Here is a 115343-nt window from a genome sequence, read left to right as displayed (position 1 = left end):
ACTTATACACACCGTTCAGGTAGAACAGGTCGTGCAGGTAAATTAGGAACATCTATAGTAATTATTACTAAAAGTGAACTGCGTAAAATATCTACTATAGAGAGAATTATTCAACAAAAATTTGAAGAGAAAACTATTCCTTCTGGAATTGAAATCTGTGAAATTCAGTTGTTGCATTTAGCCAATAAAATTAAAGATACTGAAGTTGATCACGAAATTGATAGTTATTTACCAGCCATCAATGAAGTACTTAATGGTTTATCTAAAGAAGAATTGATTAAGAAAATGGTTTCTGTTGAGTTCAATAGATTTATCAATTACTACAAAAAGAAACGTGATTTATCAGGTGAAAAAGGTGGTGAAAGAAGTGAACGTAGTTCAGAGCCAAGAGAAATTAGAGCTGGTGATCCAGTTCGTTATTTCGTAAACATTGGTTCTAGAGATGATTTCGATTGGATGCAATTGAAAGATTTCTTAAAAGAAACTCTAGATTTAGGTCGTGATGACGTTTTCAAAGTAGATGTTAAAGAAGGTTTCTCTTTCTTTAATACAGATGGAGAGCATACCGAAAAAGTAATGTCAATTCTTAACGGATATGACATGAACGGAAGAAGAATAAACGTTGAAATTTCTAAAAACGACGGTGGAAGCAGAGAAAGACGTGATCACAACGGAAGAAGTGGTGGCGGAGAACGCAGAGGCGGATTTGGTGGTGGCAGAAGTGCTGCACCAAGAAGCGGTAGCGGAAGCTTTGGTCCAAGATCTGATAGAGGAGAAAGAAGCTCATCGCCAAGACGTGAAGGTGGTTTTTCGTCAGACAGACCAGCAAGAGAAGGTGGTTTTAGAAGTGATAGAGGTGCTGCTCCAAGAAGAGAGCCAGGTTCATCTCAAAGAGAAGGAATTGCACCAAGACGTTCTGAAGGAAATACTGATAGACCAGCTGGACGTTCATTTGATGATGCAAAAGCAAGAAGACCTAGAAAAAGTTAACAACATTTGTTAATTTTGTTCTAATTCTAAATACAAACTGTAAAATATCTTAAAAGAGTTTCATACTTTTAAACCATCAAAAATGGCCATGAGATATTTTACAGTTTTCTTTTTATTTTTACTTTCCCTTACTGCATTTGCACAGACCAATCCAATTGCTCAAAAAGTTACCGGAACTATTGTAAATGATAATAATTTGTTACCAATTGCTAATGTAAACGTAATTAATATCAACAAAGTAAAAGGTGTTGTTACCAATTCAAGAGGTTTTTTTGAACTTGAAGTTAGCGTGAGTGATACACTTCATATTTCACTTTTAGGATATCAATCTTTGAGAGTTAGAGTGACCAATGACTGGTTGAAAAATGGTACGGCAAAAATTCTCTTAACAGAAAAAGCCATAGCACTTGAAGAAATTATTGTTAAGAAATACGATTTAACGGGTTATCTAGAAATCGATTCTAAACTTATTCCCGAAAAAGAAAATTATCGCTACAGTATTTCAGGTTTACCACAAGCCTACGAAGCAGGAGAAAGTTCACCAAATGCTTTTACTCGTGTTTTAGGTTCTATCTTCAATCCCGCCGATATGTTGTATAATTTCTTTGGTAATAAGCCCACAGAGCTCAAGAGACTTAAGGCGATGAAAAAGGATGATACCGTTCGAAATCTTTTGGAGTCAAAGTTTGATAGAGAAACCATTGCGGCACTTTTGGGTGTAGACAAAAAAGAAATTGCCGAAATTCTACAGCGTTGTAATTATTCCGAATCCTTTATCCAAACGGCGAATGATTTACAAATCATGGATGCTATTAGCGAATGCTATGAGCAGTATAAGGTTTTGAAAAAGAATTAACTATTATTTTTTTCAAAATAATACCTTTCCTCAATCCGCTTTATATCTTTTATAGTATTCTTTGCCCAAAGTAATCGTTTTTCTAATACTTCTAAATCTGTCAGTTTCCAATTGACATTAGATTGGCGTAGGCGAGTGGTAATGTCTTGAATAATTATCGCTGCCGAAACGGATATATTTAAACTTTCGGTAAAACCTACCATGGGAATTTTTAAAAAACCATCGGCTTGTTCCATTACTTCCTGAGAAAGTCCTTCTTTTTCAGTTCCAAAAAACAAAGCACTTTTTTTAGTTACATCAAATTCGTGTAGCAGACAAGAGTCATTGTGAGGCGTTGTGGCAATGATTTGATAACCTTTATTTTTAAGTGTTTGAATACAGTTTGATATGTTTTCAAACTTGTTAATATCAACCCATTTTTGTGCACCCATGGCAATTTCTTTATCAATATTTTTGCCAAAGCGTTGTTCCACAATATTGATTTCTTGAATACCAAACACTTCACAACTTCGCATCACAGCACTTGTATTGTGAAACTGAAAAATATCTTCAACGGCAATCGTAAAGTGATTAGTGCGATTGTCCAATACTTTTTGAAAACGTTCTTTACGGTTCTCTGTCAAAAAATCTTCTAGATAATTGAGATATTCTAAGTCAATCATGATAATAGTTTTGCCAAAAATAACAAAAATGCGTAGCTTTAAATCCAAATTATAATTAGGATGAAGAAATTAGTGGTTCTGACTGGCCGGAATTTCTGCTGAAAGTGGTATTAAAACTTTTCGGGATGCGGATGGATTATGGGAAGGTCACAATGTTATGGATGTAGCTTCGCCTGAAGGTTGGCATAGAAATAGTACATTAGTTTTAGATTTTTACAATCAAAGACGAAGACAGTTACATGAGGTAAAACCTAACTTAGGACATATTACTTTAGCTCAATTAGAAAATGATTTTGATGTTCATATTATCACTCAAAATGTGGACAATCTTCACGAACAAGCTGGAAGCACAAAGGTTTTACATTTGCATGGTGAATTATTAAAAGTGCGAAGTGTTAATCCCGAAGCTTCGGGAGAAAACTATATTCTTGATTGGTATGATGATTTAAATCTTGGTGATGTTGATAATAACGGAAATCAATTGCGTCCGCATATTGTTTGGTTTGGCGAAGCAGTTCCTGCATTAGATGAAGCGATTGAGATTACACAATCCGCAGATTATTTAGCAATTATAGGAACTTCAATGCAGGTTTATCCTGCGGCAGGATTAGTACACTATGCCAAAAAAAATGTTCCCATATTTTACATAGATCCAAAACCAGCAACCATTTCTGATTTAATAAATCCTATAGAAATTATTCCTATGAATGCTACAGAAGGCGTTCCGATGTTAAGAGAAATGCTTAAGAAATTTTGATAAAAAACTGAATACTACTTACTGAACACTGAACACTATTCCTTACTTTTGCATCACAACAAAAACAACACAACAAATGTCACTGACTACACTAAATGCCATTTCACCAATTGACGGACGATATAGAAAGAACACTAAATCATTGGCTACTTTTTTCTCTGAAGAAGCGTTAATTAGATACAGAGTTTTAGTTGAGATAGAATATTTTATCGCTTTATGTGATAGTGATTTACCTCAATTAAAAAATGTAAACAGAAACAGTTATGAATCTCTTAGAAATGTCTATTTAAATTTCACTACCGAAGATGCTTTGGTAATTAAGGAAACCGAGAAAACAACCAATCATGATGTAAAAGCAGTTGAGTATTTTATCAAGGATAAATTTGAAGCACTTGGTTTAAGTGAGTTCAAAGAATTCATTCATTTCGGATTAACATCTCAAGATATTAACAACACGGCTATTCCACTTTCAACTAAAGAAGCTTTTGAACAAGTTTATTTACCAAGTTTAATTGGGTTAATTACTAAGTTAAAAGAATTAAGTGTTGAATGGAAGGACATTCCAATGTTAGCCAGAACACACGGTCAGCCAGCATCTCCAACGCGTTTAGGAAAAGAAATATTGGTTTTTGATGAGCGCTTGGAAGAGCAAATGCGATTGTTATTTAATATTCCTTTTGCAGCTAAATTTGGTGGTGCCACTGGAAATTTCAATGCACATCATGTGGCTTATCCAAATGTAGATTGGAAACAATTTGGAACCACCTTTGTAGAAAATACATTAGGACTACAGCATTCATTTCCAACAACACAAATAGAACATTACGATCATTTTGCGGCATTTTTTGATGCCTTAAAAAGAATTAATACCATTGTTATTGATTTGGATAGAGACATTTGGACTTATGTATCCATGGATTATTTCAAACAAAAAATTAAAGAAGGAGAAATTGGTTCTTCGGCAATGCCACACAAAGTAAATCCTATTGATTTTGAAAACTCGGAAGGGAATTTAGGAATTGCCAATGCTATTTTTGAACATCTTTCGGCCAAACTACCTGTTTCTAGATTACAACGTGACTTGACTGATAGTACGGTTTTGAGAAATATAGGAGTTCCTTTTGGTCATACACTCATAGCATTTGACTCTACGTTGAAAGGATTGAATAAATTGTTGTTAAACGAACCAAAGTTTGCAGAAGATTTAGAAAAAAATTGGGCAGTAGTTGCCGAAGCTATTCAAACTATTTTGCGACGCGAAGGGTATCCAAATCCTTATGAAGCGTTGAAAGGATTGACGCGAACCAACGCTGCTATCACTAAAGAATCGATTCATAAATTTATTGGAACTTTACAAGTTTCTGATGAAATTAAAGCAGAATTGATGCAAATTTCACCAAGTAATTATTTAGGTATATAACTTGATTAGTCAAAAAAAAGCTGCTAAATTAATTTTTTAGCAGCTTTTCATTTTATAAGTATTCGCCATGTTGCGTGATGTCTAAACCTAGTTCTTCTTTGTCTTCACTTACTCGCAATCTTGAGATTTTGTTGGTAATATAAAAAAGAGCATAAGATGCTGTGAAAGCAAAAATAGATACACAAACCAAAGCAGTCATTTGATTTAAAAATAATTTAGTTTCTCCAAATAGCAATCCTTGATCTACAACTGCTGGATTTATTACTTTTGAGGCAAAAACACCCGTCAAAATCATTCCTGTCATACCACCAACACCATGGCAGGCAAAAACATCAAGCGCATCATCTATCTTTCCTTTCGGAAATTTACTTACTGCAAAATTGCTAACAATACTAGACACTATTCCAATGGTTATAGCATGTGCAATACTAACATAACCTGCTGCTGGAGTAATAGCTACTAAACCCACAACAGCACCAATACATGCTCCCATTGCAGAAAGTTTGTGTCCTAATATTTTATCCAAGAAAACCCAAGCCATTGAAGCCGCAGCTGCAGCTACGGTTGTAGTTCCTAATGCTTGTGTAGCAAGACCATTTGCTCCCATAGCTGAACCTGCATTGAAACCAAACCAACCAAACCAAAGTAATCCTGTGCCCAATAAAACATAGGTAATTCGGGCAGGATTTGTTTTTTGATTTTTTCTTTTTCCTAAAAAAATAGCTCCAGCCAATGCAGCCCAACCAGCACTCATGTGTACCACAGTTCCGCCAGCAAAATCTAAAACTCCCATTTTAAAGAATATCCCATCAGGATGCCAAGTGCAATGAGCAAGTGGCGTATAAACAAATAGAATAAACAAAACCATAAACAATAAGTACGACCAAAAACGAATTCTTTCAGCAAAGGCACCGGTAATAAGCGCTGGTGTAATTATAGCAAACTTAACTTGAAAAAGAGCAAACAATAGCAAAGGAATTGTTGGAGCCAACGGCCAAGTTGAAGTAGTTCCAACATTATTAAAAAATAAATTTGGGATAGGATTTCCAATAAATCCGCCTATTGATGGACCAAAACACAACCCATATGCAACAACAATCCATAACAAACTAACGATTACCATTGCCATAAAACTTTGAAGCATAGTGCTAATTACGTTTTTCTTTCCAACCATTCCGCCATAAAAAAAGCCCAAACCTGGTGTCATTAATAAAACCAAAGCTGTTGCAACAATCATCCAGGCTGTATCGCCAGTATCAAACTTTATTGCTTCAGATGGAATTGGATTGTCGGGTAGGATAACATTAGAAAAAAAGGATAATGCCAAAATGGCTAGAAGAATTACACTTAAAATAATTTTTCGCATCGTGTTTAGTTTTTTACAAAAATATATATATTAACGAATAACCCATTAAAAAAAATCATATTGCTTAAATTTTTATAAACATTTTAATTTACACCCCTATAATTTATGGGTATTACAAAATAAATGCGTGAATTTAAAATTTAATTGCATTACTAATTTAATTTGACATCGTTATTTTAAATATCAAATAATGAAAATAATTACTTTTTTTACAAAATCAAGTTCTACACAAACTCTATTTAAAACATTTTTTATAACTTAGATTGATATAAATATACTGTGAACAGATTTCTTAATAATATTAGTAGAAATGTTTTTTTAAGTTTTGCTTTGTCGAGTAGTCATAGATTATTTCGTCCTTCATCACATAGAAAAAAATCATTCACTTTCATTATAGTGATTTTGTTTTCTTCTATTGCCTTTAGTCAAGATTTAGAGCCAAGAGTATATGCTAATGTTCCTAAAAATCTCAATATTGTAATTTTAGGCTACAACTATTTACAAGGTAATGTTGTCACTGATCCTTCTTTACCAATAGAAAATTTTGAAATTTCAAGTCATAATTTTGCAGCAGGTTATGTTAAGACTTTTGGTTTAGCTAATAAACTTGCTAGAATTCAAGTTGTATTACCTTATACTTATATGGATGGAAAGGTAACATCAACAGTTGGCGATGAAACTACTGGAAATAGATCTGGTTTAGCTGATATGCGAATACGGTTTGGTGTTAATCTGTTTGGTTCTCCAGCTTTAGAAAGGAAAGATTTCGCTAAGTTCAATCAAAAAACCATATTTGGTGCTAGTTTAGTAACTTCTGTACCAATTGGTCAGTATTTTAAAGAAAAAATAGTTAATTTGGGAACAAATCGTTGGGCATTTAAACCCGAAGTCGGTATTTCTAGACGATTTAAATCTTTTTATATCGAGTCTTATGTTGGTGTTTGGTTTTACACCAAAAATAATGAATTCCTAATTGATAAAGAAAAGACACAAAAACCAGCTTTAAGCATGCAATTCCATTCCAGTTATTATTTTAAAAATCAAATGTGGATAGGATTTAATGCCAATTGGTACAAAGGTGGAAGTAGCACCGTTGATGGTGTGGAAACGGGAGATAATTTAGATAATCTTAGAATAGGAGCAACGTGGTCATTTCCAATTGCAAAAACACAATCTTTGAAGTTACAATTTCATTTAGGTGCCAATAAAACTAGAGACATCGATTATGATGCAGCGTCTTTAAGTTACCAATATTCTTTCTTTTAATTTAAAAATAAAAAAAGGCATAAGAAATTAGACTTATGCCTTTTGACTTTGAAAAATAACAGTTCCAAAAAATTAATAATTGAAACTGATTATGAAGTTTTCTATCTCGAATAATTCGGAGCTTCTTTAGTAATTGTAACATTATGAGGATGACTTTCACCAATACCACTAGTTGTAATTCTAACAAAACGTCCAGTTTCTTGTAATGTTGGAATATCTTTTGCGCCACAATAGCCCATTCCAGCTCGAAGTCCACCAACAAATTGTTGCATACTTTCGTTTAGTTCCCCTTTATAAGGAACACGACCCACAATTCCTTCGGGTACTAATTTTTTAATATCGTCTTCCACATCTTGGAAATAGCGATCTTTTGAACCATCTTCCATCGCTTCAATAGAACCCATTCCTCGGTAGGATTTGAATTTTCTTCCTTCAAAAATAATAGTTTCGCCTGGTGACTCTTTTGTTCCTGCTAATAATGAACCCAGCATCACACAATCTGCTCCAGCAGCAATAGCTTTTGGAATATCACCTGTGTAACGAATTCCGCCATCAGCAATTACTGGAATTCCGCTTCCGCGTAACGCAGCAGCCACTTCTAAAACGGCTGAAAATTGTGGAAATCCAACTCCAGCTACAACTCGTGTAGTACAAATAGAACCCGGACCAATCCCGACTTTTACACCATCAGCACCATTATCTACTAAATACAAAGCAGCTTCGGCAGTGGCAATATTTCCAACAATAACATCCAAATTTGGAAATTTAGCTTTTACGATTTTTAAAACATCAACGACACCTTTGGTATGTCCGTGAGCAGTATCGATAATTACAGCATCAACACCTGCATTTACCAAAGCGGTTGCTCTTTCCAATGCATCGGCGGTTACTCCAAGTGCGGCTGCGACACGCAAACGTCCAAATTTATCTTTGTTGGCTACTGGTTTTTGCGCTAATTTGGTAATATCTCTAAAAGTAATTAATCCAACCAGTTTATAATTGGCATCAACTACAGGTAATTTTTCGATTTTATTTTCTTGCAGAATTCCTTCAGCTTCTTGCAAAGTGGTTCCCTCGGCAGCAGTAACCAAATGTTCCGATGTCATCACTTCTAAAATAGAACGTGAATTGATTTTTTCGAATCGCAAATCTCTATTGGTTACAATTCCTTTTAATGTTCCGTTTTCATCTACTACTGGAATTCCGCCAATTCCGTGTTCTTTCATCAACATTTTAGCATCGCCAACGGTTGAATTTAAAGGTAAAGTTACTGGATCGATAATCATTCCGGCTTCGGCACGTTTTACTTTTCTAACTTTGGCTGCTTGTTGTTCAATGGACATGTTTTTGTGTAAAACACCAATTCCACCTTCTTGAGCCATAGCAATTGCCATAGAACTTTCGGTAACAGTATCCATAGCTGCAGAAACAATTGGAACATTCAACGAAATATTTTTAGATATTTTCGATTGAATATTAACTTCACGCGGTAAAACTTCGGAATAATTTGGGATTAGCAGTACATCGTCATAGGTTAAACCTTCGCCAACGATTTTGGAAGTGTGTGCTTTCATTGCAATTTGAAGTTGTAGTTAAATTGCGTGCAAATATAATTAAAAGTTGGAAGTTAGAAGTTGGAAGTTGGAAGTTTTTTACAAATGTTAATTTGAACTCTTGAAAAACATTCAAATCCAATAAAAATGAGTAACTTAGTAAAACTTCTCAATTCCTTTACATGAATACTGCAAAAACAACTACTACAGGACTTACAAATGAAGAAGTAATTTCCTCGAGACAAAAAAACGGTACAAATTCTTTGGAACACCAACAGAAAAATCATTTTCTAATTTCAGTAATAGAAATGGTCAAAGAACCTATGTTTTTACTATTGGTTGTTGCAGCAAGTATCTATTACATAACAGGAGATTATGGAGATGGAATTTTTATGACGGTTGCCATTATTTTGGTTGCTGCCATTTCACTTTTCCAAGAAGCCAGAAGTAGAAATGCTATAGATTCTCTAAAAAAACTATCTCAACCTAAGAGTAAAGTTATACGGAATAATGAAATTATTGAAATTCCCAGTGAAGAAATTGTTTTAGGCGATTTCATTCAAGTAGAAGAAGGAACTTTTATTCCTGCTGATGCGGTCATTATTCAATCCAATGATTTTTCGGTTAACGAATCTATTTTGACAGGAGAATCTTTATCTGTTTTTAAAAATGAAACTTCAGATGAAAAACATGTGTTTCAAGGAACTATTGTAGCAACAGGATTGGCAATTTGTCAAGTAACTGCTATTGGAAATCAAACTAATCTTGGAAAAATAGGCAAAAGTTTAGAAGAAATTCAAGAAGAAAAAACGCCGCTTCAAATCCAAATAAACAGTTTTGTGAAGAAAATGTCCATCATCGGATTGGTAATTTTTGGAATAGTTTGGGCTGTGAATTTTTACCATTCAAAAATTATTTTGGATAGTTTGCTAAAAGCATTAACCATAGCTATGAGCGTTATTCCAGAAGAAATCCCTGTATCATTTACCACATTTATGGCGCTTGGTGCATGGCGTTTAATGAAAATGGGAATTATTACCAAGCAGACTAAAACTGTTGAAACGCTAGGTAGTGCCACTGTAATTTGTACCGACAAAACTGGAACTATAACTGAGAATAAAATGAGTTTGGCGCAATTGTATATTTTCAAATCCAATGAAATTATTGACGCTGATAAAAAATTTAATCAAGAAGCCGAAGATGTTTTGAGCTATTCTATGTGGTCTAGCGAACCTATTCCTTTTGACGCTATGGAAATAGCCATTCATGAAGCGTATTCTAAATTGGAAACTAGTGATGAAAGACCAAATTATAAATTAATTCATGAGTATCCATTAGGCGGAAAACCACCTATGATGACACATGTTTTTAAAAATTCAAAAAATGAAAAAATCATCGCTGCCAAAGGTGCACCCGAAGCAATAATTGAAGTGAGTAACTTATCGGAAAATGATAAAATACAAATTTTGACTGCAATGGAAACCATGGCTAAAGAAGGATACCGAGTTTTAGGAATTGGAGTTACTGATTTTAATGGAAATGATTTTCCTAAAACGCAACAAGAATTTAAATTCACTTTCAAAGGATTAGTTGCTTTTTATGATCCGCCAAAAGCCAATATTCAAGATGTTTTTGAAACCTTTTATAAAGCTGGAATTCAAGTGAAAATTGTTACAGGTGATAATGCTGCTACAACAACTACTATTGCTAAACAAATTGGTTTTAAAAATCCTGATAAAGTGTTGAATGGTGATGAATTGATGGACATGGATGAAGCTACTTTAAAAGCTAAAGTCATGGAAACCACCATTTTTACTAGAATGTTTCCCGAAGCCAAACTTAAAATTATTCAAGCACTAAAAGATAACAATCAAATTGTAGCGATGACAGGTGATGGAGTTAATGATGGTCCGGCATTGAAATCGGCTCACATTGGAATTGCTATGGGCAAAAAAGGCACCGAAATAGCTAAACAAGCTGCCAATCTGATTTTAATAGACGATGATTTCAGTAAAATGATTGATGCTATTGCTATGGGAAGGAAAATATATATTAATCTAAAGAAAGCCATTCAATATATAATTTCAATTCACATTCCCATTATTTTAATCGTTTTTATTCCTTTAGCATTGGGATGGATATATCCAAATATTTTTACGCCTGTTCACATCATCTTTTTAGAAATAGTTATGGGACCAACTTGTTCTATTATTTATGAAAACGAACCTATGGAACGCAACTTGATGCTTCAAAAACCTAGACCATTGACGTCTACATTTTTTAATTTAAAAGAAATAATCATTAGTATTATTCAAGGTTTGGTAATTACGTTGGGATTACTTTTTATCTATCAATATTGTGTTCATAATCAATGTTCAGAAGCAGTGACACGAACAACCATTTTTTTGACTTTAATTGCTTCCAATGTTTTTCTTACCTTGGCAAATCGTTCTTTTTATTATTCCATTTTCACCACCATTTTTTATAAAAATAATCTTGTTCCTTTGATTATTGGAATAACTATTTTTATAACAAGTTTGTTATTAATTGTTCCAATGTTTACAAGGTTTTTCCTCTTTGATACCATATCATTAACACAACTAGGAATGAGTATTTTAGTTGGATTTATCTCGGTAATGTGGGTAGAAATTTATAAAGCTATTAAAAGGAAAAAGTATCAGTGAAAAGCACTAAATAGTTTTGAAGCTTCATTGTAAGCACTTTCAAAACTCATTGGTCTTATGTTTGTATTTTCTTGTTGAATAGTAAAATAGGAGAGGAGTTTTTCGGTTGGCATATTACCCGTTAAATCATCTTTCGCCATTGGACAACCTCCAAAACCTTGTATTGCACCATCAAATCTTCGACAACCCGCTTTGTAGGCAGCATCTACTTTTTCGTGCCATTTGTCTGGAGTGGTGTGAAGATGTGCTCCAAACTCGATTTCGGGATATTTTGGAATTAAATTGGAAAATAAATAATCAATAACTTCTGGAGTAGAACTACCAACAGTGTCAGAAAGAGATAGAATTTTAACACCCATATTGGCCAATCGTTCTGTCCATTCACCTACAATTTCTACATTCCATAAATCACCATAAGGATTTCCAAAACCCATGGATAGATAGGCAACAACTTCTTTGTTCGTTGCATTAGCAATATCCAAAATTTCTTGAAGTGTTATTAGACTTTCAGCAATAGTTTTGTGCGTGTTTCGCATTTGAAAATTCTCGGAAATAGAAAAAGGAAAACCCAAATACTGAATTTCCTTGTGAACCGAAGCCAATTGTGCGCCTTGTGTATTGGCAATAATAGCCAGTAATTTACTTTGTGTTTGCGATAAGTCTAATTGTGCCAAAACTTCGGCTGTATCTTGCATTTGCGGAATGGCTTTTGGTGATACAAAACTTCCAAAATCAATCGTATCAAAACCTACTCGCAATAAAGATTGAATGTATTGTACTTTCAATTCTGTTGGAATAAAAGTTTTGATGCCTTGCATGGCATCACGTGGACATTCTATGATTTTGACAAGTTGTTTCAATGGTTTGAATTTGGTGTGGCTAAGTTATAAAGATTTTCTCAAAATAGCTTTATTGATTTCAGTCACCAAATTTGGTCCTTCATAAATAAATCCCGTATAAAGTTGCACTAAACTTGCCCCAGCATCCAATTTTTCCAACGCATCTTCGGCAGAATGAATGCCACCAACACCAATTATTGGAAATGCTTTATTACTTTTTTCAGAAAGAAACCGAATAACTTCCGTTGAGCGATGTGTTAATGGTTTTCCAGATAAACCACCTGTTTCTGTTTTATTTTCAGATATTAGATTTTCTCTCGAAATGGTTGTATTAGTAGCAATTACACCTGCAATTTTGGTTTCGTTTACAATAGCTATGATGTCTAGAAGCTGTTCGTCAGTTAAATCGGGTGCGATTTTTAGTAAAATAGGTTTATGGTTTGTAGTTTGTAGTTTATTGTTTTCCAGAGTGTTTAATAACTTTTTTAACGGCTCTTTTTCTTGTAATTCTCTTAAGTTTGGGGTATTGGGTGAACTTACGTTGACAACAAAATAATCAACAAAATCAAAAAGTTTTTCAAAACAAATTACATAATCATCAACAGCTTCTTCATTTGGTGTAAGTTTGTTTTTCCCAATATTTCCGCCAATCAATACGCCATTATTTTGCATTAATCGTATAACAGCTTCTTCAACACCGCCATTATTAAAACCCATTCTATTGATGATAGCACTGTCTTCTTTCAACCGAAATAAACGTTTCTTCGGATTTCCGTCTTGAGCTTTTGGGGTTAAAGTTCCAATTTCAATAAACCCAAAACCAAAGTTGGAAAGTTCTTTATAACATTTTGCATCTTTATCAAAACCAGCAGCCAAACCAACAGGATTTTTAAATTTTAGTCCAAAAACTTCACGTTCCAATCGAGAATCTTTTACTTCGTATATTGATTTTAATAGATTAGGAACAAAGGGAATTTTAGAAATAAATTTGATAAAACTAAAGGAGAAGTAATGCACTTCTTCGGGGTCAAACCAAAATAAAATAGGACGAATGAGTAATTTGTACATGAGTTGTTGTGTTGTTGTGCAAAAATAGAAATTCAAATTCAATTTTCATTTTTAAATCCGTAAATTAAATAGTAATTTAGCCAATCAATAGTTGCAAAATGATTTCAGAGAAACAGTTTCAAGCAGAACTCGATATAATTATTCAAAATGGCATTCGTGAGGATATTGGTCCAGGCGATTATAGCTCATTAGCTTGTATTCCTGATTCTGCCAAAGGAAAAGCAAAACTTTTAGTAAAAGATATTGGAATCATTGCCGGAGTCGAATTTGCTAAAATGATTTTTGAAAATGTTGATCCAACATTGGAAATTGAAACTTTTATTCAAGATGGTTCAGTAGTAAAACATGGCGATGTTGTTTTTCATGTTTTTGGAAGTTCACAATCTATTTTGAAAGCAGAACGATTGGTGTTGAATTCTATGCAACGAATGTCGGCCATTGCTACGAAGACAAATCAATATGTCCAACTTTTGGAAGGAACAAAAACCAAAATTTTAGATACTCGCAAAACAACGCCAGGATTTCGCGCTTGTGAAAAATGGGCAGTAAAAATTGGTGGCGGCGAAAACCATCGTTTTGCTTTGTATGATATGATAATGCTCAAAGACAATCACAATGATTTTGCTGGTGGCATTTCATTGGCTATTGATAAAACTAAAGCTTTTTTGAAAAAAAATAATCTCGATTTAAAAATAATTGTAGAAGCCAGAAATCTAGACGAAATCCAAGAAATACTTAGCAATGAAGGTGTTTATAGAATTCTTATTGATAATTTCAACTTTGAGGATACAAAAAAAGCAGTGGAATTAATTGGAAATAAATGTTTAACGGAATCGTCGGGAAATATCAATGAAAAGACAATTCGTCACTATGCTGAATGCGGTGTTGATTATATTTCTTCTGGCGCATTAACGCATTCGGTTTACAACATGGATTTAAGCTTAAAAGCATTTTAATAGCTAGCAAATGTCTGAAATCACACAACGAAAAATCAATAATCTACCTGTAATAAAGCAACTTGTTTTTTTACTAAAAAAAATAAAACTGCCTTGGCTTCATGGTTTGTCTTTATATGAATTACTGGATTTGTATATAGTTGGGATTATTGAAGGTGAAATATCCTATCGTGCTGCAGCCATTGCTTTTAGCTTTTTTATGGCATTGTTTCCTTTTGCACTTTTTATTTTAAATCTCATTCCTTACATACCAATAGAAGGCTTCCAAGATGACTTTCTAGGTTTTGTGCAGCAAAGTGTTCCACCTACAACGTATGACGCTATTTTTAAAATTATAAATGACATTTTGCACAACAGTCACAGTGGTTTACTTTCAACAGGTTTTATAATGGCAATTTTCTTGATGACCAATGGTATAAATGCTATTTTGGGCGGTTTTGAAAGTTCACATCATTTTCATATTTCTTTGAAAAGAAAATTTGTGAGACAATATTTAGTATCACTAGCACTGTCACTTTTATTGTCTTTTTTACTCATAATTACAGTTGCAGCAATTGTTATTTTTGAGGTTTTTATTCAAATAACAAAAATTCAAGATGTATTATCAGATAAAATTCATTTGATAGAAATTGGACGGTACAGTTTCGTGATTCTGATGATTTTGATAGCCACTTCATTATTATTTAAATTTGGAGTTAAGAGAGAAAAAAATAGAGCTTTTATTTCTATAGGTTCTGTTTTTACTACCATTTTGATTATAATATCTTCATATTTCTTCGGGATTTGGGTTGTTGAATTTTCAAAATACAATGAACTTTATGGATCAATCGGGACATTACTTATTGTCATGTTTTACCTTTGGATTAACTGTATGGTTTTGCTTTTAGGATTTGATTTAAATGCTTCCATTCACCACATAAAAAGAGAAAAACAAAAAGAACTTGATACGCTATGAAACTAAAAACACTTTACATTCTACTATTCTTTACAAGCCAAATTGGTTTTTCACAATCCATACTTGGAAAATGGAAAACGATTGATGACGAAACAGGAAAGGAAAAAAGTATCGTCGAGATTTTTGAAAAACAAGGAAAAGTATACGGTAAAATTATTGAGATTTTCGAATCGGAACACAGACATCGCAAATGCGAAAAATGTGAAGGAGAAGATAAAAATAAACCAATTTTAGGTTTAATCATAATCAAAGGGTTGAAAAAAAGTGGTGCCATTTATGAAGGAGGAAAAATTACAGACCCAAAGAATGGAAGTTCCTATAATTGTAAAATTTCTATGGAAGGTAAAGATAAATTGATAGTTCGTGGTTATATTGGTATTTCTCTTTTTGGTAGATCACAAAACTGGATTAGATATAAATAATCAGTAAAAAAATGAATTATTTCATTGAAGTTATACTTCCTTTATCACTGCCTAAAACATTTACTTACAGTATTTCAGAATCTGAATATAGTTATATTAAAAAAGGTTTTCGAGTAGCAGTTCCAGTTAAAAATAAAATCTACACAGCGCTTGTAATCGACTTGCATCAAACGGCACCAACATTATACGAAGCTAAAGAAATTAACCAAATCCTCGATGAAAAACCAATTGTAAACGAATTTCAAATCAATCATTGGTTTTGGATTGCGTCCTATTATATGTGTAACATTGGTGATGTATATCGTGGTGCTTTGCCTTCGGCATTGTTACTAGAAAGTGAAACGATTATTTCCCAACGAAAAGAAACTCTTATCAATGAAGGTGAACTTTCGGACGATGAGTTTTTGATATATGAAGCATTGCAAAGCCAGTCTTCGTTGAAGGTTCAAAACATTATTGATATTCTCAACAAGAAAACGGTTCTGCCAGTTATTCAAAAACTGATTCATAAAAACATCATTTCACTAGAAGAAGAAATTCAAGAGGAATACAAACCCAAACTCATTCGGTATATTCGATTGCATGAAAATTATCTTTCGGAAGAAAAATTAATAGCCTTATTGGATAATTTCAATAAAAATGCCAACAAACAAAAAGAGTTGGTGTTGCAGTATTTCCAGTTACAAGCACTTGATAAAAAGCCAATTTCGGTAAAACAATTAGCGGAAACAGCAAAAGCATCTAGTGCAATTGTAAAAGCTTTGGTCGATAAACAAATCTTTGAGGAATATTATATTCAAGAAGACAGAATTAATTTTGATAAAAACAAGCAAGAAAATGAATTATCGTTAAGTAAAGCACAGCAAAAGGCGTATGATGAAATTGAAAAGTCATTTTCCGAAAAGGAAGTTTGCTTATTACACGGTGTAACTTCAAGCGGAAAGACTGAAATCTACATTAAACTTATTGAAAATTATATTGGGGTAGGAAAACAAGTATTGTATTTACTGCCAGAAATTGCTTTGACTACTCAATTGGTGGCTCGTTTGACAAAACATTTTGGCAATAAAGTAGCCGTTTTTCATTCTAAATACAGCAACAACGAAAGAGTAGAAGTTTGGAACCAAGTTTTAAGTTCGTCCGAAAAAGCACAAGTGGTGATAGGAGCAAGGTCGGCGTTGTTTTTACCGTTTTCAAATTTAGGATTAATTATAGTTGATGAAGAGCATGAACCAACGTTCAAACAACAAGATCCAGCACCAAGATATCATGCAAGAGATTCTGCAATTGTTTTAGCCAATGCTCATCAAGCTAAAGTTTTATTAGGTTCAGCAACGCCAAGTATTGAAACCTATTACAATGCGCAATCAGGAAAATTTGGCTTAGTCACTTTGAAAGAACGATTTGGTCAAGTTCAAATGCCCGAAATTCAATTAGTGGATTTGAAAGACGGCTATTTCAGAAAAAAAATTAAAGGGCATTTTAGTACTACTTTGATTGAAAATATCACAGAAGCTTTCGCTAATAATGAACAAGTTATTTTATTTCAAAACCGTCGTGGCTTTTCGCCTGTGTTGGAATGCATGACTTGTGGTCATGTGCCTCAGTGTCCACAATGTGATGTGAGTTTGACCTATCATAAGTATAAAAATCAATTGCGTTGTCATTATTGTGGGCATTCAATAGCTAAACCAACAAATTGTCATGTGTGTGCAAGTGTTGATTTGGAAACCAAAGGTTTTGGAACAGAACAAATTGAATTGGAATTAGCCGAACTTTTCCCGACCAAGAATATCAAACGGATGGATCAAGATACCACACGAGGTAAATATAGTTTTGAAAAAATCATTGACGGATTTAAGAATAGAGAAATTGATGTTTTGGTTGGAACTCAGATGTTGGCCAAAGGATTGGATTTTGACAATGTAACCTTAGTGGGAATTATGAATGCCGACAATATGTTGTATCATCCTGATTTTAGGGCTTTTGAAAGAAGTTTTCAAATGATGACACAAGTTGCTGGTCGTTCTGGTAGAGCAGAAAAACGCGGTAAAGTAATCATTCAGACTTTTAATCCGTTGCACAATATTATTCAGCAAGTGACCAACAATGATTATGAAGGAATGTACAAAGAGCAATTGTATGAGAGAAGGATTTATTTTTATCCGCCATTTTATCGTTTGATTAAATTGACATTAAAACACCGAGATTTTGAAAAGCTGAAAGAAGGTTCGATGTGGTTGTATCAAGTGTTAAAGCAGCATTTGTCAATTCCTGTTCTTGGTCCTGAAGAACCTGCTATTGGACGAATTCGAAATGAATACATTCGAACTATAATGATTAAAATCCCGAATGAAACTTCAGTACAAGGCACAAAAAAAACTATCCAGAAAGTACTGAATAGTTTTGATGTGGTATCACAATACAGAACTATAAAAGTTACTGTAAATGTAGATTTCTATTAAGCAATTGCTAAAGCTTTAATCAAATCTTCTTTTTTGTTTCGGCTCAAAGGAATTTTGGTAACCCCAATTTCAGCAAACTTGCTGTTGAAACGTTCTACTTTATCAATATTAATGATGTAAGATTTGTGAACTCTGATAAATTTATCTTTAGACAAATCGTTTTCAAATGATTTCATAGTAGAAAGAACAAGATTGCTATCTTCCTCAGTAACCACTTTTACATAATCTCCGTAAGCTTCAATCCACTTAATTTTATTGGTGTAAATTTTAAGCTTCTTCAAATTACTTTTAATGAAGATGTGTTCTCCTTCTTCTTCTTGATTTTCTCTTTTAAGCATATGGAAATCCATTGCTCTACGAACAGAAGCGTTAAAACGATCAAGAGCTATCGGTTTTTGTAGGTAATCTGTAGCGTCATAATCGAATGCTTTCATGGCATATTCTGCCTTAGAGGTGATAAAAATAATTTGAGGTTTTACTTTTAATCCGTCTAGAAAATCAAAACCACTGATGACTGGCATCTCGATATCGAGAAAAATTAAGTCAACAGTATGAACCGACATGCAATTTTTTGCTTCAATTGCATTAGAAAAATCACCTACTAAATGTAGATTAGGGTGATTATTTACTAACTTTGCAATGATCATCCTTTGGATAGAACTATCATCAACAACAACACAATTTAGTTTCATAATATTATTTATTATAGATTTGGTGTTGTAAAAATATTAACTTTTTTTCAATCCACCTAACATTTCATCGATTTTTTTTGCTTTTAAACGATATTTTTTACTTTTAGACGATTTCGTTATTATTATAATTGATTATTAAAAAGAATTTTATATCTTCGCGCCCAATTTAAAATTTAACAATATTCATTATGAATCATTACGAAACTGTTTTCATCTTAAATCCCGTTTTATCTGAAGTTCAGGTAAAGGAAACAGTAAGCAAATTTGAAGATTTTCTTACTGCAAAAGGAGCACAGATGATATCGAAAGAGGATTGGGGCTTAAAAAAACTAGCTTACGAAATCCAAAACAAGAAAAGTGGTTTTTACCATTTATTCGAATTCAAATTAGCAGGAGAAGCTTTACTTGCTTTTGAAACTGAATTTAGACGTGACGAAAGAGTTATGCGTTTCTTAACTGTAAGTTTAGATAAACACGCTATCGCTTGGGCAGAAAGAAGAAGAACTAAATTAAAAGAATCTAAAGCGTAATCATTATGGCAACTTTACAACAATCGGCTTCAGGAAAAAAAGATGGAGATATCAGATATCTTACTCCTTTAAATATTGAAACAAATAAAATTAAAAAATATTGTCGTTTCAAAAAATCAGGTATTAAATACGTTGATTATAAAGATGCAGATTTTTTATTGAAATTTGTTAACGAACAAGGTAAAATTTTACCACGTCGTTTAACAGGAACTTCATTAAAATACCAAAGAAAAGTGTCAGTAGCTGTGAAAAGAGCTCGTCACTTAGCTTTAATGCCATACGTGGCCGATTTATTAAAATAATTTTATAACATAACAGTTGTTGTCTCGTTGCAATACAACGAGACTAACTTCTCTAATAAAGGACAACAACATGGAATTGATCTTAAAACAAGACGTTCAGAATTTAGGATTTAAAGACGATGTAGTAACTGTAAAAAATGGTTACGGTCGTAATTTTTTAATCCCGCAAGGTTTTGCTCAATTAGCAACACCTTCTGCAAAAAAAGTTTTAGCTGAAAACTTAAAACAAAGAGCTTACAAAGAAGCTAAAGTTGTAGATGATGCTAAAAAATTAGCTGAAGCTTTGAAAGCTTTAGAAATTAAAATTACAGCAAAAGCTGGTGGTGAAAAATTATTTGGTTCTATCACAAACATTGATATTGCTGCTGCATTAGAAGCTGCGGGTCAACCAATCGATAGAAAATTTATCACAAGTGGTGTTGTTAAACGTATAGGTAAATATGCTGCTTCTATTAGATTACACAGAGAAGTAGTGGTTGAATTACCATATGAAATTGTAGCTGAAAAGTAATATTTCAAAATACAAATTATAAAGTCCCGTCTCGTTCTAAAAAACGAGATCGGGATTTTTTTTTAATCTGAATTTATTTCAGATTCTTTTTTTATTAATAATCGTATCTTAAAAAATAGATACTGAAACGAGTTCAGTATAAATGAAATACAAAAGACTAACCAAAGAACAATTTGAAGCCTTACATCAGGAGTTTAGTAATTTCCTAGCAACACAAGCTATAGATAAGGCAGAATGGGATTCTATAAAAACTAATAAACCCGAAGTTGCCGAACAAGAATTGGACGTTTTCTCAGATTTGATTTGGGAAGGTGTTTTAAAAAACGCTAATTATTTGGAGCATTTTTCCAAAAACCATATTTTCCTTTTTCATTGTCAAGAAAAATTAATTCAGTCCATAGTTTTGAAAGCTTTAAATCCAGAAGTAAATTTTTTAGAAAAAGAAGGTTTACAATGGCTAAGTGATAATATGTTTACTGAAACCGTTGAAATCCATTTGGGTAAAAAAGAATACGAAGCTGAGCGAAATACTGCCATTTTCGATTTAATTTCTCAAGGTGCCATTTTAAGCGATGGACAATTATACCTTCAAATTAACGGAATTATTCAGTCGTAAAGTTTCTTCCTTTTCAAAAATATTGGCTATTTTAGTGCTCACAATTTGCAACTAAAATAGCCAATTTCTTTTATGGATATTCAGAAAAAAATTCAAGATTTACGAGATGAACTCAATCAGCATAATCATAATTATTATGTGTTAGATAATCCAACTATTTCCGATTTTGAATTTGACCAAAAACTAAAGCAACTTCAAGAATTAGAAAATCAGCATCCTGAATATTTTGATGAAAACTCTCCATCACAACGAGTTGGTGGAACAATAACAAAGAATTTCAATACGGTAGTTCACGATTATCGCATGTATTCTTTAGATAATTCCTATTCTAAAGAAGATTTAATCGATTGGGAAAATAGAATTCAAAAAGTTTTAGGAAATGTTGCTTTGCAATACACTTGCGAATTAAAATATGACGGCGCATCCATTTCAATAACCTATGAAAATGGAAAGCTAAAACGTGCTGTTACACGTGGTGATGGATTTCAAGGTGATGATGTTACCGCTAATATCAAAACTATAAAATCGATTCCATTGCAATTGAATGGCAGTTTTCCACAACGATTTGATATTCGGGGAGAAATCATATTGCCTTTTGAAGGGTTTGAAAAAATGAATCAAGAGCTGATAGAAATAGGAGAAACACCTTATTCTAATCCTAGAAATACGGCATCAGGAAGTTTGAAATTGCAAGACAGTTCAGAAGTTGCCAAGCGTCCTTTAGAATGTTTATTGTATTTTATTGTTGGCAATAATTTAAACATTACTACCCAATTTGAAGGACTAGAAGCTGCCAGAGCATGGGGTTTTAAAGTTCCAAAGGAAGCAAAATTGGCTAGTTCAATTACTGAAGTTTTTGATTATATCAATTATTGGGATATTCATCGTCATCAATTGCCCTATGAAACCGATGGTGTTGTAATTAAGGTTAATAGCTTCCAACATCAAGATGAATTGGGTTATACAGCAAAATCGCCGCGATGGGCAATAGCCTATAAATTCAAATCGGAACAGGTTTCAACCAAACTAAATTCTATATCCTATCAAGTGGGAAGAACAGGTTCGATTACGCCAGTGGCAAATTTAGAACCCGTTCAACTGGCCGGAACTATTGTAAAAAGAGCATCATTGCACAATGCTGACCAAATAGAAAAGTTGGATATTCGAATTGGAGATACTGTTTTTGTTGAAAAAGGAGGAGAAATAATTCCAAAAATTATTGGGGTTGACTTTGTAAAAAGAAATCCTATTTCTGAACCTACAAAATACATAACGCATTGTCCAGAATGTCACACAGAATTAGTTAGAACAGAAGGTGAAGCTAATCATTATTGTCCTAATTTTTATGGTTGTCCACCGCAAATAATTGGCAGAATTCAGCATTATATTTCCAGAAAGGCAATGGATATAGAGGGTCTTGGTGGAGAAACGGTTGCCTTGCTTTATAATAATGGTTTAGTTAAAGATTATGCTGATTTGTATGATTTAAAGGTTGAACAAATTTTGCCTTTGGAAAGAATGGCACAAAAATCGGCGGAGAATTTGGTTAATGGTGTTCAAAAATCTAAGGAAGTTCCTTTTGAAAGGGTTTTGTATGCTATTGGTATTCGATTTGTTGGTGAAACTGTTGCAAAAAAATTAGCGAAACATTATAAATCTATCGATGCTCTGCAAAATGCCACTTTGATGGATTTGATTTTGGTCGACGAAATAGGAGAGAAGATAGCTCAAAGTGTTATAGAGTTTTTTGATAATCCTGAAAATGTAGCTATTATCAAACGATTAAAAGAATATGGAATACAATTTGAAATAGTTGAAAAATTCAATCCCAATGCTACCGATAAATTAGCTGGAAAAACATTTGTAGTATCGGGTGTTTTTGAGAAATTCTCACGCGATGATTTAAAGAAATCCATTGAAGACAATGGGGGAAAAGTTGGAAGTTCCATTTCTGCCAAGACAGATTATGTTGTAGCAGGAGAAAATATGGGACCAGCTAAATTGGAAAAAGCCAATCAATTAAAGATACCAATCATCTCAGAAAATGATTTTTTAGCCATGCTGTCTAATTAGTGTAGGTTTATTTTTATTAGTATTACACCTGTAGATTGTTTTTTTTGTTTAATTTTAAATTTCAAAAAACGATTTTCAATGTTAAGCAAAGCCAATATATTAAAATCAATTACTCTTTTATATTTCGTGATAGCAATTATTGAAGCTGTTTCTGAATATTACTTATATAAACCTGCTATATTTGTTTTGAAACCTTTAATTCCATTAATTCTATTGGTATTATATTGGCTGGAATCAACACAAAGAAATTTGATTTTTATTCTGGCAATTTTACTTTCATTAATTACCAATGTACTGTTTATTCCAAATACGCCAATTTGTTTATTTTATGCTATAATAGTATTCACATTTCATAGAATACTTACTTTATATCTTATTTTTAAATTTCAAAAAATTAAAGATTTTATTCCCTTACTTATAGCTACAGCTCCTTTTTTACTTATTTTCATGTATTTATTCACCGAAACTGTTGATATTCCTCAAGAAAGTTTTTATTTGATAATTATTCAAAACGTATTAATTTCAATTTTTGCTGGAGTTGCTTTATCAAGTTATGTTATGAATGATACTAAGCAAAATTCTATTTTATTGATTAGTGCTTTGCTTTTTGTGATGCTTCAGTTTGTTGTGTTTATAGAAAAATATTTTCTTACTAATGAATACCAACAATTATTCAGATTGTTAGCCATGTCATTTAATGCAGTAGCATTTTATACTTTGTATAAATATGTGATTACTTCAGAAAAGCTAAACAATAATTGATTTTCCTTGTGCCGTTTTGTTCGTAGTACTATCAAAATAAAAATCTATTCTTCCAAGATTTACGCCATAACATCCCACTTGGTTTACTAATACATCATTGCCTTCACTGTTTTTAAGTACAGTAGGTTTATCAAGGAAAGTGTGAGTGTGACCACCAATAATTAAGTCTATATCCTTTGTTAATGAAGCTAGTTTAACATCACAAATTTTATTGGGTTCGTCTTTGTATTTATAACCAATGTGTGAGAGGCAAATCACCAAGTCACATTTCTTTTCCTGTTTTAAAATTCTTGACATATCTTGCGCAATTGATAATGGATCATTATAAACGGTTTCTTTATAGTTTTTTTTATCAACCAATCCTTCCAAAGCGATACCAAGTCCAAATACACCTACTTTAATTCCGTTTTTATTGAAAATTTTATAGGGTTTTACATGACCGTCCATTATGGTATTTTTGAAATCATAGTTCGCCGAAACAAATTCAAAATTGGCATTAGGTAATTGCGCATATAAACCATCAATACTGTTATCAAAATCATGATTGCCAATTGTTGCCAAATCATATTTCATCATACTCATCAACTTGAATTCTAATTCGCCACCATAATAATTAAAATAAGGAGTTCCTTGAAAAATATCACCTGCGTCTAATAAAAGTACATTTGAGTTTTCTTTTCGAATACTTTCAATCAGCGCAGCTCTTCGGGCAACACCACCCATATTTGGATTTTTAGGATGATTAGCTGGAAACGGATCTATATAGCTATGCACATCATTAGTATGAAGTACTGTTAAATGTTTTGTTTCTAAAGTGTTAAAACTACTTAATGACAATCCGCCAAGTCCTAAAAATGTTGAACTTGCCGCTGTTTTTTGAATAAAATCTCTTCTTTTCATAGTGCTATTCTTTAGTGATTCTATTGTCTTTATTTGCCACAATTATTTTATTTTCTTTAAAATAGTCAATAATAATATTGCGTAGTTTGTAGTCTAAATCAAATTTCTGAATTCCTTTTTTAAAGAAAACCATATTATCATTTCCTACGGCTAAATAATCAGAAGTCACCACATAATAGATTTTGTTATTGTCCAATAGATTACAACCAATTAGAATGTTTTTTGGCAAATTATTTTTATCAATAACAAAAGTCATTCCTTTCAAAGGATGTGGTTTTTTTTCCGAAATAATAAAATTTACCATTTCCATTATTTGTTCTCCTTTCAATGCAATGACAATGGCGCTATTTTCAAAAGGCATTATTTCGTAGGCATTTCGGGCAGTTACATTTCCTTTTGGAATTATGGTTCGGATGCCACCATGATTTAATAAGCAAATATCAATTGCTTTTTTTTCTCTCAATTGAAAAACTTTATTTGATTTTTCAAAAGTAATATCAGATAAAAAGTTTCCCATAGGAGTTTGCCATTCTCCCGATTTATCGATGGTTTCTGGAGCATTGGATAAAACAGTATTTAAATCGGCATCAATTTTATCTCGATAAGGTTTTATAATGTTTTCTATTTGAGCAACTTCACCATTTTTATTGGTGATGCCAATTTCCTTTCCTTCAATTTTGGTTACATAATATTTTTTTTCCGCACAGGAAAATGCAGTCATAAATGTTAATAATAAAACAAAAAGCTTTATTACAACGTTATAGTTTTTTAGTTTTACCATTGGTTTTGATACTAATTTCAGTAAATTTGCAAATCAAGTAAAAGTAGTATGTTTTTAAATTATTTAAAGGATTTTTCAACAAAAAAAATAGTTAAAAATAGTTTATCAAATGTTAAACATTTATCCTCAGATACAATAATCAAAACGGTTGGGATTATTTTTGATGAATCATACTTTTATGAACGGGAATCGTTAGTCAATGAGTTAATCCAAAACGGAATTGATGAAACTAAAATCAAGATTTTAGTGTTTAAGGATAAAATAAAAAAGAATGAAACCTTTGATTATCCTGTTTTTAGCCACAAAGATTTGAGTTGGCATGCAACAGTTGACAAAAAAGAAGTAAACGATTTTATCAATGAACCCTTTGATTTGTTGATTAATTATTATGATACAGAAAAAGTCGCACTATTATTAGTTTCACATCTTTCAAAAGCGAGTTTTAAAGTTGGTTTTGCCACAGTTGATAAGAGATTAAATCACTTTATGATTAATACCAATGCAGAAAATTATAAAGTTTTTGTAGAAGAACTATTCAAATATTTAAAAATTTTAAATAAAATATAAAATGCAATCATTAATAGGAACAGGAGTTGCTCTTGTTACACCATTCAAAAACGATTTTTCTGTAGATGTTCCAGCACTGAAAGCTATTGTGAATTTTCAGATAGATAATGGAATTGATTATTTGGTAGTTCTTGGTACTACAGCAGAAACGGCAACATTATCGAAAGCTGAAAAAGAATTGGTAATAAAAACTATTGTAGAAGCAAATGACAACCGATTGCCGTTGGTTTTGGGAGTTGGAAGCAATAATACACAAGAAGTTGTTGAAGAGTTAAAATCTAGAGATTTTTCAGATTTTGTGGCTATTTTATCTGTTTCTCCTTATTATAATAAGCCAACCCAAGAAGGTATTTACCAACATTTCAAAGCTATTGCAGAAGCTTCTCCAATTCCAGTTATTTTATATAATGTTCCAGGAAGAACTTCTAGTAATGTTTTGCCTTCAACTATTATAAGATTGGCAAATGACTTTAAAAATATTGTTGCTGTGAAAGAAGCCGCAGGCGATATTGTTCAAGCAATGAAATTAATTCAGAATGCGCCGAAGGATTTCTTGGTAATTTCAGGTGATGATATGATTACTTTGCCTATGGTTTTGGCTGGTGGTGCAGGTGTTATTTCAGTAATTGCAGAAGGTTTTCCAAAGCAATTTTCAGAAATGGTACATTTAGGTTTAAACAAAAGGGTAGATGAAGCCTATAAGTTGCACTATCTTTTAGCAGATTCTATCGATATGATTTTTGAACAAGGAAATCCTGCCGGAATTAAAGAAGTCTTTAAATCATTGGGTTTGGCTGAAAATACTGTTCGTTTGCCATTGGTAAATGTTGATGAAGATTTAGCAAAACGTTTGCATAATTTTACGAATAAAATCTCTACTATGTAATATTTTTGAACTTCAAAAATAATATTTTGTATTCCACAATTAATAACTAAATTTGCTCCCTAAACTTCGGGAGGATTTTAATTTCTGAAATGTCTTTAAAATCAACTGAATCAATAAGAAAAATGAAGAACGTTTTATATTTATTTGTATTAGTTTTATTCGTTTCGTCCTGTAGCGATTTTCAAAAAGCGTTGAAATCAGAAGATATTTCTGTTAAGTTTATTGAGGCTACTAAAATGTATGAAGCAAAAAAGTATACTAATGCCATAAGATTATTTGATCAAATTGCACCAGCTTACAAAGGAAAACCTCAGGCGGAAAGAATGTTTTATATGTATGCACAATCGCTGTACAAAACAAAACAATATTATTTAGCAGGTTATCAATTTGAAAGTTTTGTTTCTAGTTATCCAAAAAGTGAAAAAGTTGAGGAATCAGCATTTTTAGGTGCCAAATGTTTTTCAGAGTTATCTCCAGTTTATAGTTTAGATCAAACTGATACTTACAAAGCAATTGATAAGCTTCAAGATTTTATTGATATTTACCCTGAATCGGCTAATGTTGCAGAAGCAAATGTTTTGGTTAAAGCATTAAGAGAAAAGCTGGAATTAAAAGCATATGAAAATGCTAAAACCTATAATAATATTTCAGATTACAAAGCTGCTATGGTTGCTTTTGACAATTTTATTATTAATTTTCCTGGAACACCTTATAAAGAAGAAGCATTATTTTACAAATTAGACTCTGCTTATAATTTAGCCATTAATAGTATTCCGATGCGAATGGAAGAAAGATTGATTACGGCAAAAGCTGCCTATATGGGATTCGTAAAATATTACAGTGATTCAGAATACAAACCAAAGGCTGACGAGATGTTAGCTAGAATTGAAAACGATTTAAAACAATTTTCTAAATAAATAAAAGTCATGGATTTAAAGAAGACAAATGCACCAGTAAACACAATTACTTACAACAAAACTCAAATTGAAGAGCGTACAGGAAATGTTTACGAAGCAATAACAATAATGGCTAAAAGAGCAAATCAAATCAATTCAGAAATTAAAAAAGAATTGACTGAAAAATTAGAAGAATTTGCTACTTACAACGACAGTCTTGAAGAAATCTTTGAAAACAAAGAACAAATTGAAGTTTCTAAATACTACGAAAAGTTGCCAAAACCACATGCTTTAGCTGTGCAAGAATGGCTAGATGATAAAATTTACTACAGAGATACTACAAAAGAGTAATTAAGATGTCTGTTTTAAGCGGTAAAAAAATACTACTCGGAATTTCAGGAGGAATTGCTGCTTATAAAACTGCCTCATTAGTTAGATTATTTATAAAAGCAGGTGCACATGTCCAAGTGATAATGACACCTGCTTCTAAGGATTTTGTAACACCGTTAACGTTATCTACACTTTCCAAAAATCCCGTTTATTCTACTTTTTATAATGAAGACGATGATAATGAACAATGGAATAATCATGTTGAACTCGGTCTTTGGGCTGATTTGATGCTCATTGCTCCAGCAACTGCCAATACCTTGTCAAAAATGGTGAATGGCAATTGTGATAATCTTTTAATTGCAACTTATTTATCGGCAAAATGCCCAGTATATTTCGCTCCAGCTATGGATTTGGATATGTACAAACATCCGTCAACTATAGCAAGTTTTCAAACATTAAAGCAGTTTGGAAACACCATTATTCCAGCTGAATCAGGTGAATTAGCTAGCGGATTATCGGGTGAAGGAAGAATGGCTGAACCAGAAAATATCATTTCTTTTTTAGAAAATGATTTGGAGCGTCAATTGCCTTTAAAAGGAAAAAGAATTCTTATTACTGCCGGACCAACATATGAATCTATTGATCCTGTTCGTTTTATAGGAAATTATTCTTCAGGTAAAATGGGTTTTGATATTGCAGAAAGTGCTTCAAAACTTGGTGCGACTGTTATTTTGATTTCTGGACCAACGCATTTAAATTCTCAAAATTCAAGTATTAATTTGATAAGAGTTACTTCGGCTCAAGAAATGTATGATGCCTGCCAAACTCATTTTAAAGAAGTAGATGTAGCCATTTGTGCTGCTGCTGTGGCAGATTATAAACCAAAGACTATTGCGTCCCAAAAAATAAAAAAATCGGACTCTGAATTTAGTATTGAATTAGAAAAGACAAAAGATATTTTGGTTTCTTTAGGTCAAATGAAAAAAAATCAATTCTTAATCGGCTTTGCATTGGAAACCGAAAATGAAATTGAAAACGCTAAGTTGAAAATTCAGAAAAAAAACTTAGATTTGATAGTTTTAAATTCGCTACAAGATAAAGGTGCTGGTTTTGCCACTCCAACTAATAAAATTACTTTTATTACTAAAGATTTTGTTGTTGAGCCAATGCCACTAAAATTGAAAACAGAAGTAGCAGATGATATTATGAATAAAGTAATTTCTCATTATGAAAAAAATAGTTAATTTTCTTTTTTTGTTTTTTGTTGGGTTGATACAAGCACAACAATTAAATTGTACTGTTCAAGTTAATACAGAAAAATTAGCTATGACAAACGATCAAATTTTTAAAACACTAGAAAAAGCGATTGGTGAGTTTGTTAATAAAACGGACTGGACTGGAGAAGTATATAAACAAAATGAAAAAATTAATTGTTCAATGGTCATAATTGTAAACAGTTATGCTTCAAATCAATTTACGGCTTCTATTCAAGTGCAATCCACTAGACCAATTTTCAACTCAACCTATGCTTCCCCAGTTTTCAATTATAATGATACTGATTTTAGTTTTAATTATGTTGAATTTCAAAATCTGATTTTTAATCCATCGACCTATGACAATAACTTATTATCGGTATTGGCGTTTTATAGCTATATGATAATTGGTTTTGATGCTGATACATATGCCCTTAACGGTGGTACAAATTATTTTCAAACAGCTAATGAAATACTAACTGTTGCACAACAAGGCGGTTATAAAGGGTGGAGTCAAGCGGATGGTAATCAAAACAGGTATTTTTTAATTACAGATTTACTTTCGGGTACTTTTGATGCTTTCAGACAAGCAATGTACACCTATCACAGAGAAGGATTAGATAATATGAATTCCGATTTGGAAGCCTCAAAAAATAAAGTAATTGAGTCAATCAATATTCTTTCTAGTTTATATTCAGTTAGGCCAAATGCTTTTTTAACCAGAGTATTTTTTGATGCCAAGTCTGATGAAATAATCTCAATATTATCTGGCGGACCAAAAATATCATTGTCAAAAACTGTTGATACTTTGAATAAAATTTCGCCACTCAATTCGAGCAAATGGGCAACAATTAAGTTATAATAATTACCTTTACCTTGCTTAACCATTACTTCATTTCCTGGATATGATTACTTCGCTTTCCATTGAAAATTTTGCCTTGATAGAAAAATTAGACATTAATTTTGCTACAGGTTTTTCAATAATCACTGGAGAAACTGGCGCAGGAAAGTCAATACTACTTGGTGCTTTAGGATTAGTTCTAGGAAAAAGAGCTGATTTGTCTTCACTCAAAAACAAAGAAGAAAAATGTATTGTTGAAGCCAATTTTTCCATTGGAAAATATGATTTGCAGTCATTTTTTGAAGAAAATGATTTGGATTATGAGCAGGAAACCATTATTAGAAGAGAGATTCTACCTTCGGGAAAATCGAGAGCATTTGTAAACGATAGCCCAGTTAACCTTCAACAGCTTCAAGATTTAAGTTTATATTTAATAGATGTTCATTCACAACATCAAACGTTAGAATTGTCAGAAGAAGATTTTCAATTCAAGATTATAGACTCAATTGCAAGTAATCAACAATTAGTGTCAGAATTTCAGTTTATTTTAAGACAGTATAAGTCTGCTAAAGCAAATTTAGACACAAAAAAATCTAGTTTTTCGGCCATTTTAAAAGAGAAAGATTACAACGATTTTTTGTATCAAGAATTACTTGCTGCTAATTTAAAATCAGGGGAATTAGAAGAATTAGAAAAAACATACGAAGCACTCAACAATGTAGAATTTATAAAGGAAAACCTCGAAAAATTGTTGGTTTTAGCCAATGAAGATGAATTTGGATTATTGAAAAATCTAAAAGAATTTAAAGCTGTACTTCAAAAAAACAGTTCCTTTTCTACTGAATATAATTCACTATTAGAAAGAGCTAACAGTATCTTGATAGAATTTGATGATATTGTAAAAGAGTTAAATCGGGAGTCGGAATTGGTTTTCAATGATCCAGAAAAATTGGAAGCTATTAATCAAAAACTGCAACTTATTTATACTTTACAAAAGAAGCATCAAGTATTGACAGTTGACGAATTATTAGAAATTCAAAATCAATTAGAAGGTAAAGTTGTTTCGGTTACTACTCTAGAAGATGAAATTATTTCTCTCGAAAATGAAATTAAGGATTTTGAAATTAAATTGAATGAAATAGCAACGAAAATAAGTTTTAGTAGGAGTGAAGCTATACCCAATTTAAGTGAAAAATTAATTTTTATTTTAAATCAATTAGGCATGCCTAATGTAAGATTTAAGATTGAAATTACTCCTTCAAACCATTACAATACTAATGGGAAAGACTCTTTACAATTTTTATTCTCCGCCAATAAAGGAACTGATTTTGGATTGTTAAAAAAAGTAGCTTCTGGTGGTGAAATGTCTAGAATATTGCTTGCTGTAAAATCTATTTTATCACAATATTCAAAATTGCCGACCATTATTTTTGATGAAATTGATACAGGAGTTTCTGGCGAAATTGCTAATAAAATGGGAGAAATTATGAAAGAAATGAGCAAGACAATGCAAGTATTTGCTATCACACATCTTCCACAAATTGCCGCCAAAGGAAGTAATCATTACAAAGTTTTCAAAACTGTTTTGGGCGATAATACTGTTTCGGAACTAAAATTATTAACAACTGAAGAGCGAATTAATGAAATAGCAGAAATGTTATCAGGTAAAGATATTTCCGATTCGGCACTCAATCATGCCAAAGCATTGCTTAATTAAACAATTTAATTTATATTTTTGTTCCAACTTAACTAAAACTTATACAACTTAATTTTAATAGAATATGATTATAGAACCAAGAATGCGAGGATTTATTTGTTTAACAGCTCATCCCGATGGTTGTGCTCAAAATGTTAAAAATCAAATAGCGTATGTAAAATCAAAAGGCAAAATTGATGGCGCCAAAAAAGTTTTAGTTATTGGTGCTTCAACGGGCTTTGGATTAGCTTCAAGGATTACGAGTGCTTTTGGTTCCGATGCAGGAACAATTGGGGTTTTCTTTGAAAAACCACCTTCAGAAGGAAAAACAGCTTCTCCTGGTTGGTATAATTCAGCAGCTTTTGAAAAAGAAGCACAGAAAGCTGGGTTGTATGCTAAAAGTATCAATGGAGATGCTTTTTCAAATGAAATAAAACAACAAACCATCGATTTAATTAAGGCTGATTTGGGTCAAATAGATTTAGTGATTTATAGCTTGGCTTCGCCAGTTCGTTTGCATCCAGTTACAGGCGTTTTACATCGTTCTGTATTAAAACCAATAGGTAGCACTTTTACCAATAAAACGGTCGATTTTCATACTGGAAACGTAACTCAAGTAACCATTGAGCCTGCAAATCAAGACGATATTGATAATACTGTTGTGGTAATGGGTGGCGAAGATTGGGCAATGTGGATGGAAGCACTTAAAAATGCTGATGTATTAGCAAAAGGAGCTACTACTTTTGCCTATTCTTATATTGGTCCGGAAGTTACAGAAGCCGTTTATAGAAAAGGAACCATCGGAAGAGCAAAAGATGATTTAGAAGCTACTGCTTTTAAAATTACAGATAGTTTAAAATCTTTAGAAGGAAAAGCGTATGTTTCTGTTAATAAAGCACTGGTAACACAAGCTAGTTCTGCAATCCCAGTAATTCCATTGTATATTTCTTTATTGTATAAAATAATGAAAGCAGAAGGAATTCATGAAGGTTGTATCGAACAAATCCAACGTTTATTTGAACAAAGATTATATACAGGAAAACCAATCCCAACTGATGATAAAGGCAGAATTAGAATTGATGATTGGGAAATGAGAGCCGATGTTCAAGACAGAATTAAAACATTATGGGAAAAAGCAACTACTGAAAATTTAACTGAAATTGGAGATTTAGCGGGTTATAAACAAGACTTTTTAAATCTATTTGGTTTTGGTTTTGATGGTGTAGATTATACTGCTGACACTAATGAAATGGTTTTAGTTCCAAGTATTTAAAATATAATCTTTGAATTTGCATATAAAAAGTCACCTAAAAATTAGGTGGCTTTTTATTTTTTAATTAATTTTAGAGCTAATTAACTTTTTAACTTTTATTAATTATGAAAAAAATTACATTATTTTGTTTTTGTTTTCTAAGTAGTATGATGGATTCATATGCTCAGTTCACAGAAAATTTTGATGCAGGAACAACAACTCCTGCTGGTTGGGCCGTCATAAACGGTGGAGATACAAATACGTGGATATTTGGAGCTCCTGGTGCTGGAACTGCAAATAGTGGGACAAATGTTGCTAGTATAATTTATAGTGCAACTGCTCATGATGATTATTTGATTACTCCCCAGTTTACAGTTACATTAGGTGTTACTGAGCAACTAAGTTTATGGGCAAGACACAGATCAAATACTTTTCCTGAACCGTTTGATATTTTGTTATCCACTACAGGAACAGCTGCTGCGAATTTCACCACAACAATAGCTGCCGCAGTAACTCCAAATACTACATGGCAGAAATTTACTTACTCATTAGCAGCTTTTGCAGGTCAAACGGTTTATATTGCTTTTAGAAGTACAACTACCGATGAATTTGAATTATATCTTGATGATATAGTTGTTGGTGCAGTTCCTAATCCACCAGATTATGTTAATTTACAGTTCCCTGCTACAGCTTCATTTGCTCAAGGTGGTAATGTAACTGTTTATGGACAAATTTACGAAGCTGGTTTAACAGACGTTGCTCCAAACATAGTTGGACAAACACCTGGTGTTCAAGCATGGGTGGGGACAAGTGCCACAAACACAAATCCTAATACTTGGACAAATTGGACTTTAGCAACTTGGAATTCAGGAAATGTATCTAATAATGATGAATATCAAGCTACTATTGGTGCTAATTTAACACCTGGAACTTATTATTATGCTACAAGATTCGTACTGAACGGAGGCAACTTTTTTTATGGAGGGATAAATGCAAGTGGACCAAATAATGGTAGTTTCTGGGATGGTGCCACATTTGGAAGTGGAGTTTTAACAGTAACAGCTGCTCCAGCTCCAGCAAATGATGAATGTTCGGGTGCTATATCACTAACTGTAAATCCAGATCTTTTATGTGGATCTGTTACTTCTGGTACAATTTTAGGTGCAACAGCTTCTACTATTGATGCAGCAGCTTGTGGTGGAACAGAAGATGACGATGTATGGTTTTCTTTTGTGGCAACTTCAACTGGTCACAGAATTAGTATATTAAATGCTGCTGGTTCAACTACCGATATGTATCATTCATTATGGAGTGGAGCAGATTGTAATAGTTTGACATTAGTTGCTGGTTCTTGTTCTGATGCTGATGTTAGTACTAGAACAGGATTGACAATTGGACAAACTTATTATGTTAGAGTTTACACTTGGACTGCAACAACAGGACAAACAACAACATTTAATGTGTGTATCGGAACACCACCAGGACCACCAGCCAATGATGAATGTTCAGGTGCAATTGCATTGACTATTAATTCTGATCTATTATGTGGAACTGTTACTCCAGGTACAATTTTAAGTGCTACAGCTTCTACTGTAGATGCAATTGCATGTGGTGGAACCGAAGATGATGATGTATGGTTTTCTTTTGTAGCTACAGCAGCTACTCATAGAATTGCCTTAAATAATGTTCTTGGTTCCACAACAGATTTGTACCACTCTCTTTGGACTGGTGCAGATTGTAACAGTTTAACATTAGTTCCTGGTACATGTTCTGATCCAAATACTAGCAATCCAACAGGTCTAGTAATTGGACAAACCTATTATTTAAGAGTTTATAGTTGGACAGCAACAACAGGTCAAAGTTCAACATTTGATGTATGTATTGGTACGTTACCACCACCACCAACAAATGATAATTTTGCAACTCCTATCGCAGTTACTTGTGGTAATATCTATACCGGAGATACATCATCTCCAGTAACTTTAGACGAAGATAATGCTCCTGATGGTTTCGGTACTGCCTTGACTGCACCAAATCTTTGGTATTCATTCACTGGTTCTGGTTCTGCGCAGACAGTTACAATAAACTTATGTGGTTCTTCTTATGATACGTCTGTTTTAGTTTATACAGGAACATCAGGAAATTTAACTTTAGTTGCAGCAAATGATGACGACTCATCATGTACTTCAAATGGAGCAAATTCTAAAGTTATATTTACTTCTGATGGAACAACTACTTATTATATCACTGTTGCAGGATATAATACGGCTGTAGGTGCATTTACTATGAATGTAACATGCGCTGCTGTAACACCACCAGCAGTTGCTAATCAAGATTGTGGAACATCTTTACCAGTTTTAGTTGATGGTTTAGATAATAATTCAGATAATTCATTTGGTACAGTGAGTTCAACTCAACCTTCGTGTGATCTTTTTGGTTCAGTTCAAGACGTTTGGTTCTCATTTGTTGCTCCAGCGTCAGGTTTAGTAACTGCATTAGTAACGCGAGGTACAATGACTTCTCTCAATTTTAATATCTATTCTGGAGCTTGCGGAGCATTAACTCCATTAGCTGGTACATGTAATTCAAATATAACTGTGGCAACTGGAACTCCTGAGACTCTAACTGCTCTAACTCCGGGAACAACATATTATATTCAAGTATGGAGTAATGCTGCAGAGCAAGGAACATTTACTTTGAGACTTACTGACGATGGATTAAGTAATTCAGACTTTGATACTACTAATTTCTCATACTATCCAAACCCTGTAAAAAACACTTTGAATTTATCTTACAATCAAGAAATTTCAAATGTTGAAATATTCAATTTATTGGGACAAAAAGTAAATTCTAATACTGTTAATGCCAATCAAGCTCAAGTTGATATGTCAAACTTATCAAATGGAGTTTACTTGGTTAAAGTAATCTCTAATAACCAATCTAAAACGATAAGAGTTATCAAAGAATAGTTTTTTTAATTTTTTTATATGTAAAACCACCTAAAATTTAGGTGGTTTTTCTTTTTTATAAAACTTATATTTGTTAAAAATTTACTCATGTTTTTTTCAATAATAATTCCAGTTTATAATAGGCCAGACGAAATTGAAGAGCTACTTGAAAGTTTAGCTAATTCTGATTATGGTAATAACTATGAAATTGTAATTGTGGAAGATGGGTCAACCATTCCGTGTCAAGATGTAGTTGAAAGATTTAATAATGTCTTAACTATTTCTTATTACTACAAAGAAAATTCTGGACCTGGTGATTCGAGAAACTACGGAATGAAAAAAGCAACAGGCGATTATTTTATTATTTTCGACTCTGATTGTATTATTCCAAAACACTATTTATCTGAAGTTGAAAATGAACTAACTGCCAACTATGTTGATTGTTTTGGTGGTTCTGATGCCGCTTTAGACACGTTTTCTGATATTCAAAAGGCAATCAATTTTGCAATGACTTCTTTTTTGACAACTGGTGGAATTCGAGGTGGTTCTGAGAAGATATCTAAATTTCAACCTCGAAGTTTTAATATGGGTATTTCAAAAAAAGCATTTGAATTATCAAATGGTTTTGGTAATATTCATCCAGGAGAAGATCCTGATTTGACCATCAGATTGTGGAAATTAGGATTTGAAACTAGACTTTTTTCCAAAGCATTTGTTTATCATAAACGAAGAATTGATTGGCATAAATTTACACTACAGGTTTATAAATTTGGAAAAGCTCGGCCTATATTAAATTCGTGGTATCCCGAATATAGTAAACTTACATTTTTTTTCCCCACACTATTTATTTTAGGATTTTCTATTTCTGTTTTTCTTGGGTTGTTTGGAATATGGCTGCCAATATTTTGTTATGCTTTTTATTTTCTGTGTCTATTTTTAGTATCAAGTATTCAAAATAAAAGTATTAAAATTGGATATTTATCGCTAATTGCTGTTTCAAAACAATTTTTTGGTTACGGAAGAGGTTTTTTGGAGTCTTATTATAAGATAATTATCTTAATGCAAAAACCAGAGTTAGCGTTTCCTGAATTATTTTTTAAGAAAACATCATGACCAAAATTATAGGATTGACAGGTGGTATTGGAAGTGGAAAAACAATGGTTGCAAACTACATGAAATCATTGGGCTTACCAGTTTATATAGCTGATGACGAGGCAAAAAAGATTATGAAGTCCAAAGAAGTAGTAAGCTCAATTAAAAACGAGTTTGGAAATTCTGTTTTTGACGGCGATAAACTTAATAACGAAAAATTAGCCCAACTCGTTTTTAATAATCCTGATAAACTTCAAAAACTAAATGCTATTGTTCATCCGTTAGTTAAAAGTCATTTTGATAAATGGTTAGAACAACATAAAGACTTTCATTTTGTAGTAAAAGAAGCTGCCATTTTGTTTGAAAGCAGCAGTTATAAATATTGTGATTTCATTATTAACGTTACAGCTCCAATCGAAACTCGAATTCAAAGAGTTTTAGAACGTGATAAAACCGATAGGGAAAGTATTTTGAAACGAATTCAAAACCAATGGACAGACGAAGAGAGGGCTTTAAAAAGTGACTTCGTCATTCAAAATTCTACCATTAAGGATACTGAAAATCAAGTTGATGAAATTCTTAAAATATTAAACAATCAATAATTTTTTGATGAGATGTTAATCTTTGGTTAATGTATTCATAGTATAAATGTTAAAATCCTAAATTTGTGTGATGAATAAATTGTTTTTCCGATTGCTTGTAATATTAATGAGTTTATCCTTGATTGGTATAATTCTTGTTCAGGTATATTGGTTTGATAAATCATTTGAAAATAATGAAGAGCAATTTAAATACCATGTAAAACAAGTTCTTGGTAATGTTGCTGATAAAATCCAAAAGTATGAAGCTTATACATTTTATGAAAAATACAATAAGCTAAAAGACAGTATAGGTAAAGTTCCTGAAAAAAGTGATTTTTTGGAATTTGGTTATTATCAAAGAGACTCAAGAACCAACGAAACCATAATTTATTCTAACAGTATTATTTCCGAAGATTACGGAATATCACCATCGTTCTTTGATAAAAAATTAGACAGTGTAAAACAATTAAAAAATTTTTCTTCGAAAAGAAAAACAGAGATTTACAACGATAATATTGACAATTCAAGTATCAAGCAAAACGTTACTCCTGATGTAAAAATTGAAAAAGCGGGTAGGTTAGATTTACTTGACAATGCACAATTTGAAATATTTTATAAAGACATAGCTGCATTAAAGCCAATTCAGGAAAGAGTTTCAAATGAATTCTTGCAAAAATTATTGACTGATGAGCTTAACGAATATGGTGTAAAAACTCCTTTTGAGTACAGTATTTACAGCAATGGTTTGGCAACAAAAATAAAATCGGATAGATTCAAATATGATAAGTCGTCAACCTATTCAATTCCAGTTTTTATTGATAATGAAGACAATAATAAATATCAATTACTAATTACATTTCCTCAAAAAAAGAAGTTCCTATTTTCTGAACTTATTGGAATTTGTATTTTGTCAATAATCTTTACATTAATAATAATAATTGCCTATTCGAGTGCTTTGAGCCAATTGATTAAACAACGTCAGATTTCGGAGATCAAAACAGATTTCATCAATAATATGACACATGAATTCAAAACGCCTATAGCCACAATCAATTTAGCTTTGGATGCTATCAAAAATCCAAAAGTTATTGATGATAAAGAAAAGGTGCAACGTTACTTGCAAATGATAAGAGATGAAAATAAAAGGATGCATGCTCAGGTTGAAAATGTTTTAAGAATATCAAAGCTCGAAAAGAAAGAACTAGATATCAAAAAAGAGTCAAATAACATTCATGATATTATTGAAGATGCTATCGAACACGTTCATCTGATTATTGAAGATAGAGGAGGTTCAATTACAAAGCATTTGGATGCGAAAAGAACCACAGCATTACTAAACGATGTACATTTTACTAATGTCATTGTTAACGTTTTGGATAACGCTATAAAATATTCACCTGATGCGCCAAAGATTGATATTTCTACTGAAAACGTAACAGAGTTTATTTATATAAAAATTAAAGATCAAGGTGCAGGAATTTCAAAAGCGGCACAAAAAAGAATATTTGAAAAGTTTTATCGTGAGCACACTGGTGATTTGCATAACGTTAAAGGACACGGATTAGGATTGGCCTACGTTAAAAGAATTTTAGAAGATCACAATAGTGAAATTTTTGTCGAAAGCGAAAAAGGAAAAGGAAGTACATTTATCATAAAAGTCCCACTCATAAATTAAAATATATGGAAAATAATAAAAAAATATTGCTGGTAGAAGATGATCAGAATTTTGGAATTGTATTGCGAGAATACTTAACATTAAATGATTTTGATGTTACTCTAGCTAAAAACGGAATGGAAGGTTTCGAAAAATTCAAAAAAGATAATTTTGATTTGTGTATTTTGGATGTCATGATGCCCTACAAAGATGGTTATACTTTAGCCAAAGAGATTAGAGAAAAAAACAAAGATGTTCCTTTGATTTTTCTTACTGCAAAATCGATGAAAGAAGATGTAATGAAAGGGTACAAAGTAGGAGCAGATGATTATTTAAATAAACCATTTGATTCTGATGTCTTGTTGATGAAAATCAAAGCTATTATCCAAAGAAAAGCAGTTGAGAATAAAAATGAACCTGCTAAATTTGAATTCCAAATTGGTAAATTCCTTTTGAATTCTAAATTACGCTTCCTAAAACTTGGTGATAATGAACCAATAAAATTGTCTCCAAAAGAGTCTGAATTATTAAAAATGATGGCGATTTATGAAAATGATTTGATGCCAAGAGAATTAGCTTTAACAAAAATATGGAGAGAAGATAATTATTTCACTTCCAGAAGTATGGATGTTTACATTTCTAAGCTTCGTAAATATCTAAAAGAAGAACCAGAAGTAGAAATTCTAAATATTCACGGTGAAGGTTTTAGATTAGTAGTAAAAAAATAAGTCAATGGCTCTAAGAAATTAGAGCCATTATTTTTTTAAAGATATTTGCATAGCAAAGTTAGCTTTTTCATTTTTCTGAATGCTGAAAGTAACAACAGCGTCATTCTTTTTCTGACTGATTTCAACTTCATCATGAAGTGAAAGTTCTTTTAGATAATTCATTTCAAAACTTTCAATCTTTTGATTTTTAATTACATCATAATCAAGTAAATCAAGACACCATTCTAAATACTTCACACTATTGACATGATTGACAATATCCAAATCTGAAAGTTGCACTTTATGATTTTCAATTTTCATCATATCATGCTGAAAATCAATTTTACTGAAAGGTGCCAAAGTTGCTCTATCCAAATATTTTTGAAAATGTTCATGTGGTAATGCTAAATTTTCTGGTCTTCGGGTTTGCGTATTGAAAACAGCCCAAAAAGTTTCACATCCAATAATCTTTTCCTCACCAATATACATTTCTAAGCAACGAATGGAACGTGAATTTTCCAATGAATTAACCCAAGTTTTTACTGTAACTGTTTCTTTCCATTTTGGCAAACGTTTTATTTCAACACGCATTCTACTCAAAACCCAAGCTTGATGATGCATTTGCATATCACTAAAGCTAATACCGCCGAGTTCTGCATGATAACCAGCTGTTAATTGAAGAATATTACACAAATCGGTGTATTTCAAAAAACCATTTGGGTAACATTGTAGAAAAGTTATTTCCCAATCTTGTTGAAGTATAGAGGAGAAGTTAGGTGATATTGGCATTTTAAATTATTTTTTTTAAAACACAGATTTTAAAAATCAAGAAAAATTATAATAATTAATTCTATTTTAAAAATCTGTGTTCCTTGTTTTCTGTTCTATCAAATTAATTATTTCTTTTCTCTCGACTAAATAATCAACCCAAACTACATTTTCAGTTCTTTTAAACCAAGTCAATTGTCGTTTAGCAAATCTTCGAGTATTTTTTTTGATTTCTTCTATTGCAAAAGCTAAAGAAATTTTTCCATCAAAATAATCGAATAACTCACGATAACCAACTGTTTGTAATGCATTCAAATTTTTATTGGGATATAACTTTTCAGCTTCTGCTAAAAGTCCGTTGTTAATCATCATATCCACTCGCTGGTTAATTCGATTGTACATGATTTCTCGTTCGGCTTCTAATCCAATTATAATAGGACTGAAGTTACGTTGATTTTTCTTTTGTCCAATAAAACTAGAATATGGTTTTCCTGTGCCGATGCAAACTTCTACAAAGCGTTTCATTCGTTGCGGATTTTGTAACGTCTGCGAATTTTCGATTGAAAGTTTTTGGAAATAATTGGCATCCAATTCTTTTAACTTTTGCTGAAGATAATCTATTCCAAACTCTTCAAAATCAATATTTATCTTTTCTCTAACAGAATTATCAATTTCAGGAAAATCGTCAAATCCTTTCAACACAGCATCAATATATAGACCTGAACCGCCAACCATGATTTGGACATTGTCTTTCAAAAATAATTCATCCAATTTAGCAACGGCTTCTTTCTCAAAATCGCCTACAGAATAGTTTTCAAAAATGGATTTGTTTTGTATGAAATGATGCGTTACTGAATTTAATTCTTCTCCACTTGGAACAGCAGTACCAATCTTCATTTCTTTAAAAAATTGTCGGCTGTCACAAGAAATAATATCGCAATTGAAATGTTTCGCCAATTCAATACTCAGCGATGTTTTTCCTATAGCAGTTGGACCGATGATTGTAATTAAGTAATTCATTAAAATTTGACTATTTTCATTACTTTATTTCGCCTCAAATAACCTTGAATTATACTTCGTGTATCACGATTATTCTGCATTGGAATAATAATATTTTTAAGGATTTCGATATTATTTACTTGGTAATTTAAATCAAAAAAACAATACCCTTTATAAATTCCGTTTTCAATCAAAACAGCGCTTCTTTCCTCAACACTTCTTCCTCTGTCAATAACCACCATATTTTCGTTTTGAAATTTCATATTATGAATGAATTCCTCCACACGTTCATTGTATATTTCTGGAAGTTCTTTACCTAAACATGCACCATGACATTCTTTTATTTTATGTTGAAAACAACCGTTTTTAGTTTCGTATAAACCATTTATTTTTTGGCACAAATGGTATTCTGCTGTTATTTTAAACAACAAATTTTTACCTTCCTGTATACTTGTAAACGATGTAATCTCTTTTTTTCGACCATCTGCTTTTTGGATTTTTAAAGCTAAATAACCATGAATATCTTTTTCAACATACAAAGCATATTGAAAAATACTCTTTCGTTGTGCTCTGTTATAAATAGGTTTGTTAATTTTTATTTCTTCGCTTTCCTTTAGTAACGCAATCAATTCGCTTCCAGTTTCTTCATAAGTTACTGCAAAAACTTCCACTTGAATTTTTTTAGATTTTCTCGAAGTTCCAGTAAAATGTTGGTTTACACGTTTTTTGATGTTCTTGCTTTTGCCAATGTAAATCAAATCACCTTTTTCGTTATGAATATAATATATTCCAGTTCTGCTTGGCAAACTTTCAACTAAATCTAGTAATTTGGGTGATAAACCTTTTTTTATTTCGGCCTTTATTAAACCAATTAGAATTTCTTTTTCTACATCTTTTGCTAATAGCATTTTGAATAATTTGACTGTTGCCAAGGCATCACCGCTAGCACGATGTCTGTCAGTAACGGGAATTCCTAAAGCACGAACTAGTTTCCCTAAACTATACGAAGCTTGTCCAGGAATTAATTTTTGAGATAATTCAACGGTGCAAAGCGTTGGTTTTATAAAATCATACCCCAATCTGTTAAATTCTGTTCGAAGAATTCTGTAATCAAATGAAGTATTATGAGCCACAAGTATACAATCTTGAGTGATTTCAATAATTCGTTTGGCAATCTCATAAAATTTTGGAGCAGAACGCAACATGGCATTATTAATCCCAGTCAATTTTACCACAAAAGGTTGAATGGGTTTTTCGGGATTAACCAAGCTGATGAATTGATCGATGATTTCATGACCGTCAAATTTATAAATTGCGATTTCGGTAATTCCTTCTTCGTTGAATTGTCCTCCAGTGGTTTCTATGTCGAGTATTGCGTAGATATTATTTTGTTTAAAAGTTTAAAGTTTCAGGTTTAAAAGTTCAGAAATCAAAAATCGTTTATCAACAATCTTAAATCATTTTCTTCCTCCAAATATACTACTTCCAATGCGAACCATAGTACTACCACATTCGATTGCTAATTGGTAATCGCCACTCATTCCCATGGATAGAGTTTCTAGTTTCAAGTTTGAGGTTTCAAGCTGTTTATATTTATCGAAAATTGATTTTAAAAAGTCAAATTCTCTTTTTATTTGTTGTTGATTATCAGTAAATGTAGCCATTCCCATTAATCCAATTACTTTAATATTATTCATTTCCTTAAACTCTTCAGAATTGAGTAAATCAGCAAGTTCATTTTCATCTAAACCGAATTTAGTTTCTTCTTCGGCAATGTGAATTTGAAGTAAACAATTGATATTTTTTCTCCAGCGAATGGCATGACGATTGATTTCTTTCAGAAGTTTTAAACTGTCAACACCATGAATTAGTTTAACATATTCAACCATGTATTTCACTTTGTTCGATTGAACGTGACCAATCATGTGCCATTCAATGTCTTTTGGCATTTGTTGCCACTTTTCGGTCATTTCTTGGATTTTGTTTTCACCAAAAATGCGCTGTCCAGCTTCGTAAGCTTCCATTAAATCAGATACCGGTTTGGTTTTGGAAACCGCAACTAATGTAACATGATTGGGAAGTTGGGATTTTATTTGGAGTAGATTTTCTTGTATCGACATTTAATTTATTTATATTATAGTATCGGAACACTGATTTAATAAATCTATAAAATTTTTAAAATTTCTCTAATTCCTCTAATTTCTTAAATCTGTGTTTCTATAAATTCATCTCTTTTATTTTCTCAAAATTATAACTCATAAATCATCAATCCACTTCTGAACTTTGGTTCTATATAAGTACTTTTTGGTGGCATAATCAAATTATTGTCAGCCAAAGCTTTGATTTCTGAAATATCACTTGGATACAACATAAAGCCAACTTCAAATTCGCCTTCGTCAACCAATTCTTTTATGGTTAAAATTGATTGTTTTCCTGGAATGTATTCAATTCTTTCGTCGTTTCGTAAATCTTCAATTCCCAATAGTGGTTGCAAAACTTTATCGTATAAAATTTGTGCATCGAGGTTTTCTAAAATTTTATTTTTACTATTGAAATTGTCATTGAGTTTGTAAAACAGTGCATAAAAACTTCCGTCAAGATACATCCCAAATTCGAATTTGCTTTGAGGTTTCCACAATTCTTGTTCTTTGTCTTTAATAATGAAATGCTCTGAAAGTTTTTCGAGGAAAACGTCTTTGGAATAGCCATTCAAATCACGAATAATTCTGTTGAATTCATAGATTTTTATCTGACTTTCGGCAATTAAAAAACTCATGAAATAGTTCAAATTCTCGTTTCCTAAATGTCTATCCTCATCGTATAACAATTCAGCCGAAGCAGAACGGTGATGTCCATCAGCAATATATAACTCTGGAATGTTTTCAAATTGCTTTGTTAACCAATTAATTTCTTCCTCGGTTTCAATTTTCCAAAGTTGATGTTTTTCTTTGTTGGTTGTGGAATAGTTGTAAATAGGTTGACTTTTTTTCTTTTCAGAAATCCAGCTATTTAATGTATCATTATCAGGATAAGTGATCAAAACCGGTTCGGTATTGAAACCAGTTTGATGTAAATAATCTTTGAAATATTCCACACGATATTGTAAGGTATCTTCGTGTTTCTTGATAACATTATTTTTATAATCTTCGATAGAAGTTCCAGCTACAATTCCAGTAAAGGATTGTGTTTTGCTTTGAATTTCATATAAAAAGAAAACTGGTTTTTCCTCTTCCATAAAAATACCATCTTCTTTGAAATCCTCATATTTATGTGCTACACCTTTAAAACGTTTATCCAAAGTAATTTTTTGCGAATGCATATACGCAGGATGAATAACGTGCAAAAACGAATAGGGATTGAAACTCAACCAAGCTGCCAACTCCGCCGAACTGTAATCGTCATAGTTTCTACAAGTTACCAATCCAATTTTATCTGGTGTTGGTCGAACTGCTTTGAAAGGAATTATTTTTGCCATTTGAGTGATTAGGCAATAGGCAATAGGCAATAGTTTTAAACTAATGGCTAATGGCTAATGGCTTTTTTTACTAATTAAATTGTTTTGAAACCTTTTCCGCTTTTTTGCTTTCGGAATAATCATAAAAACCTTCACCCGATTTTACCCCAAGTTTTCCAGCCATTACCATATTTACTAACAATGGGCAAGGTGCATATTTTGGATTTTTGAAACCGTCGTACATTACATTTAAAATGGATAGACAAACGTCAAGTCCAATAAAATCGGCTAATTGCAATGGTCCCATTGGATGCGCCATTCCTAGTTTCATTACCGTGTCAATTTCTTGAACGCCAGCAACGCCGTTATATAAAGTTTCAATACTTTCGTTTATCATGGGCATCAAAATTCTGTTGGCTACAAATCCTGGGTAGTCGTTTACTTCGGTTGGAGTTTTCCCAAGTTTAACCGACAAATCCATGATAATTTTCGTCACTTCATCTGAAGTGTTGTAACCACGAATGATTTCTACCAATTTCATAATCGGCACCGGATTCATAAAATGCATTCCTATTACTCGTTCTGGATGAACAACTTGTGCCGCAATCTGCGTGATAGAAATAGATGAAGTATTGGTTGCCAAAATCACATTGTGATCGCAAACTTCACTTAATTGTTTAAAAATATTAAGTTTCAGTGTTACATTTTCGGTTGCTGCTTCAACTACTAAATCACATCCAACAACACCATCTTTTAAATCAGTGTAAGTGATTATATTTCCAATTGTTTTGTATTTGTCTTCTTCGGTGATTGTTTCTTTTGAAACCATTCTATCAAGGTTGGAAGCAATGGTTGCCATTCCTTTTTCGATTGATTTTTCGGAAACATCAATAAGTTTTACGGTAAAACCGCTTTGTGCAAAAGTGTGAGCAATTCCGTTGCCCATTGTTCCTGCGCCTATTACAGCTATTGTTTTCATTATATTGGTTTAGTTTGTTTTAAAAAAATCTTTAAATTCTGAAATAATTCCAGTGTTAATATATCCTAAATCTTTGTATTGCTTATTGATTTCAATAGATAACTCATTAAAATTTTTATGATATTGATTAGATACTTTGGCAACTTTTTTGTTGTTTCTCATGAAATATATATAATCATAACTTCCATAGTTTGTTAAAACTTTAGAACTATGAAATCCATCAATATCGTGTTTTTTTTCAAAACTGTATTTCCAATACCAATGTAACGCTTTATCCTTAACTCGCTTTCAGTAATTTGAATACTTATTATTTTATCTCTCATTTCAATAAAAACTATTAAAATTGTCAAAAACAAAAGTAAAATAACGAAACTGCCAGCTTTCGAAGAAGTAAAAGTAGCTTCCATATTCATCAAAGTTGAAACGAATAAGCCAATCACAAATAAAAAAAATAGTGGAATGAAATAGGAAACTATTTTAAATTTTGACATCATAATTATCTACTTTCCATACTATCAATTATCATGTAGGCAACACGCAACGCTTCGGTTCCATCTTCAAGAGTTACAATTGGAGTTGTATTATTATTAATGGCATCGGCAAAAGTTTCTAATTCATCCAAGATGGCATTATTGGCTGAAACTTCTGGATTGTCAAAATAAATTTGTTTTCTTTCACCTTCGGCATTTTGCAAAATCATATCGAAATCACCTGGAACTTCAGGAGCTTCTTTCATTTTTACCACTTCACATATTTTGTCAAGATAATCTACCGAGATGTAAGCATCTTTTTGAAAGAAACGAGACTTTCTCATGTTTTTCATTGAAATTCGGCTTGATGTAATGTTCGCAACGCAACCATTTTCAAACTCAATTCGAGCATTGGCAATATCTGGTGACTGACTTAAAACGGAAACACCGCTAGCATGAACCGATCTTACTTTTGATTTTACAACACTCAAAATAGCGTCAATATCATGTATCATCAAGTCTAAAACCACAGGAACATCAGTACCGCGAGGATTAAATTCAGCCAATCGATGGGTTTCAATAAACATTGGGTTTTCGATTTGATCTTTCACCGCAATAAATGCTGGATTAAAACGTTCTACGTGACCAACTTGTCCTTTTACATTATATGCTGCGGCTAATGCTATAATTTCTTCAGCTTCGGCAACAGTTGTTGAAATTGGTTTTTCAATAAAAACATGTTTGCCACTTTTGATGGAAACTTTGGCACATTTATAATGAGATAGAGTAGGAGTTACAATATCAATAACATCCACAGCGTGAATTAATTTGGCAATAGTATCAAATTGTTTGTATCCAAATTCGGCTGCTATTTTAGCTCCATTTTCATGGTTTTCATCATAAAATCCAACGAGTTCATATTTAGAAGATTGTTGTAACAAGCGAAGATGTATTTTTCCGAGGTGACCAGCACCTAAAACGCCAACTTTAAGCATAAAAATAAATTTTATCAAAAATAGAAATTAATTAATAATTTGTAATTGATAATTGCTAATTTGTTTTCTATTTTTACGAAATAAATTACTACCCAAATTGAAAAATACAAACAAACATCAAGGACTTCGAAATCAATTAGCCAAGCTATTAGAGGAAAAAGGAATTAAAGATAATAAAGTGCTGGAAGCAATTAAAATTATTCCAAGACATTTGTTTTTAGACTCCAGTTTTGAAGATTTTGCTTATCAAGACAAAGCATTTCCGATTGGTGCGAACCAAACTATATCTCAACCTTATACTGTAGCATTTCAAACTCAATTACTACAAGTGAAAAAGGATGATAAAATTCTTGAAATAGGAACTGGTTCGGGTTATCAAACAGCAGTTTTAGTAGTTATGGGTGCAAAAGTCTATTCGGTTGAAAGACAAAATGAATTGTTCAAAACCACTAAACTTTTGTTGCCAAAATTAAATATACGTCCTAAATTATTATCTTTTGGCGATGGTTACAAAGGTTTACCAGATTATGCACCATTTGATAGTATCATTGTCACTGCTGGAGCTCCAATAATTCCAAAGGCTTTAATGGCTCAATTAAAAATAGGAGGAAGGCTGGTTATTCCACTTGGTAGGGATGAACAAATTATGACATTGTTAATTAGAAAAAATGAAACTCAATTTGAAAAACATGAGTTTGGGGAATTTAGATTTGTTCCTTTATTGGAAGATAAAAATTAGAAATAAAAAAATCCTGAAGTAAATTCAGGATATTTTTTTGGAGTTGATTAACTTTTATTTCTTAGGTTCAGGAGCTACAAAACCATCTTTTCTCATTTCTTTAGCTACTTCTATAATAATATTATCAACGGTTTGTGAAACGTCTATTACATTACTCGAACTTGTTGTTCCAGTCCAAATTAACTTATTGTTTTTTAAAGAGAACACATTAGTCTCGACGATGTAATAAGTACTTTCCTGATAATATCCTGCATCATAATAACTTGGTGAATACATGTCATACCAACCGCCATAATAACCACCATACATTCCGCCATACATTCCACCATAGTACATACTAGTGTTTGTTCCTGGAACATAGTTAGTTTCTTTTTGAGTATCAACCAATCGCATCGTGATGATGCCATCATATCCTTCACTATTTAAAATACTAAGTTTTTGTGTAGTCGTGTAATCTAAATTAGTTTTTGTAAACAAACTGTAAGATGGGTGGAAAAGTGGATTTTTTGAAGCAATTTGATCTTCAACAGTTCTTCTAGTTGTTTCGTTTTTAAGTAAGGCAACAACCATTATTTTTTTGAATTGTTCTTTTTCTGCATTTGTATTTGGATCTTTCCAACTGCTTACAATGGTTGTGTTTGTCCCACCACAGCTTACTAAAAGTATACCTGTTAACAATACTAAAATTTTTCTCATGATTTATGTTTTTTAAGTTTATAAATATAAGAATTTAATGGAATTTTGCTAAAAAACTAAAAAGCTTTTTTTATACGGTCGATATCTCGTTTAACATCTTGTTCTTTAAGACTTTCACGTTTGTCATAGGTTTTTTTACCTCTGCAAAGTCCAATATCCAATTTAGCAATTCCTTTTTCATTGGTAAAAAGTTTCAATGGAATGATAGTTAATCCTTTTGTGTCCATCGCTTTTTCAAGCTTTTTAAGTTCCCTTTTATTTAGTAAAAGTTTGCGCTCGCTTTTGGCTTTATGGTTAAACTGGTTACCATATAAATATTCCTCAATTTGGGTATTGATTGCAAATAGTTCTCCGTTATGAAATTCACAAAACCCTTCGGTAATGTTAGCTTTTCCAAGCCGAATAGATTTGATTTCTGTTCCTGTTAAAACAATTCCAGCCGTATAGGTTTCGATTATTTCATAATCAAATTTGGCACGTTTGTTAAGTATGTTTATAGTTTTCAACATTAGAAGGCAAATGTAGTAACAAAAGAGTATATTTTTATACTTAAATGGGTTGAAATTTTCAATTAATAAAAACAACTAAACAATGATTTTTATCAGTTTTTAAGTTAGGAGTTAATAATATTTTTGAACAATAATTTAAACCAAAAATCAAATGAAAAAAATTTTATTAATAGCAGGAATTGTATTATTTAGCTTTACTGTTAATGCACAAGATGAAAAACAAAATAATCAAGAAAAACAAGAAAAAGTCAATGATTTTTCGAGATGGAAAGTAAGGTTAAGAGGAGTTTCTGTTGTGCCAAATGAGAGCGCTGAAATTGGTGTTATCGGTGGAGATATTGATATTTCAAACGCCTTTATACCAGAATTAGATTTTACCTATTTCTTTACGAAAAACTTTGCTGCAGAGTTGATATTAGGAACAGCAAAACATGATGTTAAAGCCGTTAATACTGCAGCTGGAGATGTGGATTTAGGAAGTGTTTACTTGTTGCCTCCAACTTTGATGGCTCAATATCACTTTTATCCAACTGAAAATAAAATATTTCAACCTTATATAGGAGCAGGTGTAAACTATACTTTATTTTACAATGTAAAATCTGGAGCTGTTGCTGATGTTTCCTATGATAATGCTGTGGGTTATGGTTTTCAAATTGGATTTGATTTAATGTTAAGTGATAAATTCTTTATCAATATAGATGCAAAAAGATTATTTCTTAATACTGATGTAACAGTAGATGCATCAAATTTAGCACCTGGTTTGAGTATACCAGCAAAAGTCGATATTGATCCTTATTTAATTGGATTTGGTGTTGGTATGAATTTCTAATACTACACTTAATCTACTAATCTTTATTAAAATGCCACTATTCTCAGATGAATAATGGCATTTTTTTATATTTGTATTATGGAAAGTAACAATTCAAAAAATCCACTTCACGGGATAACACTCCAAAAAATGTTGGAGCAACTTGTAGCTTTTTATGGTTTTGATACTTTGGGCGAATTAATTAAAATAAAGTGTTTTAACGAAAACCCTAGTATTAAATCAAGTTTAACCTTTTTGAGAAAAACTGATTGGGCAAGAAAAAAAGTAGAAGAACTTTATATCAAGATGTTACCAAAAATGAAGTAATCATTTTTTAAAATTTCTTTTCAATAAAGAATAAATAACAGTATCCCAAAATTTTCCTTCCCACAATTCATTTTCTAAAATATGAGCTTCTTTGACAAATCCATTTTTTTGTAAAACTCGTTCCGAAGCAACATTATCAGGATCAATTACTGCTTCTATAGAATGCAAATGCATTTGTTCGAAACCATATTCTACAACCACTTTTATAGCTTCAGTAGTAATTCCTTTTCCATTATACTCTGGTAATATCATATAACCAATTTCTGCGCGATGATTTTCAGGTTGAATTCTATAATGACCAATTAAACCAATTATTTTGGGGTTTCCTTTGATGGTAATTCCCCAATTTATTCCTATATTGTTTACTATCTTTTCTTCAATCATAGCAATGTGTTCCATTGCATCCTGTTTGGTTTTTGCTAATGGTCTTGGAATGTATTTCATGATTTCTGGATTACCACGAAGTACTAATATTTCATTAACATCATTACTATCAATTCTTCTGAGTAATAATCTTTCTGTTTCTAAATTTGGAAAAGGATGAAAATTGATTTCTAACATATTTTTTTGTGAGATTATAAAATTTCAATACTAAAACTACATTCAAAGGTTTTATTTTTTTCTAATAATTGAATGCCTTCTTTTTCCATTATGTTTGCATTACTATTGCATGGATCAGAATAGCCAAACCAAGGTTCAAGGCAAATAAAGGGTGCGTTTATTTTAGTCCAAATACCAAAATTTGGAAAATCATTAAATTTAAAACTAAGAAATGGAATGTCATTTTCTAGAATTTGAATTTGTTTTGAATTTAGTGTTTTAAATATCAAAGCATCTTTTTCAAAAAGGGAATAGGAGAGAGGCAAAACTCGATTTTTAAGTGGAATTGTTTTTGTTTTTTCAGAAAGTAAGTCATTTTCCAACTCATAACTTGTTAAATTTTCATTTGCGTCAAATTGCAAACTATAGGTTTCAAATTCACCATTTAGTGCAAAAGCAGGATGACCACCAATAGAGAATGGAATTGTATGATTGTCTATATTTAGCACTTTGTATTCTACTAATAATTCTGAATTATTTAATAAATAAATTATCTGTAATTCAAATTTAAAGGGATAAAACGTGAACGTAGTTTCATTAAACTGTAATGAAAATGTTATTTTATCATTTTCTTTATTTAAAATGGTGAAATTTAAATCTCTGGCAAATCCGTGACGCGTTAGTTCATATGTTTTGCCATTATATGTATAAAAATTGTTTTTTAAAGTCCCAACAATTGGAAACAAAACAGGAGAGTGTTTACCCCAATATTCAGGGTTTCCTTCCCATATATACTCTCTGTTTGAAGTATGATTTTTAAGTGAAATTAATTCGGCACCTTTGAGATTAATAGTTGCTGATAAAATTGAATTTGAGATAGTTGCGTTCAATAGAAATTTATATTTTTTTGACAAAAGTTTGTTTTACAAATATATTTTATTAATTCTATTATGTCTATTAAATTTTAGTAGCAGCTTAATCTTAATTCCTATGAATTATTTTGATTTTTAAATTGAAATACTTTTTAATAGAAATTATATATAAGTAAGAATAAATTTAATTAAATTATAAAAACAATGCATTTCATCGATTTTATTTGTTGTTTAAACGATAAAACCACTATCATTGTACAACAAAAACAAACAATACGTTCTTTCGATATTAACTAAATAAAGTATTTGCCCCACATCTACCAAATTTAAATAATACGTTCTGTCAAAATTATTAACCTTAAAGTGTTTGCCCCACATCTACTTTAAAAAAACTTAACCTACTACTATGAAAGCAAAAATGTTTAGAGCATTGTTGCCGTTAGCAATCGTGTTCACTATGGTATCTTGTTCCTCTGATGAAACATCAGAAACTGCACAAGACAAAAGAGTTGTAACTACTTATAATTACAACGATACGGAATTAAAATTAGTTACGCTAATCAACAATCACCGTCAAAGCATTGGTTTAAATCCCTTGGAAGTTGTGAATCACATCTCCTATAAATCAGAAGAGCACAATATCTACATGATTGACAATAAAGTGGTAAACCACGATTATTTTCAACAACGTTCAGACAATCTTATTCAAGTTTTAGGCGCAGAAAGAGTAGGCGAGAATATTGCTTATAATTATCAAATGCCCGAGAGTGCTTTTAGTGCATGGATGAATAGTCCAGCTCACAAAGCCAACATCGAAGGTGATTACACACACTTTGGAATATCAGTGACCACCGACACTCAAACAGGAAGAAAATATTACACCAACATGTTTATGAAAAAATAATAAACATGTGTAACCATAAAATAGTTTGATTATTGTTTTGTTTGATTTTGACAGATCGAAAAACCCACTCATTTGAGTGGGTTTTTGCTATTTAAATCCTAATTTAGATTTCAATTTTAAAAAGAGTAACGCTATTGAATAAGCATCATCAGAAGCCGAATTTCTATCGTTTAAAGGAACTTTGTACTGTTTAATTAAGTCTTCTAAAGAAAAAGATTTATTGGTAATGTCAAGTAGTTTTTGATGCATAATCTCTATATCTAAAGCTTCATTTTTTAATTTTCCACACTCCATTTTTTCCAAAACATCATTTATCATTTCAATATCAAAATGTATGCGATGTCCAACCAAAACAGCATTATCTATATATTCAATAAGCGCTTGAATAGCAGGATATTCTGCAAATTTTGGTAATTTGCTCTCAATTAAAAATTCATTAGACAATCCATTATCGTGAAGGTATTTATATTGTAAAATAACCACTTCAAAATTATCTCCAATTCTTATTACATCATTTACAACCGCAATAGCACCAAAAGATAAAATAACATCTTTTTTTGGATTTAATCCGGTTGTTTCAGTTGAAAGAATTACATATCGACTAGATTTTGTTTCAAATTTAGCTAGATATGACTTCCAAAATTCAGGATATTCTTTGTTGATATTTTTTATCCAATCTAACATATTAAGAAAATTGTGTTAATTGAAATTTATCTTTGATTAAATCTTCTAATTCTTTCATTGGCATGAGTGCATTTTTCAACCTCTCTTTTTCAACTTTAGTGAGTTCGTCAATATTGATAAAGTCTCCAGAACTATCATTTTTCAAACCTTCTAAAGTTCTAAATTTTGAAAGGATTAAAAATGCATCGGCACAATTCAAATAAACTTCAGAAAATTTAGGATCTACCAATGCCAATTGTTTAAATCTAGAATAAGTATTGTTTATGCCACGTAAATTTAAACTAATTGAAAAAAGGCGAGCGCCATCAACTAAAGGCATAATAGCTTTGTTTTTTATATCAAATTTGCCTTTGTTTTCACCTTCCTCTTCAATATTGAATTTTTTGAAAAAGTTAAGTGCTGGATTTTTTCGCAGTGCATCGTTTCCTAAATAATCAAAAAATAAAGCATTGTTCTTTGAATTTTTTAAAACTAAGTCGGCAATTGTATCTTCTATTTTTCCTTCACCAAACGCAATTTCGTAATCAAAAAAGATGCTACTAATGTCATTTGAATTTTCACCAGGAGTTTTCATCCAACTGTTGTACTGTTTTATCCAATCGGATAAAGATTTACACCAAAGCATATTACTTGCCATATGGCCATTTGGACAATAATTATAGCCTACTTTTTCAAGAATTGCAGTAGCTCGTTTACCCAATTTCAAAAAGTAATCTTTGACATCTCTGTATTTTTCGGCAGCAACATCTTCAAAAACCAAAATACTATCTTGGTCTGTCAATAATAATTGTTCTTTTCGTCCTTGGCTGCCAATGCTTATCCAAGCAAATCGGGCTGGAGGAGAACCTAAATCAAGTATTGCCAATTCAACCGATCTTTTTATAATTGCCGTAATAATTTCGCCTGAGATATTGTAAATATGTGGTAACGGAATATTTTTAGCTATAGACGATTGAATTAATTCGGTTAATTTTTCACGAACTAATTTTAATTCCTTTGGAGATAAAGAGCGTTTGATTTCCTTAATTAATACTCCAGGATTGTTAGCTTGTGCTACAATTAAATCATGCTCAGAAATTACTCCTCTCAAATCTGATTTGTCTGAACCATCGGTTGTTACGCATAAATGACTAACATTATACTTTAATAATAACAATTGAGATTCTGCAACAGAAACATTTTCGGGAACGGTTATTACTGGAGAAGACATAATTTTGTCTAAAGTGGCAGTAATCGGAAATCTACCGTTGGCAATTTTAGTTCTAAAATCAGTATCAGTTACAATTCCTATAGGATAGTTTTGATCAATCACAATAGCACTATCAACCAAATTTTCAGTCATTAATTGAGCAACATCTTTAACTATTGCTGATTTACTAACTTTTAAAGGAGTTTTATTATAGGTCAACGACTGAAAATACTGAAACTCATTTGACTGTCCGTCAGTATATACATTATCAGTGATTAATTTACCACGATTTTCTTTGTCAAAAGGATTTCTGGTGTTTGTAGCAAAACTTTCTAGCAAGAAATCAAGTACTTGAGGATTCTGTGCGACAAAAGGTTTAAAAACTTTAATAGGTATGGCGTAAACTATACTGTCTTCACGTGCTTTTGCAGTCATCATATAGTTGTTCTTTGCAAAAAACGGACGCAGACCAAATACATCACCAGCATAACATTTATTAAGTAATGTTTCTTCTGAGTCAGCAATAACAGAGAGATTTACAACTCCAGAGGCAACAACATAAAACGATTCGTGAAGCGAATCATTTATTTGAAACAACACTTTATGTTTATCCAAATTAACAACACCAATGCTTGTAGCAACTTGAATTAATTCTTCATAATTCAAATAATTGAATGGCGCATATTCCTTTAAAAAATTTGCTATATTTTCAGCAATTGAATTACTCATGTTTAATTTTCTAAAAACTAATTTATAATTACCAACTACAAAAATAGTAAAGCTTTGCCCAATAAATAGGGAATTGTTAAAAACATTTGAAAACTATAAAATTAAGTTATTATATGTGTTATCATAAAAATTCTATTTTACATAATATAAATTATAGTTCAAATACTTTTTTAACTTTTTCAAAATCAATTGGTTATGAAATTTAATTCGATACCTTTAAATGTCGGGTTAATAGATTCGTTAACCATTTATTTGCCGTTAGACAAAATTCAAGTTTTGGATGAACGTTTAACATCGGAATATTGTGTTTACTATCCCGAAACTGGTTTACTCGTTGAAGATTTAAACCCACCTAAAGCAATGATGATTAATGACAATGGAATAAATTTCCGTCTTAATCGTGTGATATTTCCACCAATCAAAGGACAATCTGAACAACAAGAATTAATACGCTTAACACTAACCTCAAAAATGCTTTTTGAAAGATATTTTGAGGGTTTAAACATTGATAATTTACAAATGATTGTTGACTATATAAACACTCGTAATATTATCAAATTTGATTTAGAAACCGCTTTAAATTCAATCTGCAACGATATTGATATATGTATCAATTATGTACTTGATTTTGATCCCTACAAAGAAAGTCTTTTTTACTTAAAAAAAATGGTAAAACTGTCAAAACAACATCAAGTCGATATATTCCCAAGAAAACAAACGTTTAAGAACGACAAAAACTTTGGTATTCAATACGGCGATAGAGACAGCGGAAGCATTGGAAGCCCTTTTTGTAAGTTCTACAACAAAACCGAAGAGTTACTAACGCATTCAGCAGAATTTTACAATAAATACATATTTCCACAGCTTCGATACGGCTTGAACATAAATAACTTAATCCGTAAAGAAATTACCATTAAAAACAATGCTGTCAAGAAAAACTTAATCAAGAAAAAACTTGTTTCTCAAGATAATTCGATGAGTACTTTAAGAGATATTTTAAACTTATCTCAAGATGAAAAAACAACTATTTGCAATGTTCAGTTAAAGTACTATTATGAAAAAAAGCAATTCCACATTAGCGAAGATTTAAGTCCAACCGAAAAAATCATCAGTTATTATATGGCTAAAATTGTCGAATTAGGAGGCGACAAAATAACACTTCAAGAACCTTTACACCTATTTGACTGTAAAGTACAAAAAGCCCGAGCAAAAAAATCATTATTAAAACTTATGGATATAACATTTGACAGCGAATACTTATCCAAAAAATTAGAGCAAAATTCAATTAGTAATCAATTCATTAAAATGCAAGAATTATGGTAGAAAAAGAAAAAAGACACACTTGTATAATGTGCGGTCGAAAGCGGTTCCAACGTTACTTGAGGTTATTCACTTTTGTAAGTTGGCTTACACCAGTAGCAAAATCAAGGGTTAAGCATTACGCCTGCAATGTTAATATAGGCTATAAACGCTTTAATGAACCCACTTGTATGGATAAATTACTAAAAATGGACTTCAATCCAGTAATAATGCCTTAAAAAAATGTCCGTTCAGGTTGGACAATTTTACTTCAGTAAAATATAAAATCAAAATTTAGAGGTGGGGGACGATGATACCCCCACCCCAGTTAATAAAAATGTTAACCATAAATGTTAAAATTATGAAAAATCTTACAACAAAAAACAAACCAAAAAAAGCAGGTTTAAGGGTAACACATTCTGCAAAATCTGAAAAGGTAAACGAGTATGTATATGTACTCTCAAATGGTCAAGAATTGACTTTTAAAGACAAAGAATTTCCAATCACAAAACCACTCATACAAAATGATGGTCAACTATTAATGTTCTAATTATGAAACAAAAACTAAAGAAAGTAGGAAAACACACAGCACAGACAGCAGGAATAACAATAGCAATATTTCTATTGTTTGTCTTTTGGGAGGTCATCGGACTACTACACCAATTAGCAATATTTATAACTCATTACCCATTTAAATAACAGAGAGGGGTCGCACCCCCTCTCCTAACCTAAAAACTTTATCCATATGGCACAGATTTCAGAATTTAGAATGTTATCCTACAAAGATATACAAACCCTACTAGAATGCGAGGAAACTACAGCAAAGCGTATTCTATCCGATATTAAACGAGAATGTAAAGCACCTAAAGTGTTGTTTAAACATTTCAAAATATACTTTAAAGTATAAATTAGTATCAATTAGTATCAAAAAGCGCACTTCAAAAGATGCGCTTTTTTGTTTATTCAATATTTGTGCCATTATTAATATTAACAAAACGATTTTCTATGAGAATTTTAACCACTTTGGGGCAGTCACTAGCGGATGTCGTACGTGAGGTAAACAAGAGTATCGGAAGTGTAACTATTCAAACATCGTTAACGATGGACGAGTTAGACAAAGAAAAAATCAACATTCAAATTCAACGTGCGAATGGTGATAACATCGAGATTACCAACGGTAACATACCGTTAAAAGAGTACCTTTTGTTAGGTACTATGGGCGATGATGCCATCGGTTGTAACCGAAAAGAAAAATTAGCTGTAAAGGCTACCGTTGAGTTAGTTGAACACGAAATGTCGGCTGTTCACTTATTCGACAAAGATTTAATCCGTATTTCGCTTACTGGATTAAACACAAAAGCTACGTACATCATCGATGGACACGAAGCACCATTGACAACTACGGACGTTTATACGTACGAAAGAAAATCAATGAATAGCGAACACGAAAATATGGACTTCGATGTAGCAGGTTTCGACAGCTGTGTAATCACAGACAAAGAAACCATTACAGAGATTAACCTACGTTTCGACAACGGTAACGTGGTAAAAACCAATACCGAAGAATTGCGACAATTGGGTGAAAACTTTGACCCAATCGCACAAGTTAATCTTGATGGAAGCGTAACACCATCTTTCTTTGATTATTTACAGTTACCGCTTAAAGGCATTGTTTCTGTAAACATCAGAAAAGAGCAAGGCGATATCGTATCGTTGTTATTACGCCACGACCAAGATTTGAAAGTTTAACCCTTAATCCCTTAAAAAATGAGTTTCTTTAAAGGTATTGGAAAGATGATTAAGAAAAACGTCAATTTCCACACATTAGTAAAAGTAGCAGGACAAGGGCTTTCTATGGTGCCAGGTGTCGGCGGTGTTGCAGGCGGTGTAATTCAGAATTTGCAAGAGGCACACGATGCCAAAAAGCAAGCAAACGAGGAACAAGCACAGCAAGCAATCCAAGAAGCCGCTAACCAAGCAGGAACAGCAGGCGGAACTATTGCAGGTCAATTCATCACTAAAACGATGACAAAAGCCTATGATAGTGCAGGTGCAGAAATTAAAACAGGACTTGGTAAAGTTGGAGCGGAAGTAGCCAACTCGACTATCAAAGAATGGTTTAAAAAGCATTGGAAAGCTGTTGTCGGTGGCGTAGTTGGTTTAGTTGTTGTTATTGTTGGTGCTGTTAAAATCTTCGGACACAAATCACACCGTAAACCATCATACAGACGATAGTATGAAAGCTTTAATCGGTACAGTAGGAATAGCTTCGGTTCAAGGAGTCGGAGCAATTCCAACCGATGGCACTCCAGTGAGTGAAATCGTCAAAATAGTAGTTCAAGTGGTTATTGGAATTATTTCCATTTTCCACATAGTAAAAAAACCTAAAAACAATCAGTAAGATGTCAAAAGATAGATTCGGAAACGACCAAGTCGTTATTGGTATTAAACCAAAGAAAGGACAGCCAGACAGTTTCCCACGTGGATATTTTGAGTGGAAAGGTCAACTTTTTAAAGTTACAACTTCCCCATCGCACAAAGAGGGTACAGCAGAATGGGTAACTATTACAGCTGTTCAAAAATCAAACTCACAGTTTGGCAACTCAAGAGGCGGAAACAACTCAAACGGAGGTTTCGGAAACGGTAGAAGATAGTATTAACAAAAGCCTCTCAATGAGGCTTTTTAAACTTTAGTTTATGAACATCATAAAGATTTTAAAAACAGTCGTTAAAATTTGTAGTTACGTTATCGTAGTTAAAGAGGTTGTCGAATTTATTATTAAAAGATTAGAGCCTTTTTATGATAACACAGAACACACCGAATTTGAAGACTTACCCGCAGAAAAAGAATGAAAACGTATTTAAACAACCATCGTGTTAGAGGTTTGAGAAATAACAATCCGGGCAACTTGGTAAGAACCAAAATCGCTTGGCAAGGTAAACTCCCAGCTTCACAAAATACCGATACAAAATTCGAACAGTTTAAAAACCTCGAATACGGTATTATGGCACAGTTAAAAGACTTGATACATGATATCAACAAAGGCAAAAATACTGTTCGTGCGCTTATATCTGAATATGCCCCTGATAACGAGAATAATACAAAGGCTTATATAGATAGCGTTTGTAAGTCTATCGGCGTAACTCCAACACAAAAGTTAACGCAAATCAATGAGCAATTTTTGTTAAAACTTGCACGAGCAATATACAAAGTAGAACTTGGCACAAGCCACACCGATGTAACGGACAACGATATACTCGGAGCAATTAAGAAGTTGGGAAATGTCTCAACAACAGTATTAAAGGTAGTCATTAACCAAAACTTTTTTTTTTAGTATGAAGCAGTTTTTTATCAATAACAAAAAAGCTATTTTAATTGTCGGCGGTTTAATCGTTACGGCTGTAGTAGGTTTTTTCACTTGGAAACATTTCAAGAAAAATGCAAAGTAGTAATTACAGCAAAATGAGAACCGCACTTAAAGGCGGTGCAAAATGGTATCATAAGCCTATCAACTGGATACTAATTTTAATTTGTATCATCGTTCCTTTTCCGCTGTATCGTTTCATCAAGAAACAAATGGCAAAGAATAGCGAACAAGACGTACAACTGGAAAAAGATAAATCGTTTATCGAAAATCAAAATCCAATCGTACAGACACAGAAAGCCAAGAAGATAACCACACGAACGGATATCCAAGCAGCTGCAAAAGATTTGGCACACCATTTAGGTACAAAATACAGTGATACAAATCACTGGTATTCATTTTTAGATCCACGAGGATGGACGGAAAACGACAAGAAAGTAGCCGACATTCTCATAAAGCAACGACTTAATTTTAAGCTATTAGAACGCTTATATTATAGTTGCTATACAAACTCTCGCAGTTTAAGCGATGATGTCTTAAAATTGCTCGATGAAGACGAATTGAAACGAGTACAGAAGTACTTAAAAATCTAATTTTATGGATGTATTAATTTATGTAACGGAAGATAACAAGATTATCAAACAACCATTACAGCAGAGAGAAAGTACTTTTTTCTGTAATCTTGCTACTCGTGGCTTTGTCATTGGTGCAAATGTTCTTCAAAGAAACATTCAAATTCCGCAAGAGTTCTTAAGTCCATTAGAGGCGTACCATCAGGATAACCCCTACTATATGAACTTGCAAAATCTCGCAAAAGACGATTTCAGAGGTCAAAACGAAACTTTTATGTTTTCTTTGAAAATTGTAAAATAATTGTATATTTGTCGCTGTAATGGTGTTGGAAGCACCTCACAAATTCAGTAGATATGCAACTTTTAAGACTAAATTTATAGATATAGTAACCTATGGGCGTAATTGTTCATAGGTTATTTTTTTTTATCTTTTTAGTGAATAGGAAAGAATTTTTTTTTTATCTCTTTAGTAACATTTCTTCTGTTTTTGCTTTTTATCTCTTTAGTAATATGGAATTTCAAAACAAAAACGATTATTCAGTTATAGTATTTTTTGACGATGGTAAACCGCCGTTAAAGATGCCTTATGTACACAATTGCTATGCGTGTAGTCAATGGCTAACAAGGTCAACAAAATACGCTAATTGGCAATATATGAATGTTTACGCTCGTAGAACCCTGCGATACATTAAGCGATTTTACGCAAACAACAACTTTATAGAAGCAAAACCAAAAATATAAACATAAAAAAAAGCTATAGATTATCGGTGTTGGAAGCACCTCCCTATAGCTTGTAAATTCTTCAGTAGAATATGGGAGCAAATATACAAAAGTTTTTAAACAAAACTACTTTTCATACTATAAATTATAGTTCATTTTGTATAATTAAAATTAAATGAATATAAATTAACTTAAATCATTAAAAAACAAATCAATAAAACACCTTATGTAAATTTATAATTCTAAAAATTTAACTCTCTAAATTTTTTACCAATTGCTAAAGTCAATTTTGTTTTATAATCTTCAATTAACCATTCTCTATAATTCTTACTAGTTTTTCCTAGACAATTTACAAAACGCCTAACACGACTTTCAATATCATCGTTTAATAATTTTGAAAGCATTCTCGCAGCAGTTAATTCTGTTGTATTTTCGACACACATCAAAGCGTGTTGATCTATAGACTTTTCAATAACTTCTTTGGAACGTTTGTTTTGGGCTAAAACTTTTTTAAATTCTTCTTCTATGTTAAGTGTAATTTCAGTTGATTTTGAAAACATTTTTTTTATAGCATCAGGCATTTCATATTTGAAGTTGTTTTCAATTTCAGCATCATCTCTAAGATTTTCTAAATAATATTCAGGAGATTTAAAAATATGTTGCCAATCAACAGGATCATTCCATAAACCAAAGCGCAAGGCATTATTTCCTAAATCGATAACCGTAAAATTATCTTTGTGAGGTAATTTTCGAGAACCACGACCAATCATTTGGAAATATAATGTCAATGATTTAGTGGCGCGATTTAAAATGATGCTTTCAACTGTTGGTTCATCAAATCCGGTTGTTAATATTCCAACAGATGTTAAAATGGCATCGGGAGTTTTCTTAAACCAGTGTAATATGTCTTTTCTATCCTCTGTGGAAGTTGTATTGTCTAAATGCTTAATTGGCAATCCGGCTTCTTTAAAAGTTTCATGCACATACAATGAAGTATTGATTCCGTTATTGAAAATTAATGTTTTCTTTCCTAATGATTTTTCAGTGTAAGCATGAAGTAATTTTTCTTGCATTACCATATTCATATATAAATCATCAGATGATTTTACGGTATAATCACCATTTATCCCAACTTTTAACGATGTCAACCCGACATCATAGCTATATGTAGTTGCTTTAGCCAAAAAACCTTTGTCAATTAAGGATTGAATGGTATCACCAACAATTAATTCATCATAATTTTGATGCATTGGCAACTTAATGTTGGAACTTAAAGGAGTTGCTGTCACACCAAGTATAAAGGATTTTTTGAACTGACTGAATAACTTTCGGAATGAATTATAATGCGCTTCGTCAATGATAACTAACCCAACATTGTCAATCATTAATTTTTCGTCATTCAACCTGTTTTTTAACGTTTCAACCATAGCAACAAAACAAGAATATTCATCTTGATCTGGAAGTTCTTTGATTTTACTATTGATGATTTTGTTTTTAACATCAAACCCTTTTAGCATTTTGGAAGTTTGCTTGCAGAGTTCAATTCTATGCGTTAGTACGACTACTTTTTTATCGTGTTTTGATAAATAGCGTCTAACTATTTCAGAAAAAATCACTGTTTTTCCACCACCAGTTGGTAATTGGTAAAGTAAATGATGGTCATTGGGTGCATTGTCCAAACGTTCAAAAATCTTGTCAATATCTCCCTTTTGGTAGCCGTAAAGCTCCTTTTTCTCTTCTATTTCGACACTAAAATCTTTATGAGACATATTTAATTTGTACAATTTTGCAAAAGTACATCTAAAAAATACTTAACTCATCATTTAATTGCTTTAATAACAAAAAATTAATACTCAAATCGTTCTACAATAGCATTGAATTCATAGGAATTAATCCAATTTTGTTGAATAACTTCTTCTTTTATTACCTCTACTCTATTTTTAAACTCATTTAAAATACCTTTTTCAATTAAAAAACTTACAGCTTGTTGGAAAGAAGACAACATGCTCTTGAAAAACAATTCTTGTTTAATTGTTTTTTCTGATGAAAATGTTTGAGCAATTTCTATAGTATATAGCATCAAATCCGCAATAATAAATGCGTCAACACCTAGCGTTATAAAATGCTTAATGAATTTTTGGGCAACAGAACGTCGCATTTTTGGTCTTTTCCCTCTAATAGGAAAATATTCATTGGAGATTTTAAATTTTGCTTCTCTTACAAGTCTATCTTCATTGGGGTTGAAAACAAAATCATAGTATACTTTTACATCGCTAAATTTATGATACAACTCGACAATTTGCTCTTCAAGTTGTTCTTTATTTAGTTCGTTTAGGTATTTTTTTAAATCTCTTTTGCTCATATTAATTTTATACTAACAAAAGTAACTGCTTTTTAGTTTCTTTGTTGATGTTATTACTTAATTTTGAAACCAAATATAAAATCATGATCAAACTTTTTAAATTTATTGCCATTGCTGAAGGAATTTCATATTTGGTTTTATTCTTCAACATGTTAGTAGTTAAGCCAACTAACTTTGATTTGTATAAAAATTTATTGTTTCCTATTGGAATGGCTCATGGATTATTGTTTATCGGTTATGTTATGTTGGCATTTATAATTCGTAACAATCAAAATTGGAATTTCAAAGAATTATTTTTAGTTCAACTGGCTTCACTTTTGCCATTTGCTACTTTTTATGTGGAAAAAAAATATGTAAGAAATGCATAAATACATTGAAAAAATATTTGGATGGAGTTATCATTTGTTCAAGAAATGGGATTTTGGTGAAACATTTTCATCCTATTTAAGCTTATTCATCAATATTGTAATACTTTCATTTCTAGCTTATTCTATTTTTTTAGTTTTCCGATTAGTATTGGTTAGAACTATGATTATCATTGCCAGAAAAACAAGAACAAAATTTGATGATTTATTGGTTTCTAATAAAACAGCAAAATATATTGCTCATTTAATACCATTACTTTTTATATATAAATCGGTTCCTATAATTTTAGAGAACTTTGTCTACTGGGAGTCCATTTTTGGAAAATTAGTTGGTATTTATATTGTACTTTTAAGTTTGTGGATAATTAAAACCATATTTAATGCGCTCAGAGATTATTTAAAACAAAATCCTTCATACAGTGATAAACCAATAGATAGTTACATTCAGGTAATTATGATTGTGCTATGGGTATTTGGTTTTGTGATTATAGTTTCAAAAATATTTGACATTAGTACCGGAAAAATGTTAGGTACTTTCGGAGCCATATCTGCGATAATTATTTTAATTTTTAGAGATACCATTTTAGGATTTGTAGCTAGTGTACAAGTTTCGTTAAATGATATGGTTCGTATTGGTGATTGGATAACATTTGACAAATTCGGAGCTGATGGTGATGTAATTGAAATCAATTTAGCTACTGTTAAAGTTAGGAATTTCGACAATACTACTACAACAATTCCAACTTACAGTATGATTTCTGATTCATTTAGAAATTGGCGTGGAATGTTGAATTCAGATGGAAGACGAATTAAAAGACACATTTTAGTTAAAGCAAATAGCATTCGTTTTCTAGAAGATAAAGAACTTAACGAACTAAAAAAAATTCATTTAGTTAGTGCTTATATTGAAAAGCGCCAAATTGAAATCGAAAAATTCAATACGTCACACCAAGTAGATAAATCGTTGTTGATAAACGGAAGAAACATGACAAATTTTGGATTATTCCGAAAATACATCACCCAGTATTTAAGCCAATATCCAGGATTGAATAAGAACATGTTACTTCTTTGCAGACAGTTGCAGCCAACACCACATGGAATTCCTTTGGAAATATATACTTTTTCAAATGACAAGAGATTTGAAAATTATGAATTTATTATGGCCGATATATTTGATCATATTTTTGCATCAATATCCTATTTTTCATTAGAAATTTATGAAATGCCGTCAGGGAAAAGTGATTTTGTTGAATGAGATTAATTTGACAACTAAATTTTTTACAGATCCATTTACTTGGAAAAAAGTTGATTATTAATTCTAAACCTTTATATTTGTAACTATTTTAATTTTTATACATATACAAAAACGAATAATTATGAAAAAATGCCTACTAGTATTGTTTGCAATATTGTTTTCCTTTTCAACAAATGCTCAAGTAGCTGTTGATACCACTGGAGTCTTAGGAGATAGCTTTAATAGATGGTCAATAGAAGCGTCTGTTGGACAAGGTAAAGGCATCAAACCCTATGCTGATGGTTATTTTTCAAGTAATCCTGATAAGTTTTTTGGTGGTCTTCAACTTAATTCTTTTGGAATTGGGGTACGTTATATGATAAGTCCTAAATTTGGTTTGAAATTGGATTTTAATTATGAAGATTTTGAAAATCAAGATGGAACTGCTAGTTTGGATTACAGAATGTTACAGTATAGAACTAGCATACAAGGTGTTGTGAATTTAATTCGTTTGTTTGATATTCAAGAATCAGCTGGTCGATTTGGATTTTTGATGCATGGAGGAATTCAAGTAGCTCGAATGACATCAAAAACAGAAGCACCGGGACATAATTATGATTTGACTGAAACAAATGGTGGACTTATATTAGGTTTTATGCCTGAATTCAGAATAACTAAAGCTTTAGCAGCTTTTATTGATTTAAGCTTACTTGCTAGTTATAGACAACACCTAAACTGGGACGGTTCATATTCTGATCCAACAAACAATTTAGCTGGACAAATGGTTTCTACTTCTTTTGGTCTTTCTTATTCTTTTGGTAATGAAAAAATTCATGGTGACTGGGCTATTATTCAAGATAAAAATTCTAAAGAAATAGCTGAGCTTAACAATAGAATTGGTGAAATTGAAACCCAAATGGATGACACTGACAAAGATGGTGTTCCTGATTATCTTGATGTTGAAAATAACTCAATTGCCGGTGTTGCTGTAGATACTAAAGGTAGAATGGTTGACAAAAATAATAATGGAATTCCAGATGATTTAGAAAAATACATAGATAATTCTATTACAACCAATAACAATAATAACAAGACTGCTATTAATCAAGGCATGTTAGAGCAGTTGATAAATGATGGTTACATTGCTGCTTATTTTGACACTAATAAAAGACAACCAACTAATGAGTCTGCAGATAATATAGGATTTGTTTTGAATTATTTAAGAAATAATCCAAGTAAATCTGTTGATATCATTGGTTATGCTGACGAGTTAGGTAGTTCAACTTACAATAATAAGCTATCATCAGATAGAGCTCAAAATATTAAAGACATTTTAATTAAATCAGGAATTGATGCTTCTAGGTTGAATATCGTTGGAAATGGCGTAGATAATTCAGTAGATAAAAATTCAGAATATGCAAGACGCTTAGTTCGTAAAGTTGTATTCAAGATAAAATAATTAACAATTAATTATTGATAACTATAAAATGACCTCTGTTTTTAAACAGAGGTTTTTTTATAGCTTTATAAGAAAAATTATGGAAGCTAGAGACAACACTGTATTAGAACTTAGAGGAGAAACTATTGGTACAATCAATAACCAATCTTCATTGGAGGAGTCTTTTCAAAATAAGACATTACGCCCTATCCTTAAATTACAAAATGATTTATTTATTCAAGTGTTTATTAATTACGCCATCAAACAAAAAAATGTTTTTTTTAGTTTAACTCCTGAGAGAAAAATTAACTATATAGAAAATGTTGTCCAAAGAGATATTAAATTCAGAAATTCATTGAAAGGTATGGTCATTGCTTTTTTTACTTTGGATGAATATGCTGAGTATATTTTAAATTCTTCAAATTTGAATAAACGAATGATGAATATGCTAATTGAAAGACTTAAAAGCCAAGTCCAGTTAATAGAATTAAATTCTTAATTAAAGATTTATAATTCATTTATAACAGAAAGAATCAATTTTAGTATTCATTTACTCCCAATTTAGTTTTAATAGAATCGATGTTATGTTGATAATAATTAAAATACTTTGAGCTATTTCGACTTTTTTTTAAAGTATTTTCATAATCTAATTATCATTAAATATTATATCATAAATATTGATTGATTTCAAATTTTTATTTATTTCACAACATATTTTTTATTATAATTGTTAAAACTATTAACATTTATGAGAGAAGAATATTTTAAGTGGTATTCACCTAATTTGAGTCGTGAAATACAAATGCTTGTTTTTGGACATTCAGGTTATCCTGTTATCCTCTTCCCTACTTCAATGGGAAGTTATCACGAAAATAAAGACCAAGGATTGATAGAAAGTGCACGTTGGTATATTGAGCAGGGATTAATTCAAATCTTTTGTCCAGATAGTATTGATAAAGATAGTTTTTACAATAAAAACATTCATCCTGTTCATCGCATACAAAATCATGTTTGGTATGACAAAATGATTTGTCATGAAATTGTAGAGCGTGTCAAAAACAATACCTATTCAGGCAAAGTTGCAGTAGCAGGTTGTAGTTTTGGGGGATATCATGCCGCCAATTTTGCTTTCAAACATCCAGGTTATGTGAGTCATATGTTTTCGTTGAGCGGCGCTTTTTCTATCAAGAGTTTTATGGATGGACATTGGGATGATAATGTATTTTATAATAGTCCTGAAGATTATCTTCACGGGTTAAACGATGGTGAACTTTGGAATATGGATATTATTTTAGGAACTTCTAATTGGGATATTTGTCTCGATGCCAATTTAAAATTAAGCAAAATTCTAGCCCAAAGAGATATTCCTCATTGGTTAGATATAAGACAAGATAGAGAGCACGACTGGCCTGTTTGGAAAGAAATGTTTCCTCATTATTTATCTAGAATTAAGTTTTTTTAAAACCAACAACAAAAATTATTACCAAAAATAACTAATACAAGAAATATGAAAAAGATTGGAATTTTATTCGGAATGGAAGATACCTTTCCCTATGCGTTTATCGAAAGAGTAAACTCAAAAAATGAACCTGGTATTATTGCTGAAGCCGTTTCTATTGATAAAGTAATTCAAAATAAAGGTGGCGAATATGCTGTTATTATTGATAGAATATCTCAAGACGTTCCCTTTTACCGCGCCTATTTAAAAAATGCTGCATTAACGGGTACAAATGTTATTAATAACCCATTTTGGTGGAGCGCAGATGATAAGTTCTTTAATAATGCTTTGGCTGACACACTTGGAGTTCCTCTACCAAATACAGTTATTCTTCCATCTGCAGAACATCCTACTGATACTACTTCAAAATCCTTTAGAAATTTAAAATACCCAATGGATTGGGAAGGTATATTTGATTACATCGGTTTTCCAGCTTATATGAAACCTTATGCTGGTGGCGGTTGGAAAAACGTTTACCGATTAGAAAATAAAGAAGAGTTTTGGCAAAAACATCAAGAAACAGGACAATTAGTAATGCTATTGCAAGAGGAAATTGTTTTTACTGAATATTTTAGAGTGTATTGTCTTGGAAGAAAAGATGTACATATTATGCAATACGAACCAAGAAATCCACATCATTTGCGTTATGTAATTGATGGTCCACCTGTGGATAAAAAATTATTAGCAACTATAAAAGATTACACGCTAAGACTATGTAAAGGATTAGGATACGATTTCAATACGGTTGAATTTGCTGTACGAGATGGTATTCCGTATGCTATTGATTTTGGGAATCCTGCACCAGATGCAGAATATACATCTGTAGGTGCTGAAAATTTTGAATGGGTTGTAGAACATGCAGCAAAAATGGCTATCGCAGCAGCAAAAAAACAAAAATCAGGTAAAATGAATTTAACTTGGGGAACTTTTATCAAAGATGCAGCATCAGAGAAATAACTAGTTCTTGTAACTAATTTAAAGATATAATGATGGCAAAGAAATTACCAATATTTACACTAGGTGTTGAAGAAGAATATCAAATTATTGATCCAGATACAAGGGATTTAAGATCTCATTTATCAAAAATTGTTGATGGTGCTAAAATGATATTAAACGAACAAGTTAAAGCTGAAATGCATCAATCAGTGGTGGAAGTCGGAACTACTATTTGTAAAAATGTAAAAGAAGCTAAACAAGAAATTAAATTTCTTAGAAGTAAAATCGTTGAGCTAGCAGCAAAACAAAGACTTGTAGTTGGTGGTGCTGGTACTCATCCGTTTTCACGTTGGCAAGATCAACCTATCACTGATGATCCGCGTTATCATACTATTGTAAACGAATTACAAGACGCAGCGCGTTCCAATTTGATTTTTGGAATGCACTGTCATGTGGGAATTGAAAACCGTGAAATAGGCCTGCAATTGATGAACCAAGCTTGTTATTTCTTGCCGCATATTTTTGCGCTATCCACTAATTCTCCTTTTTGGGAAGGAAGAAATACAGGTTATAAATCATTCAGAACTAAAGTTTTTGACAAATTTCCTCGTACAGGATTACCTGAATATTTTGATAGTGTTCAGGCATACGACAACTATTTAGACACTTTGGTTAAAACAGGCTGTATTGATAACCCAAAAAAAATATGGTGGGATTTACGTTTGCATCCTTTTTATGATACCATTGAGTTTAGAATAACGGATATGTGTTTAACCGTTGACGAAGCCATGTGTATTGTAGCTATAATTCAAGCGGTTGTGGCTAAATTGTATAAATTAATGTTAAGCAACACGAGTTTTAATATTTACAGAATTGCTTTAATCAAAGAAAATAAATTCCGTGCTGCTCGCTATGGAATTGATGGAAACATGATTGACTTTGGATTAAAAGAAGAAGTCGAAACAAAAATGCTTATTCACGAACTATTAGAGTTTATAGATGATGTGATTGATGAATTGGGCAGTCAAGATGAAATCAATTATATACACACTATTTTGAAAAACGGAACAGGTGCGGATAAACAATTGAGTGTTTTTGAAGAAACAAAAGATTTAACAAAAGTAGTCGATATGATTACTAGCGAATTTACAAGTGGTTTATAATTAAGGATTCAGTTGTTAATTTAATTGTTATTAACTGAACAGTAAAACCACCATACAGCATATTAATTGTTTAAATTTGCAGTACCAAATCACAAAATAATGAGTAACCAAATTAGAATAGCAGTTTTAGATATGTACGACGGTGAACCTAACCAAGGTATGCGTTGTATCATTGATATTATTAATCGATTTAACCAAATTGTCACTTTTCAACTATTCGATATTCGTGGAAAATGTGAATTTCCAGACATCAAAAAATTCGATATTTATATCTCTACTGGTGGACCAGGAAATCCATTGGAAGGAGATGGAAATTGGGATTTGAAATACTATGATTTCATAGATCAACTTTCGGAATGGAATAAAGAACAAAAAGTAAAAAAACACGTTTTGTTTATTTGTCATTCTTTTCAAATGGCATGCAAACATTTTGGTTTAGCAGAAGTGACTAAAAGAAAAGATACTTCGTTTGGTGTCATGAAAGTACATAAAACTGAATTAGGGCAAAACGATCCATTATTTGAAGGGTTGCAAGATCCGTTTTATGCTATCGACTCGCGCGATTATCAAGTCGTTCAACCGAAGTTGAGTATGTTTAAAAAGAAAGGTGCGCAAATCATTTCACTCGAAAAAATTCGGGACCATGTGCAATATGAACGAGCCATCATGGCTGTTCGCTTTTCTGACTATTTTGTTGGAACTCAATTTCATCCCGAAGCCGATCCGTTGAGTTTTATTGCCAATTTAAAAAGTTTTGAAAAGAGAGAGAAAATCATCGATATGAAAGGAAAGCAGAAATTCCGTGACATGCTCGAGGATTTACTAGACGAAGACAAAATTTATAAAACCAACGAAACCATTATCCCTAATTTTCTTCGTATTGCCATCAATGATTTGATGAAGCATAAGAAAACATTGTCTAATTAGTATTAAGTACTAAGTATTAAGTATCAAGACATTTGACCCATACAGTCATTTTTATCTTATTACTTATAATTAACCAATCTTAATACTTAAGTCTTAATAATTAAGTCTTAATACTTAATACTTTCATCTTAATACTTCTAATATGAATTCCAAATACAGACAACTATTCAATTCTAATTTTTCAGTAGACAAATACAATGTGTTTATTGATGATATCACAGCTGATTTTGATTATAAAGTAACCTTCAGAATTGGAGAAACGCCTTTTTTTATTACCAATGAATTAAAAGCGCAATTACTTGAAGGTTGTCAGCAAGTGATAGATTTTATTAAGAATGACGATTTCAAATCCCTTACCGATAGAGCATTGGAATTGAATAGAAAAGTACCAAACGAAGACAATCACACCACTTTTTTAGCGATTGATTTTGGAATTTGTGAAGAAAATGGTGAAATAGTTCCAAAGCTAATTGAAGTACAAGGATTTCCATCGTTGTTTAATTTTCAAAACCATTTGTCCAAAAAATTTGTCAACCACTACCCTTTTCTTTCTGAGCTTACTCCTTTCTTGAATGGTTTAAATCAAGAAAGTTATTTGAAACTCATTGAAGAAGTAATTTGTAATGATTTTCCAAAAGATCAAGTTATTTTGCTAGAAATTGAACCCGAAAAACAAAATACACAAATTGATTTTCTGTACTGCCATAGAGATTTGGGAATTCCTATTGTTTGCGTAACCGATTTATATCAAAAAGGAAAACAACTATTTTATAAAAATGATAAAGGTGTTGAAATTCAAGTTAAACGTATTTACAATCGGGTAATTTTTGATGAATTAGATTTACGAACAGATTTAAAATTAAATTTTGATTTTTCTGCTGAAGTTGATGTAGAATGGGCTGGTCATCCTAACTGGTTTTTTAGAATAAGTAAATTTATTTTACCTTACTTAAAAGGAAAATATTTCATCGAAACTACTTTACTTTCAGATTTAAAGGAAGTTCCGCAAGATTTGGAAAACTACGTTTTAAAACCATTATTTTCTTTCTCAGGTAGCGGTGTAATTTTTCATGTAAAACCTGGCGATATTGAAGCCGTTAAAGAAAAAGATTTATACATTCTTCAGAAAAAAGTGCATTACAAACCCATCATTCAAAGTACAGATGGATTAGTAAAAGCCGAAGTTCGCTTACTTGCCGTTTGGAAAAAAAATGACCCTTCACCTACTCTAGTTACAAATCTTGTTCGTTTAAGTCGTGGCGAAATGATAGGTGTAAAATTCAATAAAGACAAAGATTGGGTTGGCGGAACGGTTGGATTGTTTGAGAAAGACTAAAACAAATACTTTTTCTTAATTTCCAAAAAGCTTTTATTGGTGTTTGTTAATTCGTTAACTACTTCGCTTCTCAAAGCTTCTATATCATCATATTGTAAATACTTTGCCCAATCTTCTTGGGTCAATACATCTTTAATAGTTCGAATGATTTTAGCAGTTTCTTTTGCATTTCGCAATAGTACTTTTTCATTATTTTCTAAAGATTGTTTGTGAAAGAAATTCACTTCTTGAGTAACAGTATCTACTTTGATGAAAAACAATTTCGAAGTATCATCATTTGAATAAAAATCAATCCATTTAGTAAAAGCGACCGTACTATTTTGGTTTTTAAACTCTGTCAGAGGAATCAAACGCCAATGACAATTAGCAACTCTTCCCCAATGATTTGAAATTCGATACAAACCTTCTTCAGTAAAAATATACTGACTACCAGATTGACTAGTGTAATTAATTTTTAAATCCTGAATAACTGAAAAGGGCACTTCCTTCCAAATGCAAAATGTGTGAGAATGAAAGTTGGTTTTGTTGTATTTTTTCATTGTTTGAAACCTGCAAGGTTTTCAACACCTTGAAGAATAGATAGAATATATTTTCTAATGCAACTTCTTTACAGCTTGCTGTTGTGCCACAGTAGCAAAATCTTTAATCAATCGTTCGGCATAATTGTCCAATAGTTCACGAACTCTAGCATGATTATCACTTTTTACAATCAAGCCCGCGTGGTATTCTAAAGGAACTTTAAAACAAACTTCAGGATCACTAAAACTGGATAAATCTGGATGTTCAAATTTGGAAAGTGTTAAAACAATACCAGCGAATTCCTTTTTAATAGTGGGTAATTTATATTCTTTTTCTTTTACTAAACAATCTTCAATTTTGGCCCATTCGCCCCAAAGATTTACACCCGATGCTGCTTCAACCATTTCAGCTAAATGCGCTCCACCAACTCTAGAAGCGGTTTCGAGAAAGTAAATTTTCCCATCATCATCACACTTTATAAACTCGGTATGATTGGCGCCGTGTTGCATTCCAAAAGCTTTCATAACTTGCTCATTCATTTTTTTAATGGCTTTGTCATCCGCTGAATTGTATGGAATATTGGCACTTCTAAAAATTCCACCACCTTGTGAAATTTCCATTGGAGTTGCTAAATATTGAGATGTTATCGAAAACAGTGTTTTGCCTAGCCAGTTCAATCCATCACAATGAAATACTGCTCCAGGTTTGAATTGCTCTACTAAGTATTTTATCCTATTTTCATCACCCAATTCATGGATTTTCTGCCATAATTCATCTTTAGAATGCACTTTCATTATTCCAGAAGCTGAAGCTTCGGAACGTGGTTTCAAAACCCATGGTGGCGAAACAGTATCGGCAAACTCATTAATTTCATCATCATTAAATAACGGACTAAAAGCGGGTATGGCAATGCCAGCGTCTTTGGCTTTCATCCGCATGGCTAATTTATCCCGAAAATACCTTCCTGTAGTTTGCCCCATTCCTGGCATTCTAAGATTTTCTCTCAAATAGGCAGCTTTTTCTACATCAAAATCATCTAACGCCACAATAGCATCAATTTTTCTGTTGCGCATCAAACCCGCAACACCTGCTAACAAATCTTGTAAATTCCAATCAACATCCTGACCAGTCATAAAATAGATTTCGTCAATATAGTCAAACGCCCAAGGTTTATCTCGGAGTTTTTCGGAAGTGACGAGATAAACACGATTGCCTTGCTTTTTTAAATTGATTAAAAAATCATTTCCTTTAAAGTAATTTGAAATACAAATGAAATTTTTGATTGGATTTTCCATAAGTTATAGATTTTCAATAAATTTTGTAATTAAGTGTACGCCATATCCTGTAGCGTGTTTAGTTTTAGCAAATTCATCATCGCCAAATGCAACTCCTGCAATGTCAAGATGTGCCCAAGATTTATGTTCATCAGTAAAAAACTCTAAAAACTTTGCTGCCGAAATAGCTCCAGCTACAGGTTTTCCGGAGTAATTTTTAACATCGGCAATTTCACTTTCAATATCGGATTTGTAAGCATCCCACAACGGCAATTGCCAAAGTCTTTCACCAATTTCATCTCCAGATTTTTGCAATGCTTTGCATAACTCATCATTATTGGAAAATAAAGCCGCACATTCATAGCCGAAAGTACCCACAGCACTTCCGGTCAAGGTGGCTAAATCAATCACTGTTTCTGGTTTGTAGTTTTTGATTAAATAGGACAAACCATCTGCCAAAATCAATCTTCCTTCGGCATCCGTATCAATAATTTCAATAGAATGACCCGCATAACTTTGAATGACATCACTAGGCATAAATGAGTGAGCATCAACTGAATTTTCACATGCTGGAACAATAGCCGTTACACGATAAGGCAATTTCAAATCGGCGATGAGTTGCATACTACCTAAAACAGCCGCTGCACCTGCCATGTCACATTTCATTTGGACCATTCCAGCTGTTTTGATATTTAAACCGCCAGTATCAAACGTGATGCCTTTACCTACTAACCCAATATGCTTCTTGGCATTCTTTGGTTGATACTCCATGATAATGAATTGGGGTTCATTGGCACTTCCTTTTCCAACAGAAAGAAACGAATGCAATCCTACTTCGGTTGATTTGTCTTTTCCAAAAACGGTAACCTCAAAACCATATTTTTTTCCTGCTTCGGTTGCCCAATGGGCTAAATATTTTGGGTTGACTTTATTGGGTGGCAAATCAACTAAATTAAAAGTTTCTAATTGCGCATTGGCAATCTTCATTCCTTTTTCTATAGCGTCTTTAAAGTCTTTTTGTGCTATATATTGCAATACAAAGTCTTTATGTAGAAAAGGATGCTTCTCTGTTTTCTTATAATGACCAAGGTTGTATGTTCCTAGTACTAATCCAGCCACAGCAGCTTCTACATGATTCCCATCAAATTTTTCGTTTACTACTAGCGTAACTTTTTGACTGAAAATAGCGGATTGTTTTGCAGCAATTCTTCTAAAAATAGTTTTGATTGATTTATAGTCCGTTTCCTTTCCCAAACCTATAAACACATGAGTACAATCAAATTTTTCTATAATGTAGTGCGTATCTTTTTTGCCATAAAATACTTTAGAGGAAACCGATGCCAGATGATATTCTATTGGAATAATGCTCTTTTCATAGGTTTCAAAAACGGGAATTAAAATGGTTCCTGTGTAATCGTCTAGATTTTGTATTTGCTTACTTTTAATCATGTTGTAGTGGTGCTTTTTGGGTAGTAGTGAAACTTATTTTTTTCAGTGTATTAGTCATTTTTGTTACTGAAGTAAAGCCATTCAATTGCTTTTGGAAATTCATCACTCCAATAGCGTTCGTTGTGTTTTCCTTCCATATTGATATTTAAATGAACTTTCATTTTATCTGCATAACCTTCTTTTTTCAACAAACGTTTTTTGAAATTCTTAGCATGATCAATCATCGTAGCACTTTCATCTCCGCCAGCATAAAGATAAATTCGAGTATCTTGTGGTTCATCCATATCTAAAAAGGATAACTTAATTTTTGGAACAACCCATAATGAAGGAGAGAAAATCATCAGTTTTCCAAAGACTTCTGGATACATAATCCCTGAAAAGATACTTACTAATCCACCCATAGAACTGCCACCAACTCCAGTATGTTCTCTATCGGGTTTTGTTCTAAATTTGTTATCAACAAATGGTTTTAACGTTTCTGTTAAAAAACGGATGTATTTTTTTCCTTGTCCGTTACCCAATACCGTATTGCCTACATTGTATTCTTTAATCCTTTCTTTTTCGGCATGTTCTACCGCAATTACAATAATGTTTCCAATTTTATATTCGGCCATTACGGCTAGTTTTTTATCTATTTCCCAATTGCCATACTTGGCTTTTTCATTAAATAAATTCTGTGCATCTTGAAGGTATAAAACAGGATAATGTTCCGTTGATGTGTCATAGTCATGTGGCAATAATGCCCAAACTCTGCGTGTTTTGTTGAGTTGTGGGATTTCAAATTCCTCTGAAATTAAATGTACTTGTGGTAAAAACTTTGATTTGAACGGCAACCAATTATGACGCCATTTAGCAACGTGTTCTTTACGAACTCCTTTATGCTGTTTACAAGACCTATTTTCGGTTCGATTGCCAAATTTATCAATCTCTACTTCACTCCAATCACCACGTGTAAATTTGTATAACAGTTCCTCAGGATAAATGAAATCATGGTCAAACTTGAAATGGTACAAGCCTTGTCCTACTCGTTCCATTTCAAATTTTTTGTCTTGTGTTACCCAATTATTAAAGTTTCCCGAAATGTATACTGGTCGCTCATCATCCTCGTCAGTGGTTAAAATAATATTGAGTTGTGGCTCAATTATATTCTTTATTTCTAAATCTTCTGCTACGTTATCTTCTGCTCTGCGCATGCTTTTTAATCATTTTTACATAGAAGGTAAATGTAATTTATTTACGGTTGCTAACAAAGTAATTCTCAAAAATTAGCAGATAATTGGTAATGGCTAACTTTTTTTGAAAAATTATAATTTATATCGCAATAAAATTAAAAAACCTAACAGATTTGGCTGTTAGGTTTATGACTACGCAATAAATATTACTCAATCTTCATCGTGTTCTTTACTATTTTGAAATTCTTTATTGAAATATTTTTTTACATCACTTTTATTGATTTTACTATCGTTTTCATTGGCACTTTTATGACATTTAATACAATCAGTAAAATTGGTTATTCCTTTTTCTTCATGTTCCTCTCTTATCTTGTTAATAGAATGTTCGTGACAACCAAAGCATGTATAGGTTTTATAATCATTATTTTTATGACAAGTGATACAACTAACATTGTGGTTTTTATCTAACACAAAATATTTGTCGTGATTGAATGTTGAGTTTTTCCAATTGTCCAAACTATGACATGAAAGACAATTGGTGGATGAAATGCTGTGCAGATTATCATTTGGTGATTGATGACACGACACACAATTGTTTCTTGATTTTGCATCAATAAGATCATGATTGAATCTAGTAAAAACCAATTTTGCATGCATGCCTTTATGATCAGAATGGCAAGAAGTACAGCTTTGACTTCTAATGGTTTCATGAAACTTTAGAATTGAATTGTTTTTAATTATTTCTGAAATTTTATGACAGGAAATACATTTTTCATTTGGCGTTCCTGAACCCATTGTATGGCATGCAAAACAATCGTTTTTAATATCTGAATGTGCTTCATACAAGTTTCCGGGCGAAATCATTATGTGTGGATAAGCTACAACTACTCCAATGATTATGATTGATAACAACAAAAAAATATAGGTTCGTTTCATCAGTAAAAAAGTATTGCAGAAATGATATGTATAATTGATAATAAAGCTAAGAAGTAAGTAATTGGCACATGCACTTTTCTCCAATTTTTCATGCTGTCCATGATTATAGCATCTAAATGTAAATCACTCTTTATTTCCTCTTCTGTTTCTCCTAATGATTTCATTTCTTTTTTTTGTTCTCTGATAGTTTGATTTGCCTTTGCTAATACATGTTTTCCAGTTAATCCACTAATTACAGTTATTAGTAACATCAAAACAGCTAGCCAAGGTAAAACAGCATGAATGTGTATTCCTGCATGAACTAGTATCATTATAGAACCCGATAATGCTAGATATTCATGATAATCCAAAAGAATTTTAGGACTACTAATCTTTATAATATTTCTTTTATCTAAAGAGTACAATAAGGAAGTTAGAATGGTTGCAGTTCCTAAATAACCCAAATAGCGTCCAACAAAAACAATATCATAGTAATGAAGAATAACATCAATAAGTATTGCTCCAAGTATCATTGAAGAAAACCAAATTATAAAAGGAATTATATCCTTTAAAATTATTCCCTTTTTCATATATGTAAAATTTGATTTGTTAGCGGTCATATATGGTATCGCTTTTTATTTATCGGTGTTTGCTTGCGCAAACTTGTTGTTAATGGCGATTTCATATTTATAAATTTATTACTATCTAATAGTCCATTTGTTTATTGTTGCTTATTTGAGTTAACAGTATTTAATCGCGATTTCATAATAGAAATATACAGGTATTAAAAAACCCAAAATTGTTCTACAGAAGCGTCACAACTTTGGGTTAAATCATTTTTCATATGTTGATTTACTCTTCTTCTTCCAGTTCTTCTGTAGGTACGCTATTCATTGTATCTGTTGCATTTGCTCTTATTTCTGTATGACGAATTTCACCTCCAGTAGTTCCAGCTTTTTGCGCTAGAAAAATACCAATGGCTGCAATGACAAGCAATACATAAGAAATCAATTTTGCTTTGGTATGATTTTTAATATTGGTATATAATCCAAGTAATGAAATTACGCCAAGTACATATAAAACAATAGCTAGTTTCTCGGCGATTTCTTCGTGTTCGTGAATTATTTTCTTCCCGATGTTTGGCATATCTTCTACCATTTCTTCAGCACCTTCACCTGTTCCCATACTGAAAGCTGCGAAGATAGCTGCAACAACAAACAAAAGATAGGAAACATTTTTTACTGTATTGTTCTTTAAAACAATTCCAGCTAATAAAACCCCAAAACCTAAAATAGTTCCAATGATGGGAAAGTGGTTGACTACTAAATGCAGGTGTGCGTCGTTCATTTTTATATTTTTTAGTTAAATAATTATTTATTTCAAAGTTAACCCTGATATATTGAAAACAACATGATAATTGTCATTATTTTTTAAAGCCCAGGATTACTTTGGTTCCTTTGCCTTCTTCACTTTCAATTTGTAAATCAATTTGAAGCAAATGACACAATCTTTTAACTATAGATAGTCCCAAACCAGTTCCTTTTATTTCGGGATGCAAATTTGATTGCGAGCGATAAAATTGATCAAATATTTTTTGTAAATCTTCTTTTGCTATTCCAATTCCAGCATCGGTAATGGCGCAAACTAATGTATCGTGTGTCTCGGCTATTTCAAAATTTATAGTTCCATTTGCTTTTGAATATTTAATGGCATTGGTCAAAATATTATTGACTACAATGGATAACAAATAAGAATCCGTCTGAATATAAAAATCACTAGTAAAATGAACCAAACAGTTAATTTTTTTCTCACTAATAATGGTTGAATTTCTAGATATAACATCTAAAAATAGCGCATTAAGTGAAACATTTTCAACTTTTATCGTTTGCTTTTGGTGCTCAAATCGTGCTAACAAAAGTAATTCATCAACCAAGTGATTTAATCGATTTACCTCACTGATACAAAAGTCTATTTTTTCTTTATATTCCTCAGGATTACGAGGTTTACGTACCAACACTTCTAATGTACCTTTAATAACGGCTAACGGTGTTCTAAGTTCGTGGGAAGCATCGGAAGTAAATTGTTTTTCTCGCTCAATGGCATTTTCTACCCTATCCAATAAATTATTAATGGTTTTGGATAAGGTAAACAATTCATCTCTGTTTTGTGGCAAAGGAATTCTGGACGTTAAATTGTCTTTTGTAATAATATTGGAAGTTTCTATTATGGAACTTATGGGTTTTATACTTCTTCCAGCAATAAATCTTGCAAAGAGAAAAAGCACTATAAGTATTAATGGATAAGCCACAACAATTACAGTAAAAAGGTTATTCAAAACCAACGCTGTATCTTCTAATGAAACGGCAACAATTAAAAAACCTATAATTTTTGTTCCCTGATATAATGGCACTTGTATTTGTCGTACTGAAATATTATCCATTTTTCCATCAAACAAGGTGTTGTTTGCAATATCTGGATAGTAGCTTAACTTTTTCTGTTTAAGGTTGGGTGATTTTTCTACCAATGCGCCTAATTCATCTACAAATTGAATAAATGCCGGACTGACATCCACTTTATTAAATTGTAGTGACTTCCATTGTTCTTCACGAACAAGTAGCACGCAGTTTTCTTTGACTTCAATTTCTTTTAAATGCTTAGCGACTTCAGTTTGAATATCGTTATTTACTTTTACATACACACTGTAACGTACAATTGCATAGATAACAAAAAACACTACAAAAATTAATAATGCAGTGGATATTAAATAATTGGAAGCAATTCTGTTTTTAAAGGAAAGTCTTTGCATTGTTTTTAATCATTGGCTATATACCCAACACCACGAATGGTTTTGATATAATCTTCATCTACTTTTAGATTTAATTTTTTTCGAAGGGCATTCATAAACACATCAATGACACCGGTATCATAATCAAAATGAATATTCCATACATCCTGAATAATTTGAGTTCTAGAACACACTATTCCTTTGTTTTTTACTAAATAATGTAACAAATCAAACTCTTTTTGTGTCAGAGTAACTTCTTTTTTATCAACGGTTACCTGGTGTTTTTGGAGGTTGATTTCTATAGGACCAAGTGTTAAAAGTTCCTCTGAATCTTTGCTTCTGAGTTGTACTTTTATGCGTTCTACTAATTCATCAAAACTAAACGGTTTTTTGATGTAATCGTTGGCACCGCTTTTTAATCCATCTACTGTTTCTTGAACGGTGTCTTTGGCGGTTAGAAAGATAATAGGCACTTTGCTGTTTTCTTGTCTGATGGTTTTACATAGTTCCAAACCTGTCATCTTGGGCAACATCCAATCCAATAATAACAAATCAAACTTGTCATTTTGAAAAAGTTTCAATCCTTCATTTCCATCGTTTGCAGCCGAGATGCGATAGCCTTCTTCTTCCAATCCTTGTTTTAAGAATTGAACAATTCCTTCCTCATCTTCCACTATTAGTATGTGCTTCATTGGACTTTTTGTTTCTTTTATTGAAAAATAAATTTGAACGCCATGGATGCAATGTCTGCTTTTAATGTATCGCTTCGTGAGTAATGATTGTATCTGAAATCAATGTTTTTCAAGCCAAATTTCCAAATGTGTCCTTTGGTAAAGATATCAACATAAGAAGCACCAAGACCATATTGATTGCTATTGAATTTAGACAAATCATAATCAGAGGTATAATATTTTTCGGTAGAAAGATGGGTTTCAAAGGGAGCAAAATATTTAGAAGCCGTTTGGGTGTAATAACGATACATCGGGTAAACCGTAAATTTATCACTCAATTTAATAGGTACTTCTATATTGGCCGTATGAGCAGTAATTCCCCAATCATCCGTATAGTATCGGTAATAGGTTCTTATTTTAAACGTTTCGTTTAGATAATAATTGAAACGTATTCCAATAGGAAGTTTAAATCTAGTGCCAGGCAAACGCTCTACATCATCGGCTAACCTATATACACCTACGTTTTCAGGTGTTTCATATACTGGTATGTATTGTGTTTGTCCTATGTAATAGTTTTGTTTGTCGGCAAAATAAATTCTATGGTAAGGCGTTGACAACAATCCTTCTTGTTTTAACACGTCAAAAAACAACGAAGCTTGTAGTTTTTTCGTTAAAATTTGTGAGAAAGAGAATGAAACCGAATAGGAATTTCGGTTAACAGATTGCCAAGTTTCAAATTGTGAAGGTAAATAAGCTGTGGTGCTGTTGGCATTTTCATCATACACGGTAACACCAGCAAAATAACCATTATTCAGGAAGTTGTTACCGTATTTTGAATATTCATGTAGTTCTGTTGGATAAATAGGACGCCATTGGTCTAAATAGGCATTGGCTTTCAAACTTAACTCTGTGTTTTTTTCATTAAACAATTTGGCTATGCCACCACCAAAACCTATGGAAGTATAATCATACTCATTGGAGAAAGAGATATCAGCATTCCAAATAAAATTTCTATCGTCGGAACTGTGACTATAGTTAGCATTAACGCTCATTAATACATCTTGAGCCGATGCACCAGAAGACGCTAACCATGGTGTACCATAAGGTTCAGACACTTTTTTATCGTCGTCGTCACCACCACCAGATGCTCCAGTGCCATTAAAAGGATTTATGTTACTTGACGATGCCGAAGTATAGGCAGACAAACCCACATCAACTGTTAAAACATCATCTTCGTTTAGAGGCATGCTCACAACGATATTGGATGCTAAATCGGTTAAATCTTCCGAACCCATACCACCAGAAACAGCAGAATGTATTCCATCTTGTTTATAATAACTGATTAAAAAGTCAACTTCTGTTGCATCTAAAACTCTTTTCTTAAACGTAGCGGTAGTGTCTTTCTCTTGCGCAGTAGCACAAAATCCAATCATTAGGGCGAATAGTAAAACAAACTTTTTCATTTTCTTCTTTTAATTACAACCACAACCGCCACCTGTTTTCCCACCATTGGCTCCAGCAGCTGCTTCACGATATACTTGAAATGTAATATCGTATCTTTCAGTGTTCTTAGCCGATAATTTCATTTCGGGATCGTTGATATATTCTTTTTCGTATTCTTTTACCGCTGTGCAAGAAGACAGTAAAACCAATACTACGAGTAATCCAAATACTTTATTCATGTTGATACTTTTTTAAATCTATATTTTTTGAAGTCGATACTTTTCCGTCTTCATCTACCATAATGCAACCTATTCCTGGTAACTGATTGACAAAATCCATCCCAGTGTCTTTTCCCATGACAAAAACTCCTGTAGCCAATGCATCGGCAAGTTCTGTAGTTTTAGCAAATATACTAACACTTATTAAACCTGTGGCAGGATAACCTGTTCTTGTATCAATAATGTGGGAATATCTTTTTCCGTTGAAAGTTACATATTTTTCATAACTGCCCGAAGTTTCTACGGCTGTGTCCTCTAGAGGGAACGTGGCAAATATTTTATTTTTGTTCATGGGGTTTTTAATGCCCACTTTCCATTGTTCGCCGTTGGGTTGTTTTCCCCAAGTGCTGATGTCGCCTGAAACATTGACTAAACCCGCAACACATCCTTTTGATTTTAACAACACTTTTATTTTATCGGCAATATAGCCTTGGCCTATGCCTCCCATTCCCAGTTTCATGCCTTCGTCTTTCAACATGACGGTTTGCTTTTCTTTATCAACGATGATTTTTTGATAGCCTACTTTTTCAACTGATTTTTTAATAGCTTCTGGTGAAGGCATTGCTGTCATGCTGCCGTCAAATTTCCAAATTTTATCCATAGAAGCATAACTGATATCAAAAGCACCATCCGTGAGTTTTGAGATTTTGATAGCTCGTTCAATCAACTCAATGAGTTCCAACGGTACTTTGACCGCTTGTTTTCCTGAGTTTTTATTGATTTCTGAAAGTGGTGTTGTAGGTATCCAATCGGAGATTAAATTTTCTATGCGTTTTACTTCTGCTATGGCATCATCTTCAAACTGAATGGCTTGTATGGTGTCTTTAGCTACTACAGTTATTTCAAACGGACTGCCCAGCAAACTCACTTTTCGTTTGTGAATAAGTTGGGCATTGGCTTGGAAACCAAATAAAACTAGTATTAGCAAAAGTTTATTCATGTTCTATTTAATAATGGCTTGTAATTCAGCGATGTATTTGTCTGCTGTTTGGTTTTCGTATCCTTTTTTGGCTAGTACTTTCCCTGTTTTGTCTAATACTACGACTAACGGAAAATAACCTTCTTTATTGTATTTATCTGCCAAGGCCAGATTGCCTTTTTTGATATCTTCGGGTAGTGCGTTGCCTTTCTTTTTTGGGAAATCGGCACGCAACAATACTAGCTTTTCATCGGAATAGGTTTTAAACTCGGGGGATTGCCATACGTTTTTATCCAATTTGATACATGGTCCACACCAATCTGAACCCGAGAACACTAACAATATGTTCTTGTTTTGTTCGGTAGCGGCTGTTTTGGCTTCTTCAAAATTAGTTTTCCATGTTTGTGAATAGCTCAAACAACTAACAAACAACGTTAAAGTAATAAGTATCTTTTTCATAGTTTCAATTTTAATGGATAAAAGTCAAATTAAAATAACTTGACTTACATTTAATGGTAAAAATATATCATTTTTTAAATTCAAAAACTGATATTGCTCATATTTAATCAAATTTTAATGATACTTTAAGCTAACATTAATTGTAGGGTAATTTAATGTTAAATTGTTGTAGTAAGTTTGTAAAACAAATACAGTATAGCACAAAATGAACTATTTCAAAAAGACTTCCCCTTTCATAAATCTCTTAGTATTATTCCTTATTGTTAATGTTATTCTCAGGATTGTACTCCTCTTCCATCCTATTACTCAATCGAGTTTTGCAATTACTGAAATCATTAAAATCTTTTCTTTTGGGTTACTATCAGATGTGTTGGTTTTTATGGTGGGCAGTGCTTTTTTGTGGTTGTATTTATTGTTTCTTTCGGATAGTAAGTATGATAAACCAACGGGTTATATAATTTTTGGTAGTATGCTGGCTTTGTTGCTCTATGTTACCTTTGGCAACACTATTTTAAATGAATATGGTGGTTCAGCGCCAGAAGTTGCGATTATTTTTATTTCACTAAAAACCATGCTTTTTGGTTTGATGTTGTTCTTGCCTACTTATCGCAAGACTATTCGATTGGTGTTGTATTATATTACCATCTTTATTTTTGTATTGGTTATTGTGCAGAACGCCATTAGTGAATTCTTTTTTTGGAATGAGTTTGGTGTGCGTTACAACTTTATTGCGGTGGATTATTTGGTGTATACCAATACCGTTATTGGCAACATCATGGAGTCGTATCCTGTTATTCCGTTGTTTACTGGTGTGGGACTGATTACAGGGTTGTTTACCTATTTTATTGTATTGCATACCAAACCTTTTTTGAATAATCTTCCTTCTTTTAATGATAAACTAAAAGTATTGGGAACGTATGTTGTATTGTTTGTCTTGGCGCTATTGACCATTCCATTGATGGCTAAGCAGGAGAAATCAGATAATATTTTTACTAATGAATTGCAGGCGAATGGTATTTATAAATTTTATGTGGCTTTCATGAACAGCGAGCTGGAGTTTGACAAATTTTATAAAACCATGCCCAATGACGAAGCTTTTGCTGTGTTACAAAAACTACACCCAGGAATTAGTGCTCAAAGCGCGTTGCAAACTATCAATTCTGATTCAACAGAAGTGCGCAAAAATGTGGTTTTGATTACTATCGAAAGTTTGAGTGAAGAGTTTATGACTGCCTATGGCAATGAAAAAAAGATTACGCCTTTTCTTGACTCATTAGCTGAACAAAGTTTGCAGTTTACTAATTTGTATGCTGTGGGTAACAGAACCGTGAGAGGTCTTGAAGCGGTTACGCTTTGTTTACCGCCAAGTGCTGCCGAAAGTGTGGTGAAACGCACCGATAATAAAAACAAATTCTCGACAGGACATGTATTTAAGCAAAAAGGATACACGGTTAACTATATGTATGGTGGCGATGCGTTTTTTGATAACATGCAAGACTTTTTTGGTGGTAATGGTTATGCTATTGTTGATAAAAAATCATTTTTGCCTATTGAAATAACCTTTGCGAATATTTGGGGTGTTTGTGATGAAGATATGTATAACAAAGCCATAAAAGTGATGAATACCGAATCTTCTAGCGGAAAGCCATTCTTCAATCATATTATGACGGTGAGTAATCATCGTCCGTTTACGTATCCTGAGGGGAAGATTGATATTTCGGGAAAATCTAAATCGAGGGATGGTGGTGTGAAATATACGGATTATGCTTTGAAACAGTTCTTTAAGATGGCTGCCCAACAACCATGGTTTAAAAACACGGTTTTTGTTATACTGGCGGATCATTGTGCGTCGAGTTCGGGGAAAACGGAGTTGCCTTTGGATAAGTATCGTATACCGGCATTTATCTATTCACCGGGATTTATTGCTCCAAAGCATCATAACACCTTGATGTCGCAGATTGATTTGATGCCAACTCTTTTTGGGCTGTTGCATTTTGATTATCAGAGTAAGTTTTATGGACAGGATGTGTTTAGTAGTCAATACCAACCACGCGCTTTTGTAGCTACTTATCAAGACTTGGGGTTGATAAAAGATAATGTGCTTACTATTATTTCGCCGGTAAAACAGGTGAAACAGTTTGCGTTATCGGTGGAGACTAAACCGAATGTTAAACCTGAGTTTCAATCGGATTATGAGGAACAACCGATGCCTACACTCCGAGAGGATTTGGTTAAAGAGACTATTGCCTATTATCAAACATCGGCGTATTTGTTAAAGCATAAGAAATTAAATCAGTAGTTTTTTTTATTTCTTTGCAACAAACACCTCGCTCCAATGCAGCTATTTTAGTCCCATCGGGACGTACTGTTTGTAGAAAATGGTATTAGCCAAAGCAAGTTCCGGAGGAGCGACCTGTCAAAATACATTAGTAACATTGGGTTAAAATTTAAGTTTTTTTAAAATTACTCGTCAAGTAGTAATTAAATTGTGTTTTAAAAATTAATATTAGCTTGTACTAGTTTTGAAGATTTCTCGCAAAGAAACTAAGCCACAAAGAAAATATACTTCATATTGCGTCTTCGCGGCTTTGCGAGCTGAATGGTTATACTAAATAGCAGTAAATTAAATTTTTATCAGACAAAATTGAATAATTATCGTCAATCCTGATGTTTACGATGCTAGTTTTATTAACACTCGCAGTAAAGAAGTTGATTTGGCTATTTTAGTATCTTTTTAAAGAATCATAGCTTAATCATTACAAAATATGACTTCCTTACAACTTTTTTTTCAATTTGAGCAAGCAAAAATACAGCAAGTAATGTTGATAAAAAACTTTTTGAATTCTCTTTCTATTCACCATCTTTGTAATGACGATAAGGCATCGTATTGATGTACACGTTACAAATACTGTTATACAAATGAGTGTAAAGTACAAAGTTCTTCCGCGGAAGAATCCTCAGGACATCATGGCTCCTGAAAAGTTTTATGCTGCCGCTATAGGCGATGGCGAAATTGATTTGGATAGGCTAGCTGAAAAGATTGCTTATCAATGTACCTTAACCGAAGTGGATTGCCACGCCGTATTGTTGTCGTTAGTACACAATGTGAGTGAGGAATTAAACGACGGTCGTATTGTACGATTAGGGAAACTGGGAACATTCCAAATTGGAATTAGCTCAGAAGGAATGGTTACTGAAGAGGAAGTTAATCCTTCAGTAATCACCAAAAGTCGCATTCTTTTCCGACCAGGAAAAAAATTGCAAAAAGTACTGAGTGAGTTATCATTCAGAAAAGCCAGCTAGTAGCCCGCTTTAGAAAGAGCATCTTTTAGATGTTAGAAAGCCTCGAGTGTTCCCGCACTCGGGGTTTTTTTATGCTTTTTTTACGAAAATTTTCGTCAATTCGTCCCGACGAATTGTTTGACTCGTCCTGACGAGTTGCCCAAGTCGTCCTGACGAATTGATTCACTCGTCCCGACGAATTGAAAAAAGCTCTTTGATGGGTAAAAATGTACTTAAAAAGGGGATTTTGGCTCCTGTTAGTGTAACTAAAAGCCACTTTTTGATGCTTTTTTTGGGTTCAAAAACACCATTTTTGGGGTGCTTTTATGGGTTTATTCCATAAAAAAAGCTCAAAAAAAGCAGCTAGTAACCCGTCTTTTTGAGCAAATTTTAGTGTTCGAAAGCCTCGAATAGTTCCCGCTATTCGTATCGAAAGCGTAAAAGTATAAAATATATTATATTTTTAAATTATTTTGGTTGCTAATTTTATAAAAATAATTCGAAACCCCTACTCCTATTGACTATAGCAAATGATTGGACATGTTTAGCATAAACAGGTTTTTACAAGTTTTGGACTTAAAAAAAACTAACCCTGACAGGGTTTTAAACCCTGTTTGGGTTGGAAATCGTACAAGAACCACACAACACTTTTGAGTTTATAAGAGCGACTAGTAATAGGGACAATGCGGGAAATGTTGATAACTATTGTAGGAAATATAAAAGATATTAATTAGGTTTGAAGTGACAACAGCGATACTCTATGACCATTCAACAATACCTCTCCAAAATCAATACGCTTTATAGAACAGGCAACGCACGGGAACATTCTTATCGTGGCGATTTGCAAAACCTGATCATGGCTATTTTGCCCGATGTATTGGTGACCAATGAACCAGCTCGAGTGGATTGTGGCGCACCTGATTATGTATTAACTCGTAAAGACGTGCCTATTGGGTACATTGAAGCTAAAGATATTGGCATTGACCTAGCTAGTAAAACGTTGAAAGAACAATTTGACCGCTACAAAGCGGGTTTAACCAATTTAATTTTTACCGACTATTTAGATTTTCACTTTTACAAGGATGGTGAATTTGTGACCAAAATTGCTATTGCTACTATTGAAAACGGTGAAATAGTTCCGTTGCCAAACAATTTTGAACAGTTTACTAACCTGATTGTAAACTTTGCGCAAACCATATCACAAACCATCAAATCGCCTACCAAATTGGCGCAAATGATGGCTGGTAAAGCCAAACTGATGGCAGACGTGATTGAAAAATCATTGAATAATGATGATGACAACCAAGTGCGCTCTAGTATCAAAGCGCAAATGTTGTCGTTTCAACAAATGTTGATACACGATATTGATAACAAGGCGTTTGCTGATATTTACGCCCAAACTATTGCCTATGGGATGTTTGCAGCACGGTATCACGACCCAACGTTACCCACTTTTTCACGAGAAGAAGCGGCATCGTTAATTCCTAAAAGTAATCCGTTTTTACGCAAGTTGTTTCAAGATATTGCTGGGTATGATTTAGACAATCGCTTGGTTTGGATTGTGGATGAATTGGTTTCTATTTTCTTGGCGAGTGATGTTGCCTTGATTATGAAAAACTTTGGTAAAAGCACCAAGCAAGAAGACCCAGTAGTACACTTTTACGAGACGTTTCTTGGCGAATACAACCCAGCGTTGCGAAAAGCACGTGGCGTTTGGTACACACCACAACCAGTCGTTAATTTTATTGTTCGAGCCGTTGATGATATATTGAAAACAGAATTTAACCTAAAAGATGGATTAGCGGATACCAGCAAAATAAAAATTAAGAAAAAAGCGGTTACCCAAACCGGTATGGGTGCCAACTCTAAGATTAAAGAAGTTGAAACCGAAGTAGAAGTACACAAAGTACAAATTCTTGACCCAGCTACAGGAACAGGAACGTTTTTAGCCGAAGTAGTAAAGCATATTCACAAGAAGTTTGAAGGACAACAAGGCATTTGGAGTAACTATGTAACCAACAATTTAATTCCTCGTTTAAACGGCTTTGAATTATTAATGGCGAGTTACGCTATGGCGCATTTAAAAATGGACATGCTATTGACTGAAACGGGTTATAAACCCACCGATGACCAACGTTTTAGAATTTTCTTGACCAATAGTTTGGAAGAAGCACATCCCGACACGCAAACACTTTTTAGTTCGTGGTTGAGTGATGAAGCCGACCAAGCTAACTCCATAAAACGCGATGCGCCAGTTATGGTAGTTATGGGAAATCCTCCTTATAGTGGTGAAAGTGCCAACAAAGGCGAATGGATTATGAACCTAATGGAAGATTATAAAAAAGAACCAGGAGGAAAAGAAAAATTAAAAGAGCGAAACCCAAAATGGATAAATGATGACTATGTAAAATTCATGCGTTTTGGGCAACATTTTATTGATAAAAATGGTAGTGGAATTTTAGCTTTTATCAATCCTCATGGCTTTTTAGACAATCCTACATTTAGAGGTATGCGTTGGAATTTATTGAAAACCTATGACAAAATTTATACCATAGATTTACACGGAAATAGCAAGAAAAAAGAAACCGCACCTGATGGTTCTGTAGACCAAAATGTATTTGATATTATGCAAGGTGTCTCAATAAATTTATTTGTAAAAACAGGAAAAAAGAAAGTTGATGATTTGGCAGAGGTTTTTCATTTTGATTTATTTGGTAAACGAGAACTGAAATATGATTTTCTTTCAAATAATTCACTTAAAACTATTGGATATAAAAAACTACCTAATGTTGCACCTAATTATTTTTTTCAAGATAAAGATTTTAATGTTCAAGGAGTTTATGATGATGGAATATGCATAGAGAAATTATTTCAAACTAGTTCTGTAGGAGTAGTAACTGCAAGAGAGGATATAACAATTACTTTTGACAAGAGTTATTTAGAAAATATAATTCATGATTTTAAAAATCTTGAAGGCGAAACAATAAGAATAAAATATAATATTTCTGAAGATACAAGAGATTGGAAAGTTTCATATGCAATTGATGATTTAAAAAAGAATGAAGGTATTTTTGTTAGTATAGCTTGTAGACCTTTTGATTTAAGAACTACTTTTTATACAGGTACCACAAAAGGTTTTTACTCTTATCCAAGAAAAGAGGTTATGAGAAACTTTATCAATAAGGAAAATATTGGATTAGTTGTTTCAAAACAAGCTTCTCAAGGATTTAAACATGTTTTTTTAACAAATACTATTTGTAATCTAAATTTAACTGGTACTGCAGGTAAGTTTGGTGCAGGTTATACTTTTCCTCTCTACCTCTACCCCGAAACCACCACGTCATCGCAACAAACCCTCGCTGGGTTTGAAACCCAACGAGGGTTAGACGGTAGAGTTCCTAATTTAAACATGGAAATTGTTAGTGAAATTTCAGAAAAGTTAGGGATACCGTTTGTGGTGGAGAAAAGCCCCTCCTTTGGAGGGGTTGGGGAGGCTTTCGCTCCTATTGATATTCTCGATTATATTTATGCTGTGTTACACAGTCCAAGTTATAGAGAGAAATACAAGGAGTTTTTAAAGATAGATTTTCCACGTGTTCCGTTTCCAGAATCCCTCGAAGGGTTTGAAACCCTTCGAGGGTTGGGTTCGCAATTACGACAAATTCATTTACTAGAAAGTGAAGTGGTTGAAAAACTAATTACACAATATCCTGAAGATGGGGATAATGTGGTTACCAAACCACGATTAGACCTGACAGGTTTTGAAAACCTGTCGGGTCTAGGAAACGTATATATTAATGAAAAGCAATACTTTGCCAACGTTCCACTAGTAGCGTGGGAGTTTTACATAGGCGGTTATCAACCCGCTCAAAAATGGCTCAAAGACCGTAAAGAAAGAGAACTAAGCTATGAAGATATATTGCATTATCAAAAAATCATAGTGGCGTTGAGTGAAACGGCTCGATTGATGAAGGAGATAGATAAAGTTGAACGATAAAAAACCAAACCCGCTTTAGTACCAGAACATTATAGCCAATGTTAACATGACGACAACGAAAAAATAAACAGACAGAAATGAAATTAACATCATTCTTATTTTTTAGTATTCTATCCATTTTGACTTCGTGCAATGGGCAGACCTCTCATTCGAAAAACCATTCTGTTCTTTTAGAAGAAAGAAATGTAAAGGGCGACACCGTAAAAGAACTTGGAAGCAACATTATGGTGATTTATCAAGACAAGAAAAATACCTATTGGTTTGGTAGTTGGGAAACAGGAGTGTATAGATATGATGGAAAGACACTGATTAATTTTACAACAAAACACGGTTTGTATACCAATAGAGTTGATGATATAAAGGAAGATCAATCGGGCAACATCTATTTCACAGGTATGAACCCAAATGCTACAATAACAAAGTTTGACGGAAAATCATTTACCAATATCATAGCAACCCCAAGTAAAGAATGGAAACTTGAAGCCGATGATTTGTGGCTAATAAATGTATTTCAAGCCAAACAAAAAGTTTACCGATTTGATGGAAATATCCTTTATGAATTGACACTTCCAAAGCCACCTAAACTTAACAATCCATTTGAAGTTTATAGCATTTACAGAGACGTGAAAGGAAACATTTGGTTTGGCACAAACCCAGTTGGAGTTTGCCGATACGATGGAAAATCATTTGAATGGATTACAGAAGAAGATGTGACAGAATTTCGCAATGAAGGGGCAAACGGAGTGCGTTCCATTACAGAAGACAAAAATGGCGACTTTTGGTTCAATACCGAAAACCGATATAGTGTATACGACAGCAAAACATTAAAAAGCAATACCTTTTATACAAGACACGAAAGCATAGGCAGTTTAGATGGGAAAAACACCAGTGGTTTAAATGAGTATCTATCAACAGTAAAAGACAACGAAAATAATTTGTGGTTTGTAACCTATCGAGATGGCGTTTGGAAATATGATGGAACAAAAATTACACACTATACAGTTCAAGCAAACGCTAAAGACATTACGCTATTCAGTATTTACAAAGACAACAATGGCGACCTTTGGCTTGGAACACACGAAAACGGTGTGTATAAATTTAACGGAAAGACATTTGAAAAGTTTAAACCGTGATGAACGAATAAAGAATAGCCGTTTAGCTTTGCTCCGTTCGGCTTCGCTCGAGTGCGAATTTTGTGACACCTTCACGTTTGCATTTCGCAAGAATTTTTATCTTTAACAGACCCGAGGCCACAGGCCGAACTGATGAAATAAAATAAGTAGTTACTAAGTTCGCAACCTCGCCAAGCACCAAAACGTTGGCAGTAATTGTATCAATTATAAACATAAAATCTACCAAACAAAAAAAGTATGAAAAAATTTTTGCTTTTACTTGCCCTTTTAACGGTTTGTAATATTACTTATTCACAAGAAGATAAAGTCGATATTACAATAAAAGAACTTATTAAAAAACATAAAATTGTCGGTTTACAATTAGCGGTTATTAAAGATAATGCTATCGTAAAAACAAGTCATTACGGATTCGCCAACATTCAAGATTCAATTGCAGTAGATAGCGAAACCGTTTTTAGTATTAATTCAATTACCAAAGCATTCACAGGAGTTGCGATTATGCAATTAGTAGAAAATGGCAAATTAAATCTCGCTGAGCCTATTTCAAATTATTTGGATAAATTACCCAAAACTTGGCAGCAGATTACAGTAGAGCAGCTAGCAAGCCATAAATCAGGACTTCCAGATGCTATGGATTCACAAGGCAATCTGCTATCTGATGATGGTACAATTTTGCTGGAAAAAATCAAAAAGTTACCTCTTTCCTTTGAACCTGCAAAACGTGTGAGTGAAGGCTTGGCCAATTACATGCTACTTGGAATGCTTATAGAAAAAGTTAGTGGACAGTCATTTGAAAAATATATTGCGGAAAACCAATTCAAAAAAGCGGGTATGAAAAACGCTATAAAGGCAGGAATTGGGGACTTTTATAATATTATTAATCACTCAGCAAGACCATATACTTATTTTAGAAATAATGTTATAACTAATGTTTATCAACCAATGCCTTCAAATTTATTGCCTGCAGGTGGTATATATGCAACAGCAAACGAAATGGCACTATGGGTAATTGCATTACAAACTAATCAATTAATTAATGCGGAAAATCTTAAAACTCTTTTAAAACCTATTGAATTAGAAAACGGAAAACCATATGAAGAGAATGGTTTGCTCGACAGAAGTTCAATAGGTTTTTCATTAAGTTCAAGAGTTGAAAATCCAATTATTGCTTCAATTGGTGGTGCTAGAAATGCATTATTTATTTATCCTAAGAAAAATGTTGCAATAGTAATATTGACAAATTTAATGGGTTCTCATCCTCAAGATTTTATAGAAGAAATTGCTAAATTATACATCAACTAAAAATAACAACTACTGCCAACACACGCTACAAGCAATTTGGGTATTAGGCTTAATTTGAAAATGGTTTTGTATTTGGAAGATTTGACAAATATGAATAATGGGCTTAATTTAGTCCCAAACTGCTTGTAGTGCGGGAACGTTAGGCAGTAATGTTGAACAACCTAAACATTGAATAAAATGAGACCATCTTTAAACCTTATTTCTTTACTACTACTCATTGGATTTATTCTTACTTCTTGTAACAATAAAAAGGCGGAAAATCATGAAGTCACCGAATTTGACATAAATGCTGCAAAAACTGAAATTCAAGAAAAGACTAAACAATTCACGAAAGCTCATATACTAAAAGATACAGTTTACCTAAATAATAGTTTTACAGATGATGCAAAAGTTTTTCCACCCAATTCAGAAGTTGTAATTGGAAAAAAAGCGATTTCCAAATTAAATTATGATTGGGTTAATTATGGGATTTATGAATTTAAAGAAGAAAGCACATCATTATATGGAAGTAAAGATTATATAATTGATGAAGGAACTTATTATTTACGATATGGTAAAGAAAACACTATTGATAAAGGGAAGTACATAAATGTTTGGAAAAATAGTAATGGAGAATGGAAAATTTATAGTAACATCTGGAATACAAACTTACCAATAGAAACACTCAAATTAAAATAGAAACACTTGCCAATAGCATTGGAGTTTTTGAAAAAAAATAACCCTGACAGGGTTGGAAATCGTAAAAGAACCACACAACACTTTTGAGTTTATAAGTGCGAATAGTAATAAGGACAATGCGTGAAATGTTGATAACTATTGTAGGAAATATAAAAGATATTAATTAGGTTTGAAGTGATAACAAAGATAAATATTTGCGAGTTAGTCAGTGTTTTCAAAGACAATTGTACAAATATTTATAAAACAAAAAAATAACAGTCGGATAAACCAATACAGCGACTTTAAACAAACTGAAAGTTGGACTATAATTTAACAAATAATTTATGAACAAAAAAGTATTAATTTTTACAGGTTTAATTTCTATTTCTTTAGTAATGAGTAGTTGCGGTGTTATGTTTGGAGGAAGTAAATACAACGGAACTATCAAGGTCAAAGATCATCCTAATGCAGAAATAAGTGTTAATGGACAAAAATTAGGAAATGGTCAAGTAACCAGTTTATTTCCTAGAAACAAACCTTTAGTAGTAGAAGTTAAACAAGAAGGATGTCCCACAAAAACTCAAACATTTGAAACTGCATTCCGAACAGGTAATTTTATTTTAAGTGTATTTTCCTGGGGATTAATAGGTATAGGAGTTGATTTGGGAACAGGAGCATCATTCAAACCCGCTCATAGATCAAATTCTGCAATTAAAAAATTGACTGATAAAAATTTTGAATTTGAAGTTGATTATTCAGATTGTAAAAAATAAAAACTATTTCAACCCTCGAAGGATAATAAACCCTTCGAGGGTTGGGTTGTAGTAAAACAAATAAAATCCCACTCCTCTATCGTAGTTTATCCAATTTATCTTGTGAGTTGTAAATGTCTTCTTGAATTCGGGAGATTTTCAATTTTTGTTTAGATATCTTAACATTCCATTTCTCCACATTCACAGCGGTTAGTTTTCCTCTTGATTTCAATTTTTCAAATTTCGCTTCCATTTTGTTTAAATCTTTGGTAGCACGTGCCATCTTCTTTTGGTTCTTAGCCACTGATTTTTCGGCTGAGGCCAATTTCTTTTGTTTGTTATCAAACTTTTTTTGCGCTTTGTCTAATTTGTTTTGATCTTTTTCAACTTGGCGTTGCTCTTTCTTAAGTTTGTTTTCCGCTTTTTTTCTGTCCTTTTCAAGACCTTCTTGAACGACTAAAGCACTTTTGTCTTGTTTTAATTGTTTTTCTAAACCAGCTTTATCGGCTGCTTTTTGGTTTTTTATATCTAGCGTGCTCACTTTTATAGAGTCGGCAACGTTAGTTTCATAAGGTAGTTCTTGAGCCACCAAGTTTTGTATAGTAGTCAATAAAATGGCAGTAAGTAACAGTTTGTATTTCATAATATTTTTATTTTAATAATTTGAGTAATGTAAATGCAAAACTGACCCTAAAAGCTTGAAAACGTTTTACAGAATTAGTACAAAATGTTACAAGTTTATGTGCTGCTGGGTTGTTTTGGTTTCACGATTGTATAGTTCATTGACAAACTCAAATAGTTATTGCATGACTAAAAAATGCTATATTTGGATGTAACTAGAATGGGGAATTTGAAACATTGAATTTTCAGATAAATACTGGTTTACCTTTATATAATATAACGCATCAATGCCATGAAAGAGTTTTGGGATGAAAGATACAGCAAGGAAGAATTTGCTTATGGCAAAGAACCCAACCAGTATCTCAAAGAACAATTAGAAAAATTACAAGTTGGTCAAATCTTATTTCCAGCGGAAGGCGAAGGACGAAATGCTGTTTATGCTGCAAAACTAGGATGGACAGTCTCGGCGTTTGACATCAGTACCGAAGGAAGAAACAAAGCCATGCAATTGGCTGATGAGTACCAGGTTTCGATTGACTATCAGGTAGGAGATTTAAGTAATGTAAACTTTGACAATGAGCAGTTTGATGCCATCGCACTAATTTATGCTCATTTTCCAACGGCTGTAAAATCTTCGTACCATAAAACCTTTGACTGCTACTTGCGTAAAGGTGGATTGGTTATTTTGGAAGCATTCAGTAAAAACCACATCGAGTACAATACTAAAAATGAAAAAGTAGGTGGACCAAAAGATATTGCTATGTTGTTCTCCAAAGAAGAAATCATTGCTGACTTTAAAGGGTATGAAGTAATAGAATTAATTGAAAAAGAAGCTGAACTGAATGAAGGACAATTTCACATCGGACTTGGCTCGGTAATTCGTTTTGTGGGTAGAAAAAAGTAAACTACATAACTTTCTTATTGGGTGTAATTTTTAAAACTATTGTGTCAAATAATAAATTGGTTCTTGATTATCCTAAAAAAAAATACGGAAACAACTATTAAAAGTCATTCCCGTATTTATGTAATGCTAAAAGTTTTGAATTTTAGGCAGTGAAATTGAAATTAGTGTTTAACATATACTTCAATAATACCACTTGAATTTTTTAACTTCAATTCAGTAAGAGAGAGATTTACAATATCTTGAACTATAGTAACCCCATTCACTACTCTTGTTAAGTTATTATGCGATCTAGAATAAATACCTTCGTCTGTTGTAAGCACACAAGCGCTAACAGCTGAGTCATAATTTCCTATTGTTACAGTGTTGTCACCGTTCAAATCCATATAATCTTTTTCGCAACCACTTTGGTTTTGTGGTGCATCAATAAGCATTTCTGTTGTTCCAACAGTGGTACCTACTTGACTGATATCCCATTTACCTGCTAAAGGAGCTAAAGTTTCACCTCCATTGTCATCACTACAAGAAGTTGCAAACAACCCCATTCCCAATACTAATGCTAGTAAAATGCTTCTCTTTTTCATAATTTAATTCTTTAAATTGTTAGAGACAAAATTAAGTGCAGTATCCCGAACTAGTGTTACAGAATTAAACACTTGAGTTGTATAATTAACTTTTGTCCTAAAGGCAATGCTAAGAAGAGATTGAATTCTAGTTATAAAAAGTTAACAGATAAATTTTGAAGTACATAGCAGCATTTGATATCACTTAAATTTATACCTTTACTATACAATTACAGCAAAACTTTAAAGATGAATTAGTGTTATTAAAAAACCATTAATTATGGAAAAAACAAAATCCCTTCTAAACTGGGAACGTTTTAAACATGTTTATATGTTCCTTATTTCATTTGTAGTGGCCTTAAGCATTACATGGTTGTTAAAGGAACCCAATTTTAATGACTCGCAAGTTTATGTAATCTTCTTATTGTTTTTTGCTATTGGGTTATGGGCAACCGAAGCCATACCAGCATTTGCAGTTAGTCTTTTTATTATCTCGTATCTTGTGTTTACACTTGGTAATAAAAATTTTAATTCGGCACCTGAAAAAATAGACCATTATGTTCATACTTTTTCAGATGGAATCATTTGGCTTTTATTGGGTGGTTTCTTTTTGGCAAAAGCGATGTCTAAAACAAAATTAGACGAAGCACTATTCAAGTTTACACTAAATGTAGCTGGAACCAATCCTAGACGATTATTGATAGGAATTATGGGTACTACAATGATTGCCTCTATGCTTTTATCAAATACCGCTACAACTACTATGGTATTGGCGGCGCTGATGCCTTTATTGAATACACTTGAAAAGAATTCGGGAGTTGCTAAAGCATTGTTATTGGGCATTCCATTGGCTGCTACTTGTGGTGGTATGGCAACTATTGTAGGTACACCTGCCAATGCTATTGCTGTTGGAGCATTATCTAATGCTGGAATTACTATAGACTTTTTAGGTTGGATGGTATATGGATTGCCCATTGCTATTATTGTTACTATTGTATGTTGTTATGCTTTAATTAAAGTATATATCAAAGACACTACACCTATAGATATTGCTTTTTTGGATAAATTAGAAATCGATGTTTCAAAGGAGGCAACATTGCAACGGAACATTGTTATTGGAGTAATATTGCTTACCATTGGATTGTGGCTTACTACTTCGTTCCATGGAATAAAAGCCCCAGCGGTTTGTGCTGTTCCGCTTGTTATACTTACAGTAACTGGAGTTCTTAACGGAAAAGATGTTCAAACTATGGGATGGGATACACTATTGTTAGTTGCCGGAGGTTTATCACTAGGATTAGCACTTGATCATACAGGTATTTTAAGACATTATGCCGATATTCTAATAACCTTAGATTTAAATAGCATTTTATTGCTTTGTATTTTTGGTTTTTTAGCCATGGTATTGGCCAATGTTATGACTAACTCTACTGCTACTACTTTAATGGTGCCAATATGCATGGCTATACTACCTTCATTAAAAATAGAAACGGGATTAATTGTGGCACTTTCCTCCTCTTCCGCTTTGATGTTATTGGCATCAAGTCCTTCAAACTCTATAGTTTTTAATACAGGTTTTCTAGAACAAAAAGACTTTAGGTTAATAGGTATTATCTTTGGGCTACTTGGACCTTTGCTCACTATATTGTGGGTGCTTTTTATGACTTAAACTGTATCCTAGAGTATTTTTTATTGTAGTTTGGATTTTGTTCTATTATTTTACATTGCGCTAAACCAAAAAAACATTTTAGAGATTACAAACTTTACAGTACTTTTATACCATAACTAAATAATGCTTTGCCATGTTGAAAAATAGTCTTTTATCCTTTTTCTTTTCGCTGTTTGTTACTGTTTCGTTTGCTCAAAAATTAGATACTACCAAATTGGATACTCTATTTTATCTGTTGCAAACCAATGATAAATTCATGGGAAGTATTGCTATTTCTGAAAATGGAAAGTTATTATACTCACGTTCTATTGGAAAGGATGATTTGGAATTTGGGAAAAAATCGGATAGTAATACAAAATACCGTATTGGGTCAATATCCAAAATGTTTACGGCATCTCTAATTTTTAAAGCTATTGAAGAAAAAAAGTTAACCTTAAACCAAACATTGGATGCTTACTTTCCCAGTGTTCCCAATGCTAAGAAAATAACTATTGGCAATATGCTCAACCACCGAAGTGGCATTCACAACTTCACCAATGATAATAGTTATATGTCGTATAATACTTTGCCAAAAAATCAGGCAGAAATGGTTATTATTATCTCAAAAAGTAAAAGTGACTTTGAACCTAATAGCAAAATGGAATACAGCAACTCCAATTATGTACTCTTGAGCTATATTCTTGAAAAGATATACAAGAAACCATTTGCTGAACTTTTGAAAACTAAAATCGTTACTCCTTTAGGATTAAAAAACACGTATTTTGGAGGTAAAATAAACTTAAAGTTCAATGAATGTTATTCGTATAATTTTGTAGAGCATTGGGAAAAATCAACCGAAACTGATACGTCTATCCCAATGGGTGCTGGAGGAATAGTTTCCAATCCAATAGACTTAAACATATTTATAGAAGCTCTTTTTGCTGGGAAAATTGTATCTGCTAAGAGTTTAGAACAAATGAAAACATTGGAAGACAATATGGGAATGGGAATGTTTCAAATGCCTTTTTATGACATGAAAGGATATGGACATACAGGCGGAATAGATGGATTTAGTTCGGTACTTGCCTATATGCCTGATAACAAACTATCCATTGCCTTAACATCCAATGGTGGTGTTTATCAAAATAATGATATTATGATTGCTGCCTTGAGCGCTTATTATGGTAAACCTTTTGTAATGCCTACTTTTACTAAGTATGAAGTAAAAGCTGAAGATGTAAAGAAGTATCTTGGAAAATATACTAGTGATCAATTGGTCATGACGCTAACTATTACAGGTCAGGAAGATAAACTTTATGCACAAGCTACAGGACAAAGTACTTTTCCACTTACTGCAACGGAAAAAGACACTTTTGAATTTGCCACAGCCGGAATTAAAATAATTTTTAATCTCACTGATAAAGTATTGGAATTGAATCAAGGTGGACAAAAGTTTATTTTTAGAAAAGAATAGCATTTCCATAGTCTTTTTACATTTTTATTTACCTTTAAAAAATGTTTAGACACCACGGCAAAGCACGAACCTTTTTACACAATCTGCGACTTGCTACCCTTTTGTCATTGGTGGCAGGAATAGTAAATATCACAGGTGTTTTGGCACTACATACCTTAACCACCAATGTTACAGGACATTTTGCCTACTTCGCCGAAGAGTTCATGAAAAAGGATTACACCACGGCTATTACCTTTTTACTATTTACACTTTGCTTTTTGTTGGGTTCTTTTGTGGCAAATACTGTTGTAGAAATTGTTTCGCAACGGAATTCGAGATTATCGCATGTGCTACCAATAGCTATAGAAATTGTTATCCTTACAAGTATCGGTTTGTTTTTCAATACCGCTACTATCTATTCTATGAATGGTAAAATAGAAGCATTTCTGTTGCTTTTTGCCATGGGGATGCAAAATTCACTAGTGACTAAAGTATCTCAATCTACAGTGAGAACAACACATCTTACTGGATTGTTCACCGACTTGGGCATAGAATTATCCCAACTCTTTTTTTATAAAAAACCCGAACAGCAAAAGAAGTTGAAAAACAATATCTTTCTTAGATTTTCAATTATCACGTTCTTCTTTATAGGATGTGTTTTGGGTGGATTTGCTTATGCATCAATAGGAATCCGAACTTTGTTTATTGCTTCAGCAGTATTATTGGTAGCGTTATTTTATGATTATCTTCGGTTACAGTTTTTTGCTATAAAGAGAAAAACTTCAGATTTATAATTTATGTTCCGGTTCAACAGCAACTATTTTTTACTAACCATTTTACTTTTTTTCATTGAAGTTGGCATAGCTTTATTCGTGCACGATAATTTTATCAGACCCTATTTCGGCGATGTTTTAGTGGTAATTTTACTCTATTGTTTTGTTAAATCCTTTTTGAATATGTCAAAATCTAAAGTGGTAATTTGGGTTTTATTATTTGCCTTTAGTATTGAGACTTTACAGTATTTCTTACTAGTAGAAAAGCTCCATTTGCAAAATAATGAGATTGCTAAAACGGTACTCGGAACTTCCTTTGCTTGGGAAGATATTCTAGCTTACATCATTGGGATTGTTATAGTTATTATTTTAGAAAAGATGTTTAGCACCAATAAACAGTTAAAGTAACCAGTTATACTTTAGGATAAACCATTCTGTAGCTAATCCGTGAAGATTAATTTGAAAAGCATAAGAAGTTTTAAGTAAATTATAGATTTTACTGATTGCAATATTAAATTATTATCTTCGACAGCAAATTATTCTTAAAAGAATAACGTTTAAAGTTTGACCAATGAAAATCTATTTATTATAAATGAAACGAGCTTTAAAATATTACCGAATAATATGGATTAAACACGATTTGCCTGCAGGACTTTCGCTTTTTCTTATAGCATTACCACTTTGTCTTGGAATAGCTTTAGCATCTGGAGCACCATTAGCTGCTGGATTACTGTCTGGAATTATTGGTGGACTAATTGTGGCTCCTCTTAGTGGTTCTCCTCTAGCGGTATCTGGACCATCGGCTGGATTAACTACTGTAGTTGCAGCATCTTTACTTTCATTTGGTGATTATAGTATTTTTCTTTTGGCAGTTATTGTTGCTGGTTTTTTTCAAATCATGCTTGGCATACTAAAACTTGGAGTATTTGCAAATTATTTTCCTTCTGCTGTTATTAAAGGAATGTTGGCAGCAATTGGAATTATTCTTATCTCTAAACAAATTCCGCTTGCTCTTGGATATAACCAGCCTGATTTTTGGACAAGTGGTATTTTAAATTTGTTTTCATCGGATAATTTACTCAATCATTTTCATGATTTAAAGCAACATATTACTATTGGAGCAATTATTATTTCTCTAGTTTCATTATTTATTATCTTGTTTTTCAAACATTCATTTGCAAAAAAATGGAACCATATTCCTGTACCACTTATAGTAGTAGCAGCCGGAATATTACTAAATCTTTTTTTCGAAAACTTTATGGTTTCCCTTTCGTTGGATAAGAAACAGTTAGTAACTATTCCTTCTGATATTTTTACAAACTTAACATTCCCTAATTTTTCAAAACTATTTACAACTCCGCAAGTTTGGAAAGATGGTATTGTATTTGGGCTTCTTGCTACTTTAGAAACGTTACTTTGTATAGAAGCAATCGATAAATTGGATAAACGGAATAGAATAACACCTGTCAACAGGGAATTGGTTGCACAAGGTGTTGGTAATCTAATTTCGGGGCTTGTAGGTGCAATTCCTATGACAGCGGTTGTAGTTAGAGGTTCAGCAAATGTGGATGCTGGTGCCAAAACTAAACTTTCAGCATTTACACATGGTCTTTTTCTATTATTGGCTGTTTTACTAATTCCTTTTTTGTTGAATAAAATACCTTATGCTTCGTTAGCAGCTATTCTCTTAATTACCGGTTACAACTTAACTAAACCTAAGCTATATTATAATATGTGGAGTTTGGGATTAAAACAGTTTCTGCCTTTTATACTCACTATTATTATTATCCTTTTAACCGATTTATTGATTGGAGTTTGTATTGGTTTGTTACTTTCAATTTACTTTATTATTCAAAATAATTTTAAAGTTGAATATAAAGTAACAAAGACAGTAGAAAATGGTATCGACATATTCTGCGTTAAACTTAATGCAAATGTTACGTTTTTGAATAAAGTAAATTTACGAAAGGTATTGGATGAAATCCCAGAATATAGCTTATTGACAATTGATGGTAGTGATTGTGATTTTATTGATTATGATATTTTGGAAATCATAAGTGAATATCACACCAAAGCTCACGAAAAACATATAGAACTACACACAATAAACATTGAAAAAGTTAACGTTCAAGCGCTACACTAATTAATCTATCTTATAACAATCCGTTATACTTTCTAATAAACCATTCTGCTGCAAGTGAAAGAGCTAACAGTACTAATAGCCAAACCCAATCCACCAAAGGCGATTTGGTAACTATGGTTTTTTGAACGGCTTTGTAACTTTCATCTTCTACAAGTTGTTTAATCAAAGCGTCAATTTGATTAGGAAGATAGGCCCTACCCTGCGTTTGAGAAGCCAATTGATTTAACTTATTCCAATCGGGATTGACAAATTGTTTTTCAATATCAAAATCTAGTACTTCAAAACCACTGCTATAAGAAGAATTAGAGTTTAATTCTTTTACCGTAAACTTATAATTTCCTGCTGCCAATCCGTCAAGATTTACTTGAAAAGCATTGGTAGTTCTTAGTAAATCGTAGTTTTTAACTTGTTTTGTCTTGGTATTGGTCACAGCAATAGTTAACCGCGCTTTCTCGTCTAATTCGTAGTTCTTATTGAAATACTGTGCTGTAATTTCAATGCCTTCTCCCGAATTGTAAAAACGTTCGTGGTTCACTACTAATGACTTTCGTGCGTTGTTTGACGCCAGGTATTGAATGGTTTTATCTAGGAAAATATCAAAATCGACAAAGTCTTTTTTGTTTACATAATTTTCAGCACGCCATTTCCATATATTTTCTCCAAACAAAAAAGCAGAACGGATACCTTGGTTTTCGGTAAAGGTAAATAGTGGTTGATTAACCGCTATATTGCGAATGGTAGAAGATAATAAAGTATTAACATTACCTTTAGCTGTAATTGTTCCAAAAGGATTTTCTAGTGGTGGAAATTGTTCAAATCCAATATTGTCTAAAGCAAAAAGATTAAACTGACTGTCAAACGAAGCCAAATAATCCTCTTTCTGTCCGCTCATCTTGAAAGTAAATAGGTTCTGATTTTGATTTAAGAAGTTAAAATCAGTGTCATTTCCAGTAATAATCCAAGTGTTGATTTTGGCATTTGCATTTTGTTCAAAGACAGCTTTAAACTCGACTGTTGGTTGGTATAATATCAAAACATTATAATCTGTTAATGAATTGATATCATTAGGTTTAACTATGGTTACTTTTCTTTGTACATTAGTTTCTATACTGCGCTTAATAGCACCTAAATCAGGATGAGAAGTTGCAGCGACTAAAGCGACTTCTGTTTTTTGATCAATGACTTCTACAGCAAAATTCTTAGTATTGTTGTAGGTATTTTTTTCTTGCGCTTTTGACGAAATGGTAGCTCTAAATATTTGTAGCCCTACTCTATCCGCAGGTAGTAAAACATTGAGCGTCGCCGATTTTTTATCAGGAGAAAAAGCTACTGTTTGTTCGTTTACTACTGTGTTTCCTTGAGTAATTTTAAAAGAGGCATTGATAGCTTTTGTTCCTGCATAATTCAAGAATACTTCTACAGGAAACTTATTTTTGTGGAAAGCGTATTTATTAACGTTAAGTTGTGTAATTTTAATATCCAAATAAGTTGTCGTATCGCCTACTACCATTGGATATACTTTGTTTAAAGGATTAAAACCAAAAACATAATCTTCACCCGAAGTTTGGTTACCATCGGTAATTAAAACTGTTGGAAACGTTTGGTTCTTATAGATGTTCTTTAGATTTTTGGCCACCACATCAATATTGGATTGCTTTCCTTTGAAATCGATAGTGTCCGAAGGTAAAAAATCGGCATCAAACTGATAGGTTTGTAGTTCAAACTTATCGGCTAATGCGCTATTCTCTTTCAGTTTATTAAACAATTCTGTGGCTGATTTGTCCGCTTTTAAATCTGCCATCGAAGCAGAATTATCAATAACAATCGGTAATGGTGTTTTAATGGTTTCAATGTTTTTTCTAGTAATAATCGGGTTGATTAATAAAAGTAACAACCCAAACACACTGAAGAAACGCAAAAAAGCCAAAAGCAAAGTGAATTTTGACCTGCTTTTGACTTTATATAAGTATTGATAAAATGAAACTCCAGCAGCAATTAGTATTGATACAAGTAATAACAAGATTGTTGATGTGTTCATAGTTTTGAGTTTGTGGTTTATAGTTTGTGGTTAGATAGTTCAAAACTATGAAACTATAAACTACAAACCAAAAACATTTAAGTTAACATTCCTCCACAAACATTTAATACTTGTCCGGATACATACCCACTCATGTCTGAAGCAAAGAATAAACAGGCATTAGCAACATCTTCTGGAGTTCCACCACGTTTCAACGGAATAGAATCTCTCCAACCTTGTACTACATCTTCATTCAATTTTCCTGTCATTTCAGTTTCAATAAATCCTGGCGCAATGGCATTGCAACGAATGTTTCTAGAACCTAATTCTAGCGCAACCGATTTGGTAAACCCTATCATACCCGCTTTAGACGCAGCATAATTTGCCTGACCCGCATTACCCTTCACTCCTACTACCGAACTCATATTCACGATAGAACCTTTACGGTTTTTCAACATGATTTTCTGAACCGCTTTAGTCATATTGAAAACCGACTTCAAGTTGATTTCGATAACTTTATCAAAATCTTCTTCCGACATACGCATCAAAAGGTTGTCTTTGGTAATTCCGGCATTGTTGATTAAGACATCTACATTTCCAAATTCAGCCATAACATCATCTACTAGTTTTTGTGCTTCATTGAAATCGGCTGCGTTTGATTTATAACCTTTGGCTTTAATTCCTAAAGCATTCAATTCATTTTCTAATACTAATGCAGACTCGGCTGACGAACTGTAAGTAAAGGCAACATTAGCTCCGTGTTGTGCAAAAACTTTGGCAATGCCACTTCCAATTCCTCTACTGGCACCAGTAATAATGGCTACTTTTCCTTCTAATAATTTCATTTGTATAAAAGTTAGGTTTGTTGTTTTAATGAAAGGTCAAATATAGAATAATTTATACTTAGTAAAAAATTACATTTATATTTAAACCTTTAGTACTATTGCAATTCAAAGAGCAGTATTGTAGCCCAAAGATGATGGATAACCAAAACCATTTTGAAAAATTATATCGCGAGTTTCATGTGCTCGTGTTCAATGTGGCGCTCAATTATTTACAAAATACAGAAGATGCTGAGGAAGTTACACAAGACGTTTTTGTTAAAGTTTATAATTCTCTGGAGAACTTCAATCAAAAATCATCTCATAAAACTTGGATTTATAGAATTACCATCAATCAATGCTTGGATTATTTGAAACATAAGAATAGCCAAAAACGAGTATTTATATTTGGAAAAAAAAGTCAAAACGAACAGGAATACCTAAACACTTCTACTTTTGAACATCCAGGAATATTGATGGAACACAAAGAAGAAGCCGCAATACTGTTTAATGTCATCAATACTTTAACCGAAAATCAGAAAACAGCTTTCCTCCTTTCCAAACTCGATGGTTTGTCAAATCCTGAAATAAGTGAGATAATGCAACTCAGTATTTCATCTGTAGAATCCTTAGTCTTTAGGGCAAAAAGTGCTTTGAAAGATAAATTAGCAGAAAAATTTAATCACTACCGCAAGAAATAAAAGTAACCTTCGTCTAAGCAAGTATGGAACAAGAAAATTGGATAGAAAACATTTTAAACAGCACCAACGGAATGACAACAGTTATCCCAAGTGATGATTTGTTTTCTAAAATTCAACAAAAAATAAAAAAACAAAATAAAGTAGCCCCAAAAACCGTTTGGTTGGTTGCGGCTTCTATTGCTGTATTGGTGTTGTTAAATATTACTCTTTTGAAATCCAAATCAAAAGAAGAGAAAATCACTACGACGGTTTATTTTGAAAACACTTTAAATCAAAGCAATCAGCTTTATCAATAGTTATGGAAAAAACAAAACTGTTAACAATTACCATTATTGGATTGTTATTACTCAATTTGGCAACATTGGGATTTTTATTTGTTAGTGGTCCAAAAGGACCTAAATCACCACATGACAGACTAGAAGGAAGACCAGAACCCAAAGAAATTATCATCGAAAAATTACATTTGGATGCCCATCAGCAAAAGGAATATGAAAATCTAATTCAATGGCATCGTGGAGAAATTAGACAACTTGAAGATACTATCCACGAAGCTAAAGAAAAACTATACTCTGAATTGATGCAACCAGAAGTCAACGTAAAAACCAAAGATAGTTTGATTACGCTTTTGGCTAGAAGTCAAAAACAAATTGAAGAAACCCATTTCAAACATTTTGAAGACATCAAAAAGCTATGTAAACCAGAGCAACAAGAATATTTTAATGATTTGACCGAAGAGTTAGGCAAACTATTTTCTCGTAACAAACCGCCAAGACCAAGACATGACTAAAAAAAATTGGTTAGCATTATTAGTATTATTTACTTTTCAGTTTTATGCTCAAAGTAATGATACATTGCGTTTAAACTTTAAAGTCAATTTTGATAAATTTCCTTTAGAGCTGAATAAAAAATTTATTACCACTAAGAAGGATACAGTTACACTTACTACTTTTAAGTGCTATATCTCCAACATTGAAATTCAGTATTCGGATAAAACCGTTTTCAAACAAAAGAATAGTTATCACCTTATTGACTTAGAAAATCCAAATTCCTTTCAAATTCCGCTCACCAAAAAGAATGACAAGCAAATTGCCAGAGTGATTTTCAATATAGGAATTGATAGTTTGACTAGTACAGCTGGTGCTTTGAGTGGTGATTTAGACCCAACAAAAGGGATGTATTGGGCTTGGCAAAGTGGGTATATCAACATGAAGATAGAAGGCAATAGTCCAAGTTGTAATACTAGAAAAAACGAATTTCAGTTCCATATTGGTGGTTATCTTCAACCGTATTATGCCATTAGAAAAAAGGTGTTTACAGTCAATCAAAGTGCTACTAAACATATCAACATCGGAATTGATGCTTCCATATTTTTTGCCGAAATCAATTTAGCCAAAACAAATTCGGTTATGATACCAGGAAAAATAGCTATGGAATTAGCCGATATCAGTGCCAAAATGTTTTATCTTGAATGAAAAACTATGCCTACTTATTGGGATTTGGGATTTTAATGATTGGGATTTTGTCTTTTTCTGATACATTCACTACACCTTTATATTTTGAAGTTCCCAAAGGTTGGCCTCAACCCAATTATGATTTCAAGAAAAACCCAATAACCGAAGAAGGTTTTCAACTTGGCAGGCATTTGTTTTACGATCCAATAATTTCAAGAGACAGTACTATTTCCTGTTCCAGTTGTCATTTGCAACAAACAGGTTTTACTCATGTCGATCACCAACTCAGTCATGGCATTGATGGGAAAATGGGCACACGCAATTCGATGGCATTAATCAACTTGGCTTGGAATAAAAGTTTCATGTGGGATGGCGGTGTAAATAATTTGGAAGTACAAGCGATAAATCCTATTACCAATCCAACAGAAATGGATGAAAAGCTAGAAAATGTAGTAGCCAAATTGCAAAAGAGTTCAAAATATAGAACCTTGTTTTCTAAAGCTTTTGGCGATGACAAAGTGACCAGCCAACGCCTTTTAAAAGCTCTTGCCCAATTTACAGTTATGTTAAAATCATCCAATGCCAAGTATGATAAAGTAATGCGAAAAGAAGCAACTTTTACCGAACAAGAGCAACACGGTTATGATTTGTTTAAAACCAATTGTGCTTCTTGCCACAAAGAGCCTCTCTTTAGCGATGATAAATTTGAAAAAAATGGATTGGCTATTGATTCAACATTAAACGATTTGGGAAGAATTAAAATCAGCACTAAAAACGAAGATGCAATGCGATTTAGAATTCCAACATTAAGAAACATTCAATTTACTTTTCCCTACATGCACGATGGTAGATTTAAAACGTTAACCGAAGTAGTAAAACATTACAATTCATTAGGTCATGATAAAAATTTACCCGCAGTGTTGGCTAAACCTATGAACTTATCGGATAATGACAGAGTAGATTTGGTAGTTTTTCTTCAAACGTTAACCGATAAAGAGTTTCTATTTGATCAACGATTTAGCTTTCCGAAAGAATAAATAAAAAAACTGCGCAAGAATAAAATAAATGTTGCGTCTAAGAAATCATAACCAACTATTACCTATGAAAAAATCAATTTTTACCCTATTATTTTTCGCCATAACGCTTTTTGTTCAAGCTCAATACAACACGATGAGCGTACCAGAAGCATTGTATGGAACTACTTTCAATTTGAATATTCACGAGTCAACCAAACAATTACGAACAGGAAATCTTACTGTTACTGGATCGATTAACAATGAAACCTTTTGGGGGCCAACCCTATTCATCAATAAAGGAGATGAAGTGCATTTGAACGTGACTAATAATTTGAACGAATCAACTACAGTGCATTGGCATGGGATGCATTTACCAGCCGTTATGGATGGTGGACCGCATCAAGTAATTCCTGCGGGAACACTTTGGCAACCGTATTGGACGGTAAAAAATCAAGCGGCTACTTTGTGGTATCATCCGCATTTACACGAAACTACACACGCTCAAATGACGAAAGGTGTTGGTGGTTTTATTATCGTCAAAGACCCAATAGAATCTGCTTTAGCATTACCAAGAACTTATGGTGTTGATGATATAGTGTTAGCTTTAACGAGCCGAAGTTATACCACAGCCAATCAATTTGAAGCGCCACCAACTTCTAATCGTGTGTATGGCGATTATATGTTAACCAATGGAACTCCCAATGCTCAAATTAGTTTACCAAAACAATATGTGAGACTTAGAATTCTTAATGCTGAAATCGAAAGAGGTTACAATTTAGGATTTAGTGACAATAGAACTTTTTATATCATTGCTAATGATGGTGGACTTTTAAACGCTCCAGTAGCTGTTACTAGAGTTAAACTTATGGTAGGAGAAAGAATTGAAATCATGGTGAATTTAGGCAATGACACTGTAGGTTCTTCTCTTGATTTAAAAGCTTATAATTCAGGACAAACTCTTGGATTTCCTGGTGGTGAACCTAACACAACTGGGCAATTTGGAAGTTTGTTAAACAATATTGATTTTACTGTTTTGCACATTAATGTGGCTGCAACTACAGCAAACCCCATAACATCAGTGCCAGCCACATTAGAAAATAATACGTATTGGACGGCTACTACTCCAGTAAACGTGACTAGAACATTAGCTGTAACTGGTGGACAAGGTCCTACACCTTTTACATTTGACAATACTCCTTTTTCATTAACCACGATTAATAAAACGGTTAATTTGAATGACACTGAAAAATGGACTGTAACCAATAACAATATCTTTGGGCATTCCTTTCATTTACATGATATAGAATTTAAAATTGTGGCCAGAAATGGCGTTACTACTCAAGTAGGAACCCATGAAAGTGGCTGGAAAGATACTTTTTATTTGCCACGAAATGAATCGGTTACTTTTATAGGGAAATTTGATGACTTTGCCGATTCTGATGTTAATCATCCTTATATGTATCATTGTCACTTTGCTGGACATGAAGATGGTGGTATGATGGGACAATTTATTGTAACCACTGCTTTGGGCAACGATGATGTCAATCCATCAACCGATTTTAATGTATTTCCTAATCCGGCAAATGATAAATTATACCTTAACCTTAGCGATAGTAATACAGAAGTGTATTATGTTACGATAGTTACCGTTACTGGCAGAGTGGTTATGATGTTGCCTCAGCCACAGTGGCAAAACGGTATTGATATTAGCAGTTTATCTTCGGGCGTTTATGTAATTCAAATGATGGATAAAAAGACAAAATCTTTAACGGCGAAAAAATTTATCAAGAAATAAGCAATGAAGAAATCAGGATGTTTACCTAGTCTGTTCTTGTTCTTAACAATCACTTTGTTGAGCTTTACTTCTATTGACTATACTAAGGAAACATTGATAAAAAATTTCAGTTTAAAAAATGTAGATAACAAAGCGGTTTCGCTTTCTAGTTATAAAAATGCTAAGGGTTTTATGATTGTTTTTACCTGCAATAAATGTCCTATGGCTAAATTCTATTCCGATAGATTAAATAAGTTAAATGACAAATACAAATCAAAAGGGGTGTATTTATTAGCCATAAACTCTATGGATACCTTAGCTTATGCGGAAGAATCGTTTGATTTAATGCAAAAAAAAGCAAAAAAAGACAAACTTACTTTTCCTTATTTACAAGACAAATTGCAAGTGGTAGCCAAACAATTTAAAGCCACTCACACTCCACAAGCTTTTGTGATTTGGAAAAACAAAACAGGCCAATACACTATAAAATATAAAGGTGCTATTGATGATAATGCTGGCGATGCCAATAATGCGAAACCATTCCTGGCCAATGCCGTGGAAGAATTACTAAATAACAAACCCGTTTCTGAAACCGACACAGAGTCCTTTGGATGTAGAATATTTTTTAGAGGCGAAAAACAAAGTATGTACTAATAAAAACTATAAGCATGAGAAAACTAACATTACTATTGATTGTAACAGCCAACTGTGCTGTTTTTGCACAAACCAATCCAGCGATAACTTCTTGGTTAATCAATACCTCCGGCATTACGGGTCGTCATTATGTAGCGGGAAATCCAACGCCTATTAACGATGCCGTTCTAGCCAATGTGCAAACCGTGCAATACAATACAACCTATTCTTATGTATCTGCCACAGGAATTCCGGCCTATATCACAGGTCCTTTTCAGGATGGAAATCCTTCCTTAGCCACAGCTCAAAATAAGATTTTCAGAATTCCTCTAAATCCAGTGCAAGGTTCAGGGACAGTAGCAACTACTGGAGGAAATATTGGGGTTTTTAAAAATGGTGTGGCACTATTTGATTACCGCGATGGCGTAGCTTGGAGTACAACCACAAACGCATTGTGTGGCGGTCCAGGAAATCCTCCTTGCGCTGGTGGTCCAGCGGCAACTCAAGCATGGAATAGAGATGCAGTGCCTGCTGAACGTCCTGGTTTTGATTGTGCCAAAGCACATCCTGCCATGGGAAATTACCACCATCATCAAAATCCGAGTGCGTTTAATTTGGATTTAACTGTATTGTCAAATGTGTGTGATACCTATCCAGCCGATGGATTGTATGTCATTAATCCTTCGCAACATTCGCCTTTATTGGGTTTTGCCTATGACGGTTTCCCTATTTATGGTGCTTATGCCTATACCAATACTAACGGAACTGGAGCCATTGCCCGAATGAAATCGAGCTATCAACTGCGCACCAATACCACAAGAACCAATGGTCCTGCGGTGAATGCGACTTATTTTAATGGCTACTTCAGAGAAGATTATGAATATGTGGCGCATCCTAGTGACCCAACGTATTTGGACAGTCATAACGGACGTTTTTGTGTTACGCCCGAATATCCAAATGGTATTTACTGCTATTTTACTACGGTTGATGCCAATCACAATTCGGCCTATCCTTATGCCGTTGGCCCTACATTTTATGGCAACATAACCGTGACGACCGTAACTTCGGTTCCTTCGGGAACGACTACTTTGGCAACCAATTCATTTGGTGATTTTAAGTATAAAGTATCCATTGCTCCCAATCCGGCACAAGAATTTGTAGCCATCCAAACGGATAGCGCAGCAAACGATATGAATGTGTTTTTGATTAATGAATTGGGACAAATAGTAAAATCAGATAAAATTTTACAAGGAAGCACACTTTGCGTATTGGATTTAACCACTGTTTATAACGGCATTTATTTCATAAAAGTTACTGACGGTAAAAACGATAAAACAGTCAAAATTATTATTAAAAAATAACGATATGTATTCAAAATGGATTTCTTTTTTAGCTGTAGCATCGCTATGTTCATGCAGTAGCAACAGTTCCGATAACTATGTTGACCCTTATGCTAATGTAAAAGCAACTTTTGGCACCAACATCGATTTGGACAATTTGGCCAATTATGCCAATCAAACTATTCCTGCCTACATTACCAAAGACAATACCGCTGGAAATTCCATTACTGATAAAGGCGCTACATTAGGAAGAATATTGTTTTATGATAAAAACCTATCTTCCAATACTACCATATCCTGTTCGAGTTGCCACCAACAAACCCATGCTTTCAGCGATACAAACATTGCCAGTACTGGCGTAAATGGCACAACCGGTAGACATTCCATGCGATTAATCAATTCACGATTTGCCAATGAAACCAAATTCTTTTGGAACGAACGCGCCATTAACTTGGAAACACAAACCACCATGCCTATCAAAGATCATGGCGAAATGGGTTTTAGTGGTACCAATGGCGACGAGCCTTTTAGCGGTTTAATCACAAAATTGAGTGCTATTGATTATTACAAAGAGCTTTTTAAATTTGTTTATGGTGATGAAGAAGTCACCGAAAATAGAATTCAATTGGCTTTAGCCCAGTTTGTTCGTAGTATTCAGTCATTCGATAGTAAATATGATGCCGGAAGAGCGCAAGTTGCCAATGATAACCAACCTTTTCCCAATTATACCGCACAGGAAAACCAAGGAAAAAATCTTTTCTTGACACCTCCACAATTTGATGCTACGGGCAATAGAACTGCTGGCGGATTAGGATGTGCCGGTTGTCATGCTGCCCCCGAATTTGATATTGCACCCAACTCTGGTAACAATGGCATTATTGGAGTTATAAACGGAACTAGTATTGATATTACCAATACTCGTGCTCCATCGTTGAGAGATTTAGTAAAAACAGACGGAACAGTAAACGGACCGATGATGCATACTGGTGTCATTACTACTTTGCAAGCCGCTATTGGACATTATGGAACGATTAATTTGGCTCCTGGAAACACCAATCTCGACCCACGATTACGCCCTAATGGTTTTGGGCAAAAGCTAAATCTAACAGCACCCGAAGTAAATGCTGTTATTGCTTTCATTAGAACTTTATCGGGAACCAATGTCTATACTGATGCTAAATGGTCTAATCCGTTTCCAAATTAAATTACAAAAGCCCCGAGAAATCGGGGCTTTTTTGTGTTACTAATGATGTTGCAACTATTCCATTGGCGGAATTTCTTCTTGTTTTTCCCCTTTTTTGGCGGGCTTTCTTTTGGCCAATAAATTATCATAGTACGATCTTACGGCATTGATCACATCCAATGATTGATTAAACTGATCACTGTTTACCGCTTTTGACATCGAAAGTACATAGTTAGCCATATCTTCATATACTTGTTTTACATCTTTACGCATTTGCTTTACATCAAAAACT

The 115343-nt window shown here is 32.7% G+C and carries 116 protein-coding genes and 1 pseudogene (1 of these 117 running past the window's edge); 74 read left to right on the top strand and 43 right to left on the bottom strand.

Features of this window, described 5'->3' with window-relative positions; all coding sequences use genetic code 11:
* A protein-coding gene (locus ACSVH2_RS12900; RefSeq protein WP_438093591.1) for a DEAD/DEAH box helicase crosses the window boundary here: on the top strand, positions 1-990 show its 3' portion. The gene continues 972 nt to the left of window position 1, outside the view; the window shows 990 of its 1962 coding nt (coding positions 973-1962); its start codon lies beyond the left edge, outside the window; the stop codon is at positions 988-990.
* An 88-nt stretch (positions 991-1078) separates the two neighbouring features.
* Positions 1079-1846, top strand: a complete 768-nt coding sequence (locus tag ACSVH2_RS12895) for a carboxypeptidase-like regulatory domain-containing protein (protein WP_438093590.1) — start codon at positions 1079-1081, stop codon at positions 1844-1846.
* Here ACSVH2_RS12895 and ACSVH2_RS12890 read toward each other — a convergent pair.
* Positions 1843-2508 carry a TrmH family RNA methyltransferase gene (locus ACSVH2_RS12890; RefSeq protein ID WP_438093589.1) on the bottom strand — a complete coding sequence of 222 codons (666 nt, stop codon included), beginning with the start codon at positions 2506-2508 and terminating at the stop codon, positions 1843-1845. The genes ACSVH2_RS12895 and ACSVH2_RS12890 overlap by 4 nt on opposite strands.
* Positions 2509-2568: 60 nt before the next feature.
* On the opposite strand from ACSVH2_RS12890, the pseudogene ACSVH2_RS12885 reads away from it, so the two are divergent.
* Together ACSVH2_RS12885 and purB are read left to right on the top strand one after the other, a co-directional pair.
* Positions 2569-3265 (top strand): annotated as a pseudogene (locus ACSVH2_RS12885) (SIR2 family NAD-dependent protein deacylase).
* Positions 3266-3341: 76 nt separating this feature from the next.
* On the top strand, positions 3342-4685 hold the full coding sequence (purB, locus tag ACSVH2_RS12880) for an adenylosuccinate lyase (RefSeq protein ID WP_438093588.1): 1344 nt from the start codon (positions 3342-3344) through the stop codon (positions 4683-4685).
* Positions 4686-4737: 52 nt separating this feature from the next.
* Here the strand turns inward: purB and ACSVH2_RS12875 are convergent, their stop codons facing one another.
* A complete protein-coding gene (locus tag ACSVH2_RS12875) occupies positions 4738-6051 on the bottom strand; it encodes an ammonium transporter (RefSeq protein ID WP_438093587.1) in 1314 nt (437 codons plus the stop codon).
* Positions 6052-6330: 279 nt separating this feature from the next.
* On the opposite strand from ACSVH2_RS12875, the gene ACSVH2_RS12870 reads away from it, so the two are divergent.
* Positions 6331-7317, top strand: coding sequence for a transporter (locus ACSVH2_RS12870; RefSeq protein WP_438093586.1), 987 nt, complete (start codon positions 6331-6333; stop codon positions 7315-7317).
* 101 nt (positions 7318-7418) lie between these two features.
* Here ACSVH2_RS12870 and guaB read toward each other — a convergent pair whose 3' ends face one another.
* On the bottom strand, positions 7419-8891 hold the full coding sequence (gene guaB / locus ACSVH2_RS12865) for an IMP dehydrogenase (RefSeq protein WP_438093585.1): 1473 nt from the start codon (positions 8889-8891) through the stop codon (positions 7419-7421).
* 161 nt (positions 8892-9052) lie between these two features.
* Between guaB and ACSVH2_RS12860 the strand changes: the two genes are divergently transcribed.
* Positions 9053-11554 (top strand): cation-translocating P-type ATPase, encoded by a 2502-nt coding sequence (locus ACSVH2_RS12860; protein WP_438093584.1) that lies wholly within the window; start codon positions 9053-9055, stop codon positions 11552-11554.
* Here ACSVH2_RS12860 and ACSVH2_RS12855 read toward each other — a convergent pair.
* Positions 11548-12414, bottom strand: coding sequence for a hydroxymethylglutaryl-CoA lyase (locus ACSVH2_RS12855; protein WP_438093583.1), 867 nt, complete (start codon positions 12412-12414; stop codon positions 11548-11550). The genes ACSVH2_RS12860 and ACSVH2_RS12855 overlap by 7 nt on opposite strands.
* Before the next feature lie 24 nt (positions 12415-12438).
* A complete protein-coding gene (locus ACSVH2_RS12850; RefSeq protein ID WP_438093582.1) occupies positions 12439-13461 on the bottom strand; it encodes a quinone-dependent dihydroorotate dehydrogenase in 1023 nt (340 codons plus the stop codon).
* 98 nt (positions 13462-13559) lie between these two features.
* On the opposite strand from ACSVH2_RS12850, the gene nadC reads away from it, so the two are divergent.
* The 4 genes from nadC to priA are packed head-to-tail and all read left to right on the top strand — an operon-like array spanning position 13560 to position 18259.
* Positions 13560-14417, top strand: coding sequence for a carboxylating nicotinate-nucleotide diphosphorylase (gene nadC / locus ACSVH2_RS12845; RefSeq protein ID WP_438093581.1), 858 nt, complete (start codon positions 13560-13562; stop codon positions 14415-14417).
* Between the two features lie 10 nt (positions 14418-14427).
* Positions 14428-15372, top strand: a complete 945-nt coding sequence (locus ACSVH2_RS12840) for a YihY/virulence factor BrkB family protein (protein ID WP_438093580.1) — start codon at positions 14428-14430, stop codon at positions 15370-15372.
* Positions 15369-15794 carry a DUF2147 domain-containing protein gene (locus ACSVH2_RS12835; protein ID WP_438093579.1) on the top strand — a complete coding sequence of 142 codons (426 nt, stop codon included), beginning with the start codon at positions 15369-15371 and terminating at the stop codon, positions 15792-15794. Before ACSVH2_RS12840 ends, ACSVH2_RS12835 begins: the two co-directional genes overlap by 4 nt.
* An 11-nt stretch (positions 15795-15805) precedes the next feature.
* On the top strand, positions 15806-18259 hold the full coding sequence (gene priA, locus ACSVH2_RS12830; protein WP_438093578.1) for a replication restart helicase PriA: 2454 nt from the start codon (positions 15806-15808) through the stop codon (positions 18257-18259).
* On the opposite strand, the gene ACSVH2_RS12825 is transcribed toward priA, so the two are convergent.
* Entirely contained in the window at positions 18256-18951 is a 696-nt protein-coding gene (locus tag ACSVH2_RS12825; RefSeq protein ID WP_438093577.1) for a LytR/AlgR family response regulator transcription factor, read from the bottom strand. The two genes, priA and ACSVH2_RS12825, sit on opposite strands and share 4 nt — an antisense overlap.
* Positions 18952-19139: 188 nt before the next feature.
* Between ACSVH2_RS12825 and rpsF the strand changes: the two genes are divergently transcribed.
* The 6 genes from rpsF (at position 19140) to ACSVH2_RS12795 (ending at position 23745) form a co-directional block, all read left to right on the top strand.
* On the top strand, positions 19140-19481 hold the full coding sequence (gene rpsF / locus ACSVH2_RS12820) for a 30S ribosomal protein S6 (RefSeq protein ID WP_438093576.1): 342 nt from the start codon (positions 19140-19142) through the stop codon (positions 19479-19481).
* 5 nt (positions 19482-19486) lie between these two features.
* Complete coding sequence (rpsR, locus tag ACSVH2_RS12815; protein WP_342696567.1) at positions 19487-19783, top strand: 30S ribosomal protein S18; 297 nt, start codon at positions 19487-19489, stop codon at positions 19781-19783.
* A gap of 70 nt (positions 19784-19853) precedes the next feature.
* The gene (gene rplI, locus ACSVH2_RS12810) at positions 19854-20294 is read left to right on the top strand and encodes a 50S ribosomal protein L9 (protein ID WP_438093575.1); all 441 of its coding nucleotides are present in this window, start codon (positions 19854-19856) and stop codon (positions 20292-20294) included.
* Between the two features lie 142 nt (positions 20295-20436).
* Positions 20437-20910 (top strand): DUF6495 family protein, encoded by a 474-nt coding sequence (locus ACSVH2_RS12805; RefSeq protein WP_438093574.1) that lies wholly within the window; start codon positions 20437-20439, stop codon positions 20908-20910.
* A gap of 72 nt (positions 20911-20982) precedes the next feature.
* Positions 20983-22983: an NAD-dependent DNA ligase LigA gene (gene ligA / locus ACSVH2_RS12800; protein WP_438093573.1), complete on the top strand. Its 2001-nt coding sequence runs from the start codon at positions 20983-20985 to the stop codon at positions 22981-22983.
* Between the two features lie 78 nt (positions 22984-23061).
* Positions 23062-23745, top strand: a complete 684-nt coding sequence (locus ACSVH2_RS12795; protein ID WP_438093572.1) for a lysoplasmalogenase family protein — start codon at positions 23062-23064, stop codon at positions 23743-23745.
* Here the strand turns inward: ACSVH2_RS12795 and ACSVH2_RS12790 are convergent.
* Both ACSVH2_RS12790 and ACSVH2_RS12785 read right to left on the bottom strand, forming a co-directional pair.
* The gene (locus tag ACSVH2_RS12790) at positions 23731-24645 is read right to left on the bottom strand and encodes a bifunctional metallophosphatase/5'-nucleotidase (RefSeq protein ID WP_438093571.1); all 915 of its coding nucleotides are present in this window, start codon (positions 24643-24645) and stop codon (positions 23731-23733) included. The two genes, ACSVH2_RS12795 and ACSVH2_RS12790, sit on opposite strands and share 15 nt — an antisense overlap.
* Before the next feature lie 4 nt (positions 24646-24649).
* Positions 24650-25366: a 5'-nucleotidase C-terminal domain-containing protein gene (locus ACSVH2_RS12785; RefSeq protein WP_438093570.1), complete on the bottom strand. Its 717-nt coding sequence runs from the start codon at positions 25364-25366 to the stop codon at positions 24650-24652.
* 108 nt (positions 25367-25474) lie between these two features.
* On the opposite strand from ACSVH2_RS12785, the gene ACSVH2_RS12780 reads away from it, so the two are divergent.
* The 13 genes from ACSVH2_RS12780 (at position 25475) to ACSVH2_RS12720 (ending at position 40150) form a co-directional block, all read left to right on the top strand.
* The gene (locus ACSVH2_RS12780) at positions 25475-25993 is read left to right on the top strand and encodes a DUF6913 domain-containing protein (RefSeq protein ID WP_438093569.1); all 519 of its coding nucleotides are present in this window, start codon (positions 25475-25477) and stop codon (positions 25991-25993) included.
* 1 nt (position 25994) lies between these two features.
* Complete coding sequence (gene dapA, locus ACSVH2_RS12775; protein WP_438093568.1) at positions 25995-26879, top strand: 4-hydroxy-tetrahydrodipicolinate synthase; 885 nt, start codon at positions 25995-25997, stop codon at positions 26877-26879.
* A 122-nt stretch (positions 26880-27001) separates the two neighbouring features.
* Complete coding sequence (locus ACSVH2_RS12770; protein WP_438093567.1) at positions 27002-27796, top strand: outer membrane protein assembly factor BamD; 795 nt, start codon at positions 27002-27004, stop codon at positions 27794-27796.
* A 9-nt stretch (positions 27797-27805) separates the two neighbouring features.
* Complete coding sequence (locus ACSVH2_RS12765) at positions 27806-28126, top strand: DNA-directed RNA polymerase subunit omega (RefSeq protein ID WP_438093566.1); 321 nt, start codon at positions 27806-27808, stop codon at positions 28124-28126.
* Positions 28127-28131: 5 nt separating this feature from the next.
* The gene (coaBC, locus tag ACSVH2_RS12760) at positions 28132-29349 is read left to right on the top strand and encodes a bifunctional phosphopantothenoylcysteine decarboxylase/phosphopantothenate--cysteine ligase CoaBC (RefSeq protein WP_438093565.1); all 1218 of its coding nucleotides are present in this window, start codon (positions 28132-28134) and stop codon (positions 29347-29349) included.
* Complete coding sequence (locus tag ACSVH2_RS12755) at positions 29333-30220, top strand: DUF4835 family protein (protein ID WP_438093564.1); 888 nt, start codon at positions 29333-29335, stop codon at positions 30218-30220. The genes coaBC and ACSVH2_RS12755 overlap by 17 nt, the downstream gene beginning before the upstream one ends.
* A gap of 43 nt (positions 30221-30263) precedes the next feature.
* Positions 30264-31916: a DNA repair protein RecN gene (recN, locus tag ACSVH2_RS12750; RefSeq protein WP_438093563.1), complete on the top strand. Its 1653-nt coding sequence runs from the start codon at positions 30264-30266 to the stop codon at positions 31914-31916.
* A 64-nt stretch (positions 31917-31980) separates the two neighbouring features.
* Complete coding sequence (gene fabV / locus ACSVH2_RS12745) at positions 31981-33168, top strand: enoyl-ACP reductase FabV (RefSeq protein ID WP_438093562.1); 1188 nt, start codon at positions 31981-31983, stop codon at positions 33166-33168.
* A gap of 104 nt (positions 33169-33272) precedes the next feature.
* Positions 33273-36116, top strand: a complete 2844-nt coding sequence (locus ACSVH2_RS12740) for a choice-of-anchor J domain-containing protein (RefSeq protein WP_438093561.1) — start codon at positions 33273-33275, stop codon at positions 36114-36116.
* 87 nt (positions 36117-36203) lie between these two features.
* On the top strand, positions 36204-37208 hold the full coding sequence (locus ACSVH2_RS12735) for a glycosyltransferase (RefSeq protein ID WP_438093560.1): 1005 nt from the start codon (positions 36204-36206) through the stop codon (positions 37206-37208).
* Entirely contained in the window at positions 37205-37789 is a 585-nt protein-coding gene (coaE, locus tag ACSVH2_RS12730) for a dephospho-CoA kinase (RefSeq protein WP_438093559.1), read from the top strand. The genes ACSVH2_RS12735 and coaE overlap by 4 nt, the downstream gene beginning before the upstream one ends.
* A 70-nt stretch (positions 37790-37859) precedes the next feature.
* Positions 37860-39443, top strand: a complete 1584-nt coding sequence (locus tag ACSVH2_RS12725) for a sensor histidine kinase (RefSeq protein ID WP_438093558.1) — start codon at positions 37860-37862, stop codon at positions 39441-39443.
* A 5-nt stretch (positions 39444-39448) separates the two neighbouring features.
* Complete coding sequence (locus tag ACSVH2_RS12720; protein WP_438093557.1) at positions 39449-40150, top strand: response regulator transcription factor; 702 nt, start codon at positions 39449-39451, stop codon at positions 40148-40150.
* Positions 40151-40177: 27 nt separating this feature from the next.
* Here the strand turns inward: ACSVH2_RS12720 and ACSVH2_RS12715 are convergent, their stop codons facing one another.
* From ACSVH2_RS12715 to ACSVH2_RS12675, 9 genes are all read right to left on the bottom strand, one after another.
* A complete protein-coding gene (locus ACSVH2_RS12715; RefSeq protein WP_438093556.1) occupies positions 40178-40918 on the bottom strand; it encodes an acyl-[acyl-carrier-protein] thioesterase in 741 nt (246 codons plus the stop codon).
* A gap of 66 nt (positions 40919-40984) precedes the next feature.
* Positions 40985-41917, bottom strand: coding sequence for a tRNA (adenosine(37)-N6)-dimethylallyltransferase MiaA (gene miaA / locus ACSVH2_RS12710; protein WP_438093555.1), 933 nt, complete (start codon positions 41915-41917; stop codon positions 40985-40987).
* Positions 41917-43278 carry an exonuclease domain-containing protein gene (locus tag ACSVH2_RS12705; RefSeq protein WP_438093595.1) on the bottom strand — a complete coding sequence of 454 codons (1362 nt, stop codon included), beginning with the start codon at positions 43276-43278 and terminating at the stop codon, positions 41917-41919. The genes miaA and ACSVH2_RS12705 overlap by 1 nt, the downstream gene beginning before the upstream one ends.
* 75 nt (positions 43279-43353) lie before the next feature.
* Positions 43354-44016 (bottom strand): YggS family pyridoxal phosphate-dependent enzyme, encoded by a 663-nt coding sequence (locus ACSVH2_RS12700; RefSeq protein WP_438093554.1) that lies wholly within the window; start codon positions 44014-44016, stop codon positions 43354-43356.
* 128 nt (positions 44017-44144) lie between these two features.
* A complete protein-coding gene (locus tag ACSVH2_RS12695; RefSeq protein WP_438093553.1) occupies positions 44145-45371 on the bottom strand; it encodes a DUF1015 domain-containing protein in 1227 nt (408 codons plus the stop codon).
* Between the two features lie 70 nt (positions 45372-45441).
* Positions 45442-46329 carry a 3-hydroxyacyl-CoA dehydrogenase family protein gene (locus ACSVH2_RS12690; protein WP_438093552.1) on the bottom strand — a complete coding sequence of 296 codons (888 nt, stop codon included), beginning with the start codon at positions 46327-46329 and terminating at the stop codon, positions 45442-45444.
* Positions 46330-46338: 9 nt separating this feature from the next.
* Positions 46339-46491, bottom strand: coding sequence for a hypothetical protein (locus ACSVH2_RS12685; RefSeq protein ID WP_438093551.1), 153 nt, complete (start codon positions 46489-46491; stop codon positions 46339-46341).
* A gap of 32 nt (positions 46492-46523) precedes the next feature.
* Positions 46524-46823, bottom strand: coding sequence for a hypothetical protein (locus ACSVH2_RS12680; protein ID WP_438093550.1), 300 nt, complete (start codon positions 46821-46823; stop codon positions 46524-46526).
* A 2-nt stretch (positions 46824-46825) separates the two neighbouring features.
* Positions 46826-47794 (bottom strand): Gfo/Idh/MocA family protein, encoded by a 969-nt coding sequence (locus ACSVH2_RS12675; RefSeq protein WP_438093549.1) that lies wholly within the window; start codon positions 47792-47794, stop codon positions 46826-46828.
* A gap of 97 nt (positions 47795-47891) precedes the next feature.
* On the opposite strand from ACSVH2_RS12675, the gene ACSVH2_RS12670 reads away from it, so the two are divergent.
* Positions 47892-48533 (top strand): protein-L-isoaspartate(D-aspartate) O-methyltransferase, encoded by a 642-nt coding sequence (locus ACSVH2_RS12670; protein ID WP_438093548.1) that lies wholly within the window; start codon positions 47892-47894, stop codon positions 48531-48533.
* A gap of 54 nt (positions 48534-48587) precedes the next feature.
* On the opposite strand, the gene ACSVH2_RS12665 is transcribed toward ACSVH2_RS12670, so the two are convergent.
* Together ACSVH2_RS12665 and smpB are read right to left on the bottom strand one after the other, a co-directional pair.
* Complete coding sequence (locus tag ACSVH2_RS12665) at positions 48588-49229, bottom strand: hypothetical protein (RefSeq protein ID WP_438093547.1); 642 nt, start codon at positions 49227-49229, stop codon at positions 48588-48590.
* Positions 49230-49285: 56 nt separating this feature from the next.
* Positions 49286-49738: an SsrA-binding protein SmpB gene (gene smpB / locus ACSVH2_RS12660; protein ID WP_438093546.1), complete on the bottom strand. Its 453-nt coding sequence runs from the start codon at positions 49736-49738 to the stop codon at positions 49286-49288.
* Positions 49739-49889: 151 nt separating this feature from the next.
* On the opposite strand from smpB, the gene ACSVH2_RS12655 reads away from it, so the two are divergent.
* Together ACSVH2_RS12655 and ACSVH2_RS12650 are read left to right on the top strand one after the other, a co-directional pair.
* Positions 49890-50567: an OmpW/AlkL family protein gene (locus ACSVH2_RS12655; protein WP_438093545.1), complete on the top strand. Its 678-nt coding sequence runs from the start codon at positions 49890-49892 to the stop codon at positions 50565-50567.
* 78 nt (positions 50568-50645) lie between these two features.
* Positions 50646-50873, top strand: coding sequence for a VF530 family DNA-binding protein (locus ACSVH2_RS12650; protein WP_438093544.1), 228 nt, complete (start codon positions 50646-50648; stop codon positions 50871-50873).
* Here ACSVH2_RS12650 and ACSVH2_RS12645 read toward each other — a convergent pair whose 3' ends face one another.
* The gene (locus tag ACSVH2_RS12645) at positions 50874-51434 is read right to left on the bottom strand and encodes a GNAT family N-acetyltransferase (protein ID WP_438093543.1); all 561 of its coding nucleotides are present in this window, start codon (positions 51432-51434) and stop codon (positions 50874-50876) included.
* Between the two features lie 14 nt (positions 51435-51448).
* A complete protein-coding gene (locus ACSVH2_RS12640; protein ID WP_438093542.1) occupies positions 51449-52303 on the bottom strand; it encodes an aldose 1-epimerase family protein in 855 nt (284 codons plus the stop codon).
* A gap of 388 nt (positions 52304-52691) precedes the next feature.
* On the opposite strand from ACSVH2_RS12640, the gene ACSVH2_RS12635 reads away from it, so the two are divergent.
* Positions 52692-53189: a CAP domain-containing protein gene (locus ACSVH2_RS12635; RefSeq protein WP_438093541.1), complete on the top strand. Its 498-nt coding sequence runs from the start codon at positions 52692-52694 to the stop codon at positions 53187-53189.
* Positions 53190-53276: 87 nt separating this feature from the next.
* On the opposite strand, the gene ACSVH2_RS12630 is transcribed toward ACSVH2_RS12635, so the two are convergent.
* Together ACSVH2_RS12630 and ACSVH2_RS12625 are read right to left on the bottom strand one after the other, a co-directional pair.
* On the bottom strand, positions 53277-53873 hold the full coding sequence (locus ACSVH2_RS12630) for a 3'-5' exonuclease (RefSeq protein WP_438093540.1): 597 nt from the start codon (positions 53871-53873) through the stop codon (positions 53277-53279).
* Between the two features lies 1 nt (position 53874).
* Entirely contained in the window at positions 53875-55791 is a 1917-nt protein-coding gene (locus ACSVH2_RS12625) for a DUF294 nucleotidyltransferase-like domain-containing protein (protein ID WP_438093539.1), read from the bottom strand.
* A gap of 195 nt (positions 55792-55986) precedes the next feature.
* Here ACSVH2_RS12625 and ACSVH2_RS12620 point away from each other — a divergent pair, with 195 nt between their 5' ends.
* The 10 genes from ACSVH2_RS12620 (at position 55987) to ACSVH2_RS12575 (ending at position 61328) form a co-directional block, all read left to right on the top strand.
* Positions 55987-57114 (top strand): hypothetical protein, encoded by a 1128-nt coding sequence (locus tag ACSVH2_RS12620; RefSeq protein WP_438093538.1) that lies wholly within the window; start codon positions 55987-55989, stop codon positions 57112-57114.
* Positions 57115-57451: 337 nt separating this feature from the next.
* Entirely contained in the window at positions 57452-57640 is a 189-nt protein-coding gene (locus ACSVH2_RS12615) for a hypothetical protein (protein WP_438093537.1), read from the top strand.
* 195 nt (positions 57641-57835) lie between these two features.
* Positions 57836-57997, top strand: a complete 162-nt coding sequence (locus tag ACSVH2_RS12610) for a hypothetical protein (protein ID WP_438093536.1) — start codon at positions 57836-57838, stop codon at positions 57995-57997.
* 98 nt (positions 57998-58095) lie between these two features.
* Entirely contained in the window at positions 58096-58839 is a 744-nt protein-coding gene (locus ACSVH2_RS12605; protein ID WP_438093535.1) for a hypothetical protein, read from the top strand.
* A gap of 18 nt (positions 58840-58857) precedes the next feature.
* Entirely contained in the window at positions 58858-59325 is a 468-nt protein-coding gene (locus ACSVH2_RS12600) for a hypothetical protein (RefSeq protein ID WP_438093534.1), read from the top strand.
* Between the two features lies 1 nt (position 59326).
* A complete protein-coding gene (locus tag ACSVH2_RS12595; RefSeq protein ID WP_438093533.1) occupies positions 59327-59491 on the top strand; it encodes a hypothetical protein in 165 nt (54 codons plus the stop codon).
* Between the two features lies 1 nt (position 59492).
* On the top strand, positions 59493-59744 hold the full coding sequence (locus ACSVH2_RS12590; protein WP_438093532.1) for a hypothetical protein: 252 nt from the start codon (positions 59493-59495) through the stop codon (positions 59742-59744).
* Between the two features lie 195 nt (positions 59745-59939).
* Positions 59940-60425, top strand: coding sequence for a hypothetical protein (locus ACSVH2_RS12585; RefSeq protein ID WP_438093531.1), 486 nt, complete (start codon positions 59940-59942; stop codon positions 60423-60425).
* Between the two features lie 128 nt (positions 60426-60553).
* On the top strand, positions 60554-61048 hold the full coding sequence (locus ACSVH2_RS12580; protein ID WP_438093530.1) for a hypothetical protein: 495 nt from the start codon (positions 60554-60556) through the stop codon (positions 61046-61048).
* Between the two features lie 4 nt (positions 61049-61052).
* Entirely contained in the window at positions 61053-61328 is a 276-nt protein-coding gene (locus ACSVH2_RS12575; protein WP_438093529.1) for a hypothetical protein, read from the top strand.
* A 661-nt stretch (positions 61329-61989) separates the two neighbouring features.
* Here the strand turns inward: ACSVH2_RS12575 and ACSVH2_RS12570 are convergent.
* Positions 61990-63516, bottom strand: a complete 1527-nt coding sequence (locus tag ACSVH2_RS12570; protein ID WP_438093528.1) for a DEAD/DEAH box helicase — start codon at positions 63514-63516, stop codon at positions 61990-61992.
* A 77-nt stretch (positions 63517-63593) separates the two neighbouring features.
* Complete coding sequence (locus ACSVH2_RS12565) at positions 63594-64109, bottom strand: DUF6155 family protein (protein ID WP_438093527.1); 516 nt, start codon at positions 64107-64109, stop codon at positions 63594-63596.
* Positions 64110-64192: 83 nt separating this feature from the next.
* Between ACSVH2_RS12565 and ACSVH2_RS12560 the strand changes: the two genes are divergently transcribed.
* The 9 genes from ACSVH2_RS12560 (at position 64193) to ACSVH2_RS12520 (ending at position 73006) form a co-directional block, all read left to right on the top strand.
* A complete protein-coding gene (locus tag ACSVH2_RS12560; protein ID WP_438093526.1) occupies positions 64193-64477 on the top strand; it encodes a DUF3817 domain-containing protein in 285 nt (94 codons plus the stop codon).
* A complete protein-coding gene (locus ACSVH2_RS12555) occupies positions 64470-65729 on the top strand; it encodes a mechanosensitive ion channel family protein (protein WP_438093525.1) in 1260 nt (419 codons plus the stop codon). The genes ACSVH2_RS12560 and ACSVH2_RS12555 overlap by 8 nt, the downstream gene beginning before the upstream one ends.
* A 121-nt stretch (positions 65730-65850) precedes the next feature.
* Entirely contained in the window at positions 65851-67167 is a 1317-nt protein-coding gene (locus ACSVH2_RS12550) for an OmpA family protein (protein ID WP_438093524.1), read from the top strand.
* Between the two features lie 79 nt (positions 67168-67246).
* A complete protein-coding gene (locus tag ACSVH2_RS12545) occupies positions 67247-67645 on the top strand; it encodes a glyoxalase (RefSeq protein WP_438093523.1) in 399 nt (132 codons plus the stop codon).
* A gap of 249 nt (positions 67646-67894) precedes the next feature.
* A complete protein-coding gene (locus ACSVH2_RS12540) occupies positions 67895-68608 on the top strand; it encodes an esterase family protein (RefSeq protein ID WP_438093522.1) in 714 nt (237 codons plus the stop codon).
* 45 nt (positions 68609-68653) lie between these two features.
* Positions 68654-69601, top strand: a complete 948-nt coding sequence (locus ACSVH2_RS12535; RefSeq protein ID WP_438093521.1) for an ATP-grasp domain-containing protein — start codon at positions 68654-68656, stop codon at positions 69599-69601.
* A gap of 32 nt (positions 69602-69633) precedes the next feature.
* Positions 69634-70743, top strand: a complete 1110-nt coding sequence (locus tag ACSVH2_RS12530) for a carboxylate-amine ligase (RefSeq protein ID WP_438093520.1) — start codon at positions 69634-69636, stop codon at positions 70741-70743.
* Positions 70744-70842: 99 nt separating this feature from the next.
* Positions 70843-71670 (top strand): type 1 glutamine amidotransferase, encoded by an 828-nt coding sequence (locus tag ACSVH2_RS12525; protein WP_438093519.1) that lies wholly within the window; start codon positions 70843-70845, stop codon positions 71668-71670.
* 142 nt (positions 71671-71812) lie between these two features.
* Positions 71813-73006, top strand: coding sequence for a hypothetical protein (locus ACSVH2_RS12520; RefSeq protein WP_438093518.1), 1194 nt, complete (start codon positions 71813-71815; stop codon positions 73004-73006).
* Here ACSVH2_RS12520 and ACSVH2_RS12515 read toward each other — a convergent pair.
* The 13 genes from ACSVH2_RS12515 to ACSVH2_RS12455 form a co-directional block, all read right to left on the bottom strand.
* A complete protein-coding gene (locus ACSVH2_RS12515; RefSeq protein ID WP_438093517.1) occupies positions 73003-73545 on the bottom strand; it encodes a hypothetical protein in 543 nt (180 codons plus the stop codon). The genes ACSVH2_RS12520 and ACSVH2_RS12515 overlap by 4 nt on opposite strands.
* A 54-nt stretch (positions 73546-73599) precedes the next feature.
* Entirely contained in the window at positions 73600-74820 is a 1221-nt protein-coding gene (locus tag ACSVH2_RS12510; protein WP_438093516.1) for an ATP-grasp domain-containing protein, read from the bottom strand.
* A gap of 3 nt (positions 74821-74823) precedes the next feature.
* Positions 74824-76248: a leucyl aminopeptidase family protein gene (locus tag ACSVH2_RS12505; protein ID WP_438093515.1), complete on the bottom strand. Its 1425-nt coding sequence runs from the start codon at positions 76246-76248 to the stop codon at positions 74824-74826.
* Positions 76249-76298: 50 nt separating this feature from the next.
* On the bottom strand, positions 76299-77441 hold the full coding sequence (locus ACSVH2_RS12500; RefSeq protein WP_438093514.1) for an alpha/beta hydrolase: 1143 nt from the start codon (positions 77439-77441) through the stop codon (positions 76299-76301).
* 189 nt (positions 77442-77630) lie between these two features.
* On the bottom strand, positions 77631-78356 hold the full coding sequence (locus tag ACSVH2_RS12495; protein WP_438093513.1) for a cytochrome c3 family protein: 726 nt from the start codon (positions 78354-78356) through the stop codon (positions 77631-77633).
* Positions 78356-78925 carry a hypothetical protein gene (locus ACSVH2_RS12490; RefSeq protein WP_438093512.1) on the bottom strand — a complete coding sequence of 190 codons (570 nt, stop codon included), beginning with the start codon at positions 78923-78925 and terminating at the stop codon, positions 78356-78358. The genes ACSVH2_RS12495 and ACSVH2_RS12490 overlap by 1 nt, the downstream gene beginning before the upstream one ends.
* Positions 78926-79187: 262 nt before the next feature.
* Entirely contained in the window at positions 79188-79682 is a 495-nt protein-coding gene (locus tag ACSVH2_RS12485; protein ID WP_438093511.1) for a hypothetical protein, read from the bottom strand.
* Positions 79683-79758: 76 nt separating this feature from the next.
* A complete protein-coding gene (locus tag ACSVH2_RS12480; RefSeq protein ID WP_438093510.1) occupies positions 79759-81141 on the bottom strand; it encodes a sensor histidine kinase in 1383 nt (460 codons plus the stop codon).
* A 5-nt stretch (positions 81142-81146) separates the two neighbouring features.
* Positions 81147-81812 carry a response regulator transcription factor gene (locus ACSVH2_RS12475; protein ID WP_438093509.1) on the bottom strand — a complete coding sequence of 222 codons (666 nt, stop codon included), beginning with the start codon at positions 81810-81812 and terminating at the stop codon, positions 81147-81149.
* Positions 81813-81829: 17 nt separating this feature from the next.
* Positions 81830-83254 (bottom strand): DUF3570 domain-containing protein, encoded by a 1425-nt coding sequence (locus tag ACSVH2_RS12470; protein ID WP_438093508.1) that lies wholly within the window; start codon positions 83252-83254, stop codon positions 81830-81832.
* A gap of 9 nt (positions 83255-83263) precedes the next feature.
* The gene (locus ACSVH2_RS12465) at positions 83264-83473 is read right to left on the bottom strand and encodes a DUF4266 domain-containing protein (protein ID WP_438093507.1); all 210 of its coding nucleotides are present in this window, start codon (positions 83471-83473) and stop codon (positions 83264-83266) included.
* Positions 83466-84452 (bottom strand): FAD:protein FMN transferase, encoded by a 987-nt coding sequence (locus ACSVH2_RS12460; protein WP_438093506.1) that lies wholly within the window; start codon positions 84450-84452, stop codon positions 83466-83468. The genes ACSVH2_RS12465 and ACSVH2_RS12460 overlap by 8 nt, the downstream gene beginning before the upstream one ends.
* A 3-nt stretch (positions 84453-84455) precedes the next feature.
* Positions 84456-84890, bottom strand: a complete 435-nt coding sequence (locus ACSVH2_RS12455) for a thioredoxin family protein (protein WP_438093505.1) — start codon at positions 84888-84890, stop codon at positions 84456-84458.
* 205 nt (positions 84891-85095) lie between these two features.
* On the opposite strand from ACSVH2_RS12455, the gene ACSVH2_RS12450 reads away from it, so the two are divergent.
* The 7 genes from ACSVH2_RS12450 (at position 85096) to ACSVH2_RS12420 (ending at position 96034) form a co-directional block, all read left to right on the top strand.
* Positions 85096-87189, top strand: coding sequence for an LTA synthase family protein (locus ACSVH2_RS12450; RefSeq protein ID WP_438093504.1), 2094 nt, complete (start codon positions 85096-85098; stop codon positions 87187-87189).
* Between the two features lie 620 nt (positions 87190-87809).
* The gene (locus ACSVH2_RS12445; protein WP_438093503.1) at positions 87810-88193 is read left to right on the top strand and encodes an HU family DNA-binding protein; all 384 of its coding nucleotides are present in this window, start codon (positions 87810-87812) and stop codon (positions 88191-88193) included.
* Between the two features lie 739 nt (positions 88194-88932).
* Positions 88933-92169 (top strand): type ISP restriction/modification enzyme, encoded by a 3237-nt coding sequence (locus tag ACSVH2_RS12440; protein ID WP_438093502.1) that lies wholly within the window; start codon positions 88933-88935, stop codon positions 92167-92169.
* A 77-nt stretch (positions 92170-92246) separates the two neighbouring features.
* A complete protein-coding gene (locus ACSVH2_RS12435) occupies positions 92247-93302 on the top strand; it encodes a ligand-binding sensor domain-containing protein (protein WP_438093501.1) in 1056 nt (351 codons plus the stop codon).
* Positions 93303-93539: 237 nt separating this feature from the next.
* Entirely contained in the window at positions 93540-94604 is a 1065-nt protein-coding gene (locus tag ACSVH2_RS12430) for a serine hydrolase domain-containing protein (RefSeq protein ID WP_438093500.1), read from the top strand.
* Between the two features lie 177 nt (positions 94605-94781).
* Positions 94782-95282, top strand: coding sequence for a YybH family protein (locus ACSVH2_RS12425; RefSeq protein ID WP_438093499.1), 501 nt, complete (start codon positions 94782-94784; stop codon positions 95280-95282).
* 323 nt (positions 95283-95605) lie between these two features.
* On the top strand, positions 95606-96034 hold the full coding sequence (locus ACSVH2_RS12420) for a hypothetical protein (protein ID WP_438093498.1): 429 nt from the start codon (positions 95606-95608) through the stop codon (positions 96032-96034).
* Between the two features lie 76 nt (positions 96035-96110).
* Here the strand turns inward: ACSVH2_RS12420 and ACSVH2_RS12415 are convergent, their stop codons facing one another.
* On the bottom strand, positions 96111-96656 hold the full coding sequence (locus ACSVH2_RS12415) for a hypothetical protein (RefSeq protein WP_438093497.1): 546 nt from the start codon (positions 96654-96656) through the stop codon (positions 96111-96113).
* 270 nt (positions 96657-96926) lie between these two features.
* Here ACSVH2_RS12415 and ACSVH2_RS12410 point away from each other — a divergent pair, with 270 nt between their 5' ends.
* Positions 96927-97538 (top strand): class I SAM-dependent methyltransferase, encoded by a 612-nt coding sequence (locus ACSVH2_RS12410; protein ID WP_438093496.1) that lies wholly within the window; start codon positions 96927-96929, stop codon positions 97536-97538.
* 161 nt (positions 97539-97699) lie between these two features.
* Here the strand turns inward: ACSVH2_RS12410 and ACSVH2_RS12405 are convergent, their stop codons facing one another.
* Positions 97700-98119 carry a lipocalin family protein gene (locus ACSVH2_RS12405; protein WP_438093495.1) on the bottom strand — a complete coding sequence of 140 codons (420 nt, stop codon included), beginning with the start codon at positions 98117-98119 and terminating at the stop codon, positions 97700-97702.
* Positions 98120-98378: 259 nt separating this feature from the next.
* Between ACSVH2_RS12405 and ACSVH2_RS12400 the strand changes: the two genes are divergently transcribed.
* From ACSVH2_RS12400 to ACSVH2_RS12380, 5 genes are all read left to right on the top strand, one after another.
* Positions 98379-99767: an SLC13 family permease gene (locus ACSVH2_RS12400; RefSeq protein WP_438093494.1), complete on the top strand. Its 1389-nt coding sequence runs from the start codon at positions 98379-98381 to the stop codon at positions 99765-99767.
* Positions 99768-99900: 133 nt separating this feature from the next.
* Positions 99901-101220, top strand: a complete 1320-nt coding sequence (locus ACSVH2_RS12395) for a serine hydrolase domain-containing protein (RefSeq protein WP_438093493.1) — start codon at positions 99901-99903, stop codon at positions 101218-101220.
* Positions 101221-101261: 41 nt separating this feature from the next.
* Complete coding sequence (locus ACSVH2_RS12390; protein WP_438093492.1) at positions 101262-101993, top strand: YoaK family protein; 732 nt, start codon at positions 101262-101264, stop codon at positions 101991-101993.
* Between the two features lie 3 nt (positions 101994-101996).
* Positions 101997-102380 (top strand): DUF2809 domain-containing protein, encoded by a 384-nt coding sequence (locus tag ACSVH2_RS12385; protein WP_438093491.1) that lies wholly within the window; start codon positions 101997-101999, stop codon positions 102378-102380.
* 184 nt (positions 102381-102564) lie between these two features.
* Positions 102565-104115, top strand: coding sequence for a SulP family inorganic anion transporter (locus tag ACSVH2_RS12380; protein WP_438093490.1), 1551 nt, complete (start codon positions 102565-102567; stop codon positions 104113-104115).
* A 10-nt stretch (positions 104116-104125) separates the two neighbouring features.
* On the opposite strand, the gene ACSVH2_RS12375 is transcribed toward ACSVH2_RS12380, so the two are convergent.
* Complete coding sequence (locus ACSVH2_RS12375; RefSeq protein WP_438093489.1) at positions 104126-106153, bottom strand: hypothetical protein; 2028 nt, start codon at positions 106151-106153, stop codon at positions 104126-104128.
* A 77-nt stretch (positions 106154-106230) separates the two neighbouring features.
* Positions 106231-106977, bottom strand: coding sequence for a 3-oxoacyl-[acyl-carrier-protein] reductase (gene fabG / locus ACSVH2_RS12370; protein ID WP_438093488.1), 747 nt, complete (start codon positions 106975-106977; stop codon positions 106231-106233).
* A 131-nt stretch (positions 106978-107108) separates the two neighbouring features.
* Here fabG and ACSVH2_RS12365 point away from each other — a divergent pair, with 131 nt between their 5' ends.
* From ACSVH2_RS12365 to ACSVH2_RS12325, 9 genes are all read left to right on the top strand, one after another.
* Positions 107109-107654, top strand: a complete 546-nt coding sequence (locus ACSVH2_RS12365) for an RNA polymerase sigma factor (protein ID WP_438093487.1) — start codon at positions 107109-107111, stop codon at positions 107652-107654.
* A gap of 23 nt (positions 107655-107677) precedes the next feature.
* Positions 107678-107950, top strand: a complete 273-nt coding sequence (locus ACSVH2_RS12360; RefSeq protein WP_438093486.1) for a hypothetical protein — start codon at positions 107678-107680, stop codon at positions 107948-107950.
* 2 nt (positions 107951-107952) lie between these two features.
* A complete protein-coding gene (locus tag ACSVH2_RS12355) occupies positions 107953-108441 on the top strand; it encodes a Spy/CpxP family protein refolding chaperone (RefSeq protein ID WP_438093485.1) in 489 nt (162 codons plus the stop codon).
* Positions 108434-109126, top strand: a complete 693-nt coding sequence (locus ACSVH2_RS12350; RefSeq protein ID WP_438093484.1) for an MbnP family protein — start codon at positions 108434-108436, stop codon at positions 109124-109126. Before ACSVH2_RS12355 ends, ACSVH2_RS12350 begins: the two co-directional genes overlap by 8 nt.
* Complete coding sequence (locus ACSVH2_RS12345) at positions 109123-110142, top strand: cytochrome-c peroxidase (protein WP_438093483.1); 1020 nt, start codon at positions 109123-109125, stop codon at positions 110140-110142. Before ACSVH2_RS12350 ends, ACSVH2_RS12345 begins: the two co-directional genes overlap by 4 nt.
* Positions 110143-110206: 64 nt before the next feature.
* The gene (locus tag ACSVH2_RS12340) at positions 110207-111916 is read left to right on the top strand and encodes a multicopper oxidase domain-containing protein (RefSeq protein WP_438093482.1); all 1710 of its coding nucleotides are present in this window, start codon (positions 110207-110209) and stop codon (positions 111914-111916) included.
* Positions 111917-111919: 3 nt separating this feature from the next.
* On the top strand, positions 111920-112549 hold the full coding sequence (locus tag ACSVH2_RS12335) for a thioredoxin family protein (RefSeq protein WP_438093481.1): 630 nt from the start codon (positions 111920-111922) through the stop codon (positions 112547-112549).
* 14 nt (positions 112550-112563) lie between these two features.
* Positions 112564-113889: a YHYH protein gene (locus tag ACSVH2_RS12330; protein ID WP_438093480.1), complete on the top strand. Its 1326-nt coding sequence runs from the start codon at positions 112564-112566 to the stop codon at positions 113887-113889.
* Positions 113890-113893: 4 nt separating this feature from the next.
* Positions 113894-115072 (top strand): cytochrome-c peroxidase, encoded by a 1179-nt coding sequence (locus ACSVH2_RS12325; RefSeq protein WP_438093479.1) that lies wholly within the window; start codon positions 113894-113896, stop codon positions 115070-115072.
* Positions 115073-115126: 54 nt separating this feature from the next.
* Here ACSVH2_RS12325 and ACSVH2_RS12320 read toward each other — a convergent pair.
* Positions 115127-115343 (bottom strand): hypothetical protein (locus tag ACSVH2_RS12320; protein ID WP_438093478.1); only part of this gene is annotated, 217 nt, incomplete at its 5' end.

The sequence above is a fragment of the Flavobacterium sp. RSB2_4_14 genome (genome assembly GCF_051547085.1).
GTDB lineage: Bacteria > Bacteroidota > Bacteroidia > Flavobacteriales > Flavobacteriaceae > Flavobacterium.
This window is presented reverse-complemented; position numbering and strand designations above follow the sequence as displayed.

Coding starts and splice junctions, on each gene's coding strand:
- ACSVH2_RS12895 (WP_438093590.1), top strand. CDS start 1,079: ATGAGATATTTTACAGTTTTCTTTTTATTTTTACTTTCCCTTACTGCA.
- ACSVH2_RS12890 (WP_438093589.1), bottom strand. CDS start 2,508: ATGATTGACTTAGAATATCTCAATTATCTAGAAGATTTTTTGACAGAG.
- purB (WP_438093588.1), top strand. CDS start 3,342: ATGTCACTGACTACACTAAATGCCATTTCACCAATTGACGGACGATAT.
- ACSVH2_RS12875 (WP_438093587.1), bottom strand. CDS start 6,051: ATGCGAAAAATTATTTTAAGTGTAATTCTTCTAGCCATTTTGGCATTA.
- guaB (WP_438093585.1), bottom strand. CDS start 8,891: ATGAAAGCACACACTTCCAAAATCGTTGGCGAAGGTTTAACCTATGAC.
- ACSVH2_RS12860 (WP_438093584.1), top strand. CDS start 9,053: ATGAATACTGCAAAAACAACTACTACAGGACTTACAAATGAAGAAGTA.
- ACSVH2_RS12850 (WP_438093582.1), bottom strand. CDS start 13,461: ATGTACAAATTACTCATTCGTCCTATTTTATTTTGGTTTGACCCCGAA.
- nadC (WP_438093581.1), top strand. CDS start 13,560: ATGATTTCAGAGAAACAGTTTCAAGCAGAACTCGATATAATTATTCAA.
- ACSVH2_RS12840 (WP_438093580.1), top strand. CDS start 14,428: ATGTCTGAAATCACACAACGAAAAATCAATAATCTACCTGTAATAAAG.
- ACSVH2_RS12835 (WP_438093579.1), top strand. CDS start 15,369: ATGAAACTAAAAACACTTTACATTCTACTATTCTTTACAAGCCAAATT.
- priA (WP_438093578.1), top strand. CDS start 15,806: ATGAATTATTTCATTGAAGTTATACTTCCTTTATCACTGCCTAAAACA.
- ACSVH2_RS12825 (WP_438093577.1), bottom strand. CDS start 18,951: ATGAAACTAAATTGTGTTGTTGTTGATGATAGTTCTATCCAAAGGATG.
- rpsF (WP_438093576.1), top strand. CDS start 19,140: ATGAATCATTACGAAACTGTTTTCATCTTAAATCCCGTTTTATCTGAA.
- rpsR (WP_342696567.1), top strand. CDS start 19,487: ATGGCAACTTTACAACAATCGGCTTCAGGAAAAAAAGATGGAGATATC.
- rplI (WP_438093575.1), top strand. CDS start 19,854: ATGGAATTGATCTTAAAACAAGACGTTCAGAATTTAGGATTTAAAGAC.
- ACSVH2_RS12805 (WP_438093574.1), top strand. CDS start 20,437: ATGAAATACAAAAGACTAACCAAAGAACAATTTGAAGCCTTACATCAG.
- ligA (WP_438093573.1), top strand. CDS start 20,983: ATGGATATTCAGAAAAAAATTCAAGATTTACGAGATGAACTCAATCAG.
- ACSVH2_RS12795 (WP_438093572.1), top strand. CDS start 23,062: ATGTTAAGCAAAGCCAATATATTAAAATCAATTACTCTTTTATATTTC.
- ACSVH2_RS12790 (WP_438093571.1), bottom strand. CDS start 24,645: ATGAAAAGAAGAGATTTTATTCAAAAAACAGCGGCAAGTTCAACATTT.
- ACSVH2_RS12785 (WP_438093570.1), bottom strand. CDS start 25,366: ATGACTGCATTTTCCTGTGCGGAAAAAAAATATTATGTAACCAAAATT.
- ACSVH2_RS12780 (WP_438093569.1), top strand. CDS start 25,475: ATGTTTTTAAATTATTTAAAGGATTTTTCAACAAAAAAAATAGTTAAA.
- dapA (WP_438093568.1), top strand. CDS start 25,995: ATGCAATCATTAATAGGAACAGGAGTTGCTCTTGTTACACCATTCAAA.
- ACSVH2_RS12770 (WP_438093567.1), top strand. CDS start 27,002: ATGAAGAACGTTTTATATTTATTTGTATTAGTTTTATTCGTTTCGTCC.
- ACSVH2_RS12765 (WP_438093566.1), top strand. CDS start 27,806: ATGGATTTAAAGAAGACAAATGCACCAGTAAACACAATTACTTACAAC.
- coaBC (WP_438093565.1), top strand. CDS start 28,132: ATGTCTGTTTTAAGCGGTAAAAAAATACTACTCGGAATTTCAGGAGGA.
- ACSVH2_RS12755 (WP_438093564.1), top strand. CDS start 29,333: ATGAAAAAAATAGTTAATTTTCTTTTTTTGTTTTTTGTTGGGTTGATA.
- recN (WP_438093563.1), top strand. CDS start 30,264: ATGATTACTTCGCTTTCCATTGAAAATTTTGCCTTGATAGAAAAATTA.
- fabV (WP_438093562.1), top strand. CDS start 31,981: ATGATTATAGAACCAAGAATGCGAGGATTTATTTGTTTAACAGCTCAT.
- ACSVH2_RS12740 (WP_438093561.1), top strand. CDS start 33,273: ATGAAAAAAATTACATTATTTTGTTTTTGTTTTCTAAGTAGTATGATG.
- ACSVH2_RS12735 (WP_438093560.1), top strand. CDS start 36,204: ATGTTTTTTTCAATAATAATTCCAGTTTATAATAGGCCAGACGAAATT.
- coaE (WP_438093559.1), top strand. CDS start 37,205: ATGACCAAAATTATAGGATTGACAGGTGGTATTGGAAGTGGAAAAACA.
- ACSVH2_RS12725 (WP_438093558.1), top strand. CDS start 37,860: ATGAATAAATTGTTTTTCCGATTGCTTGTAATATTAATGAGTTTATCC.
- ACSVH2_RS12720 (WP_438093557.1), top strand. CDS start 39,449: ATGGAAAATAATAAAAAAATATTGCTGGTAGAAGATGATCAGAATTTT.
- ACSVH2_RS12715 (WP_438093556.1), bottom strand. CDS start 40,918: ATGCCAATATCACCTAACTTCTCCTCTATACTTCAACAAGATTGGGAA.
- miaA (WP_438093555.1), bottom strand. CDS start 41,917: ATGAATTACTTAATTACAATCATCGGTCCAACTGCTATAGGAAAAACA.
- ACSVH2_RS12700 (WP_438093554.1), bottom strand. CDS start 44,016: ATGTCGATACAAGAAAATCTACTCCAAATAAAATCCCAACTTCCCAAT.
- ACSVH2_RS12695 (WP_438093553.1), bottom strand. CDS start 45,371: ATGGCAAAAATAATTCCTTTCAAAGCAGTTCGACCAACACCAGATAAA.
- ACSVH2_RS12690 (WP_438093552.1), bottom strand. CDS start 46,329: ATGAAAACAATAGCTGTAATAGGCGCAGGAACAATGGGCAACGGAATT.
- ACSVH2_RS12685 (WP_438093551.1), bottom strand. CDS start 46,491: ATGAGAAACAACAAAAAAGTTGCCAAAGTATCTAATCAATATCATAAA.
- ACSVH2_RS12680 (WP_438093550.1), bottom strand. CDS start 46,823: ATGATGTCAAAATTTAAAATAGTTTCCTATTTCATTCCACTATTTTTT.
- ACSVH2_RS12675 (WP_438093549.1), bottom strand. CDS start 47,794: ATGCTTAAAGTTGGCGTTTTAGGTGCTGGTCACCTCGGAAAAATACAT.
- ACSVH2_RS12665 (WP_438093547.1), bottom strand. CDS start 49,229: ATGAGAAAAATTTTAGTATTGTTAACAGGTATACTTTTAGTAAGCTGT.
- smpB (WP_438093546.1), bottom strand. CDS start 49,738: ATGTTGAAAACTATAAACATACTTAACAAACGTGCCAAATTTGATTAT.
- ACSVH2_RS12655 (WP_438093545.1), top strand. CDS start 49,890: ATGAAAAAAATTTTATTAATAGCAGGAATTGTATTATTTAGCTTTACT.
- ACSVH2_RS12650 (WP_438093544.1), top strand. CDS start 50,646: ATGGAAAGTAACAATTCAAAAAATCCACTTCACGGGATAACACTCCAA.
- ACSVH2_RS12645 (WP_438093543.1), bottom strand. CDS start 51,434: ATGTTAGAAATCAATTTTCATCCTTTTCCAAATTTAGAAACAGAAAGA.
- ACSVH2_RS12635 (WP_438093541.1), top strand. CDS start 52,692: ATGAAAGCAAAAATGTTTAGAGCATTGTTGCCGTTAGCAATCGTGTTC.
- ACSVH2_RS12630 (WP_438093540.1), bottom strand. CDS start 53,873: ATGTTAGATTGGATAAAAAATATCAACAAAGAATATCCTGAATTTTGG.
- ACSVH2_RS12625 (WP_438093539.1), bottom strand. CDS start 55,791: ATGAGTAATTCAATTGCTGAAAATATAGCAAATTTTTTAAAGGAATAT.
- ACSVH2_RS12620 (WP_438093538.1), top strand. CDS start 55,987: ATGAAATTTAATTCGATACCTTTAAATGTCGGGTTAATAGATTCGTTA.
- ACSVH2_RS12615 (WP_438093537.1), top strand. CDS start 57,452: ATGAAAAATCTTACAACAAAAAACAAACCAAAAAAAGCAGGTTTAAGG.
- ACSVH2_RS12610 (WP_438093536.1), top strand. CDS start 57,836: ATGGCACAGATTTCAGAATTTAGAATGTTATCCTACAAAGATATACAA.
- ACSVH2_RS12605 (WP_438093535.1), top strand. CDS start 58,096: ATGAGAATTTTAACCACTTTGGGGCAGTCACTAGCGGATGTCGTACGT.
- ACSVH2_RS12600 (WP_438093534.1), top strand. CDS start 58,858: ATGAGTTTCTTTAAAGGTATTGGAAAGATGATTAAGAAAAACGTCAAT.
- ACSVH2_RS12595 (WP_438093533.1), top strand. CDS start 59,327: ATGAAAGCTTTAATCGGTACAGTAGGAATAGCTTCGGTTCAAGGAGTC.
- ACSVH2_RS12590 (WP_438093532.1), top strand. CDS start 59,493: ATGTCAAAAGATAGATTCGGAAACGACCAAGTCGTTATTGGTATTAAA.
- ACSVH2_RS12585 (WP_438093531.1), top strand. CDS start 59,940: ATGAAAACGTATTTAAACAACCATCGTGTTAGAGGTTTGAGAAATAAC.
- ACSVH2_RS12580 (WP_438093530.1), top strand. CDS start 60,554: ATGAGAACCGCACTTAAAGGCGGTGCAAAATGGTATCATAAGCCTATC.
- ACSVH2_RS12575 (WP_438093529.1), top strand. CDS start 61,053: ATGGATGTATTAATTTATGTAACGGAAGATAACAAGATTATCAAACAA.
- ACSVH2_RS12570 (WP_438093528.1), bottom strand. CDS start 63,516: ATGTCTCATAAAGATTTTAGTGTCGAAATAGAAGAGAAAAAGGAGCTT.
- ACSVH2_RS12565 (WP_438093527.1), bottom strand. CDS start 64,109: ATGAGCAAAAGAGATTTAAAAAAATACCTAAACGAACTAAATAAAGAA.
- ACSVH2_RS12560 (WP_438093526.1), top strand. CDS start 64,193: ATGATCAAACTTTTTAAATTTATTGCCATTGCTGAAGGAATTTCATAT.
- ACSVH2_RS12555 (WP_438093525.1), top strand. CDS start 64,470: ATGCATAAATACATTGAAAAAATATTTGGATGGAGTTATCATTTGTTC.
- ACSVH2_RS12550 (WP_438093524.1), top strand. CDS start 65,851: ATGAAAAAATGCCTACTAGTATTGTTTGCAATATTGTTTTCCTTTTCA.
- ACSVH2_RS12545 (WP_438093523.1), top strand. CDS start 67,247: ATGGAAGCTAGAGACAACACTGTATTAGAACTTAGAGGAGAAACTATT.
- ACSVH2_RS12540 (WP_438093522.1), top strand. CDS start 67,895: ATGAGAGAAGAATATTTTAAGTGGTATTCACCTAATTTGAGTCGTGAA.
- ACSVH2_RS12535 (WP_438093521.1), top strand. CDS start 68,654: ATGAAAAAGATTGGAATTTTATTCGGAATGGAAGATACCTTTCCCTAT.
- ACSVH2_RS12530 (WP_438093520.1), top strand. CDS start 69,634: ATGGCAAAGAAATTACCAATATTTACACTAGGTGTTGAAGAAGAATAT.
- ACSVH2_RS12525 (WP_438093519.1), top strand. CDS start 70,843: ATGAGTAACCAAATTAGAATAGCAGTTTTAGATATGTACGACGGTGAA.
- ACSVH2_RS12520 (WP_438093518.1), top strand. CDS start 71,813: ATGAATTCCAAATACAGACAACTATTCAATTCTAATTTTTCAGTAGAC.
- ACSVH2_RS12515 (WP_438093517.1), bottom strand. CDS start 73,545: ATGAAAAAATACAACAAAACCAACTTTCATTCTCACACATTTTGCATT.
- ACSVH2_RS12510 (WP_438093516.1), bottom strand. CDS start 74,820: ATGGAAAATCCAATCAAAAATTTCATTTGTATTTCAAATTACTTTAAA.
- ACSVH2_RS12505 (WP_438093515.1), bottom strand. CDS start 76,248: ATGATTAAAAGTAAGCAAATACAAAATCTAGACGATTACACAGGAACC.
- ACSVH2_RS12500 (WP_438093514.1), bottom strand. CDS start 77,441: ATGCGCAGAGCAGAAGATAACGTAGCAGAAGATTTAGAAATAAAGAAT.
- ACSVH2_RS12495 (WP_438093513.1), bottom strand. CDS start 78,356: ATGAAACGAACCTATATTTTTTTGTTGTTATCAATCATAATCATTGGA.
- ACSVH2_RS12490 (WP_438093512.1), bottom strand. CDS start 78,925: ATGAAAAAGGGAATAATTTTAAAGGATATAATTCCTTTTATAATTTGG.
- ACSVH2_RS12485 (WP_438093511.1), bottom strand. CDS start 79,682: ATGAACGACGCACACCTGCATTTAGTAGTCAACCACTTTCCCATCATT.
- ACSVH2_RS12480 (WP_438093510.1), bottom strand. CDS start 81,141: ATGCAAAGACTTTCCTTTAAAAACAGAATTGCTTCCAATTATTTAATA.
- ACSVH2_RS12475 (WP_438093509.1), bottom strand. CDS start 81,812: ATGAAGCACATACTAATAGTGGAAGATGAGGAAGGAATTGTTCAATTC.
- ACSVH2_RS12470 (WP_438093508.1), bottom strand. CDS start 83,254: ATGAAAAAGTTTGTTTTACTATTCGCCCTAATGATTGGATTTTGTGCT.
- ACSVH2_RS12465 (WP_438093507.1), bottom strand. CDS start 83,473: ATGAATAAAGTATTTGGATTACTCGTAGTATTGGTTTTACTGTCTTCT.
- ACSVH2_RS12460 (WP_438093506.1), bottom strand. CDS start 84,452: ATGAATAAACTTTTGCTAATACTAGTTTTATTTGGTTTCCAAGCCAAT.
- ACSVH2_RS12455 (WP_438093505.1), bottom strand. CDS start 84,890: ATGAAAAAGATACTTATTACTTTAACGTTGTTTGTTAGTTGTTTGAGC.
- ACSVH2_RS12450 (WP_438093504.1), top strand. CDS start 85,096: ATGAACTATTTCAAAAAGACTTCCCCTTTCATAAATCTCTTAGTATTA.
- ACSVH2_RS12445 (WP_438093503.1), top strand. CDS start 87,810: ATGAGTGTAAAGTACAAAGTTCTTCCGCGGAAGAATCCTCAGGACATC.
- ACSVH2_RS12440 (WP_438093502.1), top strand. CDS start 88,933: ATGACCATTCAACAATACCTCTCCAAAATCAATACGCTTTATAGAACA.
- ACSVH2_RS12435 (WP_438093501.1), top strand. CDS start 92,247: ATGAAATTAACATCATTCTTATTTTTTAGTATTCTATCCATTTTGACT.
- ACSVH2_RS12430 (WP_438093500.1), top strand. CDS start 93,540: ATGAAAAAATTTTTGCTTTTACTTGCCCTTTTAACGGTTTGTAATATT.
- ACSVH2_RS12425 (WP_438093499.1), top strand. CDS start 94,782: ATGAGACCATCTTTAAACCTTATTTCTTTACTACTACTCATTGGATTT.
- ACSVH2_RS12420 (WP_438093498.1), top strand. CDS start 95,606: ATGAACAAAAAAGTATTAATTTTTACAGGTTTAATTTCTATTTCTTTA.
- ACSVH2_RS12415 (WP_438093497.1), bottom strand. CDS start 96,656: ATGAAATACAAACTGTTACTTACTGCCATTTTATTGACTACTATACAA.
- ACSVH2_RS12410 (WP_438093496.1), top strand. CDS start 96,927: ATGAAAGAGTTTTGGGATGAAAGATACAGCAAGGAAGAATTTGCTTAT.
- ACSVH2_RS12405 (WP_438093495.1), bottom strand. CDS start 98,119: ATGAAAAAGAGAAGCATTTTACTAGCATTAGTATTGGGAATGGGGTTG.
- ACSVH2_RS12400 (WP_438093494.1), top strand. CDS start 98,379: ATGGAAAAAACAAAATCCCTTCTAAACTGGGAACGTTTTAAACATGTT.
- ACSVH2_RS12395 (WP_438093493.1), top strand. CDS start 99,901: ATGTTGAAAAATAGTCTTTTATCCTTTTTCTTTTCGCTGTTTGTTACT.
- ACSVH2_RS12390 (WP_438093492.1), top strand. CDS start 101,262: ATGTTTAGACACCACGGCAAAGCACGAACCTTTTTACACAATCTGCGA.
- ACSVH2_RS12385 (WP_438093491.1), top strand. CDS start 101,997: ATGTTCCGGTTCAACAGCAACTATTTTTTACTAACCATTTTACTTTTT.
- ACSVH2_RS12380 (WP_438093490.1), top strand. CDS start 102,565: ATGAAACGAGCTTTAAAATATTACCGAATAATATGGATTAAACACGAT.
- ACSVH2_RS12375 (WP_438093489.1), bottom strand. CDS start 106,153: ATGAACACATCAACAATCTTGTTATTACTTGTATCAATACTAATTGCT.
- fabG (WP_438093488.1), bottom strand. CDS start 106,977: ATGAAATTATTAGAAGGAAAAGTAGCCATTATTACTGGTGCCAGTAGA.
- ACSVH2_RS12365 (WP_438093487.1), top strand. CDS start 107,109: ATGATGGATAACCAAAACCATTTTGAAAAATTATATCGCGAGTTTCAT.
- ACSVH2_RS12360 (WP_438093486.1), top strand. CDS start 107,678: ATGGAACAAGAAAATTGGATAGAAAACATTTTAAACAGCACCAACGGA.
- ACSVH2_RS12355 (WP_438093485.1), top strand. CDS start 107,953: ATGGAAAAAACAAAACTGTTAACAATTACCATTATTGGATTGTTATTA.
- ACSVH2_RS12350 (WP_438093484.1), top strand. CDS start 108,434: ATGACTAAAAAAAATTGGTTAGCATTATTAGTATTATTTACTTTTCAG.
- ACSVH2_RS12345 (WP_438093483.1), top strand. CDS start 109,123: ATGAAAAACTATGCCTACTTATTGGGATTTGGGATTTTAATGATTGGG.
- ACSVH2_RS12340 (WP_438093482.1), top strand. CDS start 110,207: ATGAAAAAATCAATTTTTACCCTATTATTTTTCGCCATAACGCTTTTT.
- ACSVH2_RS12335 (WP_438093481.1), top strand. CDS start 111,920: ATGAAGAAATCAGGATGTTTACCTAGTCTGTTCTTGTTCTTAACAATC.
- ACSVH2_RS12330 (WP_438093480.1), top strand. CDS start 112,564: ATGAGAAAACTAACATTACTATTGATTGTAACAGCCAACTGTGCTGTT.
- ACSVH2_RS12325 (WP_438093479.1), top strand. CDS start 113,894: ATGTATTCAAAATGGATTTCTTTTTTAGCTGTAGCATCGCTATGTTCA.